This is a genomic window from Bifidobacterium sp. JNUCC 75, assembly GCF_054819865.1.
In genome coordinates, this window is the sequence record NZ_JBTHIF010000001.1 from 632,851 (window position 1) to 748,193 (window position 115,343).

Consider the following 115,343-nt stretch of genomic DNA (forward strand, 5'->3'; position numbering starts at 1 on the left):
GGGGCAGAATGCGGATGTAATTCTTGCGCATCTTGCCGGAAATGGTGGCCAGCACCAGGTGCTTGTTCTCGAGCTCGACGCGGAACATCGCATTCGGGAGGGCCTCGACCACACGCCCTTCCACCTCGATCACACCATCTTTTGCCATAAGCCTTCTATCCGATCCTCGGCCGGTTACACGGCGCGCCGAAAGACACGCCAAATGGTAAGTATAGCATTGATGGACCCAAAATTGGGCAATAGCGTGTTGACACGACAAAAGGGCCGTCCGAACGGCTGTCGCTCAATCAGTATAGCAGTCGTTCAGACGGTCCGATAAGGACCCGAATCCCTCAGTCCTCAATGGCGATGTTCTGCGTGTTGTCAGCCGGCTCGATGCTGGTCTTGGGCAGGGTCACCTCGAGGGTGCCATTGGCGTAGTGAGCATGGATGTCCTCCTGGCGTACCTTGTCGCCCACATAGAAGCTGCGGGAGCAGGACCCTGTGTAACGCTCGCGCCGAATCCAACGGCCCTGATCGTCCTTGTCGCCCTGGTCGCTGTTCTTCTGCGCGGATACAATCAGGTAGCCGTCCTCAAGACGCAGGCCGATGTCCTTCTTGTCAAAGCCAGGCATGTCGATGGAGAGCTGGTACTGCCCGTCTTTCTCACGCACATCCGTGTTCATCAAGGGGCTGTTCAGCGCGTTCTTGGCGCTCTGACCCTGCCGACGCCCGTCACGCCAGTTGTTGAAGAAGGGATCATCGAAGAAGTCGCCGAAGATCGAATTGTTCATCAATGCGGGAAACATAGCCATAATCGCATCTCCTGATTCTCTAAGTCATCGTTTCTGCGGACCGGAACCCCAGACGGACATCCTGTCCTGTCCTCCCGGGCTCCCTGCCCTTCACTTTGTCCAAACCACGGGCCCCGGGTTCCATGCCCGATGTTCACCCAAGGAATAAAAGTTGAGTCGCGGAGACTCAACTTTTGCTAGCGGACTTGATTACTCTTCTTTGTTCTCTCATTCTTCGGGCCTTGAATGACCACATGTTAGACATTACGGGCCACAATTCTTGTGACGTAACTTTGGGGCATTTACCATAGGATAAGATTCCGCCAGCCCCCGTAGGCTCTTGAGGGCGGACCCAATCGTATGTGGACCGGACGGACCGGCCATTCCTAGTCAAAGGAGCTCAGATGCTCACCAACGAATACATCAAGCGCGTATACCAGCAGGTTGAGAAGCGCGACGGCGACCAGCCGGAATTCCTGCAGGCTGTGCGTGAAGTCTTCTCCAGCCTGGAGCCCGTGGTGGAGCGGCATCCCGAGTATGAGGCCAACGGCGTGCTGGAGCGCCTGGTCGAGCCTGAGCGTGCAGTCAAGTTCCGTGTGGCCTGGACCGACGATCAGGGCCATGTTCAGGTCAACCGCGGTTACCGGATCCAATTCAATTCAGCAATCGGTCCCTACAAGGGCGGCCTACGCTTCCACCCGACCGTGACCGAGTCGGTCATCAAGTTCCTGGGCTTCGAGCAGATCCTGAAGAATTCGCTGACCGGACTGCCCATGGGCGGTGCCAAGGGCGGATCCGACTTCGACCCCAAGGGCCGCTCGGATGCCGAGGTCATGCGCTTCTGCCAGGCCTTCATGACTGAGTTGCAGCGCCACATCGGGCAGTTCACCGACGTGCCCGCCGGCGACATCAACGTGGGATCCCGCGAGATCGGCTACCTGTTCGGTCAGTACAAGAGAATGCGCGACGAGTACTCGGGCGTGCTGACCGGCAAGGACCTGACCTTCGGCGGCTCCCTGGCCAGGACCGAGGCCACAGGCTATGGCCTGTGCTACTACACCCAGGAGGCCCTGCAGACGCTGCGCAAGGATTCCTTCCAGGGTAAGACCGTCGTCATCTCCGGCTCGGGCAATGTGGCCATCTTCGCCATCGAAAAAGCCCAACAACTGGGCGCCAAGGTGGTGACGGCATCCGACTCCAACGGATACGTCTACGATCCCAACGGAATTGACCTCGACGTCGTCAAGGACATCAAGCTGGGTCACCGCGGCCGAATTCGCGAGTATGCAGACCGCGTAAACTCCGCTCAGTACCACGAGGGCTGCAAGGGTGTTTGGACCGTGCCCTGCGACATCGCCCTGCCCAGCGCAACACAGAACGAAATCGACGAGGAATCCGCAAAGACCCTAGTCGCCAACGGATGCACCGTAGTCTGCGAGGGCTCCAACATGCCATCCACCCCCGAAGCCATCCAGGTCTATCAGGACAACAAGGTGCTCTACGGACCTGCCAAGGCCGCCAATGCCGGCGGCGTCGCAGTCTCCGGTCTGGAGATGAGCCAGAACTCGCTGCGCCTGCAGTGGACCTTCGACGAGGTGGACCAGCGGCTCAAGGACATCATGACTGGAATCTTCCAAAAGTCCTACCAGGCCTCCAAGGAATACGGGCATGAGGGCGACCTGATGCTGGGCGCCAATGTGGCCGGCTTCACCAAGGTGGCCGATGCCATGGTGGCCCAAGGCATCCTCTGAGAATAGGACTTAGACCATTTGAACATAAGGGGTCCGACCCGCTGAAATTGCAGGTCGGACCCCTAACTTAGGCGACCAGCTGGTCGATGACCTCGGGATCAATACTCTGACGCGGGTTGAAGTCCTTGGAGCCCAGATACCGATAGATGCTGGTCTGAAGGGCCTGAGCCTCCGGATACTCGGTCAGATTCTGCAGGCCCATGGAGGAGAGCAGAAGCCGGCCCTTACCGCAACGGCATTCCAGCAGCTGTGTCATGGGCCGCAGGTAGGCGTAGCTGTCCATCTCAGTGATGATGGATCGGTAGCGCTCAGGCAGGATGATGGCCCGCTGGGTGGCCATGGGCCACCACTGCCAGTCAGTATGCGAGTCGGTCGGGAAATCGACAAAAATAGGGTGGTCGGCTTGAATGAATTGCCCCATGGTGCCGCTCTGGTCCTTGAATGTCCCCACTGACCAGAAGTCCGTGGAGAAATGGGCCTGCACGGATCTGGGTAGGGACTGGGCCGTGGAGTCAGGACTCAGATAGACTGTGCCTCCCTGGTCCAGGATCCGACGCGCCTGTTGGTCAAACCTCCTGGCCTCGTACAGACCGCCTGGCCGTTCAGGCTTGCTGTCCCGGTAGACCCAGACCGGATAGACATTGGTCACGCCGTCGATCTCCAAACTCAGACGGCAGCGTTGGTTGCCTTCAACGCCATCCAGAGGCAGTTCGAAGGCTCCAAGATCGGTCAGCTTGCCCACCGGACAGGTAATCTGAGGGAAGACACGCTCCAGATCAACCCCCTGGCCTTGCAACTGCAGCCGAAGATCACCCTGCAGCGTGCGTCGGCCGTAGTTGGCCACTTTGACCGTCCCTGAGAGCTTCTCCCGGCTGGTATAGGCATAGCGATCCATGACTGCCAGCGGCAACTGGTCGGTGAAGAAGGACCGGAAGCGTTCAGGACGGGCGAAGGGAAATCGCTTGGGGTGCAGATGGGCATCCATCATGCCCACCAGAGCCGTGCCCTGTCCGGGAAAGTCCTGCAGACCCAGCAGCGAAAGTCCCGACATGGAAGGGGTTCGCAGGACGGACTCCACCTCCTCCCGGTAGCAGATCTGCGACAGTTCGCCTGTAGCGGCCACCCATTCCAGCCAGGTGCGCTGGTCCAGGCCAGATTCACGGACCCTGTCACGGATCATTGCGTAATTGTCAGGACGGGTGACTCCGGTGAACTCCTCAATCTCTCGGAAGTCTGGCAGCACTTCATACTGGCCGACCTCGAATCCATAGACCGGCACCTTGCACTCTTTGCGGACTGCCTGCATGGAGTCCTGGAAATTGTGTACAGTTCCCGGATGGGCAGCGTTGGTGGATCCGCGCATATTGGCGAAGCAGCAGCGCAGGTCGTGGCCCTTGTAGGACTCGGAGGTATAGACCTCGTTGCAGTCGTCACTGCCCAGCTGGCCATAGTGCGGATTGGAGGAATTGGCATAGAGCCGGGTGTCGTCAATGCCTCGTGCATCCTCAATCAGCTGAGCCATGCGCTGGTGGCCGGTCGCATCCGCAGACAGCTCGTTGCCCAGGGTGAGCATGACAAAGGAGGGATGGTTGGCCAGGAAGAGCAGCGTCTGCTCCAGTTCGGTGCGATAGTAGCGGTAACTCACATCCTCCTGGAAGGCATGATGGTAGTCCCAGTGGGAGAGCTCGGGCTGCATCATCATCCCCATCCGGTCCGCGGCGATGAAGGCTGCCTCGGGCGGGCAGTGCGAGTGGAAACGGACTACATTCACTCCGTATGACCGGTAGGCCTCCAGAATACGAATCCAGGAGCCCACGTCCATGGGCGGGAAGCCGGTCTGCGGAAACTCAGCGCAATTGGCCTCGCCTCGCAGGAAGAAGGCCCTGCCGTTCAGAGCCAGTCTCCCCTGCTCATCGGCTGCGAAGTCACGGATGCCGAAGTCCGTACTTACCCGCGAGAGCACCCTGGATCCGTCTGGCGGCAGGAGCTCGATTGCCATGCCATGCAGACAGCCCTGGTATTCGTCCCAGCGATCCGCATGGGCATCAAGCGGAAGATCGGGCCAGGTCAGTGTTCGCCGCCCAGGTTCCAGGTCTGCAGCGACCTCCAGCGGCTGGGCCAGTGCATCGGAAGAGAGTCTCAAACGACCATGGAATCCTTGGCGCGAATCCACATCAGCCTCTACGGTCAGCGCATCGCCATGGGGGTAGGCACGAATGCTATCTACAAAAGTGTCCTCCTCCACACGCAGACCAATGTTTCCCAGAAGCCCGTTCCAGTTGGTCTGGGTGTGGTCAGTGGCGGTCGAGGAATCCACAATGGCGTCGTGAGGCATGCCCTGGTAGGCGTTGTCGGAATCCACCTGCAGCAGGTCATTGCCCGTCAGCAGTCCGGTCAGCTCGAAGACATGCGGCGTATTCAAGGTCTGAGGACGATAGGGCTCGACCAGGCGTTCTCCCACCCTGACCTCCAGGCGGCGAGCGCGCTCCACCTCGAAGAAGACCCTTCGGCCCGGCTGTGGAGACCATCTGATTTGTCGGGACAGCCTGACCGTCCCCTCAAAGGTGTGCCGCCTGGTCAGCCGAGAGCCGATAGGGCCGGGCTTGCCGCTGCCATAGTCATCAGACAGCTCCTGATCATCGTGTCCGAGTCCGTTGGTGTCCAGCGTACCCGGCAACAGGACGGTTCCCTGCAGCTCAGATGGGGACTGAACCCGCCAGGCTCCAGTCAATGCAACCCTGGTCATGCTTTCCTCCCGGTAAGAATTGCCCTGTGGTCCAATTCATCAGTGAACAACCCGGCCTGAATATGGCCGGCATCCAGTTCCAGCACCCGCTTCAGGCACTCCCGAGCCTGGTCGATCTGCCCCATGCCGATGCGTGCCAGTGCCATCAGGTAGAGGCAATGAACCCGGTTCATACGGGTATAGTCCGCATCAAAGGTCAGGAAGTCGGGAAGGGAGACTGCGAAGTAGTCCTTCTCCACATGATCGTCCAAATGCTGCTCGCCAAAGTCCAGCAGCCGGTAGTAGCAGGCGTTGGCCGGACCCTGCTCGCCAAGAGCCTGGTGGGCCAGCCCCTGGAAAAGGACCATCTCAGCAGGCTGGTCGTTGTAGTAGAGCGACTCCCCCACCTGCCCGGAGCCCAGGCAGGCCAGACGGAACTCCTGATCCGCAGCATCCTTGTCTCCTGCTGCTCGTCTGGCCAGCCCCAGATAGTAGTGAAGATCGTTGTCCTTCTGACCTTCCAGTTTGCCTTCGCCCAGGTTCTCCGGATAGGTCATGGCTCGTTCCAGCAGGTCCGCAGCACGGTCCCAGTCCTGGGCCGCCATGGCATCCTTGGCCATTAGCTTCAGCGAGATTCGGTATTGGGCGGTGATTTTGCCCTCACCGCCCTCCCAGGGATGGAAGCGCCGGCTGCTCATGAGCTGATAGGCCCGTTCGTAGCCGCCAGTCTGGTTGAGCAGGCTCAGGTATTCAATATAGAGATCGTCCCTGCGGGCCACAACCTCCGGATGCTTTGCAAATTCCGTCAGCCGACGGGCAAAGCTCCAGCCCATCAGCCTATGCAGCTGATCCCGCTCCAGAAAGACCCGGGCATCTTCGGGATCCAACCGGCAGGCGGTCTCGATTTCCCGGTCGGCGGCCTGCCAATCGTGTCGCTTGTTGCCATAGGCGATGGCCAGGTTGCGGTGGACCGTGGCGAAGTCGGGATCCAGTTGCCGCGAATGCTCCCAAAGCTCGATGGCCCGGTCCGTCAGAGACTTGTCGTAGTAGAGACAGCCCAGATAATAGGCTGCCTTGGGACCATCGACCGTGTCCATGGCCATCCGCAAGGGAGCTATATCATCCAGGGAATTGGGGAAGCAGTAGTCCGAAGGCGCGGCCTCGGCGGCTTGGAAGGCTTCAAGAGCCTGATCCTTCCTCCCAAGCAGGTGCAGATACCAGCCTTGATAGTACCGGACCATGGGCTGATGCTGATCGGCCTGGCCCAGCAGCTGCAGCGCCTCCTCATAGGCGCCGAATGCCGCGTAGCCACGGGCCGCTCGCAGGAGGTTGAGGTAATCCCCGCGCATCAGTTTGAACAGCTCGTCCGGATCACCGCCTACCAAGACCCGCTCGTATCCGGATACGAAGTCGAACCGATCCAGGGCCAGGTTCTCGCGCACCACTTGGTCCGCCTGATCCTGCCTGCCCAGCCGACGCAGCAGATAGGCCTTGAGCCCACGAGCCCTGATGTTGTCGGTATTGCGGGTCAAAGAGCGCTGGACGAAGTCCAATGCCTGCTCCAACTGGCCGCGACATGCAGCGATGCAGGACAGGCAGAAGAAGGCCCCTTCCTTTTGGGCATCGTCCCAGGTGGCCTTGTAGAAGGCATCATAGGCCTCATCCGTTCGTCCTTGATAGCTCAAGGCGAGACCCAGATTGTAGTGGGCCTCGGAGTCGTAAGGCTGACTGTTGCGCCAGGTCAACCGCTTGATGGCTGTGCGGAAGTGCTGCTCGGCTCCGGCGAAGTCGCCGCGTCGAAGCAGAAGTCGACCGTAGGCGTTGTTGATGCGTGCATCACCGGGGTCACGCTTGAGCCCCTCCAGGTAGTAAGGATCAGGCCTGTAGGTGGCATGGCGGTACTGTTCCAGGTGCAGTCCGGTCAGCAGCAGCTCCTCGTTGGTGGCGATACGTTCCGGCTGATCGGCGGCCTGCGCCGGCTCGGGAATCTTGCCTCCGGCGTGTGGCTGCGGACGATAGCTGACCAGGAGCCGTCCTTGAGCGTCCTCCACTCGAGCCGTCAATGAAGTAGCCGGACGATTGCCTGTCTCGAATTCGGCCCTGACTTGATTGTCGGGTCCAAGGGTGCCCTGCCACCGGTAAAGGATGGATCCGTCATCGGCAGCAACCTGGACGCATGCATCCTTTTGAACCCGTGTGGCGTAGACGGCGACTCGCCCTTGCCCGGCCTTCAGCCCCTGGGCCTCGATACCCTCATGCTCGCCGGCAGCTCCGAAGGTCTGCTCGGGGCCGACTTCCAGGTTCAGGGCCGCATCCACGCTGGCGTTCTTGACCAGCCCAACCTGTTTGTAGGGCATGAAGTACTGGGTGAAGGTCTTGCCCTCGTATGGCTTGAGCCAGGTGAAGTCAGGCTGGTTGTCGGTGAAGACCCCAGTCATCAGCTCCACGTAGGGGCCATCGGCGTCGGTCAGATTGCGATCCCAGGCGTGGCCGAAGTCCCCGCAGCCCCAGGTCCACTGCTTTTTGCCTGGCGAGATGTGATGGTCAGCCACATGCAGAATGCCCGCCTGCCGGGAGAAATCGTAGCCTCCAACGAAGTCATAGTCAGAATGCGCCGCCATATATGAGGTCGGTACCGGCACATTCTTGTAACGGCTGATGTCCACTCCTTGGGAGTAGTCGTGCTTGTAGTAGGTTCCCGTGGCGATCGGATAGCGGGAGACGTCGCGTTTGCCATGGTCCATGACTGCAGTGACATCGGGTGGCATGACGGTCCTGGTGTGCTCGTTGACCGCCACGGCAGGGTTGGCCCACCAGAGGAAGGATTGGGGCAGGGGCGTGCCGTTGTAGAGCCGGGCCGAGATTTCAATGACGCTAACCCCGGGATGCAGGGCGATGGTGGTGGTGACCTGGGTGCCGTAGATGCGGTCGGTATCGTGGCAGACCACCGCCTTGCCCCCGTCCGGCAGATCCTTCAGCGTACAGTCCACCGGAAGGAAGGTACTGGGCCGGTGGTGCTGCGGCCAGTTGAACTCGATGCCCCCGGAAATCCAAGGGCCGGTCAGGCCTACCAGAGCAGGTTTGATGACCCGGTTGCGGTAGACGAAGTCATAGTCGTTGGTCTTGTCCCGAGCATACTGAATGCGTCCGCCCAGCTCAGGCAGGACGGTCACCTCCAGGTATTCATTCTCCAGGATGACCGCCTTGTAGTCCTGATCCTTGCATTCATCCGAGATGGTCTCGATGACCGGGTAAGGATAGACCCGTCCCGAAGAGCCCTGATAGACTCGATTTTCGATAAATTGCGGATTCTTGTCCGGTTTTCCGATCCCGTAGGTGGGAATTGTAAGCTTTTCGACCTTTACTGTGACGCCCATGGTCATCAGCCCCTTGTCTGCTCAGCAAAACTGTATATATTTGCTCTCAGTCTATAGTCGGAATTGGCCCTCGGAACTGTATAAATTGTTTAAAAATATTAAAAAATTGCTACTAGGCCAGCACTTGTCGAACTCGGGACGACTGCAGAAAATGGTCGAATGCATATACAGGAAAGGGGTCGGCCCATCGCGGACCTACCCCCTACACTAGGGTCGCTTAATGCTGGATCATGCCTTTGGCAATCCTGGAGAGCCCTACTCCAGTTCCAAGGATCCGGTGTAGAGCTGGTAGTACTCGCCATGCTTGGCTATCAGCTCATTGTGATTGCCACGCTCGATGATTCGCCCATGGTCCAGGACCATGATCACATCAGAGTTGCGAACCGTGGAGAGCCTATGGGCAATGACGAAGACCGTCCTGCCGCGCATCAGCGCGTCCATGCCCTGCTGGACCACCTCCTCGGTCCTGGTGTCGATTGAGGAAGTGGCTTCGTCCAGGATCATGGCCGGAGGATCGGCCACAGCCGCCCTGGCAATGGAGATCAGCTGACGCTGACCTTGTGACAATCCGCTTCCATCCCCCTCGAGAACGGTCTGGTAGCCCTGGGGAAGCATGCGGATAAAGCTGTCAGCGTTGGTCATTTTGGCGGCTTCGATGCACTCCTGGTCAGTGGCATCCAAACGTCCGTAGCGGATGTTGTCCAGGACTGTGCCGGTGAAGAGGTTGACGTCCTGAAGGACGATGCCCAGGGAACGGCGGAGGTCAGGCTTGCGGATGTTCCTCACATCGATCCCGTCATAGAGGATCTGCCCCTGTTGGATGTCGTAGAAGCGGTTGATCAGGTTGGTGATCGTGGTCTTGCCAGCACCAGTGGCCCCGACCAGAGCAACCTTCTGTCCAGGCTTGGCGAACCAGGTGATGTCGTGCAGGACAGGCTTGCTCGGGTCATACCCGAAGCTGACGTCCGTGAATCGCACATCCCCTTGCAAGAGGGTGTATCGCCCATCAGGAGAGGTGATTGCCTGATCCTTGGCCTTCAGGGCCACATCTCGGGCATCGCCGGGAAGCTTCATGGCGGCCTCCAGCGAGCGCCTGCCATCGTCGTCGGCCTCGCGCTTCCAGGCCCAGTGCCCTGTTTCGTGGTCGACTGGGGTCATGGTCCGGCCGTCCGAGGCCAGTTCGACGCTGACCAATCTGACCGTACCTTGGTCTGATTCAACAGGCTGGTCCATCAGGTCGAAGATACGCGAGGCGCCGGCCAGGGCCATCATGACCATGTTGAACTGCATGGAGACCTGGCCGATGGGGTTGATGAAGGAGCGGGATAGAGTCAGAAGGGAGACGATGGTTCCCAGGGTCAGCGGCCCTGCCCCGGTCAGTCCTACGTTGCCCATGCCCGCGATGCCGGCCAGCCCGCCCACGATGGCCAGGATGACATAGAGCAGGTAGCCCATGTTGCCCACGACCGGCATGGTGACGTTGCCATAGGTATTGGCCTGGGCCGAGGCCTGGAAGAGCTCCTCATTCCGAGCCTCGAAGACCTTGGCGGTGGCATTCTCGTGGTTGAAGACCTTGATGACCTTCTGCCCGTTGACGGCCTCTTCAACGAAGGCGTTCACCTGGCCCAGATAGCGCTGCTGGTGAACGAAGTATCGGCCGCTTCGGGTGACCAGAACCCGGACCACCACAATCAGGACCGCCGCGAAGACCAGGGTCAGGACGGTGAAGGGAATGGAGAGCCAGAGCATGGAGATCAGGGCTGCCAGGGCGGACAGCACCGAAGAGACCATCTGCGGGAAGGACTGGGAGATGGCCTGGCGGAGGGTATCCGTGTCGTTGGTGTAGCGGCTCATGGTGTCGCCGTGCTCATGGGTGTCGAAGAAGCCGATGGGCAGCTCCTGCTGGTGGGCGAACATCTGGTCGCGGATGGTCTTCAGGGTGCCCTGCTCCACCTTGACAATCAGCCAGTTCCAGAACCAGGAGCAGAAGGTCCCCACTGCATAGAGGCAGCCCATCAGGATCAGGGTCCTCATCAGCGGTCCCCAGTCAGGGTTGGCGGCCCCGACCAGCGGCAGGATGTAATGGTCGATTAGCGGCTGGAGGAAGAAGGCCGATGCCGCCTGGGCTCCGGCGCTGATGATGATGCAGACCACGATCACCACCAGCTGCCAGCGGTAGGCCAATAAGTAGCTCAGGATACGACGTGTCGTTCCTGGCGCGGCCTTGTCCAGGCGGGGCTTGCGGTCCTTGAATGATGCGTCACTCATGGTCCTTGTCCTCCTCGCTCTGGTTCCTGGTCTGTGATTCGTAGATGGATCGGTACTCCTGACATGTTCGCAGGAGCTCCTGGTGGGTGCCCTTGTCGAGGATTTTGCCCTCCTCCAGGACCACGATCATGTCGGCGTCCTCCACAGAGGCCAGGCGTTGGGAGATGATGATCTTGGTGGTGTCGGGGATCTCCTGGCTGAAGGCCCGGCGGATCAGCTGGTCGGTCTTGGTGTCCACGGCGCTGGTTGAGTCATCCAGAATCAGGATGTCAGGCTTCTTCAGAAGGGCCCGTGCTATGCACAGACGCTGTCGCTGGCCGCCGGAGAGGTTGGTGCCGCCCTCGTCCAGGTAGGTCTGATACCCATCGGGAAACTCCCGCACAAAACCGTCAGCCTGGGCCAAAGTGCAGGCGCGCACCAGCTCTTCGTCCGAAGCATCAGGATTGCCCCAGCGCAGGTTCTCGGCGATGGTCCCGGTGAAGAGGACATTCTTCTGAAGCACCATGGCCACCTGGTCGCGCAGGACGGTCAGGTCGTACTGGCGCACATCCACCCCGCCCACCTGGAGGGACCCTTCGGTCACGTCGTAGAGACGGGGTATGAGCTGGACCAGGCTGGATTTGGAGGAGCCGGTCCCGCCCACGATGCCCAGGGTCGATCCCGAGGGAACGTCCAGATTGATATGGCTCAGAACGGGACGTTCAGACCGATCCGAGTAGCGGAAGGTCACATTCTGGAAGCTGATGGAGCCGTCGGCCACCTTCATAACCGGCTTGGCGGGATCATGCACGGTGCTGACCTCGTCCAACACCTGGCAAATGCGCTCCGCCGAGGCCTGGGAGATGACGACCATGACCACGATCATGGAGACCATGTTCATGGCCATCATGATCTGGATGGCATAGGTGACCAAGGCAGTCAGATCGCCCGTGGTCAGCCCCAGGGCCGCATTGTTCCCGGATGCCACGATCTGGGAGGCGCCCATCCAGGATATGACCAGCAGAGAGGCGTAGATGCAGAAGTTCAACAGCGCCGGGTTCAGGCTCATAATCCTCTCGGCCTTGCAGAAGGCCCGGTAGATGGCCAAGGAAATACCGTTGAATTTGCGCTCCTCGTAGTCCTCCCGGTTGTAGGACTTGACCACTCTGATGCCCTGAAGATTCTCGTCCACCACATTGTTGAGGTGGTCGTAGGTGTGGAAGACCCGCTCGAAGATGGGGTGCACCAGCAGGGACAGACCGATCAGCCCGAAGCCCAGGATGGGGATGGCGATCAGGAAGACCAGGGATATGGGCCTGGAGATCTTATAAGAAAAGAGCCAGGCGACGATGACCATGATCGGCGCCCTGACCCCGACCCTGATGACCATCTGATAGGCGTTCTGCAGATTGGTCACATCGGTGGTCAATCTGGTGATGATGGAACCGGTAGAGAAGCGGTCGATGTTGGTGAAGCTGAAGGACTGCACCTTGGCGAAGAGGTCGCTGCGGACATTCTTGGCCAGGCCGGAAGAGGCGATGGCCGCATACCGCCCGGACATGAACCCGGAGAACAGGGAGACGGCCGAGCAGGCCAGCAATATCAACCCGAATTTGAAGATGGCCGGCATTGACCTCCCCGAGACTCCTTGGTCGATCAGGGAGGCCATGATGGTCGGAATCACAATTTCAAGGACGCTCTCCAGAAAGACAAAGGCTGGAGCTAGAAAACTGGCCTTTCGGTATTCGCGCAGTGAGCGCAGAATGGTTCGGATGGTGTGCTTCGGACGCGCTGGTTCCTGTTTATCCAATCTGACCACGGATGCCGTAGACCCCTTCAAGTGGACCTCTTCTGTTTCTATTGATTTCTCTATCTTTTACGGCCAATCACCGACATGCAATACCCCCCGGAAGAGGGTCTGAATGCACCTAGGCTATCATCCTCTCCGCCAGAGTTGGGCGGACGCGCGGGGATTTCCGCCCTCCACAAAAAGAAGCTGTCAAGCCCCCTGGGGTCATGCAGCTTCTATGCTTGGGTTAGTCTTAGCAGCGAGCTGTGCCAGTATGTTCTGAACAAGGCCTTCTTACGGTTGATTCAGCTGGCGACAACCCTTTCGCCTGACAGGCTTTGAATTAGCGCTTGTCCAGCTGCGCGATAATCTCCCTGGATATCTGCTCGACCGCTCCCTGACCGTCCACTGCGACCAGAAGGCCACGGGACTTATAAGTGTTCAGCAAGGGTGCAGTCTCCCTGGCATAGATGTCCAGACGCTTGGCGATGGCCTCGGGGGTATCGTCTGCACGTCCCTCTTCCTTGGCCCTCTTGGCGATGCGCTGCATGAGCACGTCATGGTCGGCATCCAAGGCCACCACAGCCGTCAGCGGGGTGTCAAGCTCTTTGAGCATCTTGTCCAGCGCCTCGACCTGGGAAGCCGAACGTGGGTAGCCGTCCAGAATCCAGCCCTGGGCGGCATCGTCCATGCCAAGACGGTCCTTGACGATTGTGTTGGTCAGCTCGTCTGGAACCAGCTCACCCTTGTCGGTATAGGCCTTGGCCTGCTTGCCCAGCTCGGTTCCGTTCTTCAGGTTGTAGCGGAAAATGTCGCCGGTGGAGATGGCCGGAATCCCGTAATGCTTGCTGAGCAAAGCCGCTTGCGTGCCCTTGCCAACACCTTGAGGTCCCATGATCAACAGTCGCTGTGCCATTCCCGATCCTTCGCTCGATGCTCGATTTCTATGTTCTTGGCTCTCCGGTCCAAGACGGTTCTAGCTGTCTTAGCCCCGGAGAACCCACATTTATGTATGCTAGCGGCTACCTGACCCAACACAGGTTCGACTCACTGAACCCATGCAAATGCCCTTCCCGATATAGCAGGGTCCGGCCCTATGCCACCAAGGGCCAAGGTCGGACCTTCATTTGCTTGAGTCTGACACCACCTGCTGGTGTTTGGTTAGGGTCAGCCTTCCTTGTGTTCGCCCTCCAGCAGGAAGCCGGTGTACTGGAACTGCTCGGTCTGAGCCCTGGCCTGACGCAGGGTGTCCAGGCCGACGCCGGCGATAATCAGGATGGTGGTGCCTCCGAAGGGCAACTTGGAGTTGATCTTCAGCAACATGATCAGCACCGTGGGTATCAGCGCCACGAAAAGCAGATAGATGGCGCCAACCGTGTTCAGCCGATTCATCACGTATGACAGGTACCGGCTGGTGGCCCGTCCGGCCCTGATGCCGGGAATGAAACCGCCGTACTCCTTCATGTTGTCGGCCGTCTCATCAGGGTTGAAGGTGATGGAAGTGTAGAAGAAGCAGAAGAAGACGATCATGACCGAGTAGAGCACGATGTACCACACCGAGGTGGTGTTGGCCATATTGGCATCGATCCACTTGACCCAGCTCTGTTCGGGCTTGCCAAACTGGGCGATGAGGGTGGGAATAGCCAGAATGGATGAGGCGAAGATGGGAGGAATCACTCCTGACATATTGATCTTGAGCGGCAAATAAGTCGAGGATCCGCCATACATCTTACGGCCGATCATCCGGCGGGTGTACTGGACGGGTATGCGGCGCTGAGCCAGCTCAACATAGTCCACCAGTATCAGAATGACCACCAAGACAGTCACAACGATGCCGAACTTGACCCAGTCACCGTTCTTGCCGTTGGTGCCCCAGCCGATGTTCCAGAGCTGAGGCAGGAAGCCAGAGCAGATGGAGATGAAGATCAGGACGGACATACCGTTGCCAATGCCCTTGTCAGTAATCAGCTCGGCCATCCACATGATCAGGCCTGTGCCGCCGGTCATGATCAGGACCATGACTACCAGGTTCCAGACCGAACTGTCAGGGATAACCTGCTGCTGGCATGCCCCGTTGAAGAGCGCGCCGTTGCGGGCAGTGACCAGAATAGTCGTGGACTGCAGCACCGCCAGGCCGATGGTCAGGTACCTGGTGTACTCAGTCAGCTTGGCCTCGCCGGACTGACCTTCCTTGTGCAGAGCTTCAAAGCGTGGAATGACCACACGCAGCAGCTGCACCACGATGGATGCGGTGATGTAGGGCATGATGCCTAGTGCGAAGATGGACAGCTGTAACAGAGCCCCGCCCGAGAACAGGTTGACCAGGCCGATGAAGTCCTCATTGCCGGCTGTGGTGATGCACTTCTGCACGGCAGGATAATCCACACCTGGGGTAGGTATGAACGACCCGATGCGATAGATGATGATGATGCCAAGAACAAAGAGGATTTTCTTCCTCAACTCCTTGGTCTTGAAGGCCTGGATTAACGTCCTCACCTAAGTTCCCTCCCTACGCGCCCACGCGTTGGTCCCGGTGCATCGCACCTTATTGCTCCGACCAGCTTAACCGATGGCTCCGTCAAATCCCGACGGCAACCTGGCCGGAAACGAATTCCGGCCCTCGCCCGCTTGGAGCGGGGAGGGCCGGAATCATCTGCCTTGCGGTCTGTCCCCTATGAGTGTCAGTCCTCAGAGACGGACCCGCCTGCGGCTTCTATCTTGCTTTTGGCCGAGGTCGAGGCCTTTACACCCTTGAGGGTGAAAGCAGCCTTGACATCGCCATCACCCAAGACCTTGACGGGGTGGCCCTTGCGGACCGCTCCCTTGTTGACTAGATCCTCGACAGTGACCTCGCCGCCATTGGGGAAGAGCCCTTCCAGAGCACCCAGGTTGATCACCTGGTACTCCTTCTTGAAGGGGCTCCTGAACCCACGCAGCTTGGGCAACCGCATGTACAGGGGCAGCTGGCCGCCTTCAAAGCCCGGACGGACCTGGTAGCGTGCCTTGGTGCCCTTGGTGCCACGACCGGAGGTCTTGCCCTTGGACCCCTCGCCACGACCCACACGGATGCGGTCGCGCTTGGCACCCGGAGCAGGACGCAGGTCATGCATCTGCAGGATGGTGGGCTCTTGCTTCTCGCTGGCCATAATCAGTCTGCCTCCTCTACGTTCACCAGGTGGCGGACCTTGTCGGCCATTCCCCGGTAGACGGGGGTGTCCTCACGCAGGACTGTCTGGCCGATCTTGTGAAGGCCCAGAGACCTGACGTTCTCCTTCTGGCGGTCGGTGGCATGAGCCACGCCCTTGACCAGGGTGATCTTGATCTGCTTGGTCATCACTCACCTGCCTTCGACTGCTCGTCAGCCTTGGCCTTGGCCTCTTCGCGCTCCTTGCGCTCGTCGGCGATGCCGGCGGCACGTGCGCGCAGGAGGGAGTCAGGGGCGACCTCCTCCAGGGGCAGACCACGGCGTGCCGCGATCTCCTCAGGCTCCTCCAGCTGCTTCAGGGCAGCTACAGTGGCCCGCACCATGTTGACGGCCGTGGCCGAGCCCATGGACTTGCTCAGAATGTCGGTGATGCCTGCGCACTCCAGAACGGCGCGGACCGGACCACCGGCGATGACGCCGGTTCCTGGGGCTGCAGGCCGCAGGAGAACGGTTCCGGCTGCATCGTGGCCAATCACCGGATGGGTTACAGTGCCGCGGATGCGGGGAACGGTGAACATGTGCTTCTTGGCGTCCAGCTGACCCTTGGAGATAGCTGCGGGGACCTCACGGGACTTGCCGTAGCCAACACCCACAGTGCCCTTGCCGTCGCCCACGACCACCAGAGCCGCGAAGCTGAAGGTTCGGCCGCCCTTGTGGACCTTGGAGACACGGTTGATGGTCACGACCCTGTCGAGCATGTCGTCACGCTCGTCGCGGTCGCGGCGGCCACGACGGCCATCCCTACGGCCGTCACGGGAGCCGCCCCGACGACCGCCGCGGCGATCATCGTTCCGGTCGTTCCGGTCCCTTCTGCCACCCTGGCTGGACTGAGTGTTTGTGGAATCTTCAGTCACCTGGGTTGTTTCCTTTGTCGTTTCGTTGTCGCTCACAGTGCCAAACCTCCCTCACGGGCGCCTTCCGCAACCGCTGCGACCCTTCCGTGGTACTTGTTGCCACCACGGTCGAAGACCACGGTGGTGATGCCAGCCTTCTTGGCCTTGGCCGCGATCTGCTCGCCTACCTTGCGGGCGGCCTCGGTCTTGGTGCCCTTGAAGGAGCCGTAGTCCGAAGCCATGGTCGACTCGCTGACCAGGGTGATGCCCCTGGTGTCGTCGACGATCTGGGCGATCATGTTGCGGTTGGTCCGTGTGACCACCAGACGGGGACGCTCTGCCGTGCCGGATACATGCTTGCGCAGACGGGCATGGCGGCGCAGACGGGCGATCTTCTTGCCTTTGCCTAGTATCGAGACCGTCATATCACTTACCAGCCTTTCCAGCCTTGCGCAGGATGTGCTCGTCGGCGTACTTGATGCCCTTGCCCTTGTAAGGCTCGGGAGCACGCAGGGCGCGGATGTTGGCCGCAGCCTGGCCGACAGCCTGCTTATCGATGCCGGAGACGACCACTTCGTTGGCGTTCGGTGTCTCGAAGGTGATGCCCTCCGGGGGGTCGACAGTGATGGTATGGGAGTAGCCCAGCGAGAACTCCAGGGACTTGCCCTTGGCAACCACGCGGTAGCCTGTGCCGACGATCTGCAGGTGCTTGCTGTAGCCCTTGGAGACGCCCTCGACCATGGATGCCACAATGGAGCGGCTCAGGCCATGCTTGGCCTTGGTGGTGCGGTCCTCGTCGGCGGGGGTCATGATGATCTCATTGCCCTCGACTTTGCCGGTGATGCCCTCGGGCAACGTGCACCCGTCGGAGCCCTTGGGACCCTTCGCGGTGAATTCCTGGCCCTTGAAGGCCACCTCCACACCTGCCGGAACGGCGATGGGGAGCTTACCAATATGCGATGCCATGTTCAGCTCTCCTTTCTCACCATACGTAGGCGACGATTTCGCCGCCGATGCCCCTGTCGAGGCATTCCTTCTGGGTCATCAGTCCCGAGCTGGTCGAGATGATGGCGATTCCCAGCCCGCCCAGCGGCATGGGCAGGGAATCCGATTTGGCATAACGGCGCAGACCGGGCTTGGAGACACGCTTGATTCCCTGAATGGACTGACGTCCATCGGGACCGTACTTGAGCGTGATCTCCAGATCCTGCCCGACGCGCGCCTCCTTGGCGCGGTAATCGGCGATAAAGCCTTCGCGCTTGAGAATCTGCGCGATGTTCGCCTTGAACTTGGAGTACGGCATGTCGACTGTTTCATGCTTGGCCGCACTCGCATTACGCAGACGTGTCAGCATGTCTGCGATGGGATCTGTCATTGTCATGTGGGCTTATGCCCTTCCTCGCCGTGGTTTCCGCCGCCGGGCAGCAATCTGCCTCGACCGCGGACCTTCAGCGTCGATCTTTACCAACTGGACTTCGTCACACCCGGCAGCTCGCCGCGATGAGCCTTCTCACGAAGGCAGATGCGGCACAGGCCGAACTTGCGATAGACGGAATGAGGACGACCGCAGACCTGGCAGCGCGTGTAGCCACGCACCTTGAACTTCGGCTTGCGTGCCGCCTTGTTTCTCAGAGCGGTTTTTGCCATATCAGTTCTCCTTGAAGGGGAAGCCCAGCTGCTTGAGCAGCGCCCGGGCCTCCTGATCGTTCTTGGTGGAGGTCACCACTGTGATATCCATACCACGCTGGTGATCGATCTGATCAGGATCGATCTCGTGGAACATGGACTGCTCCGTGAGACCGAAGTTGTAGTTGCCCTGGCCGTCAAACTGACGGTCGCTGATGCCGCGGAAATCGCGGATGCGAGGCAGAGCCAGGGTCAGCAGTCGATCCAGGAACTCCCACATGCGCACGCCACGCAGGGTGGCGAAAGCGCCGATGGCCTGTCCCTCACGCAGGTGGAACTGCGCCACGGACTTCTTGGCCTTGGTGATCTTGGGCTTCTGGCCGGTGATGGCCGTCAGGTCCTTCACCGCACCCTCGATCAGTTTGGAGTCGCGTGCCGCGGCACCCACGCCCATGGAGACCACGACCTTCTCGATCCTGGGCACCTGCATGGGGTTGGAGAACTTGAACTCCTTCTCCATCTCGGGCACGATGTTCTCGCGGTACTGCTGCAGCAAACGAGGGACTGCCGGTGCTTCAACGGTGGTATCGCTCATGACAGCTCCTTGCCTGACTTCTTGGCGAAGCGGGTGCGCACGACCTTGACCTTGCCGTCACGCGCCTCCTCCTTGATGTTCACGCCGATGCGAGTCGGCTTCTTGGTCTCCGGGTCGATGACCATCACGTTGGAGCGATGGATGGGCGCCTCGGTCGGGACAATGCCCGACTCCTGACCCTGCTGGGTGGCCCGCACATGCTTCTTGACGATCTGAATACCCTCGACGATCAGGCGGTCATTGGGCAGAATCCGCAGAACTTTGCCCTCCTTGCCGCGATCCTTGCCGCGGATGACCTTGACCTGGTCGCCTGTCTTGATTTTGGCTACCACTTCAGATCACCTCCGGTGCCAGGGACACGATCTTCATGAAGCGCTTGTCGCGCAGCTCACGGCCGACCGGTCCGAAAATACGAGTGCCGCGGGGCTCACGACCGGTGCCGAGGATGACCGCCGCGTTCTCGTCGAACTTGATGTAAGAGCCGTCATGGCGACGGTGCTCCTTTACTGTACGGACGACAACCGCCTTGACGACCTCGCCCTTCTTGACCGACCCGCCGGGAATGGCATCCTTGACGGTGGCGACGATCACATCGCCAATGCCGGCATAGCGTCGCTTCGACCCGCCGAGCACGCGGATGGCCAGGATCTCCTTGGCACCCGTGTTGTCGGCGACCTGAAGCCGCGATTCCTGCTGAATCATTGATTCTCCTTAGCCGCGCTGGTTCTCCGCAGACACCCCGCGCCAGGGCGGGATGAAATGCGGAGCCTGGCCGAACTTGTTACTTGGCGCGCTCGACGATGGAGTCGAGACGCCAGCGCTTGGTCTTGCTCAGAGGACGGGTCTCCATGATACTCACGAAGTCGCCCACATGGGCCTCGTTCTTCTCATCATGGGCCTTGACCTTGCGGTTGCTGCGGACGACCTTGCCGTACAGGGGGTGGGTCGAACGCTGCTCCAGCTCTACGGTGATGGTCTTGTCCATCTTGTCGGACACGACGTAGCCGCTGCGAACCTTGCGGAAGTTGCGCTCCTGCTTGTCAGCCATGCTTACTTCTCCTCAGCTTTGCTCTCGGCCTTTGCTTCGGCGGGCTCCTGGCTGATGCCCAGCTCGCGCTCACGCAGGACGGTGTACATCCTGGCGATGTCGTGCTTGACGGCCTTGAGGCGGGAGGTGTTCTCCAGCTGACCGGTGGCCGACTGGAAGCGCAGGTTGAACAGCTCTTCCTTGGACTTCTTCAGGAAATCCTCGATCTCCGCATTGGTCTTTTCATTCAGATTCTTGATGGAATACTCGGCTGTTCCGACTGACATCAGATGTCACCGCCTTCACGTGCAATAATCCGGCACTTCATGGGAAGCTTGTCAGTAGCGCGGCGAAGGGCCTCGCGGGCCACATCCTCGCTCACGCCGCCGATCTCGAAGAGCACCCGGCCGGGACGGACGTTGGCCACCCAGAACTCGGGCGCACCCTTGCCGGAACCCATTCGGGATCCCAGGGCGTGCTTGGTCAGGGGGCGATCAGGGAAGACCGTGATCCATACGCGGCCGCCACGCTTGATGTACCGGGTCATGGCGATACGGGCCGCTTCGATCTGCCGGTTGGTCAGGTAGGCCGGAGCCAGGGCCTGGATGCCGTAATCGCCGAAAGCGATCTCGTTGCCGCCCTTGGACATGCCCGAACGACCCGGACGATGCTGCTTGCGGTATTTAGTCCTCTTTGGGATAAGCACGGCTCACTCCTTTGCTTCGGTTGCGACGGGGGCCGAGGCGGTCTGTTCCTGAGCCGCCGCCGGCGGCGCGGCCACACCGCTGTTCTGCTTGGCTGCATCCTGCTCGCGGCGAGTCCGTCCCTCGGAGGGACGGACGCCACGGCGAGGACGACGATCCCCGCGCCGACCGGGGCGGTTGTTCTGCTGAGCCTGCTGCTCCTCGAACTGACGCTCAGTCATGTCGCCCTTGTAGATCCAGACCTTGACGCCGATACGGCCGTAGGTGGTCCTGGCCTCGAAGAAGCCGTAGTCGATCAGGGCGCGCAGAGTCTGCAGGGGCACACGGCCCTCACGGTAGAACTCCGAACGGCTCATCTCGGCTCCGCCCAGGCGGCCGGAAAGCTTGATCCTGATACCCTTGGCGCCGGCCCGCATGGCATCCTGCTGAGCCTTTCGCATGGCCCGGCGGAAGGTGACGCGGTTGGTCAGCTGCTCGGCGATGCCCTGAGCCACCAGCTGGGCATCAATGGAGGCATTCTTGACCTCGAAAATGTTCAGCTGGACCTGCTTGCCGGTGATCTTCTCCAGCTTGGCACGCACGCGCTCGGCCTCGGCTCCGCGACGACCGATGACGATGCCTGGCCTGGCGGTGTGGATGTCGACGCGCACACGGTCCCGGGTCCGCTCGATGACGATCTTGGAGACGCCTGCGCGCTCCAGGTCCTTGTTCATCTCCTTGCGGATCTTGTCGTCCTCAAGGACGAAGTCGCTGTAACGCTCCCCCGCCTTGTTGGAGTCGGAGTACCACTTGCTGCGGTGCTCCTCGGTGATGCCGAGTCGGTACCCAAACGGGTTGATCTTCTGCCCCATTATCGGGCTCCTTCCTTGTCGGCCACCACGACGGTGATGTGGCTGGTCCGCTTGTTGATGCGGGCCGCACGACCCTGGGCTCGGGCGCGGAACCGCTTCAAGGTGGTGCCCTCGTCCACGTAGGTCTCCCGAACCACCAGCTCGTTCTCGCGGAAGGGCTGGTTGGCCTTGTCAGCCTTGACACGCGCGTTGGCGATGGCGCTCTCCAGGCACTTGCGGACCGGAACGGCCGCGTCCTGTGGGGCGAACTTCAGAATGGTCACGGCCTCGGTCGCCTGCTTGCCTCGGATGAGGTCGACGACGCGGCGAGCCTTGCGAGGCGTCACGCGAACGTGACGTGCAATTGCCTTAGCTTCCATGTGTCTCTACTCTCCCTCGCCTCAGCGGCGTGCTTTCTTGTCGTCCTTCACGTGACCCCTGAAGGTCCGGGTGGGGGCGAACTCGCCGAGCTTATGGCCGACCATGGCCTCGGTGACGAAGACCGGGACATGCTTGCGGCCATCGTGCACAGCGAAAGTGTGCCCGATGAAGTCCGGGGTGATCATCGAACGACGGGACCAGGTCTTGATGACGTTCTTGGTGCCCTTCTCGTTCTGCTCGTCGACTTTCTTCTGCAAGTGGGCGTCGACGAATGGGCCCTTCTTGATGCTACGAGTCATCTTTCCGACACTCCCTTACTTGCGGTTCTTACCATTTGGACGACGACGCACGATCATCTTGTTGGAGGCCTTCTTAGGCCTGCGGGTGCGAACCTCGCCCTTGCCCCAGGGAGACACTGGCGGCTTGCCGCCACGAGTGCGTCCGCCATGCGGGTGGTCGACCGGGTTCATGGATTCACCACGGGTGATGGGTCTGCGGCCCATCCAGCGGGCACGCCCAGCCTTGCCGAGCTGGACATTGGCGTGGTCGTTGTTGCCGACCTCGCCCACTGTTGCACGGCAACGGGAGTCGACGTTGCGAATCTCGCCGGAGGGCATACGCAGCTGGGCGTAAGCCCCGTCCTTGGCCACCAGCTGGACGGCAGCACCGGCCGAACGGGCGATCTTGGCGCCGCCCAGAGGCCGCAGCTCGATGGCGTGGACGATGGTGCCGGTGGGGATGTTGCGCAGAGGCAGGTTGTTGCCGGGCTTGATGTCGGCCTGGGGACCGGTCTCGATGACGTCACCCTGCTTGATGCCCTGCGGGGCGATGATGTAGCGCTTCTCGCCGTCTGCGAAGTGCAGAAGAGCGATGCGGGCCGAGCGGTTGGGATCGTACTCGATCTCAGCAACCTTGGCGGGCACGCCATCCTTGTCCCAACGACGGAAGTCTATGAGGCGGTACTGGCGCTTGTGTCCACCGCCGCGGTGACGACTGGTGACGCGGCCGTAGGAGTTGCGTCCGCCGGTCTTGCTCAGCTTGCGGACCAGCGACTTCTCGGGCTTGGAGCGCGTGATTTCGGCGAAGTCCGAAACCGAGGCGTTGCGACGGCCCGCAGTCGTCGGCTTGTATGTACGGATAGCCATAATCTAGTTCTTCCTTAACTTTTCTCGGCTAGCCTTCAGTTGTTGGTACCGAAGACATCGATCGACTGGCCCTCGGCCACCTTGACGATGGCACGCTTCTCGGCGGCGCGACGACCCCAGCCCGTACGGGTCCGGGTCCGCTTGCCCTGCCGATTGAGGGTGTTGACCGATGTGACCTTCACGTTGAAGATCTGCTCGATGGCCTGCTTGATGGCGACCTTGTTGGCATCAGGGTCCACCACGAATGTGTACTGGCCGCGGTCCGAGTTGGCATAGCTCTTCTCGGAGACGACCGGGCGCAGAATGATGTCGTGCGCTGGCTTGTGAATAGCTGCCATGAAAATCAGGCCTCCTTGACGGTCTCGGACTTGGCGCCGCCCTTGACGGCCAGGAAGGCGTCGAAGCCATCCTTGCTGAAGACGACATCCTCGGCCGTGACCACATCGTAGGTGTTGAGCTGATCGGCGAAGAGAACGTGGACGGTGGGCAGGTTCCTCACGGAGAGCCACTCGTTGATGTTCTCGCGGGACAGCACGACAGTGGTGAATCTGTTGTCGACCAGGGGCAGCAGGGCTGCCTTGGCGGCCTTGGTGGACGGGGTCTCGCCGATGCCGAAGTCGACCACGTGCACGCGTCCGGCGTTGACCCTGTCGGACAGGACGTAGCGCAGGGCTGCGGCCTTCATCTTCTTGGGGGTGCGCTGGGAATAGTCGCGCGGCTGCGGGCCGTGGACAATGGCACCACCGGTCCACTGGGGAGCGCGGATGGAGCCCTGACGAGCACGACCGGTGCCCTTCTGCTTCCAAGGCTTGCGGCCGCCGCCGGAGACGGTGGACCGGGTCTTGACTGAATGCGTGCCCTGGCGGGCTGCAGCCAGCTGGGCGACGACCACCTGGTGGATCAGCGGCACGTGTGAGCGGACATCCTCCTCGGCAATGCCGAAGATCTGCTCGGGTGCATCCACGGTCCCTGTGTTCTTACCCTGGGCGTCGGTGATGTTCAGAGTCAACTTAGCCATGGTTTCAGGCTCCCTTCACTGCCGAACGAACCAGGACGATGGCGCCGCGGGGCCCGGGCAGGGCACCCTTGATGGCGATGACGCCCTTCTCGGCATCTGCGGAGACGATGGTCAGATTCTGGACGGTCGAGGTGTCGTGACCCATGCGGCCGGCCATCCGCTTGCCCTTGAGGATGCGGCTGGGCGTGGCGCAGGCTCCCACTGAACCGGGACGGCGCTCGTTCTTGTGCGAGCCGTGGGTGCGGCGGTAGGACTTGAAGCCCCAGCGCTTGATGGTGCCGGCGAAGCCCTTGCCCTTGGTGGTGCCGGTCACGTCGACCTCACTGCCCTCGGGCAGCAGGTCCAGGCCCAACTCCTGGCCGGGCTGATAGCTGTCAGCATCGGCGGTGCGAACCTCGACCAGATGACGACGCGGGGTCACTCCAGCCTTGGCGAAGTGGCCTGCCAGCGGCTTGGTCACCTTGGTGGGGTCAATCTGCCCGTAGCCGATCTGGATGGCCTGGTAGCCGTCCTTCTCCTGATTCTTGACCGCGGTCACCACGTTGGTGGACACGTCCACCAGGGTCACCGGGACGAAGAAGCCGTTCTCATCCCAGACCTGGGACATGCCCAGCTTGCGGCCCAGGAGAGCCTTGCGGTTCCTCTGCTCTTCAGCCATGCGGTTTCCTCCTCCCCTACAGCTTGATCTCGATGTTGACGTCCGCCGGCAGATCGATGTGCATCAGCGAATCCACTGCCTTGGGCGTGGGATCCACGATGTCGATCAGGCGCTTATGGGTGCGCATCTCGAAGTGCTCGCGGGAGTCCTTGTACTTATGAGGAGAACGGATGACGACATACACGTTCTTCTCAGTCGGCAGCGGAACGGGGCCAACCACAGTTGCGCCCGCGTTCGTCACCGTCTCGACGATTTTCTTCGCCGATTGGTCGATGACCTCATGGTCATAGGACTTTAGCCTGATGCGGATTTTCTGTCCCGCCATTGCCGTCCGCCCTTTCTAGCGATCTATGAACTGATTACCCAGTCTGTTTCGAGGGCACGGAACGACGGCCACAAGGAGACATTCCTCCCGACAGGCCTCAGCCGGATCCATGCGCAGCCATGGAGAATCCCGTGGGGATGGGACTCCTCGCTGCACCCGCTATTGTGATTGACAAAATGCGAGCCCAAAACAGGCAACTTTCTTATTAAAGCACGAGGGTTCCCCTAGAAGAATCCGGGCGTGTCGCGCTTCTTCCAGGGGAACCCACGGCTCAATTACGACCCTGTCAGACCCGCTGGGAAGCCTCCTGAGCCGCTCCATCACCTTGACGGGCGACCCTCATCCGGTGGCCCTCCTCCTGACTGACCCCATAGTATGCGGCCACGGCGATGTCCTTCATGTCCTCAATCAACGGAATGCGGGGGTTGGCGGGCGTGCACTGGTCCTCATAGGCGCGCATGCCAATCTGATCCAGGGACTGCCAGTAGAGATCCTCGTCCACTCCGGCTGCCTGGAAGGAGGCATCCATGCCCAAGCGCTCGTCCCTGTAGGATTCAACGGCACAGGCCAAGAGCTCCACACCCTCCTCGGGGGTAGATGATTCGATGCCTAGCACATGGGCCATCTGCCTGTAGCGCTCCGGGGCCACATACTCGCTGTATTTGGGCCAGCTGGTGGGCTCGTCCGGGACCCGTCCGTTGTAGCGGATCACATAGGGCAGAAGGATGGAGTTGGCGCGCCCATGGGCCACATGGCAGAGGGCTCCGATGGTATGCGCCATGCCGTGGCACATGCCCAGGAAGGCCGAACCGAAGGCCATGCCTGCCATGGTCGCCGCATTGTGCATCTTCTCCTGGGCGCGCATCTTGGCCTCACCGCCGGCAGTGCCCACGGCAGGCTCCAGGTTGTCCCAGATCAGCTTGGCGGCATGCAGGGCCATGGCGTCGGTGTAGTCATTGGCATAGACCGAGACGAAAGCCTCCATGCAGTGGGTCAGAGCATCGAAGCCCGAGTCACAGGCCAACCTCTTGGGCTGGGTACGGGCCAGAACCGGATCCACGATGGCCACGCTGGGAGTCAGGGCATAGTCGGTGATGGGGTACTTATAGCCGGTCTTATGGTCGGTGATGACTGCGAATGGGGTGACCTCCGAACCCGTCCCCGAAGAGGTGGGGATACAGACCAGCCTGGCCTTGGTGCCCAAGGGCGGAATCTTGAAGGCCCGTTTGCGGATGTCGAAGAACTTCTCCCGAACATCGGCAAAGGAGATCTCCGGGTGCTCATAGAGCAGCCACATGATCTTGGCTGCGTCCATGGGGCTGCCGCCGCCCACGGCGATGATGGTGTCGGGGCCGAACTCGTCACGCATCATGGTTGCGCCGCGCTCCACCGTCTCTACGCTGGGCTCCGGCTCTACGTAGTCAATGATGCGGAAGGTGACCGGCTCGGACCGGGCGCGCAGCTGATCGATGATCTTGTCGACGATCCCCAGCTGCTCCATAACCTTGTCGCATACGATGACGGCCCGGCGGATGCCGAACATGTCGCGCAGGTAGCGGACTGAGTTGGGCTCGAAGTAGGTCTTGGCCGGCACCTTGAACCACTGCATGTTGTTGTTCCTCCGCGCGATCCGCTTGACGTTGATCAGATTGACCGCCTGAACGTTGCCCGACACCGAGTTGCCGCCGTAGGAGCCGCAGCCCAGTGTCAGGGAGGGGGCGATGGCATTGTAAATGTCGCCGATGCCGCCAAGGGAACTGGGCTGGTTCCAGACGATCCGGCAGGCGTGCATGCGCTGGCCATACTCGCGCACCAGCCTCTCATCGTCAGTGTGGATGGCTGCCGTGTGCCCGGCACCGTAACGCAGCATCTGCTCGCAGAGGGTGAAACCCTCTTCCTTGTTGCTCGCCTTTAGCACGGCCTGAACCGGAGCCAGCTTCTCCAGGGTCAGAGGTTCCATGGGCCCTACCTGGTCGCATTGGGCAGCCAGGATGGTCGCATCCTCGGGTATTTCGAAGCCGGCCTGATGGGCGATGAACTGAGGAGACTTGCCCGGAACCTCGGAGTTGAGCCTGGGAGCAGGGGCATCGGCACCGGCATGAGCCCGCACACCGAACATGTATTCCTCCAGCTTGGCCTTCTGCTCAGGATTGACGAAGTAAGCCTTGCGCCGCTTCATTTCCTCGATCACACGGTCATGCACATCCTGATGGGCGATGATGGCCTGCTCTGTGGCGCAGATCATGCCGTAGTCGAAATGCTTGGACAGGATAAGGTCGTTGACGGCCCTGGGGACGTTGACCCTGCGGTCCACATAGGCCGGGGCATTGCCGGCTCCTACACCCAATGCTGGCTTGCCCGAGGAGTAGGCGGCCTTGACCATGCCAGTGCCGCCGGTGGCCAGAATGGTAGCCACACCGGGGTGCTGCATCAAGGCGCCGGTGGCCTCGACTGAGGGATGATCGATCCACTGGATGCAATCCTGCGGAGCGCCTGCCTCGATGGCGGCATCTCGAACGATCCGGGCCGCCTCCACCGAGCAGCGCTGGGCGTAGGGGTGGAAACCGAAAACGATGGGACAACGTGTCTTCAAGGCCAGCAGCGACTTGAAGATGGCAGTCGAGGTGGGGTTGGTCACCGGAGTCACCCCGGCCACGACTCCCACCGGCTCGGCCACCTCGATGATGCCGTCCACGTCGTCTTCGCTGATGATACCCACGGTGCGCTGTCTGGCCAGGTAGTTGGTCACATGCTCGCAGGCGAAGATGTTCTTGGTGGCCTTGTCCTCCACCAGGCCGCGTCCGGTCTCGTCCACGGCCATCTGCGCCAAATGCAGGTGCTTGTTCAGGGCCGCAATGGATGCCTTGGCCACGATCCGATCCACCTGTTCCTGGTCGAGCTTCTCAAATGCGCGTAGAGCCGCCTGTGCGCGGACAACTAACGCATCCACCTCCAAGCGGGCCAGCTCACTGCTGTCGGCCGGGCTGCCTTCCCTGCCGACTGGCGGCTCCTTCACTTGATGCTCATGCTTCTGCTTCTGCGTTTCAGCCAAGATATTGGCCCTCCTCATGTTCCACGGATTCCGATCAGGACCAGCAGACAGTCTCCAGACCGTGTAGATCCATAAAAGGCTTCCGTCATAACGTGACGAAAGTCACAATATAGACCCGAGGGGGCACCATTGAGCCCCAGGATGAGCGAACGTTCGCTTGAAGCGTGTCGTGTGGGAATTCGTGGTTTTTCTGGTCATTTTCCGCACCCGAACGTGCGCTTTGCCGTTCGCTTCAGACTGGACCTGCCAGGCATGAATCCAGGCATGAAAAAATCCCCAAGGTCCATGAGAACCTCGGGGATAAAAGAAACTGCGAACGTCAGCGCTTGGAGAACTGCGGGGCGCGACGGGCCTTGTGCAGACCAGCCTTCTTGCGCTCCACCACGCGGGCGTCACGGGTCAGGAACCCGGCCTTCTTCAAAGCAGGACGGTTGGCGTCCCTATCGATGGCGTTCAAGGCGCGTGCAACGCCCAGCCGGACTGCGCCGGCCTGGCCGGTCACGCCGCCGCCATCGACGCGAACAACCACGTCGAACTTGTTCTCGAGCTTGAGCAGCACGATAGGCGAGTTGACCTCGCGCTGGTGCAGCTTGCTGGGGAAGTACTCCTCCAGGGTGTGCCCGTTGATGCTCCACTTGCCGGAGCCCGGGATCAGACGAACGCGGGCGACTGCCTCCTTGCGACGGCCAGTGCCGTAGCCCGGCTCGATGGCGGAGGTGCCGGTGCCTGCACCGGCGTTGGTCTCGGAAGTGTAGGAAGCACTGGTCTCCTCGGCCTCAAGAACCGCGGAGCTGTTGTTGTTTTCAGCCATGGTGATTATCTCCTCTGGTCCTACTTGGCCTGCTGGGCAACCTGATGGATCTTGTACTCAATGGGCTGCTGTGAAGTGTGAGGATGCTCCTCGCCTGCGAAGACCCGCAGCCTGGTCAGCTGGACCTTGGCCAGCTTATTCTTGGGCAGCATGCCTTTGACCGCCGTCATGATGATGCGCTCGGGGTTGTGCTCCATCAGCTGCCCGTAAGAGTCGCGACGCAGGCCGCCGGGACGACCGGAGTGGGTATAGAGCACCTTGTCGTTCTTGTTGCCCGTCAGCACCATCTTGGATGCGTTGATGACGATGACGTTGTTGCCGGAGTCGGCGTAGGGCGCATAGGTGGGCTTGTTCTTGCCGCGCAGCAGATCTGCCACCTGAGCTGCCAGACGCCCCAGCACCACACCGGAGGCGTCGACGATATACCAGTCATGTGTCAGATCGGCTGGTTTCGGGGTGAAAGTCTTCACGATTCAACCTTTTCCTTGCATTGTGTTTCAGGCTCTCCGCGCCGCATGCTGCCATGCCGGCCGAAAGCCATGTATTCCGTGGGCTCCCTTAAAGTCCTAGACGGCGAGTGGGAAAAGCGCTTTGAGGACCCCTTAGGGAAACACAACAATCCATTATTGTAACGCCTGTATGCCGTTCGTCAAAATTCGCGTCCGCTCCTGTTTCAACGGGAGGCAGCCGCCCGTGCCACCTGACCGTCCGGGTCCTTGCTCAGGACCTCAAGGGTCGCCTGTCCCGTGTTGGGATTCAGGGCCACGGCCCGGCGCACCATGGCGGCCAGCACATGGGGGGCATCCTGCTCCACGCGGGTGCCCAAAGCTCCCAGGAAGTCTAGTGTCTCGGCATCGGTTCGTTCATCCTGGGCGCCTTCCAGACGCATCTTCCAAGAGGTCATAGGGTTGGTCAGCGCGGCAGCCCTGACTCCGGCGTCGTCATCCTTGGTGAGCAGACCTGCCAGCCAGTTCTTGTCGTCCTTGTTGGCGGCCACCGCCCGGCGGACCTCAGAGCTGGAATCCTGGGAGAGCTTGACCAGAATGTTGGGAAAGGGCATGGTCTGCGCCAGGTAGACCCTGTCCTCCACCGGCGTGTGTTCATTGCCAGCCACCGCCTCCAGCAATGCCGTGAAGCGGGAGAAAGCAGCCTGATCTGACCTGTCGGGCAGTGGGCTGCGGGCGAATTCGTGCAGCTCAGCCGTATCCGTGGAGTGCCTGAGCCTTTCATAGAAGACCGTCAGGGCCTCGTGGGGCTTGCCGGCTGATGGAGGTTCGGTTTCCGGTTGGTCCTGAGGATTGGTCATGCGGCCAGCTTAGGTCGCCTCCTTGATATCAGACTCGGCCCGGAATCCCCTCTAACATGGAGATAGGGCAGGAACCGAGGAGACGGTAGGCATAGGAGGCAAGCCGATTTGCTCACCATATTGGATACGCCGCAGAAACCGGCCACAGGCTCTCTGACCGAGCGGAAGTCCGAGTTCATCGGCCAGGCCTGCCATGTAGAGGACCAAGATGCGGCCATGGCCTTCGTCCAAGAGGTCCGCTTACAGCACCCCAAAGCCCGGCACGTCTGCCACTGCGCGATCTGGGGACCCGAGGGCCGCACCAGCGAGCGCATGAGCGATGACGGAGAACCCTCAGGAACGGCCGGCAAGCCCATACTTGAGGTCATGCGTCGACAGGGACTGACCGATTGCGTCCTGACCGTGACCCGATACTTCGGGGGGATCCTTTTGGGATCAGGGGGGTTGATCCGAGCCTATTCCTCAGCAGCCTCCCTGGCACTCAAGGCAGCAAGATCGGCACGCGTGCTCCCGACGGAGCGCTTCACGATCACCGTGGACTACCCGGAGTATGACTCCCTTCGCCGTCTGATCCACACCTTTGGTGGACACATGGAAAGCGAGGACTTCACTGACCGGGTGCGACTGACCTACGACCTGGAGCCCGCGGCAGTGCCAGCCTTCAATGGTCGGCTGGACGACCTTCTGCAGGGCCGTGTCCAGCCCACTGCACTGGGCGAAGGCCACATGCTGATTCCCCTGTCTGGAAGCCAAGCTCCATCCACCACATGATCGGAGGGAGGTGGCATGCGGCCATTGCCCAGCGGTGATCTGCACTGCCAGACAGACTTATGCCATGCACCATCGGTCCGCCACCTCACAGACTTGAATCCTCCCAGACTGCAGCCCTGCAAGAGACAGGGAAACAGATACCAATGGCAATAAATAAGACCGGTGATCGTGCAAAATCAACAATCACCGGCCATCAGGCGGAGACGAGGAGATTCGAACTCCTGGACCGCTTGCGCAGTCAACACCTTAGCAGGGTGCCCCTTTCGGCCACTCAGGCACGTCTCCATGCTGGCTCCCGATCCGGGACCTTAGTCCCTCAATTTTCGAGAACAAAACAATAGAATACCATGATTGACTGACCTGACTCGCCGGAGCAGCAGAATCGGATGAGGCAGGTACATGTCCATCCATTTTTCATGGATAAAAACCAGAATATTGAATCTTTTCTAAGAATTTACATTCGAGAATAATTTATCGCATGTTCCTCTGGGGGCCCCTTATATCATGGAGTCATGAGTACCGCACCAAGGCTTGCAGCCGCCAAGAAGGACTGGGGACATGACGAAACCGGCTGCACGGTGCTGCACATTGACATGGATGCTTTCTACGCCTCTTGTGAGGTTGCGCGACACCCGCAATTGCAGGGAAGGCCGGTCATTATCGGCACCGGGCAGCGTTCGGTGGTGTCGGCGGCCAGCTATGAGGCCAGAGCCTTTGGCATCAACTCGGCCATGCCCCTGGCACGCGCCAAGCGACTGTGTCCTCAAGGGGTCTTCCTCCCGGTCGACATGACCTATTACCGGGGCATTTCACGACGGATATTTGATACGATTTTCTCACAAATCACCGATCAGATCGAGCAGGTCTCCGTAGACGAATGCTACATGGACGTGTCCGGGGCGCTCATGCGCTGGGGCATGCCCACAGCCATAGCCCGGTGGATTCGAGCCAGCGTGGCCCGCCAATTCCACGTGACCTGCTCGGTGGGCATCGCCACCAACAAGCTGGTAGCCAAGATGGCCTCCACCAATGCCAAGCCTGACGGCATGCTGCTGATCCCCAAGGCCCGGCAGGCCGAGTTCGTCCAGCTGATGCCCCTGCGCGGCATCCCCGGCATCGGACCGGCCCTGGAAAAGCGGCTCAACGCCTGGGCCATCAAGGATGTAGCCGACTTGGCCACCATGAGTGAGCGGGATCTGGCTCGGGCCACAGGTTCGACCGTCACAGCACGGATGCTGGCACAGGCCTCCCACGGCCTGGACGACAATCCGGTCAAGCCACGAGCACCTGAGAAATCCCTGGGCGCGGAACGCACCTTCCTGCACGACACCACCAGCATGAAGCAGGTCTGCGACCTCCTGCGCGCCTGCAGCGACGAGGTGGCCACCGGACTGCGAGCGCATGACCTGATCGCCCGGACCATCACCGTCAAACTGCGCTTTGATGACCTGCGTTATATGACCAAGGCCCATACCTTGGAGACACCGGTCAACTCAGCCAATCGCATCTATCCGCAGGCGGTCGGACTGCTTAAGGCCATGCTGGGGCTGCCTGAGGGTGTTCCCATGGACACCTCCCTGCCTAGGCTGATTCGCCTAGCCGGTGTCAGCGCATCCGGTCTGAGCCGGGTGGAAGATACCCCCATCCAGCCATCCTTGGACGACATCATACGCGAGAGCAAACGTCACACCGGCAGCGAGTCCCAGCGCCTGGATCAGGCAGAGGCCACCATGGACTCCATCAGGAACCGCTACGGCAAGGGTTCAGTCAGCATGGGTCTCTAAGCGCCTGTATGCAAACGATCCAGGGCCAGCTCCAACTGGTCGTCGGATATGGTGGACGAGAATCGCAAACGGTGACTATCCCCGTAGAACTCCCCAGGACTGGCCAGAATCCCCATACGGGCCAGGTCGGCCATATCGGCCCAGCAATCGCCCGAACGGGCTTGCGCCCAGATATAAAGTCCACCCTGTGGCATGACGGCATCGTATCCGTAAGATGTCAGAGCTTGAGCCAAGGCCCGAAGACGACGGGCGTAGATCTCGCGCTGGGCCATAACAGCCTCTCCGTCCTCCAAAGCGGCTCGCATGGCCCGCTGTACCGGACCTGGCACAATCAGTCCCACCTGCTTGCGATAGGCGGTCATGACCTTCACCAGATGAGCATCGCCGGCCACGAGGGCCGCCCTGTACCCGGCCATGTTGGACTGCTTGCTCATCGAATACAGACAGAGTATGCCGCTGGCATCGCCGCCACAGACTTCAGGTTCCAGGATGCAGGGTGAGGCCGGGATCGGCGCATTCTGCCCGACTTGGGTATGTTCTGACCAATCCAGCATGGCATAGCACTCGTCACTCAAGACCGTGGCCCCTATAGAACGAGCCGCCCGTACGATCTTAGCCAACCCGGCTCGGTCAATGACCTGCCCACTGGGGTTGCCTGGCGAATTGATCCATACTGCTCGCACGCCAGGCAGATCCACCCATGAATCCGTATCAACAGGATCATCCACGGTCGTCACCTGGGCTCCAGCCAGCTGGGTTCCGATGGCATAAGTGGGATAGGATACCTTCGGCTGCACCACCCGGTCCCCCGGTCCCAGATGCAGGAGGGAGGCCATGAGTGCCACCGCTTCCTTGGACCCGACCGTAGGCACCAGATCCGCGCCCACGGCATCAAGATCGACCCCACGGCGATGACGGAACCAGTCGGTCGCAGCCTGCCTCAGGAGACCATCACCGGCAGTTTTTGGATAGCCTCGCGCCTGGCCATCATCCGCAGCCGCCGCCAAGGCCTCCTTGACCGACCTGGGCACAGGATCCACCGGTGAACCCACCGAGAGGTCGACCAGACCGCCGGGGCACTGCTCAGCACGCCGCCGGTAAGATTCAATCCTTGACCAATCATAGGGGGATTCGAACGAGTGAAAACCCATGGCCCGCCTTTCTCTTATAAATAAGCCGCGGTGGGATGGCTCCCTTCCGCGGCTCGTCAGCCTTAATCGACTACTTGTTGGGTGGCAGGGCTGCAACACCCTCCGGATCGTGATCATAGGGGCCGACCGCGGCAGCACCGCCGGCATCCCCCACCTGGGCGAAGAAATCAGTCGCTGCGTCCTTATACCAAGTCCACTCCTCGGGCAGATCGTCCTCGTAGAAGATGGCCTCCACCGGGCAGACAGGCTCGCAGGCGCCGCAGTCCACGCACTCGTTGGGGTTGATGTAGAGCGAACGGACGCCCTCGTAGATGCAGTCCACCGGGCATTCGTCCACGCAGGCCTTGTCCTTGACGTCCACGCAGGGCTGAGCGATGACGTAGGTCATGGGTTACCTCCTGAGTATGCGAGTACTCACTTTACACTCCAGCGCCGACGCTCCAGGTCAGTCCAGACCGGCCTGGGTGGCCTCGGATATCTTCCCGCTGAGCTGATGGCGACCGAGCAGGGAGTGCCGGTAGGAATAGCCGAAGTAGATGGCCAGACCCGCAGCTAACCAGACCACGAATCGGATCCAGGTCAGTACGGTCAGGTTGAGCATGAGCCAGAGGCAGGCCAGAGCAATCAGAATGGGGACCCAGGGGTTGCCGGGCATCTTGAAGGATCGGGGCAGATCCGGCCGACGCTTGCGCATGATGGGCAGGGAAATGGCCACAAGCAGGAATGCCGAAAGCGTGCCGATATTGACCATGTCGGACAAGACGTCTATAGGGAAACAGGAGGCCACCACGGCCACCACGATGCCACCCAGGATCTGGATGCGGGCAGGCGTGCCATGACGGCCGGTTCGGGACAGGGCACGGGGAAGAAGCCCGTCGCGACTCATGGCGAAGACGATGCGGGTCAGCCCTAGCAGGAGCACCATAACCACAGTGGTCAGACCCACCACGATGCCGAAGGAGATGATCTTGGCGGCCCAAGGAGCCCCTACCATCTCAAAACCGGTTGCCAGGGATGGGTTCTTGGCCTTGGCCAGATCCTTGTAGGAGACCATGCCGGTGGTGACGATGGCGACCAGGATGTACAGGGTGATGACAATCAGCATGCCCAGACCGATTCCGCGGGGAATGGTCTTGTGGGGCTCCTTGGCCTCCTCGGATGTTGTGGCGACGATATCGAAGCCTACGAAGGCGAAGAAGACCAGGGCGGCGCCTGAGAGGATGCCTGGGACACCGTAGATGGTGGGCTGCATGCCGGAAACCCACTGCCAGAGCGGCTGGCCCATGATCCCGGGCACGCTGGCCCCCGGCACGGCCGAAGCGGGCTCGGAAGGCGGGATGAAGGGCCGGTAGTTGTCCAACTTGACGTAGAAGAAGCCCACCACAATGACGAAGACCACGATACCGATCTTGAGGACGGTCAAGGCGCCGTCGAACCGGGCCGAGAGCTTGGTACCCAGAACCAGAAGAACCGTGAAGAGGGTGACGACCGCCAGCGGGGCCAGGTCCACATCCAGGCCGCCCAGATGGAAGCTGGAGCTGAATGAGGTGCCGCCCATCAGATGGATGAAGTCATTCAGGTAGACGCCCCAGTACTTGGAGATGACCGAGGCGGCCATGAGCATCTCCAGGATCAGGTCCCAGCCGATGATCCAAGCCACCAGTTCGCCTATGGTGTTGTAGGTGAAGGTGTAGGCCGAGCCTGAAACCGGGATCATGGAGGCGAACTCCGCGTAGCACATGACGGCCGCTGCGCAGACAATGCCTGCGATGACGAAGGAGATGATGACGGCCGGCCCCGCATGGAAGGCCGCCGCCTGGGCCCCCACCGAGAAGATGCCAGCGCCCACGGCCACTGCGACGGCCATAATGGCCAGGTCCCAGGTGGTCAGCGTCCGCTTAAGCGACCTACCCTCCTCCCCGGTCTCCGCCAGGGTCTGTTCAACGGATTTCTTTCTGAATAATTCCATCCTGCTCCCAATCGTGACTTATTGTGCCGCAAACTCCTCCGGCCCATCACTATAGGAGATAGGGGCACACAACTCCGGACTTTGCTCATTTCGGGATATTACCTTCGGGATATTACCCGCTGGCAAGTCTTTCGGAATCGGCAACTTGATCAAGGCACAGTAATCCGCCAATAGGCAACAAGGCACCCCAGCCGTTTCGACCAGGGTGCCCATTGGGTGCAACCCGCACTCTATTCAGTCGGGCCATCCTTGAATATGGCAATGTCCTGCATGCCGTTACGCTCATTGCAGGTCTGCTCACCGTTGACCACTGCAAGGACTTTCTTACGAAAATCGTTGAAAACCTGATCCCCGGGCTCATCCAAAAGACGGCCGGCGTCGAAGTCAATCCAACGATGCTTCTTGGTGGCCAGAGGCGTGTTGGTAGCTACTTTCACAGTAGGCACGAAAGTTCCGAAGGGAGTGCCCCGGCCAGTAGTGAAGAGGACCACTTGCGCTCCGGCCGCAGCCATTCCCGTACTGGAGACAAGATCGTTGCCTGGCGTCTGCAGCAGGGAGAGCCCAGGTCTGGAGATATGGTCGCCATAGTTGAGCACATCCTCGACCTCGCAACGACCGCCTTTGCGGATGCAACCCAAGGATTTATCCTCCAGAGTGGTGATTCCGCCTTTCTTGTTGCCAGGAGAGGGATTGTCGGATATGACTTCGCCGTATTTGCGGAAGAACCCCTTGAAATTGTTGATAAGGTCGACGATATCATGGAAGACCTGCTCGTCGTGTGCCTGGCTCATCAGGACCTGCTCGGCCCCGAACATTTCAGGGACCTCGGCCAGAACCACGGAACCGCCCTGAGTAACCACCCATTCAGCGAACCGACCGACCAGCGGGTTGGCCGTGATGCCTGACATTCCATCGGACCCGCCGCACTTGACGCTGACCTTGAGTTCGGACAGGGGCACATCTTCACGGTGATCGCCTTTGGCGGCCTCGTTAATCTGGTCCAGGAGGGCATCGGCCTCATCCAGTTCGTCCTCCACTTCCTGGCATATGATCCAACGAACCCGGTTCGTGTCATACTCGCCCAAGGTGCTCAGCATGTCCTCCATCTGATTGTTTTCACACCCCAGACCGACGAGGAGCACACCCCCAGCGTTGGGATGGGTGGCGATGTCCTGAAGACAACGCCTGGTGTAGACCAGATCGCCTCCGAGTTGGGAGCATCCATAAGGATGACGCGCCACGATCACCGAGTCAAAAGATCCGTTGCCGGGATGGCGGGCTGAGAAAGACCGTGCCATGGCGTTGCACAGACTATTGATGCAGCCTACGGTTGGGACGATATAGAGGTCGTTGCGGATGCCTACCTTGCCTGTCGCGCGCCTATATCCATGGAAAGTCCCGGTCGGACTGCCCGGCTTGACCGTGTCGGTAACCGGCTGATAACGGTAAGTCAGGTCGGCGCCCAGGTTGGTGGCCAGATTGTGCGTATGGACCCATTGTCCTGTAGTGATAGCCTCCTTGGCATGGCCGATGGCATAGCCATACTTGATGACGTCCTCACCCTTGGAAATGTCCTGAAGCGCAAGTTTGTGTCCACGGGGAATTTGGTCAAGCACCGTCACCTCGCCATGCCCCTCGACCAGGACCCTTTCGCCGGGCTCCAGATTCCTGGCAGCGACAGCCACCATATCTGTAGGATTAAGCAGAATCGTATCCTGGCCGGTCCGCGCCGGTATGTCCTTGACATAGTCATGCTTCAGGCCGGTGGCATCTCCCGTATCACAGGTGGGAACGAATCCCGTGGAACCACCCTCTGGAATCATGCACTGCTGCTTTGCCTCACTCATGCTGTTATGCTATGTAGCCCACGAGGAGCGGTTCCTTTTTGTTGCCAGTCTTTGCTTGTTCTTCGAACCATTGCAAGCGCACATCATCAATCGGCATGCACTTCCTCATAGTCGAAATAGGCAAAGTCCGCGAAGGAACAATGAGCATCCATGTCCTGGGCGCAAATCCCCACCATGGCTCCGGAGAAGACCGTTTTGCCCCTGAGCTTACCGACATGTTCGTCACTGAGATGCCAGGCCGGCAGCCAATCACCCATCGGCTTCGGATCGTCATCCCCCGAACCCAGCAAGAACCTCGCCTTGTCATGTCGCACCTGAACCCGGATCGTATAGGTGTTTGAACCACTTACGTCAATGAGCGGAGACGCAAATGAGAATGCATCACCCTCATTGACAAGTACCCTAGCTGTCGGATGCCCAGCATCCCCCTCGCCTCCTATATATGCATACATCCAGTTGCTGGTGTCGTAAAACAGAATCAGGCCTGCGGTCTGTTGGAAATTCTCAGGATGAAACTCCATCTGTGTTACTGCGTCAAAGCTGAAGGACTGCCAACGACGAGCGAAAAGCGTCTGCTCGTGCAGGCTGGATGGACTCTGTCCTCCATGAAGGCGGAGCCAACCCGGTCTCTCGGTCAAGGAATAGTCCCGCTCCGCTTTCAGCGGTGCCCGAAGGGTTTTGAAAGATGGAGGTAATCCACTTTCAGGGGAAAAATGAACCGACTCCGAGTAGTCAGTGCACTGACTGGCATCCGTACCCTCCACCTGGATTGTCCGCTGTGGATTATGACCTCCTCCAACCAGACGTGGCCAGCCATCCGAATCCCATTCGATGGGTTGAAGAGCGGTTTCCCTGCCAAGCACACACTCGCCACGTCTCCTTAGTGGACGGGCACACAGGTAGGTGATGTACCACTGTCCGTCCTTTTCCAGAAGACTGCAATGCCCTGCCTTCTGCAAGTAGCCGTCAGGATCATCCTCCGCAGTAATCAGGGGGTTGTAGGGGGACTCCTGCCAAGGACCTTGCAGCGAGTTCGAACGGACAACCGTGGCGGCATGGTTCCATTCGGTCCCACCCGCCGCACAGACCAGATAGTAATATTCTCCGCGTCGATATATCTGAGGCCCCTCACAGACACCCAGACTGGTCCCCTTGAAGATGCGCCGTCGCTCCCCCACCAGACACATCTTCTCCGTGTCAAATTCCTGGAGGACCACTCCAGCGAAGCGCTTATGTCCCATGCGCCAGTCATAGAGCATGTTCATAAACCATGAGCGCCCATCCTCATCATGGAAAAGCGACGGGTCAAAACCCGAAGCAGTGACAAAAACGGGATCCGACCAGGGGCCATTTATGGATGGTGCGGTGATGACATAATTAAGCGTGTCTTTATAGATGGTCGCGCTTTTCACATCCGTGTATACAAGCCAGTACAACCCCTTGGCATAGGAGAGATGGGGGGCCCAGATGCAACAAGCGTTCGGATCGCCCCGTAAATTCACCTGGCTGGTTCTGGTCAGCGGAGCACAGACCCATTCCCAATTGACCAGATCCCTGGAATGGTAGATGTCCACCCCCGGCCACCATTCAAAGGTGGAATTGGCTATATAGTAATCATCGCCAACCCTCAAAGCCGATGGATCGGGATGAAAGCCTGGAATAACTGGATTCTTAACGAGCGACATAGCCTCACCTTACTGCTTGACCGCACCTGCGGACAGACCGGACTGCCAGTACTTCTGAAGGAAAAGAAATGCGATAATCAGTGGAATCACAGCCAGCAGGGACCCTGTCAGGATCATATTGTTGGGCACCACATGATAGGTGGCGTCACCCCCCATCTTCATCCAGACGTTGAGTCCGACCGTCAAAGGATAGTCACGTACATCGGAAAGCATGATAAGCGGCAGGAAGTAATTGTTCCAGACACCTACCAAGGCGAATAGGAGGGTGGTTACGAAACCCGGCGCCAGAAGAGGCAGGGCGATCTTCCAAAAGATAGTCCATGTATTGGCCCCGTCTATGCGAGCCGCCTCCACCATCGAAATGGGGATGGATGTCTGCGCATAGATGATCATCAGGTAAAGCCCAAAGGGATTCGATAGCTGTGGGATGATAACTGCCAGAGGGGTATTGGTCATACCCATCTTGGAATACAGAAGGAAGAGGGGAACGGTGATGACCGTCGACGGAATGGACATGAAGATGAGCGTGACCCAAAGCAGGGCATTCCTCCCGTGGAATTTCATCGTGGCGATTGCATAGCCTGCAAACGTTGCGAAGAGAGTGGATCCCACACCAGCTATAACCGCGTAGACAAGCGTGTTGACCAGCCAACGCCCATACACTCCGTTTTCAAAGGTGAAAGCCTCGATGACATTCTCGAAGAAAACATTGGAGTCAGCAAACCAAAGACCTGGTGATGAATACAGTCCCTCATTGGTCTTGGTAGAGGAAAAAGCGAGCCAGATAAGAGGAACCAGGCAATAGATCACCATAAGCAGCATAATCAGGTGAAGAAGGACATCGAGAATCTTCTGAGTGGAGGTCAAACGTACCGGCAGGCCATTACCTCCGGCTTTCTTCAAACGAATGGCCCTGTCCTTTCGAGCCAGTCTGTCGTCGCGACGACGCTGCGAGGAGGAACGGGAAGCCTTGTTATTGATGAGACTGGTTGATGACATTTTACTTCTCCTCCCAACGATTACCCAGCATCTTGACGACGCTGATGATGATCATGGTGAACAGACCCACCACCAGGGATACGGCGGCCGCATAATTGAGATCATTGCCACTAAAAGCAAGGGAGTAGGTGTACAGGTTTGGTGTGTAATAACTGGTAACCACTTCGGGGGCTATGGTCTGCATCATGCTGGGCGTATTGAACAGCTGGAGCGAATAGATTATGTTGAAAAGGATGGTCATGACGACAGAACTGCGAATCTGCGGTATTTTAATTGACCAGGCAATCCTGAATTCGCTGGCGCCATCCACTCGAGCCGACTCATAGAGTTCCTCAGGCAAGGCTTTGAGCGACGAGTAATAAATCAGTGTGTTGTACCCCATTGAGACCCAGATGCTGATATTAATCATGGCCCAGAGCATGAGCTCCTTTGAAATCATATTGGGGGCCTGGGCATGGAAGAGAGCAAAGACCTGTCCGAAGAGTCCATAATCCCTCCCATAGATATAACTCCACATCAAGGCAGCAATGACATTGGGAACGGCATAGGGCAGGAACAGCAGTATCCGGGGAATGGCCACATGCCGGATACGCTGAGAATCAAGCATCAAGGCGGCAAGCAGGGAGAGGAAGGTCATCAGGGGGACCTCAATGATCGCATAGATCGCCACCCGGTTGAAGCCATTCCACAACAGAGGATCCTTGATCGCCCGGATGAAGTTGGTCATACCGGCAAATCGCTCCCCACCAATCATCTGTTCCTTGAACAGCCCAAGGTAAAACGCATAAATCATCGGAATTATGGTTCCACCCAAGAAGACAATTACATAGGGCAAGCACCAGATCATGCCTATATGCTGAAGTCTCTCCTTGCGTGGACTCGCCTCACTGGGGGCTTGAGGAGACACGACCCCGTCCGAGGCCACTACGGCTGTGCTCATCACTGACTCCTTTTCCTTTGTGGATTCACTTGCCCAGATACCATCGGTCCGGATCCGGAGAGAAGAGGAGGCAGAAGACCCTTCCTCCCCCTGCGATTACCGAGCTGGTTTCCTTTCTGAGCGGTCCGCCGCACCTTACTTCTTGTCAGTAATCTTGAACCCCTGTCCTTCGGCATAGGTCTTCAACGATTCTTGCCACTTCGGGAAGACGGAAGCCAACTTCCCAACTTTCTTCATCTCCGGCACCACAATGTCCTTGAAGGAGGTGGCATACTGGGTATTGAAGGGAAGTATGGACCAATCGGTGTTGATCTTCTTGGAAGACTCCATGTATATGGCATTCACGTTCTGGTTGAAGTAGTCATTGTGCTGATTCTGGTAGGTCGCATCATCCAGATAGGCTTTGGTGGGCGAGAAGCGTATCCCGCCCTCGCTGTTTCCGGCCTTGATTGCAGCGGGATCGGAACAGATCCAGTTCAGGAAGGCCACGGCAGCCGCCCTCTTGTCCTTAGGGCAGGATGTTGTCACGGCAAAGAGTGAACCACCAATCGTGGCGGATTTGAAGTCGGCGGCTGAGGAACCCCAAGCAGGAGGCAGGGTGATTTCCACTTTCCCCTTCATGGACTGCTGTTGCTTCTCATAGGTGGAGCTGCGCCAGGCCCCATCGATCTTGGTGACCCACCGGCCCTCTGCGAACCCCCTGTTGTACTCATCGGTCTTGGATGCAACGGGCTCAAGAACGTCCTCGTCGATCAGCCTTTGAATAAAGTCGACCACCTCTTTGACCTTCTTGTTGGTCATATCCAGGGTCACGTTCTCCAGACCTTTGACTTGCCACATGGGAGCTTTGGCCTGCCGCATAATGGCGGCCATATAACGGACATCAGCCGTATCTATATAGCCCATGTATCTAGTGGGGTCGGCCTTGTGCAGTGCGATACCGGCTTGTTCGAACTCGTCCCAGGTTTTGGGAATGGCGATTCCATGCTGGTCGAGCAGATCGCGACGGGAGTACATGACAATCGGCCCCTGATCCATAGGGAATCCGTAGAGTCCTCCCGCCACGTGAACATCAGCCCAGGCAGCCTTGGTATAACGGCTTCCCATCTGCTGTTCAATCGACTTGTCATTGATATTGAGCAGGGCCTTGGTTGTGGCGTACTGCGGCAGATAGTCATACTCCAGCATGGTCATATCGGGAATGTCCTTGTTCGCCTTGATGACATTGGAGAACTTCGTGTAATGATCCGCAGCGGCACCTGTAGCCGTCACCTTGACCTTGATATGTGGATACCTGCTCTGGAAAGCGTCAATGGTGCTTTTGAGGCTGTCAGCCTGCCAGGTCCACAGCGTCAGCTCGACGTCCTTATCCGATTTCAATGCTGCATCCCCCTGCGACGCGGTGACGCCACCCTCAGCGCCGGCAGACCGGTTCCCGCCATTATTCGAACCGGACCCGCAAGCACCCAATCCTGCAATCATGAAGAAACCGACGCACGCGCACACCACCTTGTGTCCTTTGGAATTCCAACTCATAATCTGCCTTTCGATAATCATCCTTGATTATGCGATTATTCATATCGCAATTTTCGATAATAGCGTCATCTGTGATATAGGTCAAATCGTCTAATTATTAACTATTGCGCATCGATACAACCACGAAACGGCCTTTATCCTATTAGTAAATACCTTCAATTGCTCCGCGTTTATCTTCTTTGGAGCAACCACTTGAGGAGTCGAAATATTTCGATATACTTATCGAGCCAGTTATTATATGAAAAGGGGGGACTATGCTTAAATCTAAACCATCGGCAAAGGTGAAATACCCAAAGCTGACCGACGTCTCCAAGGAGGCCGGGGTCTCCGCCGCAACCGTCTCCAAGGTGATCAACGGTAAAAGCGATGTGGCGGAAGAAACCCGCGAACGAGTCGAAAAGGCCATAGAGAAACTTGGCTACTCCAGATCAGGAAAGACGGGAACCTCTTCCAACCTAATTGAGATGGCTTTGCAACATCTGGATAATCCATGGACGCTCAACCTACTTGACGGAGCAGCAAAAGTGGCTTCTGAGAGGGGGATCAGACTGGTCTTAAGCGAAATCGACGATCCCGGTTTACTATCAACCACTTGGTTGGACGAGGTACTGGCCCGTCGGCCCCTAGGAGCCATACTCATCTTCTCGAACCCATCTTTGAGCCTGGCAAGAAGATTCGCATCCAGACGCATCCCTGCAGTCTTCGTCGATCCCTGGGGAAATCCCGTACTGGATACCATGTCCGTCCAGTCCGACAACTGGTCGGGCGGCCTGTTCGCTACCCGACATCTGATAGACCTTGGGCACCGGCACATCGCGACCATCACCGGTCCCGACAGCGTTATGTGCTCCATCGCCCGTTTCGACGGATACCGAAATGCCATGTCCGAAGCAGGATCGGCTGTCGACCCCAGTTTGATTCGCCACGGACAATTCAGCGTCGAGGATGGGGAACGGTTTGGAATGGAGCTGTTGAGTTCACACAACCCTCCCTCGGCCATCTTTGCCCAGAGCGACTTCCTGGCAATGGGCGTATACAAGGCAGCAAAACGACTGGGAATCAGAATTCCCGAAGACCTATCAGTCGTCGGATTTGATGATATCCAGACGGCGGCATTCATGGGACCCGCTTTGACGACCGTACACCAGCCGCTCGTGGAGATGGCGGCCCGTGCCGCACACATGATTCTTGATGTGAGGGCACAAAAGACAATCGACCATCGGGTAATCCTACCCAACTCGCTCGTTATAAGGGAATCCACCTGCCCACCGACGACGCTGAGAAGTTAGCAAACAGCACATGCTTGACAGCCGGCCTGGAATGACTCAAGGCATGGTCCAGGCCGATGATGCCTTCCGGAAGTCAGTCCTCAAAAAGGGCCAGGGCGTTCTCGTAGGAGACCGCACGGACCAGAGGAGCCAGATACTCCTTGTCATCAGGTATGACGCCCTGGGCGGCCCAGTCGCCCAAGAGCCCGCAAAGCACCCTACGGAAGAGTTCATGCCTGGGGAAGGACAGGAAGCTTCGGGAGTCCGTGGTCATCCCTACCGCATTGCCCAGGAGCGAGGTTTCAGCCAGAACTTCGAGCTGCCGACGCATCCCGGTGACGGTGTCGTTGAACCACCAGGCATTGCCCAACTGAAGCTGGCCCCTGTCATCGCCTCCGAAGCAGCCCAAATCAGTGGCTATGGCCATATAGTCGTTGGGATTGAGGGAATAGACGATGGTTCTGGGCAAAATGTTCGAACTCTGCGCCTGGTCAAGCAGGGCGGCAAGGGGGGCGGCAACCGAATTGTCAGCCATCGAATCGTAACCCGTGTCGGCTCCAAGCTTTCGGAAAGCCGTCGAGTTGTTGTTGCGGCTGGCCTGAAGGTGCAGCTGCATGGTCCAGCCCTTGTCCTTGTAGATTCGCATCAGCTCAAGAAGGAGGGCCGCGCGATATTGGGCCTGTTCATGCCTGTCCAGGTCTAGCCCGGCCCTGGCCTTGCTGAAAATGGCATCCAGATTCTCAGCAGTCGCCGGAGCGAATTCCACCACATCGACAGCATGGTCGGAGAGTCTGGAACCATGCTGGTGGAAGTACTCCACCCGATCACGCAGAGCGTCGACCAGTCCGCTGAAGTCATTGATCGGCTTGCCACAGACCGACTCCATTGTGCCGATCCAATCGCCATACCCTTCGGCGTTCGGATTCAGGGCCGCATCCGGACGGAAGGCGGGAACCATCCTAAAGGACTCCCCCTCCTTGGCGAATTGATCGTGATACTCCAGATTGTCCTCAGGGGAATCCGTGGTGCAGACGATCTTGACGTTCATGCGACGCAGAAGTGCTCTTCGCGAGAAGTCCGGGGTGGCCAGCTGTTCATTCGTCTGATCAAAGATGGACTTGGCGGTCTTGGTGGTCAGGGGTTCGCGGATGCCGAAGTACCTCTGCAGCTCCATGTGCGTCCACAGATAGACTGGGCTACCCACAGCCTGTTCCATGGTCTGGGCATAAGCCATAAATTTGTCCCAGGGGTCCCCGTCTCCGGTGATCAGCCGTTCCGGAATGCCATTGGCCCTCTCCAGCCGCCACTTATAATGGTCTCCATAATTGTGACCATCTGTCAGCCAAGCATCGACAATATTATCGAAGTTGGGATCCTCATAGATCTCCTTGGCGTGCAAATGGCAATGATAATCCACCAGAGGAAGATTCTCAGCCACCTCATGGAACAACTCCCGAGACAATTGCGTCCCGAGAAGAAAATCGTCATCCAGGAAAGCCACTACAAACTCCTTAGTCGAAAACGGCAAGTCCGGCATCCGAATTTCCGTCATGCCCAAAATTCTCCTGTACAGACCAACGGACAGGCGAAACAGTCACACGATCGGAACTCACATATACCATGAGTCAGCCTATGCGCGCTTGAAAAGAGACGGTCTCGATGTTGCCATGATTTGTCGAAACCTTCCCTGATCAGGAACCTGACGTAGCCTTACCCGTGCTTTCCCGGACGATCAGGCGAGAGGGAATCATGATGCTCTGCGCCAGATTGGTTCGGCCATTCAGCCGATCCAGAAGAATGCCGGCTGCTGTCTTACCCAGTTTGGGCGGGGTGTTACCCACGCTGGACAATGGCGGATCGCTGACCTGCGCCATAGTGTCATTGTCGAATCCGATGATCACATAGTCGTCCGGGCAGCGAATACCCTGACGACGCATGGCAGCCATGAAACCCAAGGCCATCAGATCATTGTGGGCAATGACGGCGCCTGTAGGATCATTCAGGTACTGCTTGGCCAGGGCATACCCTCCGACGAAGGTGGGAAGACCCGGCCAAATTCGTCGAACAGTCACCCCACGCTTGCGAAACTCTTCGCAGGTGTGATTCCACCTGACTCCCACCGACCATGACGAAGAGGGCCCATCCAGATAGGTCACTCGAGAAAACCCCATGGAAACCAGTAGCTCTGCGGCCTGACGGATACCAGTACCAATATCGATGGCCACACTGGGCACCCCACGCACGGTCCGGTTAACCACGACGATGGGCCTGGTCTGGGCGCACTTGCGGATCATGGCATCAGGCATTCTCGAGGAGGTCAGAATTACCCCGTCCACATAAGCGGCGATCTTGTTGAAAGCCGCCCGCTCTCTGCTGGCACTTTCCTCGGATTCAGCGACGATAAGGGCAAATCCAGCCAGGTTGAACTCGTGCTGTACAGAACGGATGATGTCAGAGAAGAACTGGTTGGCGATGTCCGGAACGATGATGGCAATCATGCCCCGCAACGTCCTGGACGGAACCGTATCGACCGGCTCCGTATAGTACCCCAGTGCGTCGGCTGCAGCGAATATCCGCTTGGTTGTGGCCGCACTGACCCTATCAGGCCGAGCGAATGCCCTCGATACCGTGGAGGGCGAGACGCCGGCCTTGTCAGCCACCTCTCTGATTGTCACGCGCCCGGAACGGTTATGACCGCTCATGACCGAGATTCCTTCGCTGCCCTGTTTCGATCCACAGGTTTGATCGACCTGGCACCCGTGCTCTGCCTGATGACCAGACGGGCCGGAACCGTCGGGGCTACGGACAGGTTGGCTCCGGAAAGACGCTGCATAAGAAGGTCGGCAGCCCCCCGCCCGAGGACTGAAAGGGACATATGAATGGTGGTCAGAGGCGGACTGCTCACCATGGACATGGTGTCGTTGTCGAACCCGATGACAGAGATATCACGAGGGCACTCGCAACCAAGCCGTCTGAGGGCCGCAATCAGGCCGATTGCCATCAGATCATTATGAGCGATGACCGCTCCTGTAGGGTCGTCCATATACTTCTCTGCGAAGGAATAGCCTCCGTAAAAGGTAGGAGCGCAAGGCAGCGAACGTTTGACGCTCATCCCCTTGGCGTCGCATTCATTGAAGATATGCCGCCACCGGATGCCTCCCGACCATGAGGCCGCCGGACCATCCAAATAGGTGAGACTCCGATAACCCAATGAGTACAGGTAGTCGACCGCTTGACAGGCCCCCTTGGCCACGTCGATGCTGATGCTGGATACGCCACGAACGTCACGGTTGACGCTGACCAAAGGACGCAGCTGGGCGCACTTGCGAATCATGGCATCGGGCATCCTCGGGGAGACCAGGATGATTCCCGAGACCACAGGAGCGACCGTATCGACGATCCTGCGCTCCCGGGTGATGGACTCCCGGGTATCAAGAATCAGGGTTTCAAAGCGCAATCGTTCGCACTCGTCCTGGATGTTGCGAATAACACCGGTGAAAAACTGATTGCCCAGGTCGGGCACAATGACCGCAACCAGCCCCCGGCCCTGCGAGCCTGACCGGCTGTCGACGATATCGCTGTGATAGCCCAGTTCATCAGCGACCTTCTGAACCATTCGAGCCGTAGAAATACTGACCCGATCCGGGCGCGAGAAGGTACGCGAGACCGTTGAGGGGGACACCCCGGCCTGACGAGCCACATCATATATGGTGATATGGCGGTTGTCCGTGGAGGCATCGCCACCCGAATCTGCTCCGGTCTTCATCTATTCGTATCAGCCTTCCTTGGTCTGCCCCATATCGCATGAAATACACGCCAACGGTGCCGAGCACTTCCAGCTTCCAAGTATAAGTGACTTCCCAGTCCTGTAGCAGCCGACAGCAGTCTGATGAGAAACAAACTGCAACTACGAAAGCAGACAGGCACCAACTTGATAGGTTCGGAAGCAGGATGGACAAGCGTTTACGCCTGGTCTCCGAGATATGTTTCTTTTGATAAAGGAAGGCACCGATGCTTCACCTTAGTGACGATATACATAATGAGTCTGCAGCCTGGCAGAAGGCCGGCGTGACCCTGCCAACCTACGACATCGAAGCCATGCGCCAGGCCACCAAGCGCTCGCCTGCCTGGGTCCACTTTGGGGCCGGCAATCTCTTCAGGGCAGTCCACGCCCCCATTGCCCAACAACTTCTGGAGTCAGGCGCCACCGACCGAGGCATATTGGTGGCCGAATCCTTCGACCCTGCCATCGTAGACCAGGCCTACACCCCCTTCGACGACCGCTATCTTCAGGTCATCCTGAGGGCGGACGGATCCATGAAAACATCCTTGGTCGCCTCCGTTGCAGGCGCCTACCCGCTGGGCGAGGATCCGAAGCCCTTGCATGATCTGAGGCTGGTCTTCCGCAATCCCAGCCTGCAGATGGTCACCACGACCATCACCGAGAAAGGCTATGCCCTGGTCGATTCCCAGGGCCAGCCGCTACCATGGATCGCTCCGGAATTCGAGGGCGGACCCGATAAAGCCAAGAGCGCCATCGCAGTCATCACGGCCCTCCTGCTGGAGCGCTTCCAAGCCGGTGCACTTCCCCTGGCCCTGGTCAGCACCGACAACTTCTCACGAAACGGGGAGCGGTTCGGCCAAGCCGTCAGGCAGATGGCTGACGAGTGGATAGGGAGGGGTCTGGCCGAAAAAGGCTTCGGCGACTACCTCAGAGACAAGAACAAGATCACCTTCCCGCTGACCATGATCGACAGAATCACTCCCAACCCTGACAAGGAGGTGGGTCGCCGCCTCAAGGCTCTGGGCGTCGCCGACGCGGAACCTTTCCGGACCAGGGGCGGAACCGCTTTGGCCCCATATGCCAACACTGAGGAAACCTGGTATTGGGTGGTTGAGGACGACTTCCCTGCAGGCCGCCCGTCTCTGGAGAAAGCAGGGGTTTACATGGCCGACAAGGACACGGTCAACGCCGCCGACCAGATGAAGGTCACCACCTGCCTGAACCCCCTGCACACGGCCCTGGCCGTCTTCGGGACGCTCCTGGGGTATCCGACCATGTCAAAGACCATCGCCGACCCGGACCTCAAGGCCTTGGTCACCCGTCTGGGGTATGTGGAAGGACTGCCTGTGGTCGAGGACCCGGGCATCTTCTCCCCCAAGGAGTTCCTCCGCCAAGTCATTGAGGTCAGAGTTCCCAATCCTGGTCTGCCCGATACGCCGGCGCGCATCTGCGCCGACACCTCCCAGAAGATTCCGGTCAGATACGGAATCACCATCAGCAAGTACATCCGAGCCAAGGACCTTGACACAGCCGATCTGGAGGCCATCCCGCTGATCATCGCCGCCTGGCTGCGGCTGCTGATCGGTTCGGATGGCAATGGAACCGACGATGCCGGACGGCCGGTCAAGCTGAGCCCAGACCCGCGCCTGGAGGAGCTTCAGAGGACTCTGGTCGACATCCCACTCAACGGGTCAGCCAAGAAGGAGACTCTGGCGACCACGGTCAAGTCCATCCTGGCCGACACATCCATCTTCGGAACCGATCTGAACACCACCCCGCTGGCCGACACAATCGAGACCTTCCTGACCGCCATGTGCCGGGGCAATGGCGCAGTAGCGAGCACCCTTCATAAGGCTGCAAGCGCCTGGTGACATCGGCAGCCTACTGACAGAACAAGGCACACAATGACCGGGTCCGTCCGATCCGAATGTAAGGAGAGAGCATCATGCACATGGGATTCCGCTGGTATGGCCAGGGCAACGACACCATCAGCCTGGACGATATTCGTCAGATTCCGGGGGTGGAGACCATTGTCTGGTCCCTGCACCATAAACAGGCCGGCGAGGTCTGGCAGCCGGACGAAATCGAAGAGGCCATGGCCACAATCACTGGGCTGTCCGCCAGGGATCGAGCGGCAGGCATAACCAAGACCTTCAATGCTGACGTAGTTGAGTCCGTCAACGTTCACGAGTCCATCAAGACCGGTTCGACGGTCCTCGGAATCAGCCGGGACCAGGCCATTGACGCCTATATCGAGACTGTAGCCAACCTGGGCAAGGCCGGGGTCAAAGTCGTCACGTACAACTTCATGCCGGTCTTCGACTGGCTGCGCACGGAGATGTTCCACCCTTGCCCAGACGGGTCCACCGCCCTCTACTACAACCAGCACCAGGTGGACCAGCTCAGCCCACAGGGCATCATCGACGAAACCCTGAAGGGGGCCGGATCCCTGACTGTGCCCGGCTGGGAACCTGAACGGCTTGCCCATCTGCCTGAACTGATGGAGGCCTATCAGGGAATGGGCCACGAGCAGATGTACGCCAACTACAAGTACTTCCTGGATGCCGTGATCCCCACCTGCGAGCGCTACGGGGTCAAGCTGGCCGTCCACCCCGACGACCCTGCCTTCGACCTGTTCGGCTGGCCGCGCGTGGTCTCCAGCAAAGAGGGGATCCAACGAGTGCTGGACCTGAACCCCAGCCCCAGCAATGGACTGTGCCTGTGTCTGGGATCCTTCTCATCCAGAAGAGGCAACGATGCCGTGGACGCAGTCAAGACCTTCATGGACAGGATCTACTTCAGCCACGTGCGCAACATCCGGTTCACCGACGAGCAGGGCTCTTTCTACGAGGTGGGTCACCGCGCCAGCGAGGGGAACGTGGACACCGTCGGCATCATGAAGGCCTACGCCGAGGCCGATTACCAGGGCTACATCCGCCCCGACCACGGACGGCATCTATGGAGCGAGAACACGGAAGCCGGCAGACCGCGGCCAGGCTACGGCCTTTACGACCGCGCCATGGGCATCCAGTATCTGCTTGGAGTCTGGGACGCTTACCGCTACAACCGTTGATAAAGCAAAAGAAATCCTGAACAATCAGAAGGAAGCGTCTGATGCCAGTCCGGGTCAATCGCAAACCCGACCTGGCATCAGACGCTTATTCAATGTTCCCGTCAAGGCCGCGCCCTGTGGGAAGTTTTTTCAACTTGGGAAAGCCAACATACTTGCAAATGCGAGAATCAAATTGCTTCGAAACAGCTGACCCCTCGTTTGCACTGTTGGCTCACGCCAATCGGTCAATCAGGGGCTGGACACCCTGGTCGGCCAAATCGTCCAGGTTCTTCTGGACAGCCTCCGCCAGCCCTGCGATCCTGGTCAGGTCATGGCCCCAAATTGAAGCATCAGCAAGAATCCGATTGATAAAATCCTCCTGACCGGCAGCCTCGTGGAAGGCATCGATGACCTTTTGATCATCCTGAATCTTCACAGCATCACCGGCCTTGCCGCAATAAGTCCACAAGAGGCAGGACAGCGCCAGGATGATGCGTTCCGGAAGCCCGCGTCCCTGCTCTACGTTTGCCGTGACCAGCGGGAGAAGACGGGAGACGAATTTGGAGACCGAGTTCAACCCTATGGAATCCAAAGAATGCTGGACAAAGGGGTTGTCGAACCGCTCGCGAACAGCAGCAGCGAAGTTCTCCAGCTCCTCCTTGGGCAGGGTCTGGACGGGGATGATCTCCTCCTCCATCTCGCGGGTGATGAAAGAGCGCATGGTCTTATCGCCCATGACCTGTCCTACAGTCTTGAATCCGGCCAGCCGAGCCACCTGGGCCATGGTGGTATGGGGACCGTTGAGCAGATAAACCTTGCGCTCACGGTAGGGCTGTACAGCATCGCAGGTCACCAGGTCGATTCCGGCCTTCCGCGCGGGAAGCAGCTCATCAACCCTGCGCTGGGCGGTCTGGTCACCGGCTACGACCCAGAGCAGGAAGGGCTCGGCCTTGACCATATTCTGATCCTCGTATCCCAGCATCTCCCAAAGCTCCCGGGCATCTTCGCGCGGGTAGCCAGGAACTATCCGATCCACGAGAGTGGATACGAAAGTGTTCTCTTGATCAAGCCAGTCGATGAAATCCTTGCCCCATCCGAACCGTTCGGCGACATTTATCAGAGCACGATGCAGAGCCGAACCGTTGTCGGCGATAAGCTCGCAGGGCATAATCAGGTAGCCCGGCAGAGACCTGTCGAACCTACGCTTGAGCAGATGAGCCAACTTTGCCGGATATCCTGCCGGCGGCTGGTCTGTGACCTTATCCCCATCGTTGACGGCAATGCCTGCCTCAGTGGTATTGGAGATGATGATCTGCGTATCAGGATCATCGGCCAGAGCCAGAAAACCATCCCAATCCTTGTAGGGGTCGACTGTCTTGCCGATAGAGTCAATCAGCTCATGGCTACGGACGGGCTTTCCATCCTTGAGGCCTTCCAGAATGACTGTATAGAGCCGCTCCTGGTCCTCCAAGACATGGACTCTGCCGTTTTCAAGGGGCTGGACAACTGCAACGTTCCCCCCGAACAAGCCCTTGTTGTTGAGCTGCTGGACTATCCAATCAACGAATGCTCTAAGGAAATTTCCCTCACCGAACTGGATGATCCTGATGGGTCGTTGAGCTGCCTGTGCACTGGTCAGCCCCAGATGCACGGCCACTGCTTCCTGTAGTCTTTCCACAATGCTTCCTTTCCGTCCGCTTGCGTCATCCCGCCCATACGGGAGATCCGGCCAGATCATCGAACTTGGCGACCGATGACCAGCCCGGGACTCAGACACTCAGCCTTGCACCACCTGCCTGGCCTGCGCACAGGCATCGGCAACGGCCTTCCAATCGCCTTGGCGCTGGGCCTTGGACGGTACAGGGAAACTCCCGCCCACAGCAAAGACGTTGGGTAGGTCGATGTATTCACGGGCGTTCCCGAACCCGACTCCGCCGGTGGGCAGGAAGCTCATCTCGGCAAAGGGGCCGGAGAGTGCCTTCAAGGTCTTGACGCCACCGTAAGCCTCGGCTGGGAAGAACTTAGTAAAACGCAGACCAAGATCATAGGCTTTCTCGATGTCGCTGGGAGTCGCCGTTCCAGGCAAGACCGGTATCCGGGAGCCCATGCACCAGTCGACCACAGCATCGCTGAATGCCGGGGAGACGACACCCTTGCAACCTGCCTCCACTGCCTGGCGTGCCTGGTCGACCGTGTGCACAGTTCCTGCCACCAGGGTCACCTCAGGCACCTGATCGTGAATAGCCCGCATCCCATCCAGGGCGGCAGCCGATCGGAAGGTGACCTCTGCGATGGGTACTCCACCGGAAGCCAGGGCCCTGGCCAGAGGAACCGCTTCCTCGGGCGAATGCAGGGTCACCAGGGGGACCACTTTGATTGTTCTGATCAAATCAATCAATCCGATCCGCTCCTCCGGTACATCCGTCTTGTCAAACTCACTCATGCCTGCTTCCTTCTCTTGTGGAATTGAACTTGTTGAATCGAAGCCATCGCCTGTCCATGGAGGGCTCCTGATCGTCGCCCAGATAAACCGGCTCAGCCAACCTGTCTGACCACCGCCCGCTGGCGTCCGGCAATAAAGTCATTCAACCGGGACTTGTCGGGCAAGCCTTCGTTGTCGGATACCACCTGGGTCTGCATGGCGCCAACGGCACACCCGCGCTCCAAGGCTTCGGACATGCGTTGGCCTTCAAGCAGGGCCGACAAGACACCGGCTGCGAAACCGTCGCCGGCACCGACTGTGTCCACCACCGCATCAACCTTGAAGCCCGGAACGTAGACACCATCGTGACCGTCCGTCGCGTAGGCTCCATCAGGCCCGTCCTTGACCACCGCATAACGGGCGCCATTGTCAATGAAGGCCTGACCGATATCGCGGACATTGTCTAGCCCGAACAGATGCCTGCCCTCGGAAATGCCTGGAAGGACCAGATCAGCCTTGGCGCTTAAGGACAGGAGCGTCTGCTTCATTTGCCTGTCGCTCTTCCAGAGAGCCGGACGTTCGTTGGGATCAAAGGAAACGAAGATATGATTGGTCCGTGACAGATCAACCAGCGCTTTGCTGGCTTCCAGGGCGCTTTCCGAAAGAGCTGGGAGGATTCCGGTCATATGCATCAGCGAGATCCCGCTGCAGTCGATGGCCTTGACATCGGCCGGGCCCAAGGCCGAAGCCGCCGATCCCTTGCGAAAGTAGTAAGTCTTGGGGTCTCCCTGCTCTACCTTGGACTTCATCATAAAGCCAGTGGAACGAGTGGCATCCTTGCCTACCAAGGAGGTGTCCAGGTTGTTCTGCCGCATGAAATACAGGATCCGTTCGCCTATTGGATCCTGGCCTATGCGAGTCATATAGACCGGATGCTGACCCAACCGCTCCAGACCGATTGCCACGTTGAGCTCCGCCCCGGCCACCGAGGCGCTGAAAGATCCGACCTCGCTGCAGGGCCCCTCCTCGCCAGCCGCGAAGAGCCCCATACTCTCGCCGACCAGGAGGACCTTGCCGGGACGGACGCCGCTGACCGCTATGTCGTGGGAAACCGCCATACCATTCCTTCCATGACCTGGACAGATGAACCCGACGGGCTTGTCTCAACCCGCATCAACGCGGGTGACTGTCCGATTCGTCCATTGCTGTTTTCAAGCTATGTGATAGAGGGATGGCGGAGGAATATGTTGCCAGCTGTTGCTTGTCCCGGCATTATTAAAAAACGGACCCTCAGATCTTTGCATTGATCTGAGGGTCCGAAGAAACGAAGCTTGGAGCAGGGGCTACCAGGCCAAATCAATACCAAGGGTGACAGGTTCGGGAATCAGTCGGATGCCGAAGGTGGAATCCACGCCTTTCTGGATGGCACGGGCCAGGGCCACCATGTCGTCTGATCCGGCACCTCCCCGGTTGGTCAAGGCCAGCGTATGCACGTCAGACAGAGCGGCAGCCGACCCCTGCTCCAAAGCGAATCCCTTATGGAAACCTGAATGATCGATCAGCCAGGCTGCTGAGGTCTTGACCAATGTCGAGCCCTCGACAGGATAGCGAGGGGCATCCGCCGGCAGGGCATCCGCGGCCTCACGACTGATGATCGGATTGGTGAAGAAACTCCCGCAGCTATGACGGTCAAGCAGCACCCGCTCGCCCCTAGGGCCGTGAAGGTCATCCTGGACTGCCTCCAGAGCCTCTTCCAGGTCGGAGGTTCGGCGGCAGGACCCCATCCAATCAGTCAGGTACCGGTAGGGATCCTCCAGCATCCCCTTGCCTGCTCTGACGGTCAGGACCGCCTGTCGAATCCGCTCTAGAGGCAGGGTTGCCCCAACTTCCACACCTAGAGCCTTGGCAAGCTGGACGGAATCCACCTGAGCGGCAGACCCGTGCCGCAAAACCAGTGTGACAGAAAGCACCACGTACCGGGGAGTGGGGAAGAACCGCGTATCTGGCACGGCAGGCGCCTGGTACATGGTCTGCTTGAGCAGGGAGGTCCTGTATCCGAAATCGAGATCAGAGGCACGTAGATAGGCAGTGACCTTGTCCTGGCGGTCCCAGACCTCGACCGAGTCGACAAGACGCCCGACCTCCTGGCCGTAGGCGCCAATGTTCTGGACAACCGAGGCCCCGACAGTCCCGGGGATGCCTGATAGACCCTCTACTCCAACCAGATGCATGCGCACGCAGTAGGAGACCAAGTCATCCCAATTGGTTCCAGCTGTGGCATTGATATGAACGACAGGAACGCCGCCCTCAGGCGGAGCCACCTCGTCAGGAACGCTGATGTCCTGGCGGGTGTCACGCACAACCACGCCGGGAAAGTCCTGGTCAGAGGCCAGCAGATTGGATCCTCCGCCGATCAGGCAGAGGGGCAGCCCCTTGGAATCCGCGCCCTCCACAGCCTCGATCAAGCCCACACGGCTTCGGGGCTGAACAAAGGCGGCCATGCTCCCGCCTATGCCCACAGTGGTGATATCAGCAAAGGTCGGAATGGTGTCTCTGGAGGATACGTCAGACATGCAATTCACTGTATCATCGTCCCCTTATGAGGGCTTCTCCCGGGCAGACGCAATGCCGGGACTGCCTACCGCCCTTGGCAACAACCAATCAGCCATGATCAGAGTGAAGCAAGACCGCATCCAGACGGCTGCAAAGTCCGGTCTGACCCACCCCTATCAGGTTTTCCTATAGCTTTCGCAAGACCCGCGCAGGGCCAAGGGACGATTAGCGGCGATAGATATTACCTATATGCCGGGTCGTTGACCGGCCTGCTACCTGGGGGTTTTATGTGACAAGAGCTTTGGAAAGGGGAATCTCCAAAGCCCGGTTTCCGGACGAGGAGCACCGGGAATCCGTGGGCGCCTGATCGGGCGTCCACAGGACACGCACCAGGAAATGAGAATGCAATGACAGAAGACAGACGAACCCAGTTCCACCAGATAGCCCATGGCCAGGGGAACCAAGCCTGGCTGACCTCGGCCTGGCAGCACCACATCGGACACGAATACGGTGCCGAGAATTTTGCCGCAGCCACCTTGGACTTCGTCCGCAAGTGGGATTGGGACTGGGTCAAGATCAATCCGAGGGCCATATATTATGCCGAGGTCTGGGACGCAGTCTACGACAAGGACCACTATGATTGGCTGGTCCCGCACACCGTCCGTGCAGCCATCCAGGATGCAGGGGACATCGCCCGCATCGACTACCGCGACCCCGAAACCAACAGGGTCCTCCAAGAGCAGATCCAGGCCGCCAGGACCATCCGAGACGGCCTGGAGGACCGAGCAGTTATCGACACTGTCTTCTCCCCGCTCTCGGTCCTCCTTCTGCTGGCTGATCTTCCCCTCTATCCCGATGAGCAGGGCTCTGTGCAAGAGGGCGACAGGGATCTGAACAGACAGACGCTGATCTTCGATCAGCCCGAGGCGGCCAAGTCAGCGCTGGACAACATCGCCCGGACCCTTGCCGACTACGCAACCCTGCTGGTCAGCCCCAAGGAGCAAGGCGGGGCAGGCCTGGACGGCATCTTCTTCGCCGAAACGGGCCTGGCCAGCCATGGCTACTTCAACCAGCCGCAACTGGAGGAATGGGCCAAGCCCTACGATCGGATCGTGATCCAGGCGGTCAGACAAGCCAATCCGGATGCCCTGGTCCTGGTGCATACCTGCCGGGAGGATGCACACCCTGAAGAATTCACCGACCTGAATCCTGATTTTCTCCACTGGGATCAGTTCCGCCCTGGCAATCCTGAAATCAGCACCGACTTTCCTGCCGTACCCGTAGGCGGAGCCGACTTCGAACTCTTCAACCCAGGCGGCGACGTGAACCAGATCCGCGAGGAACTGGACCAGACCATCCAGGCCCGCCAAGGCCGTCCCTTCCTCCTGGCACCTTCATGCACCATCCCGACGCCTGCCGACGAGGAGGCCCTGCGCGTTCTGAGCGGAACCCGGGCCTCCAAGGAACTCTGAAACCACAAACAATCCCACCGACATCCACCGCCAAACCCCAAGGGAGACATCATGGCCATCACCTCAAAGCAGCACCATCAGCATCACGGCACCATCAGGGCAATGGTTGCCCTCATGATCTCCATGGCCATGGCCGGGGCGCTGTCGGCCTGCGGATTGGGGGGCGACAAGGGCTCCTCCGCAGGATCGTCGGACCATGTGACCATCGCTGCCATTTACCCTAAGACCTGTCTCTACGCCGAGTACGGAAAGATGTTCCAGCAGGGCTTCGACCTGGCCAAGGACCAGATCAACAAGAAGGGCGGAATACAGGGCAAACGCCTGGACATCGATTACTACGACACTCAATCAGATGCCAAGCAGGATGCCGCTGTCGCCCCCAAGATCGCTGCTGACAAGTCGGTCATCGCCGTTGTGGGCGACTACTCTTCGCCAGCATCATCGGCTGCATCGCCCATCTTCCAGCAGGCCGGACTGGTCCATTACGGCTTCAATAACTCCTCCCCGGTATTCACCAAATCCGGCGATCATGTCTGGACGCCCCAGATATCAGATAAGACCTACCAGGAAGTCAACGCCGAGGCGATATCCAAACGTGCGAAGAAGGTCTCCGTCGTCTATCTGGAAAACGACTGGGGGAAGGAATCATTCCAACACTTCAAAGACGCCGCTGACAAACAAGGGGTGCAGATCATTTACCAGTCCTCCTACCTGCCTGATTCCACTGATCTGACGCCAATACTGATTCCGGCCAAGAACGCTGGCCCTGATGCTGTGGTGGACATCGGCTACGGACCAGACGGGGCATTGGTTCTCAATACCCTCCGCGACAAGCTGGACTACAAGGGACCCTTCTTCGGAGGCCAGGAAACCAAGGAGTTCCTCTCCTTGACGGGGGCAAACTCCCAAGGAACCATCATCACCGGGACTTTCTCGGCAACCGGCACCAAGGATCCCAAGGCCAAGGCCTTCGTCAAGAGCTTCGAGGACCGGTACCACATCGTCCCCGGCAACTTCGAAGTCACGGCCTACCAGGCCATCATGGACCTGGCCCACGCGGGTGAAAAGACCAGCCCCACCAGGCAGGGCATTCAGGAGGCCCTGACAAAAGTCAAGGACTTCCCGCTCTATCAAGGCCAGGGCGGCACCTTCAAGTTCAATGCCAAAACCAGACGGGCAGATGTGATCCAACCCATCCTCCTTCAGGTGGATCAGGGCAAATTCAAACAGATCGAGGAGTAAGCAGCGATCATGGTCGAGACGCTCTTTTCCGGACTCATCCACGGCGGCGTATATGCTCTGGCCGCCGTGGGGATGTCCCTGGTCTTCGGAGTGACCAATGTGGCCAACTTCGCACAAGGGTCACTGGTGGCGGTTGGCATGATGACGGCCTGGTGGGTGGGCTCCTCCCTGGGTTGGGGACTCATCCCCACCATTCTGGCCGTCGTTCTGGTCACAGGCCTTGTCGGCCTGGTCACCAACCTCCTGGTCATCACTCCGCTGGAAGGTCGGCAACCGATTGCCGCGCTCTTGGGAACTGTGGGCGTAGGGCAGGTGCTGGACAACGGGATGCAGCTGATCTTCGGCTCCCAGACCAGGCCCTTTCCCCAGCTGCTGCCTACCCACAACCTGCATGCGCTGGGCATCAGCTTCGGCACCTCCGACTTGGTCATGGGTCTTATCGCCCTGGCCAGCATGGTTGCGCTCTGGGCCTTCTTGACCTACGGCAAGACCGGCCAGGCCATCAGGGCCACCTCCCAGGATTCCCAGGCTGCATTGCAAATGGGAGTGCCTGTCACCTCCATTCGCACCATAGCTTTCGTCATCGGGTCGATTCTGGCGGGCATCGCAGGAATTTTCATCGGCCTGTTCAAGACGAACATCAACCCAATGGACGGCAGCGCCATCGGCATGACGGCCTTCGTGGCCGCCGCCATCGGCGGACTGGGATCCATTCCCGGAGCCATCATCGGTGGCCTGGTGCTGGGTTTGGCTGAAGCCGTCGGCGTAGGGCTCTTCGGCGATGGCGTGCACGACCTGATCACCTTCGGCACCCTTCTTCTGGTTCTGATCCTCAAGCCCTCAGGATTTCTGGGCCGCAAGGCAGACATGGGCAAGGAGCCCATGACCGGAACCCTCCCGGAAGCCGCCAGACCCATCAGACTGCCGCTTTGGGCCAACCTCGGCCTTGCAGCAGCCGCTCTGGCCACTCCCTTCATTTTCTCTGACCACCTGGCCGGCATCGGGACCCAGGTGACCATTTATGCCATTGCTGCAGTGGGTCTAACACTGATCTCGGGCTCGGCCGGTCAGACCATCCTAGGACTGGCAGGACCTGTGGCCGTGGGAGCTTATGCCTCGGCCCTGCTGACCATGCGCATACACTGGCCCTTCACCCTTTCCCTGCTGGGAGCTGCCATCATTGCCGCCCTGGCTGCATCCCTGCTGACATTCCCAGTATGGAAGCTCAGTGGCCACTATGTGGCTATCGCCACCATAGGAGTGGGAGCAGTCATGGTCGCCATCATCCGCATCTGGGAGCCTCTGACAAGAGGTTCCCTGGGTCTGCAGGGCATTCCTTTGCCGACCTTCCTGGGCAAGCCGCTCTATACCCAGCAGATGCAGTATTTGCTGGATCTGGTCATCCTTCTTCTGGTTCTTGCAGTGACCTCCCGGATCAGGTCCTCACATCTGGGCCACGTCTTCGAAGCCATCGGCGAGGACGGACAAGCGGCCTGGTCCCTGGGGATCAGGACAGGGGCCTACAAGGCACTGGCCTACGCCCTGGCATGCGGTTCAGCCGGTATCGCAGGCGCCCTGCTGGCCCACCAGTACACCTACATCGATCCAACCCTCTTCAACCCGACCATGTCGACCCTGATTCTGACCATCATCGTCCTGGGCGGAATGAAGTCCCCGACCGGAGCCGTGATCGGCTCCCTGATCCTGGTAGGAGCCCCTGAGCTGCTGCGCATCCTGCCCGAGGTGAGAATCATGGCCTACGGACTTGTTCTGATCGTCTTCATCATCTGCAGACCGCAGGGCCTGTTCTCAACCAAAAGGAGGGCATGATGGCGGACAACCGGCGCATTCGCGAACCTGTACGCGACAATCCTGATCAGCCCCTGCTCAGCGTGCGGAATCTAGGCAAGAGCTTCAAGGGGCTGCAGGCAGTGGCCGATGTGAACATGGATCTGGCATCCGGCCAGGTGATAGGCATTATCGGCCCCAACGGATCAGGAAAGTCCACCACCATCAACCTGATCTGCGGCTTTCTCAAGCCCGACTCGGGCCAGATCAGTCTGAGGGGACGCACCGTGACCGGCCTGCCCGCCACGGACATGGCCGAGCAGGGGGTGTCCCGCACCTTCCAGAACGGCAGGGTCTTCCCGACCATGAGCGTTGAAGAAAACGTGGCCGTAGGATTCCATAGGCGCCTGGAAGCCCGCAGGCCCTTTCGCCGTCTGGAAAAGTGGCCCATCCTGCGATGGATCCCCCTGCTGACGCAGACCTGGCTGACGCTGGTGCCCGGTCCCGCCTGCCGCAGGGAGGCGGTCACCGAGCGCAAGGCCGTCCAGTCTGAGATCGACAGATTCAGCGAGCGCCTTGAGGAGCACCGGGCCCAGGCCGCCTACACGCTCTCCTACGCCAACCGGCGACGTACCGAGATAGCCAGAGCACACGTCAGCTCCCCAGACATCCTGGTTTTGGACGAACCCACGGCAGGAATGAACCAGTCGGAGACAGCCGAGGTGCTGCAACAGCTCCTGGAGCTCAAGGCCCAGGGTCAGACCATGCTTCTGGTCGAGCACAAGATCGATCTGATCGAAGCGCTTTGCGACCAGGTCATCGCCATGGACGGCGGCCGGATCATCGCCTCCGGACTTCCCAGGCAGGTCAGTGCAGACCCCCGCGTCATCACCGCATACCTGGGCGACCGCAGACCCCGCAACGATGCCCCCATGAGTGGACAAGCGAATGTCCTGGCTCGGCAGAACGCCCTGGCTCCGGCCACCGTTGCAGAACAGATCAATAGCCAGGATCACGGCGGCGCAGAAACCGGCCTGAGAGCCAAAGCTGAGGCGCACGATGATATCGAGGGGAAGCCAGCCGTCGAAGGGGACCGAACCCTGCTCTCTCTGGATACCATCGATGTGAGCTATGGCCCGGTCAAGGCCTTGGACCATGTCAGTCTTCGCATTCCTCAAGGCGGCATCGTCTCCCTCCTGGGCGGGAATGCTTCGGGCAAGTCCACAACCATGAAGACCATTCTGGGCCTGCTCGCTCCAAAGGAGGGGACCATCCATTTGGATGGACGGGAAATCACCCACACCCCCACCAAGGATCGGGTCCGTTCCGGAATCGCCTCAGTTCCGGAGGCAAGAAGGGTCTTTGCGGCCATGAGCGTGGAGGAGAACCTGCGCATGGGCGCCTACACTCAAGGGAAACGCAATCAGATCGAGCAGGATCTGGATGCTATATATGAACGGTTCCCGCGCCTGGCCGAACGCCGTGGGCAACAGGCCGGCACCCTTTCAGGAGGCGAGCAGCAGATGCTGGCCTTCGGCAGGGCGCTGATGAGCCATCCTCGGCTGATATGCATGGACGAACCGACTATGGGCCTCTCACCAAAGCTGGTTGATCAAGTACTGGAGCAGATTGCCTCTCTTCGGGACCAACTAGGCATCTCCATCCTTTTGGTCGAACAGCAGGCCGAGCTGGCCCTGTCCATAGCCGACTATGGATATGTGCTGCAGAACGGCCTGATCCGACTGGAGGGACCAGCTCAGCAGCTCTTGACTGACGAACGTGTCCGCCAGGCATACCTAGGCAAGGCAACCTCACGATAGCGGGCAATAAGGAACACCTATGGGCGGAGCCTTGCCCGAGACCCTAAAAGACGATTCGATGGTGGGTCAGGGAAGGATTTCCAACCGGATACAAGCAGAGGAACACACCCGCATGAGCAAAGGATTCGCGACAAAAGCCGTCCATGACGGCTATGACTGTCAAAGCCAAGGCGGAGGCGCGGCCAGCGTCCCCATCTACCAGTCGGCCGCTTTTGACATGGTCACCGCCGACCGGGGAGATGCCCTGGCCGCCGGTGAAATTCAAGGGTTCTCTTACTCACGCCTGGCCAATCCTACGGTCAAGGTCCTGGAGGACCGCCTGGCCAGCCTGGAGGGGGGCAAGGGGGCTGTGGCCATGGCCTCAGGGATGGCCGCCGTGTCGTCAGCCCTCATGTGCGCAGCCGAAGGCGGCGGGAGACTAATTTCCCCGGTCGATCTTTATGGAACCTCGGTGGATGCCATGAAGACCTTCTTTCCCAACTTCGGCATTGAAACGGATTTTGTGGATGACATCAACGACCTTGACACAGTGGAATCCCTGATCCAAGACAACACCAGGGCCATCTTCGCCGAGTCCGTGGCCAATCCGTCCACAGCCATAGCCGACATCCCCGGCCTGGCCGACCTGGCCCATCGGCATGGGCTGGCCCTGATCATCGACAATACGGTGCCCACCCCCTACCTGCTCAACCCAATCGACTTCGGCGCCGACATCGTCGTCCACTCGACCACCAAGGGGATCAGCGGCCACGGCAACGCACTGGGCGGGGTCATCGTGGATGCGGGACGGTTCGACTGGGGCAATGGCCGCTTCCCGCAAATGAGCCAGCCCGAACTGATCATCAGCGATGAGCGGCACGGGTCCATGGTCAGCTTTCTGGATGCCTTCGGCAAGATGGCCTTCCTCCACAGGGTCCATACCAAATACCTGCACACCTTCGGGGCCGTCATGAGCCCTTTCACCGCCTACCTGCAACTGACCGGCCTTGAGACCCTGGCCCAGCGGGTCGCCGCCGAGGTAAAGACGGCAGCGATCCTGGCCCGCCACCTGCTGACCATTCCCCAGGTGGAACAGGTCAACTACTCAGGCATTCCGGAGGGTCGGTACCAGGGCGATGCGGACCAACAGGACCGCCTGGCATCAACCCTGCTGCCCAAGGGCGTCGGCACGATTCTCTCCTTCAAGGTCCAGGGAGGCTACGGGCAGGTCAAGCGCATCGTGGACTCGGTGCGTCTCATGAGCTACATGCCCAACATCGGCGACTGTCGCACCCTGATTGTGGACCCGGCCAGGATCACCCACAGGGAGGTTCCGGGCCCCTACCGTCTCAGTGCTGGTGTGGGCGACGACCTGATTCGAATCTCCGTAGGTCTGGAGAACCCGGATGACCTGATCGCCGACCTGGATCAGGCCTTTGCAGCCGCCTACCCGAACACGCTCTAAAAGCTGCGTCCTCTACATCACAAAACCCATTCTGCTCCCAACACATCCCGGATAATACGGAGCAGACATATATGCAGAGTTGCATAAAGAAGAGCCTCTTGTATAAAAAAAGGACCCGACCAGGTGGTCGGGTCCTTATGAAGCCAAACGATAGGAAGAACTCAGCGAGTCTCCCGGTGCAGGGTATGCTTGCCGCAACGGGGGCAGAACTTCTTGAGCTCCAGACGGTCAGGAGTGTTACGACGGTTCTTGGTCGTAATGTAATTACGCTCCTTGCACACGGTGCACGCCAGCGTAATGCCAGGACGGATATCTGCGGCTTTTGCCATGGTTCACCTCTATAGTCGTTGCACGACCGACGTATGTCGGCCACAGTAGCGAGGAAGAGACTCGAACTCTTGACCTTACGATTATGAGTCGTACGCTCTAGCCAGCTGAGCTACCCCGCCAGAGAGCCTCGGGTGAGAATCGGACTCACGACCTCTTCCTTACCAAGGAAGTGCTCTGCCACTGAGCTACCGAGGCGTGGCGGATAGAGGATTCGAACCTCTGAAGCATTACGCGGCTGATTTACAGTCAGCTCCCTTTGACCGCTTGGGAAATCCGCCATGTCGCACTAGAACCGGAGCTCCGTACGGCAACTTGCCTATAATGACATGTTTTTCCATTTTCCGCAAGTCCCGCTCCGACGCCGTGTCTTCCGCGTCGGAGCGGGACAGACTGGTCAGAAATCCCAGTCGTCGTCGTCTGTCTCCACAGCCTTGCCCATGACATAGGAGGAGCCCGAGCCGGAGAAGAAGTCGTGGTTCTCGTCGGCGTTGGGACTCAGCGAGGCGATGATGGCCGGATTCACGTCGGTGCTGTCCGAGGGGAAGAGTGCCGGATAGCCCAGGTTCATCAGCGCCTTGTTGCCGTTGTAGCGCAGGAACTTGGTGACGTCCTCCACCAGACCCACTCCGGAATACAGGCTCTCGGTGTATTCCACCTCGTTGTCGTACAGGTCGCCCAGGAGCTCGTAGGTGTAGTCGCTCATGGCCTGACGCTCAGAGTCGGAGACCTTGGCCAGCCCCTTCTGGTACTTGTAGCCGATGTAATAGCCGTGCACGGCCTCATCACGGATGATCAGGCGAATCAGATCAGCCGTGTTGGTCAGCTTGGCATGGCTGGAGAAGTACATGGGCAGGTAGAAGCCCGAGTAGAAGAGGAAGGACTCCAGCAGGGTGGAGGCCACCTTGCGTTTCAGGGGATTGTCGCCCTCGTAGTAGTCCAGGACGATCTGGGCCTTGCGCTGGAGGAACTCGTTGTGCTCGCTCCACTCGAAGGCGGCGTCAATCTGTGGCGTGGAGGCCAAGGTGGAGAAGATGGAGGAGTAGGACTTGGCATGGACCGACTCCATGAAGGCGATGTTGGTGTAGACCGCCTCCTCATGGGGAGTCAAGGCATCCGGGATCAGGCTGACGGCGCCCACGGTCCCCTGGATGGTGTCCAGAAGGGTTAGACCGGTGAAGACCCGCATGGTCAGGGTGTGCTCCTCCTCGCTCATGGCCTGCCAGGAGGGCAGATCATTGCTGACGGGAACCTTCTCGGGCAGCCAGAAGTTGCCGGTCAGACGGTCCCAGACCTCCAGGTCCTTCTCGTCCTCCAGACGGTTCCAGTTGATGGCGGAGACCCGGTCGATCAGCTTCAGCGGCTGCCGGGGAATGGAAATGGGTGGGACCATGGTTGATTGCTCCTTGTTGGATAGGTGTTCGACAGTGCAAAGCGGATCATGACAGGACCGTCAGTCTACCGCATGGACGGACCCGACCTGTGGACGTGGATGCCAAAGGGTCGGCGCCGCCCTCACAGACGGCACCGACCTTGGATTGCATATGCCTTAGGACACGTGCCTTAAAGCATGCAGCTGACGCAGCCTTCGACCTCGGTGCCTTCCAGCGCCTGCTGGCGGATCCTGATGTAGTAGAGGGTCTTGATCCCCTTGCGCCAGGCGTAGATCTGAGCCTTGTTCAGATCGCGGGTGGTGGCTGTGTCGGGGAAGAAGAGGGTCAGCGAGAGTCCCTGGTCCACATGCTGAGTAGCCTCGGCATAGGTGTCCACGATCTTCTTCCAGCCGATCTCGTAGGCGTCCTCGAAGTAGTCCAGGTTCTCGTTGGTCATGTAGGGAGCCGGGTAGTAGACGCGTCCGATCTTGCCCTCCTTGCGGATCTCGATCTTGGAGGCGATCGGGTGGATGGAGCTGGTGGAGTGGTTGATGTAGGAGATGGATCCGGTCGGGGGGACAGCCTGGAGGTTCTGGTTGTAGATGCCGTCCTTGAGGATGGCCGCCTGGAGTTCCTTCCAGTCCTCAACCGTGGGAATGTGGACCTTGTACTGGTCGAAGAGGTCCTTGATCCGCTGGGTCCTGGGCTCCAGGGAACGGCTGCCCTCAGTGTACTTGTCGAAGTAGTTCCCCTGGCCGGCAGGCTTGGCATAGTCGGACTTGGCGAAGGAGGCGAAGGCCTTCCCCCGCTCCACGGCCAAGGCATGGGAGGCTCTGTAGGCATGGTAGGCCACGGTCATGAAGTACATGTCGGTGAAGTCCAGCCCCTCCTCGGACCCGTAGTGGATGCCCTCACGGGCCAGGAAGCCATGGAGGTTCATCTGACCCAGACCGATGGCATGACCCTCGTCGTTGCCCCGCTTGATGGAGGGAACAGCCTCGATGTTGGTGTGGTCAGAGACGGATGTCAGGGCCCGCACCGAGGTTTCGACCGTGTCGGCCAGACCGCCGTCCATGGCCTTGGCGATGTTGAGGGATCCCAGGTTGCATGAGATGTCGCGGCCGATATGCTCATAGTTCAGATTCTCGGAGTAGGTGCTGGGCTCCTGGACCTGCAGGATCTCCGAGCAGAGGTTGGACATGGTGATCCGGCCGTCGATGGGGTTGGCCTTGTTGACCGTGTCCTCGAAGAGGATGTAGGGGTAGCCGGACTCGAACTGGATCTCGGCCAGGGTCATGAAGAAGTCACGGGCATCGATGTACTTCTTGTGGATCCGCTTGTCCTTGACCATCTCCTCGTAGTGCTCGGTGATGGGGATGTCAGCGAAGGGCTTGCCGTAGACCCGCTCCACGTCGTACGGCGAGAAGAGAGCCATGGGCTCCTTGCGCTTGGCCAGCTCGAAGGTGATGTCGGGAATGACCACGCCCAGGGCCAGGGATTTGATGCGGATCTTCTCGTCCGCGTTCTCCCGCTTGGTGTCCAGGAAACGCATGATGTCAGGATGGTGGGCCGACAGGTAGACGGCGCCGGCTCCCTGACGGGCACCCAGCTGATTGGCATAGGAGAAGGAGTCCTCCAGAAGCTTCATGACCGGGACCACGCCGCTGGACTGGTTCTCGATGTGCTTGATGGGCGCGCCCATCTCGCGCAGGTTGCTGAGCAGCAGGGCCACGCCACCGCCCCTCTTGGACAGCTGCAAGGCAGCGTTGACGCCGCGGGAGATGGACTCCATGTTGTCCTCGATGCGCACCAGGAAGCAGGAGACCGGCTCGCCGCGCTGGGCCTTGCCCAGGTTCAGGAAGGTTGGGGTGGCGGGCTGGAAGCGTCCGGAGATGATCTCATCCGTGTACTTCATGGCGGCCTGCTCATCCCCGTCGGCCAGCTCCAGGGCCACGGCCACACAGCGCTGGGGGAAGTCCTCCAGGTAGCGCTTGCCATCGAAGGTCTTCAGCGCATAGGAGGTATAGAACTTGAAGGCACCCAGGAAGGTCTCGAACTCAAAGCCGCTCTCGGCCGCATGCTTGTAGATCCTGTCCAGGAACTCAGGAGTGTAGCTCTCGAAGACCTTCCGATCGTAGTACTCGTGATCCAGGAGGTAGGCAATCCTCTCGGCCGTGGAGGGGAAAGTCATGGTGTTGGGCCGTACGTGCCGGTCCATGTACTGGCGTTCGGCCTCGCGGTCCTTGTCGAACTGAATCCTGCCGTCCTTGTCGTACAGGTTCAGCATGGCGTTCAGGGCATGGTAGTCGTGAGCCGGATCGAAGGTCTCCTCATCCTCGGATGCGGTCCTATCCAGGGCCAGGGACGTGTCCTCGTTTGCTCCCATCGGGTGTCCTTTCATGAGTATTGCAGTGATAGTGCGTGTAATGAAATAGGCTCAGGACTCGGGGTGGTTGCGGAAGAAATCCACAACCCCGCGGCGGACCTTCTCCTGGTCCTCCTTGGTGCCCATGAGCTCGAAATAATAGAGGAAAGGCACATTGCACTTGCGGGAGATGATGTCCCCCGCCATGCAGAAGGCCTCCCCGAAGTTGGTGTTGCCCGAGGCGATGACCCCGCGGATGCCGGCCCGGTTGGCCGGGTCGTTCAGGAAGCGCTTGATCTGCGGCATGACCGCCTTCTTGGCTGATCCGCCCCCATAGGTGGGGACAATCAGGATGTAGGGCTGCCGAATGTTGAGCGGTGGATCCTTGGGCCTCAGAGGGATGCGGAAGACGTCAATCCCCTCGTCATCCAAATGGCAGTTGGCGATGAACCGGGCGGTGTTGCGCGAGGCCGACGAGAAGTAGACCACGGCCCCCAGGCGCTGACCCTGGGCGGCGAACTCGGGAGCACTGAGCTCCGAATCAGTTCCGGCGGTCTGCTGTTGCTCCATGCTTCCTCCTGATCAGGCCATCCAGAGCCTGTCTTGACGGTGATGCCCGCCCTGAAGACGGACCGATCAGAACCCGCCCAGCGCGAGCCTGAACTACTATATGTGCTATTGGTCTTGAAAACGGTGAGCATATATAGGGTTTTCTGTGCCCAATATCACAGCGGATCCAACTCGCCTAGAAGTCCCAGTCGTCGTCGTCCGTGGACTCGGAGTGCCCCATGACGTAGGAAGAGCCCGAACCCGAGAAGAAATCATGGTTCTCGTTGGCCGAGGGCGACAGAGCCGCCAGGATCTCCGAACTGACATCGGTCTGGTCGGCCGCGAACCGGGCCGGGTAGCCCAGGTTCATCAGCGCCTTGTTGGCATTGTAGCGAACGAAGGCGAAGACATCCTCGACGAAGGGGAAGCCCTCATAAATCTGCCCGGAGTAGACCATCTCCAGGTCGTAGAGCTTGTCCAGCAAATCGTTGGTGAACTTCTCCAGCATGGCCTGGTCGGCCTGGGTCCTCTCCTCCAGACCCCGCTGATACTTGTAGCCCGAGTAATAGCCATGGATGGCCTTGTCACGCAGGATCAGACGGATCATGTCGGCCGTATTCATCAGCTTGGCATGGCTGGAGAAGTAAAGGGGCAGATAGAAGCCCGCATAGAGCATGAGCGAGGAGAGCATGGTGGAGGCCACCTTGCGCTTCAGGGGATCCTCGCTGACATACTCGTGCAGGACCGTGTGGACGCGCTCCTGGAGGACGTCGTTGGCCACAGCCCAGCGGTAGGCCTTGTCGATCTCCTCGCTGGAGCAGAGCGTGGAGAAGACCGAGGAGTAGGAGCGGGCATGGACCGACTGCATGAAGGCGATGTTGGTATAGATGGCCTGCTCCTGCTCGGTGCGGGCGTGATCGATCTGCACCAGCTCACCGATGGTGGCCTGCGTGGTGTCCAGCATGGTCAGTCCGGTGAAGACGCGGACCGTGGTCTGACGCTCATGATCGGTCAGGGTGTTCCAGGATGGGATGTCGTTGGACAGGGGCACCTTCTCGGGCAGCCAGAAGTTGGAGACCAGTCGGTTCCAGACCTCCAGATCCTTCTCGTCGGTGATGTTGTTCCAGTTGACCGGGCGAATCCTGGCCTCAGGGGTGACACGGTACTGGGGCGGGGTGATGGATTGGCGCATCATCTCGTCGTCGGCATAGACGCCGGCCTCTGACTTTGCGCTCTCTTTGGTGCTTTCCTGCTGGCTCATGACAAAACCGCCTTTCGTGAAACAGTCGACTGCTGCTGGAGCTGCACTCCCATTCCGACCAGAATGGCCCTGACCGCCTGTACATCCTCCGCGGTGCCCAGCAGCTCGAATCGATAGAGCTCAGGGACGCCGCACCGACGGGCTATCAGCGGGCCGGCCGCGCAATAGGCGCTGCCGAAGTTCCGATTGCCTGAGGTGACGACCCCGCGGATCAATCCGCGGTTGACCGGATTGTTCAGGAAGTGGATCACCTGCTTGGGCACGGCTCCCTTGGCTGACCCGCCGCCATAGGTGGGCACCAGCAAAAGGTAAGGCGCATCCATAATGGGCATGGGCTGGCGCCGCTCGTACAGGGGGATGCGGATGGCCCCCTCCACGCCCAGCCGCTGCACAAAGCGGTGGGTGTTGTTGGAGACGCTGGAGAAGTACACCAGCTTGGAGGCACCATCGGGAGGATCGTGCCGATCCACATCTGCTGAGGACATAGTGACTGTTGCTCCTTGGTAAACACTATATATTGGATAGGCTTGGCCAGCCAACCACAATATATAGGTTTATCCAAGACGACACAAGCTCACAGGAGCAAAACAGCCTTTGCTGTGACATTCCAGACAAGGACGGAGACGGCAATTATTTGCATTTACGCTCGCGGCAGTATGCGGCCTTCAGTCAGCAATCGGATCCTGCGGTAAACCCTGCCGACGCAGATCAGCGCAAACTTCCAGGACCCGGTCGTTGGCTTCCCGCTCCCCCACAGTGATGCGGATGCCCTCGCCGGGGAAGGTCCTGACCGACAAGCCTGCGTCGCGGAAGAGCTGATCAGCCTGTGCGGCGGCCTGGCCCAGAGGCAGCCAGTAGTAGTTGGCCCGAGGCTCAGGAATCTTCCACCCCTGCTCCTGCAAACCAGCCAGGATCCTGGCCCGTTCCTGCTTGAGTGCCTGGACCCGTTCGGCCAGGCGATCCTGTGCGTCCAGGCTGGCCATTGCCGCCGTCTGGGCCACATCGGTGACGCCAAAGGGCAGGGCCACCTTGTTCATGCCGGCAATGATCGGCTCGGCTGCCACAGCGTATCCGATCCGCAGACCAGCCAATCCATAGGCCTTGGAGAAGGTCCGGGCCACTATCACATTGGGATGCTCGCGCATAAGCGTCAATCCGTCGGCTCGATCAGGGTCGTCGTTGAACTGTATATACGCCTCATCAAAGAGCACCGGCAGGTCTGCGGGCAGGGCTTGCAAGAGCCGTTCGGCCTGATCGCGATCGACGTTGGTCGCAGTCGGATTGTTGGGATTGTTGACAATGACCAGTCTGGTGTGGTCATTGACCGCGGCGATCATGGCCTCGATGTCATGACGCCCCTGCTTATCCAGGGGCACAGGCACCCCGGTAGCGCCGGCCATGGTGATGATGATGGGATAGGCCTCGAAGCTGCGCCAGGGATAGACCACCTGATCGCCGTGACCGGCCACCAGGTCAACCAGCTGGGTGATGACCTCGGTGGATCCGCATCCCAGCTGAATGCATGCTGGATCGACCCCGTGCAGCTTGGCCAGCCGCTCTACCAGACGGGTGCCGTGCATGTCCGGATAGCGGTTCAAATGGCCCAGGGCTTGCTCGGAGACGGTCTGAAGCACGCCGGGCAGGGGCGGATAGGGGTTCTCATTACTGGAGATCTTGTAACTGGTCAACCCGGGAACGGCTGGTGCCGGACTGCCCTGCCGGTATCCGGGAAGGGAATCAATGCTGGCGCGATGACGATAGTACATGGGCACCATGCTAGCTGCCACCACATGTCCCTGCGGCATCTGGTCCGCTGCACGGTCCTGACGAGACGCAAATGGCCCCCGGTCCTTCCGCAGGACCAGGGGCCACTAATCACCGCCTCTTTACTTGAGGATGGCCAGAACGTCGCGCGCGGACACGATCAGGTAGTCCTCGCCGCCGTAGTTGACCTCGGTGCCGCCGTACTTGGAGTACAGAACCTTGTCGCCAACCTTGACATCCATGGGGATGCGCTCGCCCTTGTCGTCACGACGGCCGGGGCCTGCCGCCAGCACCTCGCCCTGCTGGGGCTTCTCCTTGGCGGTATCAGGAATGACCAGCCCGGAAGCGGTCTTGGTCTCCGCCTCAGCCTGCTTGATGACGATCTTGTCTTCCAACGGTGTGAGTGAAATCGACACTGTGGACCTCCTACATCTTGTGAGAACAGCCAATGAACCCACGCCGGAACGTCGATGAGAGGCTGACGAACACTCACCACGCATTCCTTTGCGCTACAAGTCATAGTAGCGCGAAATTAGCACTCTGCCAACTTGAGTGCTAACGCTGGTGGTGAAAGATGGATTGTCGATCGGCCCCTCAGGACTTGGCTGACGGACGACGCCGGGCCAATATGGCCTCCACGCCAATGGATAGGGAGTTCTCGCTACGGTCAGGCGCTTCGACCTGGGCCTGCATCTCCCTCTCATGGAAGTCGTCGGGCCGCCCATCGGCCTTCTTCTTTTCGGGGGGGCGGGCCACGGAGACCTGTCGGGTTGACTTGATCTCCAGGCTGTGGGGACCCTCATCTTCGTTGTTCTTGCCGTCCTTGTCCGCTTCCTCGCCGCGGGCCGATCCCAGTGAGAAGGAAATCAGATCTTGGCCTGCCGCCATGTCGAAAGCATCCAAGGCCGGAGAGGGATTGATGCGTTCGAGTTCGTTGGTGGCATCCTCCTGGGCCTTTGCCGAGGACGACGATGCCGCGGATTTGGAAGCCTGATCCGACGAGGCCTGGTGCTCTTTGCCGATAGACGCAGAAACCGATCCGGACTTGCCTGAATGGGCAGCGGCGGATTGGGCAGGCATCGAGTGTGAAGAAATCGGCCGGACTGCAGACTTCGAGGCAGGGGACTTGTCCATTGGCGACTTGGGCGTAGCAGATTTGGAGGCAGCCTTTTGGGCCTTTGAAGATTTGGCAGCTGCTGGTTTGGAAGCCGCCGGTTGAGAAGCCGCTTGTTTGGCTGGGGTCTGTTCAGAGGTCTTCTTGGTGACGGGCTGCCTGTTCGAGGTATGTCCGGTCTGAGCAGCAGTCTTCTCGTTCGGCTTTACGGACCCGGCCGAACCCTTAGCCTTGCTGGTGCCGGCTGACGGCTTTGCTGGCTTGGTGGAATTGTGCTGCCTGGCCTTGAGTGCTGCCTGCTGATCAGCCTTGGCCTGAGCCAGCGTTTGACGAATCTCACCCTGGTCAAGCACATCCGTGGCAGTTTCCGTGCGGCCCTCATTCTTGGCCTGCACAGGCCTGCCGGAGGTCTTGCTCTTAGTCAGACTGGCCGCCTGCTGACGACGCTGCCTAGCACGCCGCTGGGCCAAATTGCGCTCCCAAGTCCTAGCCTGGGCCGAAGCATGTGCGCCGGCGGCCAACACCACTATCACCAAGGCCAGAGGAATCAAAGTGAACCATGGGCTGTAGTCTATAAGGAAAGAGAGCCCAGCCACCAGCAGAGTGATGACCAACAGGGTAAGGACCAAGATGCGACGACGGCGTATGGCCGCGCGGCGCAACTGTCTGATCTGCTTGATGCGCTGGGCCTGACTCAGCCGGTTGCCATCCTGCTGCCCTTGCTGCATGACCAACCCTTTCACCGTCCTCGACTGCCTGTCGCAGAACCTCATACCGTCTTCCCGACCCACCATGTGCAGGGAGGTGGAAAGCCTGTCCTGGCGATGCTCCGAGGCCCGCTTCATGCCCTTGACGGTGCGAAACGGCAGCCAACCCAGCACCAGAATCACTGCAATCACCAAAACCATGATGCTGCTGAGTGATTCATAAACCATAGGTACTACGTTAGTTGACGGTATGCCCCAAGCGGCAAGTCAAACCCAGCGTGTCGACCATGTCTGCCCCGGGGATTCATAAACGGGCCAGCAGATCTGGATCGAATTGGTCGCTGATCCAGGCAAAGGTCAGGTGGTCCCGCCACTGTCCGTTTACATACATGTAGCTGCGACGCAGCCCCTCCGGCTCCATGCCCAGCTTTTGTACCACACGCAGGGACCGCTGGTTTTCAGGCAGAATCGCCACCTCCAGACGGTGCAGATGAGGCCCGCTCCTATCCTTGAAGACCCAATTCGCCACCATGGCCAAGGCCAGGGGCGCGAATCCGTGACCAATCCAATCCTGGTCAACCCAGTAGCCCGCTACCGCCGTGCACATGGACCCATAGCGGATGGCGCCTAGGGAAATCTGCCCTACGATGCTCTGATGAAACTCCATCAGGAAGACCGCCGAAGTACCCTCCTGCCGGGCACGCTCCAGCTCCTGCATCCACTGGGCATAGGTCATGCCAGGTCCGTGGCGGGGATCCCCAGATTCCCATGGAGCCAGCCAATCACGATTCCTCCATCGAACCGCATTCCATGCTGATTGATCACCCTCGCAGATGGGTCTCAGCAGGAAGTCCCCATGGCCCGGAGGCGGGGTCAGACGTTCGGGCAGATTCAGGGCATGGTCCGAGCGGGCCCGGGAACCCTGCCAGACCTGACGGAAGGTATGCAGAACCGACATGATTCCATGTTCTCACCGAACGGCAGCTGAGGCAGACAGGCGTCCATCCGAGAGAGCCCCTACTGGTAGAACTGAGGACATGAACGAGCAGGAACGCATCGATATGGGCAAGCAAGATCGGCGTGGCCGGCTGCTTGAAGACCGAAGGCACATCGATCAAGCCCAATGCCTGGATGCGGGCCGCAAGCTGGCCTATCTGCTGGCCGACCATGTGCTCCCCAGAGTCGAACGCTCCCGAAGCGACCAGAGCCTGACCGTGGCCGCCTTTGCCTCCATTCGGGGGGAGATAGCCATGGACCCCAGTCTTGACCTTCTGCTGGGCCGGGGATACCAGGTGCTCATTCCCATGCTGGGCACGGGCACCCAAGTAGGCTGGGGATGCCTGCAATCAGAGCATGATCTGGATGGCATGAAGCGGATTCCCGGCTGGCGGCCGGACGAACCCGATATGCCGGCACTGCCAGCTCAGGCTTTGAATCAGGCTGATCTGATCCTGGTGCCGGCACTGGCCATCGACCATACCGGCATTCGTCTGGGTCGGGGCGGCGGCTGGTATGACCGGGCTTTGGCCTTGTGCACTGAACAGACCCCAGTGGTGGGCATCTGCTGGCCCGGCGAATTCGTCGAAGCTCCTCTGCCCCATCTGGACCATGATCTTCCTGTGGATGCCGTCCTGACGCCCGAAGGTTTCACGCCCACAGCCGCAGGTCTGTCACGGAGGCCCGGAGCGGACCATAATGGTGATGAACAAGACTGACGAGAGGCCAGGTGCCGATTCTTCTGGTCGAAGCCACCACTAGGATATTGGGTGTTGAACCAATCGTCGCGCGAACCGACCATCAGCGGAGGGAAAGAACGGTGCCCACCTATCATTATCGTTGCAAGAACTGCGGATACGACTTTACCAAGGAGCAGTCTTTCAACGACGAACCCATCACCATCTGCCCCAAGTGCGGGCAGCAGCAGGTCCGCAAGGTCTTCTCCGCAGTGCCTATCGAGTTCAAGGGCCATGGCTTCTACCGGACCGACGGAGCCTCATCTTCCTCCTCTTCGAGCTCCACAAGCAGCAAGTAGACCAAGAGGCACATTCGACCACATCGACCATGCGGACCCATACGCCGGACAACATTCTGGCAGGCTGGGGGCATGGTCGATTTTCCCATCTTCACCAAGAAGAACAAGCCTTCAACGGTCACCAGCACCCTGACTCGCCGACGGCGGCTTTTTCGGCTACGGCGCGTAGGGGCCGCCCTGGCATTGGGGCTGGCAGTCTTCTGTGCCCTGCAGATCCTGGTCCAGGCGCAGGGCCGCCTATCTGTATTGGTCGCCGCTCGGCCTATTGCACGCGGCTCAGCCATCGAGCCTGCCATGGTTCGGACGCGGATCCTGCATGGCAGGGAACAGCTGCCCGGCCTGATCGCTTCATTTGGGCAAGTACGCGGACGGAGGCTGATGGTCAGCGTCCGCACAGGGCAACCGCTGACCACGGCCATGATCAGCAACAGACCGGCACAGCCGGCCGGGACCACCGCAGTGACCGTCCACCTGGCCGACGATCCGGGAGACCTGCAGGCCGGCGATCAGGTGAGTTTGCTAGCCGCGGGGAACTGCCCGGCCGACAACATTCCGCATCCCACCCAATCCAGTTCCCTGCCGCCATCCTCCAAGCGAGACCAACCCGGTTCTGATAGGGTGCCGGGGCTTGCCCACAGTCGACAAGTCAACGACGTACAGACGCCTGCTCCCAGGCAGGCCTCGGGTGGCGGACGCTGCATGATAGCCGAGCAGGCACTGGTTTTACAACCAGCACAGACCGTTCCCAGGAATCAATCCAATCCAGACGGGCGAGAAGGCGGCCAAGTCCGGCAAGGATCCCGGTCCGTCTTCGCTCTGGATGCCAATCAGGCCCTGCTCTTGTTGTCACTGGATCCATCCACCCCTGTCATTGCCATCCGCCCCGAAAGAACCTCTGCACCGACACCCTCCAATCATGTCGGAAAACCGAAACCATCCTGCGCCCGCGATAATGGAGGAAGAAGGAGGCATGGGCGCTCCATGCCTTACATCAGCTACGGAAGGATGCAGGATGGCCTCGATCAATCAGGTGGCGGCCAAGGATACCGCCGAAGCAGTGCACAAGATCTCGCAGATCAGCAACAAGGGTGTGCTGGGCGAATTCAAGCAGTTCATCTCGCGCGGATCCATGGTGGATATGGCCGTGGGCGTAGTCATGGGTTCAGCGGTGACCAGCGTGGTAAACGCCATCGTCAACAATCTGATCAGCCCCCTGATCGCCATGATCTTCGGCAAACCGGACCTGTCGGGGCTCCTTACCATCAGCTACCGGAACGCCACCATCTCTTTCGGTGCCATTCTGACCGCCCTACTCAACTTCCTCTTGATCGCCATCGCTGTTTACTTCTGCATCATTATGCCCATCAACAAGCTGCGGCAACTGAGCAGGGCCGCCTCGGGCATCAAGGACCAGCCCAACGCACCCAGCCCCCAGGACCAGAGCCTGCAGCTGTTGCGCCAGATCGCCGCCGACATCCACCAGTCAACAGGTGCAGACAGTCAAGATGCCGGAACCGGTCTGCCGACGGGACAGAATTAGAACCAGCAGTCAGTCGCCACGCTCATTGGGGAAGAGTCCCCAATGTGGCGGCAGCTCACCCAGGATCCGTCGGTCATCCCCGTCAAGACGATCCTGGGTACAGACCTGGTCCTGAGGATCCTCCTCGATGCCGTCAACGTCGAACCGTTCCGTGCCTGGGCGAACCACCCGGCGATGCCGACGTCGGCGTGAAGCTGCAGGATTACCGGGCTGATTTCCCCGGTCTAGCTGATCATCCGCCATCAACGCGCCTGATGGTAGATATCGGCAAGGCGAGCGACGATCCTATCGGCTTCCTTGTCAGGGTTGACAAAGGCCGAAACGCTCCAGACCGTCATGACCGACCAGCCAAGATATTGCAGGTCCTCGGTGGTGAACCGGTGACGCTCCCTGGTGGACTGGGTGTGCATGAACTCGGCATCGTCGGTCAGCACGGCCAAGGCATAGGGCTTGTTCTTGAGCCCCACCACCAATGGAATTCGAGGTGCCTGGTCATAACCGTAATCCAGGGCAACATCCAACCCTCGGGTCCGCAGCCGCTGGGCCAAATCCCGGAAGAGCACATTGGTGGACTGCTCGGCCTGCTCGGGCCGGACCGGCTCCGCGTCAGGATGCTCAGCCCAGGTCAACAGATCCTTGAGCAGACGCGGCCCAGGCTGGTGAAGACGGTCATCCTCCAGATCCTCAGCAGAGAAAGCTGCGACAATGTCCAGATTCCGATCAGGCAAGACCAGAGCATCCAGCAGCATGCCCTTGCCCCTTTCGCCTTCCAGATCGCCAAACTGCTGCAGGAGACGGCCATGGGTGGTCTTGGCAAAACCCAGAGTGAGGATCACGTCCGTAGCCCGGGCACCGCAGACCTCGTCAATGCCGACAATGCGTACGTGCCTCAGGAACTTGGCGAAAACCCTGTCCTTGGCGGCTGCCGACTTGAGTTCAGCGCCCAGCCGGGAGCGATGGGTAGCTGACAGGGTGACCACAGTCAGCAGGTAACTGTTCGGTACCAGGGAAAAAGATCCGGCCTTGCGCTTGAGCATGTCGACGACAGCAGCGACCTCCTGCTGGCTGGACTCGACCAGACCGGTGGCCATGACCGGGACGCCAACACCCTCCACCCTGGTCAGGGTCACCCTGCCAGGCTCCCGGCAATCGGGCACAGGCGCCGACAAATCCCCATAACCGTGATCCTTCAGGAAGGCGTCCAGACGAATCGAGCGGCGCGAGGGCCGGGCTTTGACAGTGACCGGAACCAGATGGTCGATCAGCTGCAAGAGGCCATCCGAGGTTACGGTCGGCCGGTGGGCGATGACTGCCACCTGCCGGGCCCGAGCCAGCACAGTCAGGACCTGAATGGAAGGCATATGGGCCCCGGCGTCGATGATGACCGTATCGGCCAGCTGTGTCGGATTGGTTCTGGTCGCCAGCGTAGCAGGAGTCGCGATGATGATGGGCTTGGCCGCCGACAGTATGCTGGGATGGGCCTGTTGGAAGACCGGAAGGGAGGCACCAGGGTTGCCTGCCAGCATGGTGTGCAGCTGATTGGCCTCCTGTGTGCGCGAGAAGAGCAGCTCGGACAGACGCTTTTCGCTCTCCTGGGCAACCATGGGCCCTATGCTGGCCACGTGCTGTGCATCCACCTGGCTAAAGCGGTCGGCTGCGTTGGATAAGGCGGAACCGTCCTGGTTGGAGATGATCTGCGAGGAACGCATGATGTCGTCAAAGACCGTGGTCCACCACGCCAGCTGCAGTTCGGCCCGTACCGCCTTACCTTCAACCTGTCGGTTGCGCAGATCCTGGACCAGGCCATCCAGACCCGCCTTGTTGAATTCACCCTCCAAAGCGCAGCGTTCAGGCAAAGTATCCAGGGCTGTATGGTCGTCAAAGAGGGCCTTGAGCCGCTCCTCCACCTTGTTGAAGTCCATGGTCTCCAGATCACCGCCAGCCGGAGTTGAGTCCAGGACGGTGTCCAGAGCCGTCATGTCACGAATCAGAGATTCCTGAGTGTCGATGATGACGTCCAGCTTGGGCGGCAGGACCGGCCAGCCGCCGTGGGGGACGAAGGTCCGCCACTGCTCGGCCTGCTTGGAGACCACCACCAGTGACTCGTGCAGATCCTCGACCTGCGCACCAGGCCTGAGCAGGCTCTTAGCCTCCTTGACAAGACGTCGACGCTCCCAGAACCCCAGATTGGTGCCATCAGCCTTGCGATCGGCCTTGGACTTGGTGGCCTCGATCATGGCGGGAATGTCGCGCTCGAAGATGGAGGGCTGGAAGACATCCAGAACACGGCGCAGGTTCTTGAGGACCACCACCTGCCGTCCCCAATCCTTGACGGTGGCCGGCACGGGGAATCCACAGGTCTCTACCGTAGATTTGACCTGCTCACGGGTGTCCGGCAGAAGCCGCTGCAGAAGACGAACCACACGGGAGTAAGCATCCACGGCCTCGTTATCGTTGATCAATGTGGCACCGAACCAGGGAGTGTCTTGGGGGCCGATGACGAATTCGCCCAGCTCGGCAGCCCTCTCCAGCTTGTCCGCCCAGGCATCCAACTCGGGCTGCAGGTTGTGGGCCGTGGCCGCACCCAAACGGACACGGGTGGCAGGATGCGTAGGCATGTTGGCAATGTTGGCCAGATTCTGAATCGTCTGGTAGGCCGAAACTCCCCAGCCCGAATCCACTCCATGAAGATCGCCCAGGTAACGGGTCAGCCGGGAACGGACACCTACAAGCTCGTCAGCCACCTGATCAAAATGCTCGCTGGCCTTGCCGGGTTTGAAGCCTACCGCATCGATCAAACGCTGATCCAGGACCCGACCCAGTTGGTCGTCGGTCAGGTCAAGGGCCATGCCAGCCATCCCGGCAGCTTCCAGACGGTGTTGGAAGCGCCGCTTCTCCTCCACCACACAGGGCACATAGAGCACTGTCCTGCCTGCGGTGACGCAACGCGAGGCAATGGCCAAAGCATCGTCAGCGCTGTGGCGGCCGGTCTGTTCATCCACAAGCACGCTATGTCCGGTCGCCACCAGCTGGGCTGCATAACGGACCCGGTTGGCCACATCTCCGGACTCGAATTCGCTGTGAGGATCCGCATCGAAGGGACTGTAGTCGGGCACGGATCCGCCCTTGAGCCGCTCGGAGGCCGCCTGGTCGCCTGCCAAAGCATCCAGCAGATCGTTACCGGTGGACCCGACAGTCATCCGGTCCAGAATCCGGAGGCTTTCACCAAGCAGCTGGGCCGATGGCTCGATGAAACACCCCAGGACAATTTTCCGTTCGATGGTGAAGTCGCTGATATGCGGCGTGATCAGGGCCGTCATGTCCTTGAACAGCGATGAAGTTTCCGGCGTGCCGCCCTGATAATGGGAGGCGGAAAACAGGCGGTCGGGATCCAGGGTGATGCCTCGCTCGCGCATGGCTGAGATCAAGGCAGGATTAAGATCCACCTTGCCTGTGAATCTGATGGAGGCTCTGGAGGTTCCCTGTGTGCTCTCATCAATACGCACAGGGTAGAGCAGAACAGGCATGTCGCGCCCCTGCCAGGCAGCCACTCCTACCACCATGGAGAGCTGGGCAAAGCCGCTGGCACGCTCCTTGGCGGCCTGATCGTCCAGAACACGCTCCATGCGCCGGTGGGCCGCGCGCAGCATGCCCCGGTCTCGGAAGAGCGCATCCAGATGGACCTGGCCGCTGGCGAAAAGCTGTGCAATGCCTGAAGGATGCGCATGTGACAGGTCCATCTGCGCGGCCAGCTGCGATACACTCTCCAGAGGAGTCAATCCCACCTGGTTCTGGTATTCCTGGCGCCATCCTCGAATTCGATCCAGAGGAGTCAGCGGAGCTTTGACCTCTTCCGCCGCACGGTCAGGGGAGGATTCGGCCGCTGATGCCTGTGCATCCTCGGTACGTTTGCCCTGTTCTGATCCCCCGGTGCTCATTACCATCTCGCTCATCCGTCTACTCACTTCCGCACGGCGTTCAGATATTCGTGATACCCCTCATTGTTTTGCAGGGCCGCATCGATGTCCCGGTCGCCCTGGGCCTCCAACCAGGCGTAAAGATCATCGTAAAGGGCCGGGTTCATGGCCAGGAAAGGCAGCAGCTGCCGATGCTTGGCCATGGCGAACTGCAGGGCGAAGTCCCCGGTTCGCTTGGCATCATCAGAACTCATCCCGTCCACCTCTATGGCTTCCTGGCCACGGTCATAGTCGCCCTTGGAAACCCGTTCGAAGACGGATCCGGGCTCAAAGGCCGGCTGGTATTGATGGTCATCATCCGGCTTTTCCGCTGGATCAGGAAGCCGGGACTGATCCGGTTCCTCCTTGGACAGGCGGGCCAGCTCCACAGCTCCCAGCGGGGTGAACCCCTGGGCTGAGCCTGATTCGCCCCCCCGGCCTTGTCTGGACTGGCCGTCTGCATGGCCTTTGTAGTCGGAAGAGACGCTTTCATCTTGTTGACCACGATCATCACTAGCATTCTGGTCATAGCGTTCCTGGTCATGAGCGGATTCAGCGGAACGCGAGCGACGAGCATCAGCGAAAAGGTCACGGTCGACCGGCTGCCTGTCCTCCTCCTGGGTGCCGACCAGCGGCAGACCCTGCTCGGATTCGTCCTCCTGCCACGGCAGGGGTCGGCGGTCTTCGTCACGAGAGTCCTGAGCCTGGAAGTCCCCTTCACGCCGGCCACCCTCGCGGCCTTCGAATTCTTTGTCATCCGGCTGGTCAGCATAGGCTCTGCGAGGGTCAGCTACCTGACCATCTGCCGAGCCAGTACCTGCCGATCCCTTGTCAGTCTGGCCACGCTCTGCTGAATCAGGATCGTCATAATACCGCGCTTGCGAGTCACGCGTATTCGCAGACGCTGATCTTCCGGAGAAAGGCGGCGACGCGCTATCCTCCGAGTCGCGAGCAACTGAGGCAGACCTGGGACGATCTTGTGAAATTCCGTCCGCCTCTTGGGAAGAATCGGCTGTCCTGGCGGCACCCAGGGCCATATCATGAAGGGCGGTGACCCGGTTGCGGACCCCGTCGGCCTTGAAGATGCCGGTGGGCTCGCCGGCGCGCATGTCCAGAATGTCGTCAACGGACATGTCAGCTGCATCAGGCTCCACCGTGCCGCGGGGCTGTGTGGAGTATGAGAAGAGGTCAGGTACCCGGAGCGAAGGATCGGTCTGGTCTTCTTCGGGATTGCTGATGCGCACGAAATCGACAGGAACATCACCGAACTGGAAACGAGCCGAGGTGCTGGACAGGGGGTAAGCGGCATCCACAGGCAGCCTGACCAGTGATCCGTCAGACTGGATCAGATAGGACCCGTTGGTGGAACCCATGTCGCGCAGGGTGGCCAAACCGTCCTGATCGACGGTGAAAATGGCATGTCGTTTTGACATGGATTTAGTCTGATCGGTCACCTCCAGACGACGCCGGCCGTCATCGGGCAGCGGACGCAGAGGCTTGCGGCCGATCTCGACGGTCTCGCCAGGCTTGAGCCGGGTCTCTTCCGTCCCATTGAACTTGATTATCCACACCTGCCCCGGTCGCCGATCGTCACTCACGTTTTCGACCTCCCAAATCTGCAGCCGCCTTCACTCGGTACTATCGCCTATTCTGTCATGAAACCCAGAGATAGGATTGATTGCGTGCCGAATTAACTGATAAAGGACACATGAAGGACTGGCAGACATGCCGGAGCAGTGAGCCTTCCCTGCAGGCAAGGCTTGGGCATCGAAGTGAACCACATAAAATGGCGGCCGCCCTGGCTCCGGATAAAACCATCAGAGTCAATCAGCGGCCGCCATCATCGAATCAGTCCTGGTCGTCCTCTCCCTCATCGTGGTCATCAGCTGGGTGCGGAGTCATATGGACAACGAATTGGTCATCCTCCGGCACCCTACTGCGGTTTACGTGGTCGGAGTCTGACACATGACAGGAGACCGTCCCGAAAGCCGGTACACTCACCGGTCGCCAGCTGGCGCCCCAGCCATTGACGGTCAGGGCTGCCCGGATAGGCTCTCCGGTCGGGTTGTAGAGGATTACGCTGAGCTCGCCGTCGTCGCGAACGAAGGCGACCGAGCCCAGACCGCCTGTCCTGCCGTCGCGGGTATAGCTGGTGGAGGCCACCCTGCGAGCGCCGACCGGCACATCCTGCCCGAAATTACGGAGCATGAAGTATTCCAGATTGCGCTTGACACCGCCAGTTTGGGAATCGATGGTGATGACCCCGCGCCGGCCCATAGTCCGCGCCCAACTGGGCAGACCCTGCTCATCCAGAGCCAGATTCCACAGGTCAATCATGCCCACGCCCTGGCGGACCAGTCCGATGCCGATCTCTCCGAACATGACATGGCTGGCCTCGTCCACATGCTCGTCCAGCATGCAGCGCCGCTCACTCATGACCGAGCGCCATCCGGGGAACTGCCTGGTGGCATTCACGACCCACTTGGGCAGGCCGGAATATGTATGCATAGCCGTACCGGCAAAGCTCTGGGCTTCGACAGGGGTCATATAGTCGCTGACCGGACGGCTGAAGAACCTCAGGCCGTCATCACCGAAGAAGATCTCCACCTCAGGGAAGCTGCGATCCAGTGCCGGACGCAGGTAGTCCACACCCCAGCGCACCAGCTCCTCAGGGGTCCAAATCGTCATAGGCCAGGGTGGATTGTTTGAGGGCTCGTTCTGCATGGTCACTGCTGCAATGGGAATCCCGAGCTTCTGGTAAGCCTCGATAAAGCGGACAAAATAGCGGGCATAGGCCGCATCGACCGTGTCCTGTCGACGATAGCCGTTGCCGCAGTATTGCCCCAGCCGCAGACGACCAGCCCCGTCCAGCCGACCGCTGTCCTTCATCCAGGCGGGTGCGCTCCAGGGAGAGGCCAGAATCCGCACGCCCGGGTTGATGGCCATGATCTCCTGAAGGACGGGGACCACGTACTTCATGTCCCTGGTGGCTTCGGGCGAGCCCGGCTTCCCCTGCCCAATGGAGAAGTAGGACATACCCGCATCCGACAGTACTCCCTCGGGCAGGTCATCATAGGAGTAGTAGCGCTGGCTGGAGAAGTCGCAGGACCCCATGGAGATCCTCAAGGTGGACAGGCCCGCCTGAGCCGGATCAAAAAGCTCAGTCAGAATCCGATGCCGTTGGTCGGCATCCATGGCCGTCATGAATAGGTAGGCGCTGGAATCCGTCAGAGCAGCGCCAGCCCCCTCCCAGTACTGATAGCGTCTGGTTGGATCAATGACTATGGGGACGGCTGCACCGGGCCCATTCGTCGTCTCCGGGGTCGCTATGGGTTCTCGCCGCTGGGACAGATCCCCTGCCGTCGCGGTCCAGATCTCCTTCATAATCGCATTTCTCCTTCCGCCGGGCTCTTTCCCGGTTTGCAGATCCGAGCCTCAGTCCTGTCCTGGAGCCTTGTCGTCCACAGTATGCGCAGGCAGCTGTAGAGCGAAGTCCTCATCCTCGGGCACGGCCGAATCATTGATTCGCTCACTCGTCGTCGCATGCATGGTCACGGTCCCCCAGGCGGGCACGGTCACGCTCTGCCAGCGGTCCCCCCAGCCGTTGACGGTGACTGCCGCCTTGATAGGCTTGCCTGTGGGGTTGTAGATGTGGGCGGCGATGGATCCGTCCGGTGCCAGGAAGGCCACGGAGCCCAACGAACCACTCCAGCCGTCCGGGGTGTAGTTGCTGGAGTCGATCACCACTGAGCCCGGCTCCACGTCCTGGCCGAAGCTGCGGAGCATGAAATACTCCAGGTTCCTGCGAACCTTGCCGCTGCCATGGTCGATGGTGACCACCCCGCGTCTGCCGTCGGCACCGATCTGATTGGGCAGCCCACGCTCGTCCAGGGCCATGTTCCACAAGGTGATGAAGGAGGAACCATGCCGAACCAGCCAGTTGCCGATAACGCCAGACATGATGTGTGCGGCATCCTCCGGGGTCTGGTTCAGCATGCAGCGACGCTCGGTCATGCCATAGAGCCACTGCGGATAGACCCGGTTGGCATAATCCAGATGCGGGTAGTCGTTGTCATAGGTATGCAAGGTAAGACCGTCGATGGACCGGGCCTGTTCTGCGGTGACATCCTTGTCGACCGGTCTGGTCAGGCAGTGTCCCGAGTCATCGTTGATGAAAATGCGCACCTGGGTGTGCCGACGATCCAACGCAGGCCTCAAGAAGCGGTGGGCAAAGTCGGCCTGCTGGGCCAGCGTCCAGAGCATGGCCGGCCATGGAGCTGCATTGGAGGGCTCGTTCTGTACAGTGACCGCCCAGATGGGGATGCCTATGGCCTCCATCTCGTCGATGTAGCGGGCGAAGTAACGAGCATAGGCCCCTTCGACAGAGTCCTCCAGCGGATCATAGCCGTTGCCTGTCCACTCATTGAAACGAAGATGGCCACCCATGCACAGGTGGCCGGTATTCTTCATCCAGGCTGGTGCAGTCCAAGGGGATGCGATGATCTTCACGGCAGGATTGATGGACAGTATCTCTTGCACGACGGGGATGATGTACTTGTAGTCCTTGGTGGCGTCCGGGGCACCGGGCTCACCCTCACCCAGAGAGAACCTGACCAGATCCCTGTCCTGCTCGCCGAAGGGGATGTCGTCATAGGTGTAGTAGGGCTGGGAGGACGGCTCGCAGGAGCCCAGCGGAATGCGGATGACCGAAAAACCGCCCTTGTCAGGGTTGAACATGTCGTCCAGAAGGGCATGTCTTTGCAGCGCGGATTGGCTGCCCCAGATCAGCGATGCAGCGGCATCAGTGATGGCGGCTCCGGCCCCGATCCAGGGCTGATGGCGCTGGCAGGGATCGATGACGATGGGCTTGGCATCCTTGGGCTTCTCCCCCATTGGAGGGGCTTGCAGAGGCCGGCGGCGATCGGTCAGGTCACCAGAGGTCACGGTCCAGAACTGGTTGGTGAAGGTGATAGTCATGATTGCTCTCTCGTTGTCATATCTGGGCATCGGCGTCGTGGTCGATAGGACAGGGCTCAGCTTAGCAGCGAATCCAATCATGAACAAACTGTTTCGATCAACTTCGATCATTGCGATCCAGGGTCATAGCTATGCTCCTGATCAGCTAAAACTGCGCTTCGACTGCAAAGCGCAGTGCCCATACTTGCCGGGTGCAGGTTGGCTCAGAGCAGCGCATCCACCCCGGGCGCACGGCCGACAGGATGTATAAGAAAAAGCCCCGCATCGTCATTGACGGTTTGGGGCTTTTCAAGATACAAGAGCTCAGAAGAGCCGATGACTACTTGAGCTCGACGGTTGCGCCGGCCTCTTCCAGCTGGGCCTTGGCCTTGTCGGCGTCTTCCTTCTTGGCGCCTTCCAGGACAGCCTTGGGGGCACCGTCAACCAGAGCCTTGGCGTCGGCCAGGCCCAGGTTGGTGATGGCCTTGACAGCCTTGATGACCTGGATCTTCTTGTCGCCGATGGCGGAGAGGACGACGTCGAACTCGGTCTTCTCCTCCTCAGCAGGAGCAGCGGCACCGGGGGCGGCAGCGGCCACGGCCACAGGGGCAGAGGCCTCGACGTCGAACTCGTCCTCGAACTTCTTGACGAAGTCGGACAGCTCGACCAGAGTCATTTCCTTGAACGCGTCGATGAGCTCGTCAGCGGAGAGCTTGGCCATAATGGCTTCCTTTCATTTGTGGCGACCGGCATTGACTGGTAGGCCGATCACCGAACATCTTTTTTTGCGTTTACCGTATGAATCCGGGCCAATGGCCGTGAACTCAGGCGGCCTTTTCCTGCTTCTCGCGCAGGGCGTCGAACGTGCGCACGGCCTTGGTAGGCACAGCGACGAACAGGTTGGCGGCCTTGGACATGGTGCCCTTGAGCGCGCCGGCCATCCGGGAGAGCAGAACATCGCGGGATTCCAGATCCGCGATTTTCTCCATGGCATCCGCGTCAGCAACAGCTCCATCAATGAAGCCGCCCTTGACGATCAGTGCCGGGTTGTCCTTGGCGAAATCACGCAGCGTCTTGGCGGCATTGACGTAATCACCCTTGACGAAGGTGATGGCGCAGGGGCCGGCAAGCATCTCATCGAGACCCTCGATTCCAGCCTCTTTGGCCGCAATCCGGGCTAGCGTGTTCTTCGCCACGTTGTAGGAAGTATCGCGGCCTAGCTTGTTTCGCAGATCGGCGACCTGCGGAACACTGAGCCCGCGGTACTCGGTGAGGATGATGGCATCGGCGTCACGGAACTTGTCCGTCAGCCTGGCGACAGCCTCTTCCTTTTCGGGCCTTTTCATGGCGTTCCTTCCTAGACAGACCTCTGGAGGGAGCCGGACGACTGAGCATGGCGGGCAAAAAGAAAGCCCTGCCGACAGGCAGAGCGGAAAACAGGTCGCAAGGACCGATTTGAAACTCAACCTGTGCTGGCTCGATCAACCGAACTTAGGAGACCCAAGGGTCCCGACCAACGGTCTTTGGTATGCAACGGCTAACAATACACAGATCAGAAAAGACTGTCAAGCCTGCGCGTGCGGCAGCACCAGATGGTGATGGCCGCAGGGCAGCGCATCCGCAAGCAACGATCCCGCTCTGCAACGAATGCCGGCCACCCGATTGTCGGCATCCAAGGCCTTCAGCATGATTGGCGACCCGTCCAGCAAGGCCTCGACCTGACCCCCTGGCCTGACACCACATATAGGCGGGAGGATCAAATGACCCCGACAGCCCTGCGGCACCACCAGGTCCAGATCGATATCCGGCAGGAGGACAAACCCTGGCCTGCTATCCACTTTTCCTGTAATCCTATAGGAGATATGGATGTCCCCAGTGGGCACGGGCATGGTCAGCTCGGCCCTGCCCAGACCTCCAGGTTGGAGCGCGGCAACGAATTCTCGGTACCCGGGTTTCAAAGGCCGCAGCCCCATCAGCCCGCTGGAAATCAGCCAGACAGGCGAGGCCCCCCAGGGGTGCGAATAGGTGGTGTTGGATTTGATCGATGGGTCCCAAGCCTCCATGGTGCCTCCAGCACCCTGGTCCAGCATATGCTTCCAGGTGCGGATACCGTCACCTGCCGAAAGCAGAGCCAAGGCATCAGCCCCTAGACCCGATCGATAAAGTCCATCCAAAAGCACGGCGGCCACATAGGCGCTGCAGGCCATCCCTCTACGACGCAGATAGGCACCGACCGCCTCCAGACGAGCGGGATCAGAGGGAGGCGCAAAAGCCAGAACAAAGGCCGAAGCATGCATTGCGCAGTGATCGATGGCCGGGCCCTCGGGACCGTCTAGCAGACCATCTCGGTAGGCGCCGACCGCTGGATCGTAGAGCCGCTCATCCAGGGCCTCCTGCATTTTTCGGGACACCTCTGCCAGACGGGCAGCTCTGCTGCGACGGCCCAAGGCCCGTGACAGACGAGCCATGGCTTGATAGGCGGCACTGGCCAGTGCGTTGATGACCGTGTTGACACGACCGAAGACATATCCATCGCGTTCAACGGGCGGCCAGTCGACCAGGTCGCCATCCATCTGGCTAGAAGTGCCGGGGTCCTTGACGATCAATCCGCTGTCTTGGTCCAGATATTTGTCTGGCAGCAGTCCCATCAGCCGTTCGTACTGGGCTGCCGCCTGGGTCAGATCTCCGGTGTGCATCCAGGTATCGTGCACAGCCAAAATGCTGTAGAGGGGCCACTCGGTGGGCCAGGTTCTGTTGGCGATCAGATAGTCCACACTGTAACGGCCCAGGGCGGGCGCATCATCCAGCACCATATGAGCCCGCTGCTGGATCCAGGCATCAGCCTCATAGGGAGCCCGCTCCCTGGTCCAGGAATCGACGTAGATGTCAGCGTTGAGTCCCCTGATGGTGTTCCGCCCCAGCTGCCAGACCTCATCCAACAGAGGCCTGTCGCAATGAAAACTGGCGTGGTCGTCATATACGGGAGCCTCAAGGCACTCTGCCCACAGGCCCCCGTCAGACAGGCTCGCCAGCAACCCTTCAGGGTCAGATTCCGCAGGCCAGATTAGCTCCAGATATCGAAAGACCCGGATCCCCCAAGTCTGTGCCCGGTTGCTGCCAGGTTGCAGCCGCCAGCGATCCTGATAGACGTTGGAGGTGGCCAGACGGTAACGAACGCCTCCCTGGCCGTCCAAAACCTCCCCGTAGCGGACGGTCAGATCCAAATGTTGCGACAGATCCACCCGAAGCCCGATGCCGCCCAACCGCACGGAGCCGAAGTCCAGCAGAAGATGGCCAGGAGCAGCCGCCAAAACCCTATGAGCTTTCACCCGAGTCAGTCTGGTGCCATCTGCAGGAGCGGCAAGGCACTTGGAGAATGAGGGCCGAATCCGAACCTTCCGCCAGGCAGAGTCGTCAAAGCCCGGCCGAGAAAAACCCCAAGGATATCGGGACAGGTCGATGTCCTCAGCCGGAGCCTGATAGTAGGTTGTGCCGATGGACGCGCTGTCAGGAAAGGCCTTGGCACCGCTAATAGCCTTCCATTCGGCGTCCGTGCCGTAGTGCTCCACACTGCCGTCAGGCCGGCCCACATCCAACTGGGCCTGAAAGCGTCGGCCTTCCATGGCATAGGCCACAACGCCCAGAACATTCTCCTCTCCCGGACGCAAGAGGCCGGTGACATCGTAGCCCCTGTAACGATCCTCTCCATCCAAGGGAAATACCGGTCCACAACCCAGAAAACGCCCGTTGAGCCATAGTCGGTGGACAAACTGACGCGCAGGTACGGTGCTGTCAGCGGTCGCGTACAGACTAGCCCAGAGAATCGGCCCCGGGGGCAGCCGGACCACGCCACGCATCAGGGCCCAACCTTTGGCATTGCCCTGAGGACCTGAGGAGTTCTTTTCGTCCTCTTCGGACCAAATGGCTCGAGCGTGCCAGACCAGGCCAGGCCCTGTGCCAAAGGTGATGGGTTCAGATCCCATCAGCCGACGGCCCTGTGCATCCAGCAGAAGAACGGTCAGCCAATACCGTCGCGAAGGATCCATATCAGGTCCAGGCAGACGGCTTCCATTAAGCTCGTCCGCAGGTTGGATGCCAGTGTCTGCAAGTACCCGCCCCTTAGGCTGTTCAAAGACTCGCACCCTGGCCAAACGGACCCTATCCGCCCAGGACGGCAAAGGATCCAGCCTCCACCTGACCGTGGGCCTGGTCCCCGGCTCGATATCCACAGGACGGTCCCGGTCCTCGATCAGCACCTGCAAAGGCTCACAGCCCATTCCAGCGAATCCTCCTTGAGCCTGCTCTTAAATACAACTGTTCTCCATGAACCGCTATTGCCGGTAGTCCTGCAGCGCAGTGAAGGAGGAGCCCTTGGCTCCAGCGTCAGGCAGTCCATACATGGCCTGGACACCCGGGTCCCCGCTCTCACGGGCCATCTGTTGGAAGAAGGGGTCGGCCTGCCACCGAACAGCCGCCCAGACCAGATACCAGATTAGACCTGTGGCCAGAAGAGCCACCAGGATGGGCGAGCGCATCAGCCCCCAGGCATACCCAGCCAGGACGGCCAGCGATAGAACCAGCATGTACCAGCGACGCACCGACAGGAGGATGCCGTTGATCAACACCTTGCGGATGCGCGCCCGGGGATATTCCACCAGTAGCACCAGAGAGACCAAGGCGGTCTGAACCAGGAGCAGCAGGCATACCAGGATGGGGAGGAACAGAATCTGGCCCCATGAGAGCTGCGATGCAATCTGCAGATCATAGATCAGCGCGAAGGCGATGAGCCCCAGAGGCAGCCAAATCGCCCATGACCTCAGGGCCAGAACCTTGTAGGCCCGCCAGTATGCACGGAAGAATCCATAGACCGTACCCGAATCCACATAGGGTTTCGCTATCCAATCCGGCAGAGACTGCCCATGCTCTGTCATGGAATCCACGGCCTGCCGCCTGGCCCGGGCAGAGGCCGATGACAGGCCTGGATGATCGCGATAGATGGCAAAGAGGGCAGCCAGACCAGGCGCGGACAGTACGACTGACAGCAGATAAGTCGGGAAGTACTGCAGATCTCTCAGAAAGATCAGTACAGCAGCCATAGGCAGCATCCCCAGCAGAGAGCAGCATCCAGCACCCAGCACCACCGCAATGGAGTTGGTGATCCCCAAGAGGGCCCGCATGGCGTAGCCCTTTGCAGGACGCCCCTGGTCGCCATCGCTTCCAGCCAAGGCTCAACCTTTCATGCCGGATGTCGCAATGCCGGCGATGAACTGCTTCTGACCGATGAGGAAGACGATCAGAATGGGCAGGACCGAAAGAACTGAGCCGGTCATGATCATGGCATAGTCGGCATTGTATTGAGAGATGAATAGCTTGAGGCCCAGCTGGATGGTGTATAGCTTCTGCGAACGCAGGTAGATTAACGGCCCCATGTAGTCATTCCAAGTATTTGTGAAGGTGATAATGGCCAAGGCCGCCAAAGATGGCCCAGACAGAGGCAGTATGATGCGCCAGTAGATGCCGAACTCGCTCAAACCGTCCAGCCTGGCTGCCTCGGACAGATCCTCGGGAATGGTGTCGTAGAACTGCTTCATCATAAAAACGCCAAAGGCGCCAAAAGCCTGCAGAAGGATGATGGACCAACGCGTGTCAGACAGCCCCACTGCAGAAATCATCTTGAACTGGGGAATCATATAAGCCTGCCATGGCACGGCCATAGTAGCGATATAAATCAAGAAGAGGGTAGTTCTTCCTCGAAAAGGAATTTTAGAGAAGCCATAAGCAGCGAAAGAACCGGTGAAAACCTGAAGAAAAGTCACCACGATAGCGAAGAAAACGGTGTTGACCAGCCAGGTCATCATGTCGGACTTGGTCCAGATGTCCAGGTAATTGCCCCACTGCCAGACAGAGGGGAACCACTTGATGGGGATGGCGTAGACCTCGTTGTTCGGCTTGAGCGAGGAAAGGACCATCCAGACGAAGGGCAGCAGCACGAAAGCGCTGACCGCCAGCATTGCGGCGTATCCGATAACGGAGCCGATCACTTTTGTCGGAGAAGCCTTGTGGACGTTCCAGGGTATGTCCTCTCCGGAATTGCGCTGGTCAATAGTAGTTGAGATGGGACTTGTCATGCGTCAGTCCTCCTTGGAGTTGTTGTACCAGAACTGTGCCAGGGTGACCACCATGCAGATGGCCAGGAGAACCAGGGACACAGTTGATGCATACCCGAAGTCTCCGCGTTCGAAGGCCACCCGGTAAATGTACTGGGCCAGGACCAGGGTGCTCGTGCCAGGCCCACCGTTGGTCATGACCAGGGTCAGATCCAGGATCTTGAAAGAACCAATGGTTAGGGTGACCATCACGAAGAAGAGGGTGGGGCGCATCATTGGCACGGTCACATGCCAGAACCTTTGCCAGCCGTTGGCTCCATCCAGTTCCGCCGCCTCGAACATCTCCGAGGGGATGGTCTGCAGGCCGGCCAGAAGCAGGATCATGTAATAGCCGACCTCTCTCCAGGTGCCGACGATGATGACCGCTGGCATGGCCCAGGCCGTGGAGCCCAGCCACCCCGGAGGATTGGAGACAAACAGTTTGAGCAACATGTTGATGGGTCCGGATTTGGGGTCGAAAAGCATGCCCCAGACTTGAGCGGCAGCAACTATGGAAGTTATATAAGGGAAGAAAGCCACTGTGCGGAAGAAGGCTCGACCGCGCAGTTTGGAATTGAGCAGCACAGCCAGCCCGAAGGCCAGGATCAACGTCAGCGGAATGTGCACCAGGGAGTAGTAGATGGTGTTCCAGACCGATTGCATGAAAATCCGGTCACGGGTCAGCCGCGACCAGTTCTTCAATCCGTTGAAAATAGGGCTACCAAAGGCCGACCAGCGGGTGAAGGCTATGTAGAAGAGGGTTAGCGTCGGGAACAGGGTCAGCGCTATGAACCCGATAAAATTGGGCGAGACGAAAAGCAAGCCATTGCGCAAATTCCGATGGGAGATGGCTTTAGCGTCGACACTGTTGCGTCCGCCGGATCTCTTGTTTCGCCCACCGCCAGAACCCCCTATTGTCGGTGGGAGGGTTGCCTCCGCTGTGCCATTCACAATCGGTTCCTGTATTTCTGACATACTCATCTCCTTCACACCCGTGCCTTACGGTCCCCCTGGAAATCAGGCACGGTGCAGGGGATCCGAATCAAAATCCGATACTGGGATTGACTCGGATCCCCAAAATTAATGCCTACTCGTCCAGAACGCCTTGATCCTGAACGTTTTGCGTTGTCTCCTTGAGAGCGGCATCGACCGACTTGGTCTCGGTCATAATGGCTGAATGGGTGTCGGACAGAATGGAGTTAATGGTGTCTGTTGCCTGGTCGACTGGGGCCTCAAGCTTCATATCGTGAGTGCTCCAGGCCTTCCTTGAAGCCTCGTCATTGGCCATCCCTTCCGGGGAAAAGAAGGTCTGAGTGATTTTGTCGTTGATGTATGCAGGGGTGGTGGAGAGCTTGGCCAATTCGTTGGCCCCTCCCTCGCCAACGGCCCACTTGACGAACTCCTTGGCGGCCGCAAGCTTCTGACCGCTGGTCTTGGAGGAGATGGCCAGGCTGGTCGGACTGCCAAAAGTGATGGGAGTCTTAGGCACTTTGCGATCAGGGTTCTGTGGCACTGGCGCCATACCCCAACTGAACTTCTGGGCTTCCCCGGAATTCTGCTGAGTAAGCAGGGTGGCGGCGTACCACGTTCCCATGGGCATCATCGCTGCTTTCTGCGTGCCGAACTGCGGCTGGTACTGAACCTTGTTGGTAAACGCAGTGTTCCAATCGATGGTCAGCTTGTCATCCTGCCATGCCAAGGCTCGCTTGTAATAGGGCTTCATGTAGGAGAAATCAGCCTTGAGGAAGGTTTGGCTCGCAGGTTTGCCACTCTGGGCTATGGCGAAGGACTGAACCACGGCCTGCCAACTGTGCATGTACATGGGGTAGACGCTGTTGGCGTCATAGCCGGCCTCGGGCAGCTTCTGTTTGAGCTGTTTGGCCGCCTTGGTGTAGTCATTCCAAGTCCACTTGGCATTGGGCTCCTCCAGGCCAGTCTTCTTGAACATGTCCTTGTTGTAAAAAAGCACCCAGGTGTCTGTACGATAGGGCAAGGCATAGTACTTGCCATCACGTTCATAGCCGCTGAGACTGATGTGCTTGTCACCCTTGAAGTTGGATGCAATATCAGAAATATCAGCCAATCCTTGCGACTCTGAATAGGTCACATACTTGATCAGGTTCTTCAGCGGGAAAACATCAGGCTGGGCACCAGAAGAGATATCCGCCGTCAGCTGCTTATCGTAATCGTCGGCCGAGTACTGCTTGATGTTGACCGTCACATTGGGGTGGGCCTTATGGAAACCATCGGCCAGAGCCTTGAACTCAGGAGTCATGTCCAAAGACCATCCCGCAAAGGTGATTGTCGTTTGGGCCTTGCTGTCGAATCCATCCCCACCTGCCGAGGCCTGTTTACTGCTTGCTCCTCCACTACTTCCGCAGCCAGACAGCAGCATGATAGCCGCGGAAGCCACTGCTAAAGTCTTGGTTACAGTTTTCACGTTCATGGTCATCCCTTTCCTTCGGCGACAATGCCGCGGAACAGGCCGGGTTAGCCGACCCTTATCTCGCCTCTGATGAATCACAGTCATCAGAAAAGCCGTTGCTGGCTTACCTGCCACGTGAATGTTCTCGGGCGATCACAACTACACTAAGTGGTAAGAAAATGACTTCAAGAGTTTGTTGCAGTCTGTTTCCATCCGGTTTAGCCCCAAGCAGTAGGTATACACTGATAAGGCAGGCTGGGGGCATCGGCCGTCATTACTGCTTTCATCATCGATAAGGCAAAGCATCGAGGCCAAACATGAATCAGGCGGAATCAGCGACTGAGAACGGCGGGCAGGACCAGGCAGGAGGGTTCCCCGAACCGCCGGTTTCAGGATGGCTGCCTGCACAGCGACGAGAGCTGATTCTGAACATGCTGCTCAGAGAAAATGTGGTCAGGGTATCCGACCTGGCTCGAATGATGAGGACAACCGATATTACTATCCGAAGGGACTTGAACATACTGTCCAAAGCCGGTCTGGTCAGAAGGGTGCGGGGTGGCGCTCTGGCCGTCAAATCGCTGGATTCCCAGGACCAATCTGCCGGCTCTTTCGCAACATCTTCTTACAACGCTGATGTAGCCTTAACCGGATTATCCAGCTCCTCGAATAAAGCCGAAGCAGCCTCGACCAACGTGGTCACCGGAAGAGTCGCTTCGAGTCGAACTGGCCGACGTAACGGTGATGGAAGATTGAGCCGCAAGAAAATCAGCAAAGCCGAAGCCAGCGGCAGCACATCGAACCCCACTATGGGCGAGGCTGCAGGTCAGGATAGAGCAGCTGTCATTCAAACAGGCCGAATCGGAGTGGCTCTGCCCGAGCCCAGCTTCATTTGGCCCTCGGTTACGGAAACCATCAGGCGCATGGCGGCGGAACATTATGGATTGCAAGTCATATCCGGGGAAACTTCCTATGAGACCTACCCAGAAGTAGACATCCTGGATGATCTGGCCGCCGATCCGCAGATACGTGGAATGATCGTGGCTCCTAGCGTCGATCCGGCCATCGGACCGACAACCTGGCAATGGCTGACCAAATGTCGACTGCCTGTCACTCTTCTGGAGCGGCACCCCCCACGGTGGTTGCCCGTTTTCTTTGACTCCGTCCATACTGACCATCCAGCCGGAGTCCGCCGAGGACTGCAGCACTTCCGTCAGCACGGCCATCATCGGGTGGGGTTAGCCCTGGGCCACACCCCGACTGCAGCCGATATCGAGCTAGGCTGGCGGCTGATGATGGAAGAGGGGGACGGCCTGGAACAGACCTTCCTCCTGAAAGACAAGCAGCCATATGTGGCCGAGGATGTGGAGCAAATCGTCACGACCATTCTGGAAACGCACACCACAGCCGTCCTGGTCCATCCCGACTACCTTTCTATCGCCCTGGTACAAGCCTTGGAACGGCGGGGCCTTCGCATTCCCCGCGACCTGTCCATGATCACCATTGACGGCTACACCAAGCGCCTAACGGTTCTGCGATCCTCGGCCCAGGACCTAGCAGCCGCTGCACTGCGTTTGCAGGTACGACGGATGCGCAACCCGGACCAGCGCATCGAGCACGTCCGCATAGAACCGACGCTCATCGACCGAGGATCAGTGGCTGATATAGACGAAGAACATGGAAGGCCCTATTAAGAACTGCGCAAAGCCGTTCATCCTACTTGCTTCATATGATTGGCTTCAGCACAGCGGTCAGCACTCAGAGCTCGCGCACGATGCCCAGCACCAGCCTGGCGGCCGTGTCTGCATATTCGGAGATGTCGAACTCCCGGAAAACCTCGTAGTCGGTGTCGGCGTTGTCGCTCAGAGCGCGGATGACCAGTGCCGGCACCTTGTTACGGGCCGCCACATGGCAGACGGCCGCACCCTCCATCTCGACCGCATCGGCCCCGGTCTGCTCCTTGACTTGGGCGATCTTCTCCGGGCTGTCCACAAAGTAGTTGCCGGTCGCAATGGTGCCGACGATATGCTTGATCCCCATGGCATCCAAGGTCCGATCAGCCAGATCCAGCAGGTGAGGGTCTGAGTGGAACTCCTCCGTGCCGGGGGCTGACTGGGCCACCAATCGCATGTCGGTATCCAGGTAGCGCAGGGTGCCTCCAAGAACCACGTCATTGATGTGCAGGTCCTTGTTCAGGTTGCCGGCGATGCCGGAGAAGATAACAGCCCTGGGATGGAAGGCATCGATCAGATACTGTGTGGTGGCGGCAATGTTGACGGTGCCCATGCCGCCCACGGTGGCAGCCAGCCGAACCAGGCCGTGTGATCCATCAAGGGTGCCGCTTATGACCTTTAATCCGGCATCGCCGGCACGGGAATCCTGATCCGCCTGTTTCAGGCCTTGGCCGATCAGAGCCACCTCCTCATCCATGGCTCCTATGATGGCAACCGGCCGCTGATCTTCGCCCTCCATGGAATCGCCTGCTTCACTCATATCTGACTCCTTACCCATGATTTCACCCGCAACTGCGGCCCGACCAGCCTACTGCAGACCGCAAGTCAACGAGCCGTGCCGCGACGACGATCCACTGCCTCCGCCAGCTCCTCAAGCAGATCCTGAGTATCAGGCCAAGAGATACAGCGGTCGGTGATCGAACACCCGTAAACCAGTTGGTCCAGCGGAGCCGGCTTCTGATTGCCACCACGTATGAAACTCTCCATCATCAGCCCGGTAAAGCCCTCCTCGCCATCGCCTATTCGCTGGGCCAACTCATGGACAACCTGGATCTGGCGCCGCTCATCCTTGCCGGAATTGCCGTGGGAGGCATCGATGAGCAGTCCGTGGGCAGCCGCGCTGTCCTTGGGCATGCGCTGGCGCAGCACGGCAAGGGCCGCCCGCACCGAGTCCTGATCGTAGTTGGGGCCGGACTTGGAGCCGCGAAGTACCAGATGGCAGTCGGGGTTGCCCATGGTCGCTACGGCTGCGGCCTGACCCTCGTGGTCTATCCCAAAGAAGGTGTGACGCTGAGAGGCCGCATAGCAGGAATCAATAGCCACATCCACGCTGCCGTCCGTGGCGTTCTTGAAGCCGATGGGCATGGACATGCCGCTGGCCAGCTGCCGATGAACCTGGCTCTCCGTATTCCGAGCACCGATGGCCCCCCAGCTGACCGCATCAGAAATATACTGGGGCGATGTAGGTTCCAGAAATTCCGTGGCCGCTGGGAGCCCGGTCTCCAGCACACCCAGCAGGATGCGCCGTGCCAGGACTAGCCCCTTTTGAATGTTGTGACTGCCATCCAGATCGGGGTCGTTGATCAGGCCCTTCCAGCCGACCGTGGTCCGAGGCTTCTCGAAGTAAACCCGCATGACAATCAGCAGCCGATCCTTCAACCGCGCATTGACGGCCGACAGACGGCGAGCGTAGTCCAGCGCGGCATCGGGGTCGTGGATGGAGCAGGGGCCCACAATGACCAGCAGCCGATCGTCGCGCCCATGCAGACAGTCCACTATTTCCTGCCGGGAGCGGATGACCAGATCCTTGGCCGGCCCATCCAAGGGGTATCGGGTCAGCATCTGCGCGGGTGAAGGCAGGCGGTCAAGCTCAAAGACCCGCCTGTTGACGATCCGCCCTATGCCTACCTCGTCCTCCCACCTGGGCACGTTCCCGGTCTGCAGGGGGTTGACGCCCGCCGCCAGCGCCTTGTGCACCAGTTCGACCTCGTAGGCCTTGCTGGGTCGGGGTAGGGGCTCCTGTGGCTCATCCTTCATCCGACTCATGCTTTCTTCCTTTCCCGACGGGCTTGCACGGCATCGGCCAGGATCTGCAACAGTTGTTCAGTCCTGTCCCAGGAAATGCAAGCATCGGTGACGGACCTGCCGAAGACCAACTGATCCAGTGGGGCCGGTTTCTGGTGACCGCCCTCAAGGAAACTCTCCATCATGATGCCCGACAGGCCTTGCTCGCCCTTGGCGAGACGGTCTGCCAGCTCCTCGACCACCTGGGCCTCACGTACGGGGTCCTTGCCGCAGTTACCGTGGGCTGCATCCACGATCAGACCTCGGCAGGCGCCGGGGCCCAACGGCGCCTGATGTATGGCCTCCAGGGCGGACCGGACGGATTCCGCATCGTAATTGGGACCATGACTGGAACCGCGCAGAATGATGTGGCAGTCAGGGTTGCCCCTGGTCTCGGCAGCGATGACATGGCCGTCCAGGTTGATGGACAGGAAGTGATGTTCGGATGCCGCAGCCAGGCAGGAATCGACCGCAGCCTCTATGCTGCCATCGGTCGAGTTCTTGAAGCCCATGGGCATGGACATGCCGCTGGCCAACTCCCTGTGAACCTGGCTCTCCGTGTTCCGAGCCCCGATGGCCCCCCAACTGACCGCGTCGGAAAGATACTGTGGGGTGATGGGGTCCAGCCATTCCGTGGCCGCCGGAATCCCCTGGCCCAGGACCTGCCAGAGCACCTGGCGGGCCAGGCGAATCCCCTTGCGGATGTTGAATGTTCCATCCAGGTCGGGGTCATTGATCAGCCCCTTCCAGCCGACCGTGGTCCGGGGCTTCTCGAAGTAGACCCTCATGACGATCAGCAGCCGATCCTTCAACCGCTCATTGACGGCCGACAGACGACGTGCGTACTCCAGAGCAGCCTCCGGGTCGTGGATGGAACAGGGGCCGGTGATGACCAGCAGCCTGTCATCCTGTCCATGCAGAACTTCGCGAATGGCCTGGCGGGAGTCTCTTACCAGACTCATCCGCTCCGTGTCCAAGGGTCGCGAGCGCAGAAAAACCCTAGGGGCCGGGATTGGGTCCAGCTGACGAATGTTGACATCCACTGTTTCGGGAAAGACGGCCGTATCGGCAAAATACTGCCGCTCCTCTTCCGGGATGATATCCGGTTCCTTGACGAATGCCACGGTCGCTCTCCTCTCTGTCGTACTGCGACGATTACGCCCGAATTCCTTATGACCGCCCACATCCGGGCCAATGTGGACAGTCCGTTCCCGCGATCCTTATAGACCACGGGGACGAACAGTTTGATGGATAAAAGTGGATGAATTAGTGCAGCAGCTCAGGCCAAGGCACCCATGGGGTCCCAGGCGGGCAGCATGATGGCATCCTGGTCGAAGGCCTGGCGATACTCCTCGGACAGCATGGACTTGGGTACGGCCACCTCGTAGACATACTGGCTGAACCAGTCGTCGCTCATGGTGAAGTAGCCCTTGTTGGCGATCTCTTCGCCCCAGGAGTTCTCCACCCGCCAGCGGTTGGTGGTCCGGCCGTCATCGGCCACGTCCACGCCCACGAATGCCATGGCGTGGTTCTGGGCCGAGTCGCCGAAGCGCACCCGCTGCTCCTTGTCCATGTCGAAGTCCACACCGTAGACCCGGCCATACTCGAACAAGTCGGTGGCCCACTGGCCGGCCTTGCGGTCCATCATGGGATGGCAGTCGGCGCCGAACCAGACCGGCAGACCCTGCTCACTCATCAGACGACGGGCGCAGTCCTTCATGACCTCCACCGGAACGTTCAGATACTCGGTGGGATCGCCGCCAGCCACGTTGCCCAGGTGCTCGATGCCGATCTTGCGGCCCTTGGGGTGCTCGGGGCGCGGATCGTCGACCAGGCAGACATAGTCCTCAAGTCCGGCATTCACGTAGCGCTTCCAGAACTCCTGCGGGGTAATCCGCCCATCCCGGTGGAAGACGCCGTCCTTGTCGGTCCACTCCCAGTCGAAGCTGGTGGGCGGAGTGCCCAGATGAATGGTCAGCATACGATGACCGGCCTCCAGGGTCCTATCGATGATCTCGTCGATGCCGTCTGGGTTGGCCACCATGTGAGCCGTGGCTTGGTGGAGCAGACGACGCAGCTGATCGTTCATCTGGCCGGTGTCCTGGGAGGAGGCAGTCTCGGGGTAGAACTGCTTGGGTACTGCGCCGTACTTCTTATAGATGTTCATGGCCATGATCCACTGGCCGCCATCGCCCATGACATCGCCCATCAGGAAGCGCATGAGCTGGGAGTCGACGGGCTCGCCTGCACGCACCAGAGCCGCTACGTCGCGCAGGAAGTAGTTGACGCGCTCGAGCTTGTCGTAGTACATGGCGTAGTTCTGGGACAGCTCGAAGTCGCCCATGGGGTTGGCAGTGCTTTCGTCATCAATGTTCAGAGCCTTGCGGGCCACGAATCGGGCCACGTTCAAGGAGCTGAAGAGCCAGCAGCGGCCGGAATGCGCCTGCGAGGTGACCGTACCATTGTCGATGCTAACCGAAAATCGGTGCTGCAGCAGGCGGGAGCGATTATAGTTGTGGGCTACTTCGTCGATGCCTACCTGGGTGACGGCGTTCATGGCGACGTGGTTGGCCTCACGCTCGTCGAAGGCGGTGCGCAGGCCCTCCAAACGGGTCTGATCCAGTGGTGTCAGTGCTGATGTCATACGGTCTGTCCTTGTTTCCTTTCATGCGGATGTATCTGCATCCCTGCATCCAGCATAGCGGGAATCGGTCATCGTGGGTTCGTCTGGAGGAGGATGTGGACAGCTGCACCTATCAAGCCAGGGAGAAGCGCTGAGCCGCATTGACCACGGCCAGGACCACCAGGACAGCCAGCCCAAGGGAGATCCAGCCCTTATAGGTGCCAGGGCGTGAGCGATTGGCGTGCAAACGGTCTGCCAGCTGTCCCCAAATCAGCCAGAGGACGACCAGTCCCCCAACCAGGCCCAGAAGGGTCATTCCCTGGTTGATCAGCGTGCCGGTGCGGGCCGGCACCGTCTGGGTCAGCCACATCATGGCGTCGGCCAGGACCAGGTTGTTGAAGATATGCAAAGCCATGGACCAGAGGATGGAGTATTCCATGGCGATGAAACCCAGAACCAGGCCCAACAGGAAGGTGAACAGACTCTGAGTGATGTCCCCGTGCAGGCAGGCGAAGATAAAGGAGGAGGTGACGATGGCGAAGGTTCGCCCGTAGGGCCTGAGCCTGCCCATGACCACGCCGCGCAGCAGGAACTCCTCGACGACGGGGACCAGGATAGCCGTGTCCAGTGGCGACAGGAACCCATGCTGACCCGCAGCGATCTGCGAAGTGGTGGAATGGTAAACCAGCCCCAGTGCCTGGGAGCCCTGGTTGACCACCCATGTGAAGCCGGTTTCGATGCTGCTGGCCAGCATGATCAGCAGGATGGCCCCGACCAGTACGGCCGGACCAGGGTTGGCTTGAGCCTTGTACCGCACCGGGTTGGAGCCGCGGCCGAGCAGGTCCTGGCCGCGGGTGCCGAAGAGGAAGACCAGCATGACCAGATCGCCCAGCAGATCACCTAGCCCCGGCTGGCGGGCAATGCCCAGGGCCGCAGCCACCGAGGGCAGATTCAGAACCCCTGCGATCAGATTGGCCACCACCAGATACACCAGGGCGTAGAGGGATTGCAGGTCCACCCCCCGACGCACCTGGGCGCTCCACGAGCGTGAGGGCCCTGGAGATGCGCTCGATCCGCCCTGTTTGCCCACATCCGCATCGGTCGAATCTGTGGCGGGTGACTCTGATAATGAGTGATTTGGTTGCTGCATGATGCTCTCCCAACCCTGTGGACCCCATGGCCTGCGCCCTTCACCACTGACTCTAGGCCAGAGCAAGGGTTCGGATCGAGATTGACGCCCATGCCGGTTTCGGCATAAGATCGGGCAACTTCAAGGCAAGAAAAAAGCCGGGTTGCAGATCATGCCTGCAATCCGGCCCTTACGAACAGTGAAGTTCGTTGATCAGTCCCGATCGGTCGAGGTCACGCCATCATTGACCGGCGGAATGACCGTGGTCTCCTGGTCAGTGACCGCCTTCTCCACCTGTACACCCTTGGCCTGGGCCGGCGCATCACCGGTCTGGTCGGATGCATCGGGCAGGACGCTCGGTGCCGGGGAGGGCAGGACCTGAGTCGGCATATTGGCCGAGGATCGGACAGTCACAGCCGCGCTGGTCTCATCTTCGGAATTGCCGGCTGAATCAGCTGCCACGTCATCAGTTGCCAGGTCATCGGCTGGCTGACTCGCTGCGACCGGATCGTCCAATGCCTGAGGGGTTTCTTCCTGGGTGTCGGCAAGGGGCTGGCCTACACCACCATCCTCGCTTTCAGCCTTCGTCGCTGGGGCCGGCAATGGATCAGCGGCAGGCACCGCGTTGACCACGGGCACGCTTGGCGCCTGCCCCTCGTCCTGGTCATTGACCACAGTCTCATCATGGAAGCCGTCGAAGTTGCCGAAGGACTTGGAGAAGATGTTCCGCAACTCATCGACCCGAGAGGTAATGGTGGCTTCCCGGTGCTGCAGCTTGGTGATGTGGTCCTTGAGCCCGTCCAGCTCAGCCTGTGCGGCCTTGCGTTGAGCCTCGACCTCGGCCTGGGCGCGCTGCTTGGCCTCCTCCAGCAGCTGGCTGGCCTTGCGCTCGGATTCCTCGCGCTTGAAGGAGGCGAATGAATCGGCATCCTTGCGGGTGGCCTTGGCCTGCTCAATCAGCTCCTGGGTCTCCTTCTCGGTCTTGACCCGCCGCTCCTCCAGGCTCTTGAGCAGCTCGCCCACCTTCTTGGTGGCATCCTCCTGCTGGGCGGCGATGTCGGAGCGCACCTGCTCGGCCTCGGCGTTGACCTTGGCCATGGTCTCGGCGCTGGTGACCTTGGAATCGTCCACAATCTGCTGGGCTTCCGACTTGGCCTTGTCAGTGATCTCAGAAGCCTGCCTGCGGGCGTCATTCAGGCTCTTGGAGACCTGCTCGCGCACGTCGGCCAGCTTCTTGTTGGCATCGGCCAGGGCCTTCTGAATCTGATCGTTGGCATCCTTCTTGAGCTTGGCGATCTCCTCGTCGCTCTTGCGTCGCTTGTCGGCGATCTCCTTGGCGGCCTTGGCCTTCTGCTCGGACAGCTCCTTGTCCTGGGTGGCCTTGTTGGTGGCCAGCCGCTTCTCATGCTCTTCGCGGGAGTTCTGCAGCTCCAGATCCAGGGCCTGGCGACGTTCGGCCACCACCTTGTCAGCCGCGGACTTGCTCTGTTCGCTCTGCTGCTTGGCGGTGGTGGTGACGGTCCTGGCTTCGTCGTTGGCGGCCTCGACGATGGACTTGGCCTTGGCGTTGGCCTCGTCCACGATGTGCTTGGCTTCAAGCTGGGCCTCGTTGACCAGGGTCGTCGCCTTCTCCTGGGCGGAGGTCTTAGTGGATGCCGCATCCTGCTTGGCGCGGTTGAGCAGCTCGGTGCTGGTCTGCTCGGCCGAAGCCAGCAGCTGCTGGGCGTTGGCTCCAAGGGAGGCGAAGGAGTTGCGAGGCTGCTCGACCTTGCGGGACTTGGCCTCCTGGAGTTCCGCCTCCAGCTTCAGAATGCGATCGTCATCGGCCTTGATCTGCTGACGCAGCCGGGCAAGATTGCTCCGCGAGGCCGCCAGGGCCTGGTCGACCCGCTCCTTGTCATAGCCTCGCAGGACAACGGGAAACTGATCTTCGGCCATGGAAACACTCCTCTTCGCCACCAAGACATGCCGGCCCGTGACAAAAATGTCTTCGGTCCGGTGGATTTACCTCGACTCTACCCCATGCCAGGCCGAAATTTGCTGTCTGACAAGCTGCCGACACACTGACCTTACATACGGGGCTCAGGCAATCAGAATAGGGCTGGAGGAGGGCCTCCGGTAATAGCGAATGGTTTCATTGACCACCTCGCGCACAGCCTGTATCTGCTGATCCAGGGGCAGACCGCGCTCCTGTCCGCCGCTTTCGTTGACCAGGGGAAGGCTGACGAACCCGGCCAGGACATCCTTGTGCCCTGCAGCCCATGCCAGCAGGTTGTAGAAAAGCGCGTTGCAGACATAGGTGCCCGCGTCCGAGCTGAGTGTGGCCGGGATGCCGCAGGTGCCAAAGTCGTGCAGGATGGCCCTCAGCGGCAAACGGGTCCAGTAAGCGGCAGGACCCTTGGGATCGATGGGCAGACGGCTGGTCCGACGGACGGCATCCTGGGACTCCTTCTCACCTAGGTTGTCACGGTCGCTCGCGTCGTCCTCCTTAAGATTGACAGCGCAACGCTCCATGGCGATGCCACGAGCCCGACGCTTGAGCCCTGTGGCGATGATGATATCGGGGTGCACCCGCTCTATGGCCTCATGCAGTATGGGCCAGGCCTTGGCGAAGCTGACGGGCATGATGACGGAGGAAATAGTCAAGTCCACGCCCTCCAGAGGATTTTCCTCGGTTGGACCGACCTTTCGCATGCCCTCCATTCCATGCTCGGCCAGTGCCTGTGAGACCTGGCTGGAGGGGTTGACGTCAACACCCTCGTAATGGTCGTATCCGGCGACGATGACCTTGATCTGCTCCATGTGCCCCATGGTACACAGGGCTTCACCCGGCCAGGGAGCCCGCTATCCATTCAGCCATGGGCACGTCCGAGGGTAGGGTGATCTTCATGTTGGTCACGCTGCCGGCCACGATGGCCACCGGCTCCTCAGGCAAGTGGTCCACCACAACCCTGGTGTCATCAGTGGGATGGAAGTCGGGGTCCGCAGCGGCCAGGTCGTAGGCCTTGCGGAGGGTGCCGAAGCGGAAGGCCTGCGGGGTCTGAGCCCGGAACATGTTGTCGCGGTCGGGCACCTGACGCACCACCTTGCGCTCACCCAGGTCGCCGGCCATCAGCATGGTGTCACTCGAGGCCACGGCCACGGTTGCGGCGTTGAATGTATCCAAGGCATCGATGCAACCATTGATGGACTCCTGGCTGACGAAGGGGCGTACCGCATCGTGGATGAGCAGCTTGGCATCCTGGGGAATCTCCGCATCAGCCAGGGTCTGCAGGGCCGCCTCGGTGCTGTCCATGCGCTCGACGCCGCCCTGGATGACCATGCGGACCTTGTCGTAGGTGTCAGCGCCCACGATGGCCTCGACAGACTCCCGAACCCGATCGTTGACCACGACCAGAATGTCGGTGACGCGGGCATTGGACTGGAAGGCGTCAATTGACCAGGTGATGATGGGTTTGCCGCCCACCTGCACCAGCTGCTTGGGGTTGCTCTCGTCAAACCGAACGCCCAGCCCAGCCGCAAGAATCACCGCTACAACTGGCTGAATCTGCTCCTCCGGCTCTGCGTTATCCTGACTGGCCTCGGACGGGGCTGCTGATGCTCTGCTCTCACTCATACACTCAACGGTACTCACGCGGGGACAAGGAAGGGCGCAGACCCGGCGCTATCTGCACCGAACATCTGCACCCGAGGCCTGCTCCGGCCGCCAGAAACCGGATCGATCAATCTCACGGCTTCAGTCATCGGCCAGAATAAGGGCCAGCATGCGCCCCTCCCCAGCCTTGTTGGCCAGCGAGGCCCGGCGGTGGGAATACCAGAGTGGGTTCTCCAGGGTGCACAGCGGTCGGTGCAGATCCTCAAGACGCTTCGATAGGGAGGGACCCTCACTGTCCTGGCTGCACAGCTCTTCCAGGTCCGGGTCCTGACGCAGATAGCTGGTCGCAGCGCCAATCCGGGGGGCGGAGTCTACGATATTGGTCACTCCTGCCGCCTTCAGTTCCATGATGGCAGCAGTGGCGATGTCGATGGCGATTCCGCCGAACCTGCATGGTCCAGATGCGCCAGGGAAACGCTTCTCGAAGTCATCGGCCAGGTCCGAACCCACCTGATAGCAGTCCGCGCAGATGCGAGGCCCAAGGGTTGCCACGATCCTGGACGGGTCAGCACCCTTGTCGGCCATGGCCTGGACTGTTGACGGAATGACTCCAGCCACCAGACCCCGACGGCCGCAGTGGGCCGCCCCCATCACTCCGGCCTGAGGGTCGGCCAGCAGCACGGGAAGACAATCAGCGGCAAAGATGCCCAAGGTCAAGTCGCGACGGGTGGTCACCTGAGCATCGGCCTCGCAACGCCCCTGGGGCTGACCTTGGTCGGCATCCCAGACCTGGGCTGAGTGAACCTGATCCACCAGGACCATGGGGCGGTTCAGCTGGCGACCCAGAGCCTGACGGTTGGCGGCAACCGCCTGCGGGTCATCGCCTCCCTTGCCGCCCAGATTCAGCTGGGCATAATCGCCCGAGGAAACCCCGCCCAATCTGGTGGTGTAGACCACCTTGATCCCTGACGCCAGGGCGATGGGAATGGTGACCGGGATTGGCCGACCCTGATCGTCCAGCGACGACAGGGGGCTGCTGTCCAGCAGGGTCCGTTCCCGATCCCAGGCTTCTCCCTGAACGCTCTGGGAGTTCTGCTCGTTTGGTTTGGGCTTGAGGCTCATGCAGTCGCCGCCTGATTCAGGCGGTCCATCTCCTCTTCGCTCAGCTCCATGTCAGCTGCCTGCAGGGAGTCCAGAATGGTGGCCACCCTGTGGGCCCCGGGAACCACGAAGACGTTGCGGTTCTGGGACAGCTCCCAGGCCAGGACCACACGCTGGTGGGAGACACCGCGCTCCTGGGCCACCTGACGGAAGGTGTCATAACGGGTTTCGTCCTTGGGCGCTCGGAAGCCTCCCAAGGGGCTCCAGCAGACGAAGGCCAGACCCAGCTCGGCCGCATGGTCCAACTCCTGGCGGGAGCTGGTGAAGGTGGGCGAGAACTGGTTCTGCACGGCCACGAGGTCATCGCCCAGAATCTGACGAGCCAGGTCCATCCGCTCAATGTCTACGTTGGAGACGCCTAGGGTCCGGGCCACGCCCTGTTTGACCAACTCGGCCATGGCCTCCAAGGACTCCTGGTAGGGCACCTGCGGATCAGGCCGGTGCATGTAGAGCAAATCGATGGTGTCCACGCCCAGGGCCTGAGCGGACTCCTTGGCATGCCGAATCAGGCTCTCCGGTCGACCGTCCACAGCCCAGGTCGGCCGACCATCAGTGAAGTTGCGGTAGTGCCCAACCTTGGTGGCCACCAGCACATCCTGACGAGGCCCCTTCCAGGAGTCCAAAGCCTGGCGAACCAGTCGTTCATTGGTCTGCTCAGGACCACCTGACTCGTAGTAGGACCAGGCAGTATCCAGATGTCGGCAACCGGCATCCAAAGCCTGATGGATAACGTCGATGGCCGTTGCCTGGTCCGGCTTGCCCTCGATGGACAATCCCATGCAACCCAGTCCGACCGCTGTCGTAGTAAAGGGCCCCAAGGCCCGCATCGACGATGTCATACATGTACTCCCGTCTTGTAGATTGATGCCAGCTTCAATGCCGCCGGCTTCCTATCGAGCTTAGCTTGTGGCCCAGTATCAACGACCGCCGAAGGAACCACCACCGGAGCCACCACCGGAGCCACCGAAGGAACCACCACCGGAGCCAAACCCACCAATACCACTGCCGGAACTGTTGCCGCTGGCCTGGCCGATCAGGCCGCCGATCTGTTCGAGTCCCTGGGTCAACTGAGTACCCAGATCAACCACCCCGCCTTGGCCAAGCATTGAATTTGCAGCCAATGCTTCAGGGCCACTCACGGAGGAAGCCACTGGAGCATTCTGGCTGTAAGGCAGGAAGGTGCAGTAGAGCAGGCTCCCGCGCGCGTTATTATTCAGCCAGTCGAAGTCGGTCAGTTCAGGGCTGGCCTGTGCCAGCTGAGCGACAACCCGGTCACTTATACCAAAGGCCGCAGCGTAAACCAGGTAGCGGTCCCAGAGCACCAGATCCTCCACGCCCCGGTGGCTAAAATCGCTGAAGTCCAGCAGATAGCGCCGAAGCCCTGACACCTGACCAGCCATGAGCTGTCCATTCCTGCTGAGCACTTGCCAACTACCATAACGAATGGAGAATGCTGCAACAGCCACCAGAAACACGGCCAATGGCGCACGTACCAGCACGGTGCCCGGCAGGAATCCAGCCAGCAGGATGAAAGCGGCCAAGAGCACGGCCAGGAAGGGCAAGATCTGTATACCATGACGATAGGCACGCAGGTCAGCATTGTTGGTCTCATACTTGACGGCCTTGTCGAAAGCCTCCAGAGAGACCTTGCCATGATTAGCTTCGGTGCTGGAGAAGAGAGCAATCATCTCGTACAGGTCGAAACGTTCATCCTTGGAGCCCATCAGAGCGGAAGCACCTTCCAGCATGGTCAGGCAGGCTTCCTCGCTTAAGGACAGGGCCAGGGAGGCTCGATCCTGACTGCAGACCGGATTAATGACCACCTCCATGGACTGCCGTTTGCCTTTATGGAGCAGCGAGCGCATCACCTTAGTCAGGGAACCTCCGCCGGAATTCGCCCGGTCCTCATACTTGACCGGAATCAGAGCGATGGCCCGCTTGGAGGCCAGGGAGAGAATGGTGGCTGACAATTGCCTGCCAATAGGGGATTCTCGGGTCAGCATCAAATCGTTGATAACAGCGGCCACGGCCGGTGACAGATCAGGAGGCTGACGGTAGTAGATAATATCGCCTCGGTACTGGGAGTCTCCATAGGTGCGGAAGGCCTGCCAGAGCATCACTACAATCAGCGCGATAGCAGCTAAGACGGTCAGTACACCAGCCAAAAGTCCGATCCGCGCCCGTCTGGTCTGCTCGGCGTGCCAGTGCTCATACTGCTGGCGCTCCTGCTTGATGATGCGATCACGCGCCGGTTGAGAGTCGGTCCTGACCACCGAGGAAACCCTCTTCGCATCGAAGAGAGCCACCAAATCCAGATGCTGACCTGGCCCGATCCGGTCAGCTGAAAAGTGGATACTGCTGTCATCGCCCACCTGGTAGGAACCCTTGCCAGCGAAATGGAGCCAGGCCTTGGCATCCTTGTCCTTCTCTGTTCCTATAAGCTTGGGAAGCCTGACATCAGCGCTCATATGCTCGACGGAAATCTGGTTGGTGTCGCCCACGGGCTCCCATTGGAATTCAGCCACATCGGGATGGGCAGTAGTGACACCGTGGAAGGTCATGTCGATGCGGAAGCGCCGACCCGAATCCTCGGCAATCTGCGGAATGTTCCAACCCAGCTCCACCTGACACCGGTTCCCCTGGGCGCCGCAGGCAGATCCTTGGTCCGAGTCGCCCGGCTTGTAGGATTCCAATCCTGAGTCCGAGACTGTGCCCATATACCAGGTGCCAGCCATGGTCTTATCCCAGTCGGGAACCTGATCGAGGTTATCAGGATCCGTCGGCGGATCGGCTTGCCTATATGTAGAGCCATTGGTCAGGTCGCGCACGCTTATGTCACTGATGCCCGTCAGCCGGTCAGGCTTGATCTGATAACGCTGGTAGAGCTCCCTCCAGGGACGTTTGTCGCCGTTGTCGTCCTCACGGGAGTTCATGGTTACGGTCAGGTCCTGACTGATGCGCAAATCGCCGTTATCCAGGACCTGGACATCATAGTCCACTGAATCGTATACCAGGTCCGGCCAATTCTTGTTGAAGATAAGCAGAGCAGCGACTATGCACGTCACCAAGGCTGCCACCAAAGCCAGTGCCAAGGCTCGGAAAAAGCGGGAAGTGCTCCAGGAGGGATGGCCTGAGACCGGTTTCCCAGAGGAGGCCACTGGGGCGTTCACTGTCCGAAGTCCACTACGGGCGCCTGGCGGCTACCCTCGTCAGCCTGGAAATACTGGGCCTGACGGAAGTGGAAAAGGGATGCGATGATGTTTGAGGGGACCGTCTCGATGCGGGTGTTGAACTTCTGAACCACATCATTGTAGAACTGCCTGGCGTAGGCGATCTTGTCCTCCAGGTCCTTGAGCTGACGCTGCAAGTCCAGGAAGTTCTGGTTGGCCTTGAGCTCAGGGTAGGCCTCCGCCCGAGCCATCAGAGTGACCAGGGATTGGCCCAGTCTCTGTTCGGCATCGGCACGGGCCTGCATCTGGTCTCCGCCAGCCGTCTGGGCCTGAGCCACGTCGGCGCGGGCTTTGGTCACCTCCTCCAGGACGGTGGACTCGTGTGAGGCGTAGCCCTTGACCGTCTGGACCAGATTGGGCACCAGGTCGGCACGCTGCTTGAGCTGGACGTCAATCTGGGCCCAGCCATTGGCCACCCGGTTGCGCAGATTGACCAAACCGTTGTAAGCCCCGATGCCCCAGATAACCAGCAACACGACCAGCAGGACAATGACGATAAGCACGATCAGTGATACAGACATGTTCCAATTCTCTCACGGAAGGGTCTGCAGACAAAACGGGACCCCGCCCATTAGAACGGGGTCCTGTCGGAAGACACCGAATCAATCAACATCCGGCATCAGTAGGAATCAGTCCTCACTGTCGAAGGGATCGAAGTCCCTGCGCACGCGACGACGGGGACGCTCGGAGCGCTCCTCCCGATCGGCCCGGTACTCGTCGTAGTGCTCGTCGGCCGCATAGCGCGGGTTCTCCCTGCGACCACGATAGCCGCCACGTCCGGAAGAACGACGCTCATGACGGCCGCCACGATCACCGCGGTCATCACGCTCGGCACGGCTGCCACGGCCGCGACGCTCGCCACGGCCTCGGCTGCCACGATCCTCCTCATCGTCGCGGGAGACCCGACGACGATCGCGACGGGAGCCACGGTCCTCGTCCTCGAACCAGTCTCCGCCATCCTCATAATCACGGTCGCGGCTCTGACGACGGTGCCGGGGACGATCCTCCTGGTCCTCGTCGTCGTAGTAGCGATCATCATGCTCTGAACGAGAGCGGCGCGGTGCCTCATACCGATCCTCGCGCTCGGAGGAACGGCTGCGGCGATCACGACGATCACGGTCACCACGACCACTACGCTCACGACGATCACCGCCACGGTCACGACGGTCTGTGCGGCCTCCGCGATCACGGCCTCCTGTGGACTCCTGGTCCTCGAAGCCGGGGATGGCCAGGGAGATCTTGCCACGGTCATCCACACCCTGGACGATGACCTCGACGGTGTCACCTTCCTTGAGGACGTCCTCCACGGAGTCGATGCGTTCGCCGTTGGCCAGGTTGCGGATCTGCGAGATGTGCAGAAGTCCGTCGGTGCCCGGTGTCAGGTTGACGAAAGCGCCGAAGCTGGTGATCTTGACCACCTTGCCGTTGAAGGTCTCCCCCGCCTCAGGCACGTGTGGATTGGCGATCTGGTCGATGACTTCCTTGGCCTTGGCTGCAGCCTCGCCGCCTTCGGAGGCGATGTAGACCGTGCCGTCGTCCTCGATGGAGACGTCGGCGCCGGTGTCCTCCTGGATCTGGTTGATCATCTTGCCCTTGGGGCCGATGACCTCACCGATCTTGTCGACCGGAACCTGAGTGGTGATGATGCGCGGCGCATAGGGGCTCATCTCGGCGGGTCCGTCGATGCACTCGTTGATGACCTCCAGGATGGTGGCCCGGGCTTCCTTGGCCTGCTGCAGGGCGGCGGCCAGGATGTCGGCGGGGATGCCGTCCAGCTTGGTGTCCAGCTGTAGGGAGGTGATGAACTCGGAGGTGCCGGCCACCTTGAAGTCCATATCGCCGAAGGCATCCTCAGCACCTAGAATGTCAGTCAGGGTCTTGTAGGTGGGCCGACCGTCGACCTCGCCCGTGACCAGACCCATGGCGATGCCCGCCACAGGGGCCTTCAGGGGCACGCCGGCAGCCAGCAGGGACAGGGTGGAGGCGCAGACGGAGCCCATGGAGGTGGACCCGTTGGAGCCGATGGCCTCGGAGACCTGACGGATGGCGTAGGGGAACTCCTCGCGGCTGGGCAGAACCGGAATCAGAGCGCGCTCGGCCAGGTTGCCATGGCCCACCTCGCGGCGCTTGGGCGAACCCACGCGGCCAGTCTCGCCGGTCGAATAGGGCGGCATCTCGTAGTTGTGCATGTAACGCTTGGTGGTGGGGCCGGACAGGGCGTCGATGGTCTGCTCCATCTTCAGCATGTTCAGGGTCGTAACGCCCAGCACCTGGGTCTCGCCACGCTGGAAGAGGGCGGAACCGTGCACGCGGGGCACCACGTCCACCTCGGCAGACAGGGTGCGGATGTCGCGTAGGCCACGGCCATCGATGCGGTAGTCCTGGGTCAGGATGCGACGGCGGACAATCTGGCGCTGAAGCTCCTTGAAGGCGTTGCCCAGCTCCTTGTCCTTCTCGGCCTCGTCCATGTCGGTGAACTCGTCGGCCAGAGCCTCGCGGACCTTCTCCTTGATCTCGTGGATTCGATCCTGGCGGGGCAGCTTCTCTGCGATGGACAGGGCCTGGTCCAGGTCGGCATGAGCCACCTGGTCGATGCGAGCATAAAGCTCGTCAGTGTACTCGGGGAAGAGCTGGAAGTCCTTGGTGGGCTTGGCGGCCTTGGCCTTGAGCTCACTCTGGGCCTCGCACAGAACCTTGATGAAGGGCTTGGCAGCCTCAAGACCCTGGGCGACAACCTCTTCGTCTGGCTTGATCTGGCCCTCGTCATAAATCAGGCTCCAGGCGTTCTTGCCGGCACCGGCCTCGATCATGGCAATGGCGACGTCCCCGCCCTCGACCACACGACCGGCCACGACCAGCTCGAAGACGGCACGCTCGCGCTCGCTCCAGCGCGGGAAGGCCACCCACTGGCCATCGATCAGAGCCAGACGCAGACCCGAGACCGGACCCTCGAAGGGCAGACCCGAGATCAGGGTGGATGCGGAGGCCGCGTTCAGGGCCAGCACATCGTAGGCATCCTCGGGGTTGACGGCCAGGATGGTCTCCACGACCTGGACCTCGTTGCGCAGGGTGTGCGGGAAGAGAGGGCGCAGGGGGCGATCAATCAGCCGGCAGGCCAGGATGGCCTCGTTTGAGGGCCGACCCTCGCGACGGAAGAAGGAGCCGGGAATCTTGCCCGCGGCATACATCTTCTCTTCCACATCGACGGTCAGCGGGAAGAAGTCGTAGTTCTCCTTGGGGCTGGACCCGGCGGTGGTGGTGGACAGCACCATGGAATCGTCATCAAGATAGGCGGCTACTGCCCCATCCGCCTGCTGGGCGAGACGACCCGTCTCGAAGCGCAACGTGCGCTTGCCATATGATCCGTTATCGATCGTGGCTTCTACAGCCGTGATTTCGGGACCCTCCATAGGGTTCCTCCTTTTGTTTACTGCTTGTTTACTACCTGATGTCAGGATGCTCGGCGTCGCTTAACTGCCGGAGATCCTTGTACTTCGGTCTGGTCCTGCCGAACCCCATGTCCGGCTATCTTCATTCCTTGCGGACCAGCCTTGCATTTCAATTCGGCACCATCTTCTGCAACCCCATCCCGGGATCGACGGTACCTGGTTCAGTCATGCAAAAGCGCCCGAGCGCTAGGCCCGGGCGAAAGCATGCATATCAGTGGCGCAGTCCAAGACGCTCCACCAGGGAACGGTAGCGGTTGATATCCACCTTCTTGAGGTAATCCAGCAACCGACGACGATGACCGACCATGAGCAGCAGACCACGACGTGAATGATGATCGTGCTGATGCTGCTTGAGGTGCTCTGTCAGGTCGGAGATTCGCTTGCTCAGCAGAGCCACCTGGACCTCGGGGGAACCGGTATCGCCCTCGTGGGTCGCGTATTCCTTGACGATTGCCTGCTTCTGCTCACTCGTAAGAGCCACGGCTCCTCCTCTTGCATTCTTCCGTTACGCGGTGCACCAGCCCTATGCTGAAGCGCTCTCGATCCGCGGGCGAAACACGCCAAAAATCCATTATACACAGCGATGGGACCGGAGGCGGGAATGGTAGGAGGAACGGATTCATCCCCGACGGACTCGGTGATGAGGTCAGGCCGCGGTGATCAAGCCTCCGAAGAGGACGATGGCGATGGCCGCCAGCTCGATGATGAAGAATAAGGAGAGAGCGGACCAGCTGTGGGTCAACGTGTTCCAGGGGGAATCCTTGCGCACACAGACCAGGATGGCCACGAAGACGACCGCAAAGACCGCCACGCCCAGGCCAGCGGCGATGATGCCCAGATTGGCCGCGTTGGCCAGGATGGCCTGATGCTGGTAGACCACGAAGGTGCTGTACCAGAAGTTCATCTTGAGCAGGCAGAGGCCGGCGATCAGCTGCTCGGCGGCCAGGCCCAGCACGAAGACCACCCGCCAGAACCAGGAGGACGACTCGATGATGGACATGCCGATCCCCATAAAGGTCAGCACGGTCACCGTCCAGGCAATCAGGGCTATGCCGCGCGGGTCCAGGACCGAGGCATAGTTGAGCACGCCCTGGGTGTGGTTGATGGCCAGCGAGCGCCCGTATCCATATGGAATGACGATGGCCAAGAGGACCGCCAGCGCGAAGACCACCCAACGGACCGGGCGGGCACGGCGCTGCTCGATCTCAGCCAGAGAATATTCCGAATCCGGAATAGTCGCTTCAGGGTGGGCCGAAACCTTGTTCACAGCAGTCGCGTCATCCAGGTGCGATGTCACAGATGCAGAACCGGCTGCATCACTTCTGCCGGATTCCGCGCCACCTGCATCGTCGAATTGCTCCATCGGCGACCACACCTCCAAGTCCGCTACTCGTGGACACACCGCATACAAGCTTATACCGGGCGGCACACCCGCGCCTAGGAATGCAAAAGCCATAGTGTAGGCCTGATGCAGTGGCAATTCGCGTCAGTTGTCACATTCCTCTGCCGCTCATTTTTTTATCGCTGCATAACTAAGATATACACATTCACACGCAGCATAAAGTAAGACCCTATGCAAAAATCCTCCAAGCATCAAGAGCAGGGCAACCATCGATCAATGAGGTTTGGAAGCGGATCCACGAATGATCAATTTGCCATGGATGTCCATCCTCATATCTTCGTTATTCTCATCTGTGGCCATTTCATCTTCTTCTTGTTCCCTGCTGTTGATCTGCCGGAGCAACAAGTCGACACTGGATCTGCCTGCCTCCGCAAAATTTTGCCTTAGCGTAGTCAGCGGCGGATCCCAGTAGCCGGAAAGAGGATGCCCATCGAAACCCACCACGCTGACGTCTTCAGGCACCCGCTTACCCATATCGCGCAGACCACTGATCACACCTATGGCAAGTTCATCATTGCCAGCAAACACAGCAGTCACATCTTCTTTCAACGCGAGTGCTCTGCCTATATCCCGCGCTTCACCTGGATCCCAGGTTGAATAGATCGGTTCAGGGACCCTGGCTCCCATGTCGCGCAGGGCTTTCGCCCAACCCTGCATACGTCTGTTGGTTTTCGACTTGACAGGAACCGCTACATGATACACAGTCTCATGTCCTAGTGAAAGCAGATACCTGGTAATGA

At 59.8% G+C, this 115,343-nt stretch carries 101 protein-coding genes, 4 tRNA genes and 1 pseudogene (2 of these 106 only partly in view); 16 read left to right on the plus strand and 90 right to left on the minus strand.

Annotated elements, in window-relative coordinates:
- Together infA and ACVWNW_RS02725 are read right to left on the minus strand one after the other, a co-directional pair.
- Positions 1–148, minus strand: partial view of a translation initiation factor IF-1 gene (infA, locus tag ACVWNW_RS02720; RefSeq protein WP_015022331.1) — the 5' portion only. 71 nt of this gene lie to the left of the window's left edge; 148 of the gene's 219 nt are visible here — the first part of the coding sequence; the start codon lies at positions 146–148; its stop codon lies off the left edge, out of view.
- 184 nt (positions 149–332) lie between these two features.
- Positions 333–794, minus strand: a complete 462-nt coding sequence (locus tag ACVWNW_RS02725; RefSeq protein WP_046323294.1) for an Hsp20/alpha crystallin family protein — start codon at positions 792–794, stop codon at positions 333–335.
- A gap of 383 nt (positions 795–1,177) precedes the next feature.
- Between ACVWNW_RS02725 and gdhA the strand changes: the two genes are divergently transcribed.
- Positions 1,178–2,524 carry an NADP-specific glutamate dehydrogenase gene (gene gdhA, locus ACVWNW_RS02730; RefSeq protein WP_454482894.1) on the plus strand — a complete coding sequence of 449 codons (1,347 nt, stop codon included), beginning with the start codon at positions 1,178–1,180 and terminating at the stop codon, positions 2,522–2,524.
- Between the two features lie 67 nt (positions 2,525–2,591).
- Here the strand turns inward: gdhA and ACVWNW_RS02735 are convergent, their stop codons facing one another.
- The 31 genes from ACVWNW_RS02735 to ACVWNW_RS02885 all read right to left on the minus strand — a co-directional run bounded on the left by ACVWNW_RS02735 (position 2,592) and on the right by ACVWNW_RS02885 (position 30,178).
- A complete protein-coding gene (locus tag ACVWNW_RS02735; protein ID WP_454482896.1) occupies positions 2,592–5,270 on the minus strand; it encodes a glycoside hydrolase family 2 protein in 2,679 nt (892 codons plus the stop codon).
- Entirely contained in the window at positions 5,267–8,626 is a 3,360-nt protein-coding gene (locus ACVWNW_RS02740) for a tetratricopeptide repeat protein (RefSeq protein ID WP_454482898.1), read from the minus strand. Before ACVWNW_RS02740 ends, ACVWNW_RS02735 begins: the two co-directional genes overlap by 4 nt.
- A gap of 255 nt (positions 8,627–8,881) precedes the next feature.
- Positions 8,882–10,894: an ABC transporter ATP-binding protein gene (locus ACVWNW_RS02745; protein ID WP_454482900.1), complete on the minus strand. Its 2,013-nt coding sequence runs from the start codon at positions 10,892–10,894 to the stop codon at positions 8,882–8,884.
- On the minus strand, positions 10,887–12,713 hold the full coding sequence (locus ACVWNW_RS02750) for an ABC transporter ATP-binding protein (protein ID WP_461196312.1): 1,827 nt from the start codon (positions 12,711–12,713) through the stop codon (positions 10,887–10,889). The genes ACVWNW_RS02745 and ACVWNW_RS02750 overlap by 8 nt, the downstream gene beginning before the upstream one ends.
- 292 nt (positions 12,714–13,005) lie before the next feature.
- A complete protein-coding gene (locus ACVWNW_RS02755) occupies positions 13,006–13,578 on the minus strand; it encodes an adenylate kinase (protein ID WP_454482904.1) in 573 nt (190 codons plus the stop codon).
- Between the two features lie 251 nt (positions 13,579–13,829).
- Positions 13,830–15,158: a preprotein translocase subunit SecY gene (gene secY, locus ACVWNW_RS02760; RefSeq protein WP_046323301.1), complete on the minus strand. Its 1,329-nt coding sequence runs from the start codon at positions 15,156–15,158 to the stop codon at positions 13,830–13,832.
- Positions 15,159–15,343: 185 nt separating this feature from the next.
- The gene (rplO, locus tag ACVWNW_RS02765; protein ID WP_454482907.1) at positions 15,344–15,808 is read right to left on the minus strand and encodes a 50S ribosomal protein L15; all 465 of its coding nucleotides are present in this window, start codon (positions 15,806–15,808) and stop codon (positions 15,344–15,346) included.
- A 2-nt stretch (positions 15,809–15,810) separates the two neighbouring features.
- Positions 15,811–15,996, minus strand: coding sequence for a 50S ribosomal protein L30 (rpmD, locus tag ACVWNW_RS02770; protein ID WP_045924814.1), 186 nt, complete (start codon positions 15,994–15,996; stop codon positions 15,811–15,813).
- The gene (gene rpsE, locus ACVWNW_RS02775) at positions 15,996–16,757 is read right to left on the minus strand and encodes a 30S ribosomal protein S5 (protein WP_029678063.1); all 762 of its coding nucleotides are present in this window, start codon (positions 16,755–16,757) and stop codon (positions 15,996–15,998) included. Before rpsE ends, rpmD begins: the two co-directional genes overlap by 1 nt.
- Complete coding sequence (rplR, locus tag ACVWNW_RS02780) at positions 16,754–17,125, minus strand: 50S ribosomal protein L18 (protein WP_313840738.1); 372 nt, start codon at positions 17,123–17,125, stop codon at positions 16,754–16,756. The genes rpsE and rplR overlap by 4 nt, the downstream gene beginning before the upstream one ends.
- A 1-nt stretch (position 17,126) precedes the next feature.
- Positions 17,127–17,666: a 50S ribosomal protein L6 gene (gene rplF, locus ACVWNW_RS02785; RefSeq protein WP_046323303.1), complete on the minus strand. Its 540-nt coding sequence runs from the start codon at positions 17,664–17,666 to the stop codon at positions 17,127–17,129.
- Positions 17,667–17,682: 16 nt separating this feature from the next.
- Positions 17,683–18,081, minus strand: coding sequence for a 30S ribosomal protein S8 (rpsH, locus tag ACVWNW_RS02790; protein ID WP_024626787.1), 399 nt, complete (start codon positions 18,079–18,081; stop codon positions 17,683–17,685).
- Positions 18,082–18,161: 80 nt separating this feature from the next.
- Positions 18,162–18,347: a type Z 30S ribosomal protein S14 gene (locus ACVWNW_RS02795; protein ID WP_015022346.1), complete on the minus strand. Its 186-nt coding sequence runs from the start codon at positions 18,345–18,347 to the stop codon at positions 18,162–18,164.
- Position 18,348: 1 nt separating this feature from the next.
- Complete coding sequence (gene rplE / locus ACVWNW_RS02800; RefSeq protein WP_046323304.1) at positions 18,349–18,921, minus strand: 50S ribosomal protein L5; 573 nt, start codon at positions 18,919–18,921, stop codon at positions 18,349–18,351.
- Entirely contained in the window at positions 18,918–19,253 is a 336-nt protein-coding gene (gene rplX / locus ACVWNW_RS02805) for a 50S ribosomal protein L24 (RefSeq protein ID WP_015022348.1), read from the minus strand. The genes rplE and rplX overlap by 4 nt, the downstream gene beginning before the upstream one ends.
- 1 nt (position 19,254) lies before the next feature.
- Positions 19,255–19,623 (minus strand): 50S ribosomal protein L14, encoded by a 369-nt coding sequence (rplN, locus tag ACVWNW_RS02810; protein ID WP_015022349.1) that lies wholly within the window; start codon positions 19,621–19,623, stop codon positions 19,255–19,257.
- Positions 19,624–19,702: 79 nt separating this feature from the next.
- Positions 19,703–19,969 carry a 30S ribosomal protein S17 gene (gene rpsQ / locus ACVWNW_RS02815; protein WP_015022350.1) on the minus strand — a complete coding sequence of 89 codons (267 nt, stop codon included), beginning with the start codon at positions 19,967–19,969 and terminating at the stop codon, positions 19,703–19,705.
- A gap of 2 nt (positions 19,970–19,971) precedes the next feature.
- Positions 19,972–20,235, minus strand: coding sequence for a 50S ribosomal protein L29 (rpmC, locus tag ACVWNW_RS02820; protein ID WP_015022351.1), 264 nt, complete (start codon positions 20,233–20,235; stop codon positions 19,972–19,974).
- Positions 20,235–20,654: a 50S ribosomal protein L16 gene (rplP, locus tag ACVWNW_RS02825; RefSeq protein ID WP_015022352.1), complete on the minus strand. Its 420-nt coding sequence runs from the start codon at positions 20,652–20,654 to the stop codon at positions 20,235–20,237. Before rplP ends, rpmC begins: the two co-directional genes overlap by 1 nt.
- A 3-nt stretch (positions 20,655–20,657) precedes the next feature.
- Positions 20,658–21,503 (minus strand): 30S ribosomal protein S3, encoded by an 846-nt coding sequence (rpsC, locus tag ACVWNW_RS02830; RefSeq protein WP_029678066.1) that lies wholly within the window; start codon positions 21,501–21,503, stop codon positions 20,658–20,660.
- Positions 21,503–21,862: a 50S ribosomal protein L22 gene (gene rplV / locus ACVWNW_RS02835; RefSeq protein WP_015022354.1), complete on the minus strand. Its 360-nt coding sequence runs from the start codon at positions 21,860–21,862 to the stop codon at positions 21,503–21,505. Before rplV ends, rpsC begins: the two co-directional genes overlap by 1 nt.
- A 21-nt stretch (positions 21,863–21,883) precedes the next feature.
- Entirely contained in the window at positions 21,884–22,162 is a 279-nt protein-coding gene (rpsS, locus tag ACVWNW_RS02840; protein WP_015022355.1) for a 30S ribosomal protein S19, read from the minus strand.
- Positions 22,163–22,177: 15 nt separating this feature from the next.
- Positions 22,178–23,008, minus strand: coding sequence for a 50S ribosomal protein L2 (gene rplB, locus ACVWNW_RS02845; protein WP_015022356.1), 831 nt, complete (start codon positions 23,006–23,008; stop codon positions 22,178–22,180).
- Between the two features lie 35 nt (positions 23,009–23,043).
- Positions 23,044–23,346: a 50S ribosomal protein L23 gene (gene rplW, locus ACVWNW_RS02850; RefSeq protein WP_015022357.1), complete on the minus strand. Its 303-nt coding sequence runs from the start codon at positions 23,344–23,346 to the stop codon at positions 23,044–23,046.
- A 5-nt stretch (positions 23,347–23,351) separates the two neighbouring features.
- Positions 23,352–24,026, minus strand: a complete 675-nt coding sequence (gene rplD / locus ACVWNW_RS02855; RefSeq protein WP_015022358.1) for a 50S ribosomal protein L4 — start codon at positions 24,024–24,026, stop codon at positions 23,352–23,354.
- 4 nt (positions 24,027–24,030) lie between these two features.
- Complete coding sequence (rplC, locus tag ACVWNW_RS02860) at positions 24,031–24,684, minus strand: 50S ribosomal protein L3 (protein ID WP_015022359.1); 654 nt, start codon at positions 24,682–24,684, stop codon at positions 24,031–24,033.
- A 16-nt stretch (positions 24,685–24,700) separates the two neighbouring features.
- Positions 24,701–25,009 carry a 30S ribosomal protein S10 gene (rpsJ, locus tag ACVWNW_RS02865; protein ID WP_006295278.1) on the minus strand — a complete coding sequence of 103 codons (309 nt, stop codon included), beginning with the start codon at positions 25,007–25,009 and terminating at the stop codon, positions 24,701–24,703.
- Between the two features lie 286 nt (positions 25,010–25,295).
- A complete protein-coding gene (gene adhE, locus ACVWNW_RS02870) occupies positions 25,296–28,025 on the minus strand; it encodes a bifunctional acetaldehyde-CoA/alcohol dehydrogenase (RefSeq protein ID WP_454483352.1) in 2,730 nt (909 codons plus the stop codon).
- Positions 28,026–28,380: 355 nt separating this feature from the next.
- Positions 28,381–28,872, minus strand: a complete 492-nt coding sequence (gene rpsI, locus ACVWNW_RS02875; protein ID WP_046323306.1) for a 30S ribosomal protein S9 — start codon at positions 28,870–28,872, stop codon at positions 28,381–28,383.
- 20 nt (positions 28,873–28,892) lie between these two features.
- Entirely contained in the window at positions 28,893–29,342 is a 450-nt protein-coding gene (gene rplM / locus ACVWNW_RS02880) for a 50S ribosomal protein L13 (RefSeq protein ID WP_046323307.1), read from the minus strand.
- 203 nt (positions 29,343–29,545) lie between these two features.
- The gene (locus ACVWNW_RS02885; protein ID WP_454482917.1) at positions 29,546–30,178 is read right to left on the minus strand and encodes an AbrB family transcriptional regulator; all 633 of its coding nucleotides are present in this window, start codon (positions 30,176–30,178) and stop codon (positions 29,546–29,548) included.
- 108 nt (positions 30,179–30,286) lie between these two features.
- On the opposite strand from ACVWNW_RS02885, the gene ACVWNW_RS02890 reads away from it, so the two are divergent.
- Complete coding sequence (locus ACVWNW_RS02890) at positions 30,287–30,949, plus strand: IMPACT family protein (RefSeq protein WP_454482919.1); 663 nt, start codon at positions 30,287–30,289, stop codon at positions 30,947–30,949.
- A 198-nt stretch (positions 30,950–31,147) separates the two neighbouring features.
- On the opposite strand, the gene ACVWNW_RS02895 is transcribed toward ACVWNW_RS02890, so the two are convergent.
- A tRNA-Ser gene (locus tag ACVWNW_RS02895) sits at positions 31,148–31,234 on the minus strand.
- Positions 31,235–31,461: 227 nt separating this feature from the next.
- Between ACVWNW_RS02895 and dinB the strand changes: the two genes are divergently transcribed.
- A complete protein-coding gene (gene dinB / locus ACVWNW_RS02900; protein WP_454482921.1) occupies positions 31,462–32,733 on the plus strand; it encodes a DNA polymerase IV in 1,272 nt (423 codons plus the stop codon).
- Here dinB and dapC read toward each other — a convergent pair.
- From dapC to ACVWNW_RS02940, 8 genes are all read right to left on the minus strand, one after another.
- Entirely contained in the window at positions 32,730–33,884 is a 1,155-nt protein-coding gene (dapC, locus tag ACVWNW_RS02905) for a succinyldiaminopimelate transaminase (RefSeq protein WP_454482923.1), read from the minus strand. The two genes, dinB and dapC, sit on opposite strands and share 4 nt — an antisense overlap.
- A 70-nt stretch (positions 33,885–33,954) precedes the next feature.
- Positions 33,955–34,272, minus strand: a complete 318-nt coding sequence (gene fdxA / locus ACVWNW_RS02910) for a ferredoxin (RefSeq protein WP_015022367.1) — start codon at positions 34,270–34,272, stop codon at positions 33,955–33,957.
- 57 nt (positions 34,273–34,329) lie between these two features.
- Positions 34,330–35,853: an amino acid permease gene (locus tag ACVWNW_RS02915; RefSeq protein WP_046323312.1), complete on the minus strand. Its 1,524-nt coding sequence runs from the start codon at positions 35,851–35,853 to the stop codon at positions 34,330–34,332.
- A 230-nt stretch (positions 35,854–36,083) separates the two neighbouring features.
- Complete coding sequence (locus ACVWNW_RS02920; RefSeq protein ID WP_454482926.1) at positions 36,084–37,700, minus strand: UxaA family hydrolase; 1,617 nt, start codon at positions 37,698–37,700, stop codon at positions 36,084–36,086.
- Between the two features lie 86 nt (positions 37,701–37,786).
- Positions 37,787–39,385 (minus strand): glycoside hydrolase family 43 protein, encoded by a 1,599-nt coding sequence (locus tag ACVWNW_RS02925; RefSeq protein WP_198229636.1) that lies wholly within the window; start codon positions 39,383–39,385, stop codon positions 37,787–37,789.
- A 9-nt stretch (positions 39,386–39,394) separates the two neighbouring features.
- Positions 39,395–40,384 carry a carbohydrate ABC transporter permease gene (locus ACVWNW_RS02930; RefSeq protein WP_198229637.1) on the minus strand — a complete coding sequence of 330 codons (990 nt, stop codon included), beginning with the start codon at positions 40,382–40,384 and terminating at the stop codon, positions 39,395–39,397.
- A gap of 1 nt (position 40,385) precedes the next feature.
- Positions 40,386–41,231 (minus strand): carbohydrate ABC transporter permease, encoded by an 846-nt coding sequence (locus tag ACVWNW_RS02935; RefSeq protein WP_232350574.1) that lies wholly within the window; start codon positions 41,229–41,231, stop codon positions 40,386–40,388.
- 228 nt (positions 41,232–41,459) lie between these two features.
- Positions 41,460–42,860, minus strand: coding sequence for an ABC transporter substrate-binding protein (locus ACVWNW_RS02940; protein WP_454482929.1), 1,401 nt, complete (start codon positions 42,858–42,860; stop codon positions 41,460–41,462).
- 254 nt (positions 42,861–43,114) lie between these two features.
- On the opposite strand from ACVWNW_RS02940, the gene ACVWNW_RS02945 reads away from it, so the two are divergent.
- Positions 43,115–44,149 (plus strand): LacI family DNA-binding transcriptional regulator, encoded by a 1,035-nt coding sequence (locus tag ACVWNW_RS02945; protein WP_454482931.1) that lies wholly within the window; start codon positions 43,115–43,117, stop codon positions 44,147–44,149.
- A 73-nt stretch (positions 44,150–44,222) separates the two neighbouring features.
- On the opposite strand, the gene uxaC is transcribed toward ACVWNW_RS02945, so the two are convergent.
- The 3 genes from uxaC to ACVWNW_RS02960 all read right to left on the minus strand — a co-directional run bounded on the left by uxaC (position 44,223) and on the right by ACVWNW_RS02960 (position 47,894).
- A complete protein-coding gene (gene uxaC / locus ACVWNW_RS02950) occupies positions 44,223–45,680 on the minus strand; it encodes a glucuronate isomerase (protein WP_454482933.1) in 1,458 nt (485 codons plus the stop codon).
- A gap of 139 nt (positions 45,681–45,819) precedes the next feature.
- Positions 45,820–46,830: a LacI family DNA-binding transcriptional regulator gene (locus ACVWNW_RS02955; protein ID WP_121913609.1), complete on the minus strand. Its 1,011-nt coding sequence runs from the start codon at positions 46,828–46,830 to the stop codon at positions 45,820–45,822.
- Complete coding sequence (locus ACVWNW_RS02960) at positions 46,827–47,894, minus strand: LacI family DNA-binding transcriptional regulator (protein ID WP_121913610.1); 1,068 nt, start codon at positions 47,892–47,894, stop codon at positions 46,827–46,829. The genes ACVWNW_RS02955 and ACVWNW_RS02960 overlap by 4 nt, the downstream gene beginning before the upstream one ends.
- A gap of 245 nt (positions 47,895–48,139) precedes the next feature.
- Here ACVWNW_RS02960 and ACVWNW_RS02965 point away from each other — a divergent pair, with 245 nt between their 5' ends.
- Positions 48,140–49,783, plus strand: a complete 1,644-nt coding sequence (locus tag ACVWNW_RS02965; protein WP_454482936.1) for a mannitol dehydrogenase family protein — start codon at positions 48,140–48,142, stop codon at positions 49,781–49,783.
- A gap of 74 nt (positions 49,784–49,857) precedes the next feature.
- Positions 49,858–50,985: a mannonate dehydratase gene (locus tag ACVWNW_RS02970; protein ID WP_454482938.1), complete on the plus strand. Its 1,128-nt coding sequence runs from the start codon at positions 49,858–49,860 to the stop codon at positions 50,983–50,985.
- 211 nt (positions 50,986–51,196) lie between these two features.
- On the opposite strand, the gene ACVWNW_RS02975 is transcribed toward ACVWNW_RS02970, so the two are convergent.
- From ACVWNW_RS02975 to ACVWNW_RS02990, 4 genes are all read right to left on the minus strand, one after another.
- Positions 51,197–52,642, minus strand: coding sequence for a tagaturonate reductase (locus ACVWNW_RS02975; protein ID WP_454482940.1), 1,446 nt, complete (start codon positions 52,640–52,642; stop codon positions 51,197–51,199).
- 99 nt (positions 52,643–52,741) lie between these two features.
- On the minus strand, positions 52,742–53,407 hold the full coding sequence (gene eda / locus ACVWNW_RS02980) for a bifunctional 4-hydroxy-2-oxoglutarate aldolase/2-dehydro-3-deoxy-phosphogluconate aldolase (protein ID WP_052733372.1): 666 nt from the start codon (positions 53,405–53,407) through the stop codon (positions 52,742–52,744).
- A 92-nt stretch (positions 53,408–53,499) separates the two neighbouring features.
- Positions 53,500–54,504: a sugar kinase gene (locus ACVWNW_RS02985; protein ID WP_454482942.1), complete on the minus strand. Its 1,005-nt coding sequence runs from the start codon at positions 54,502–54,504 to the stop codon at positions 53,500–53,502.
- A 225-nt stretch (positions 54,505–54,729) separates the two neighbouring features.
- Entirely contained in the window at positions 54,730–55,959 is a 1,230-nt protein-coding gene (locus ACVWNW_RS02990; protein WP_454482944.1) for an FAD-binding protein, read from the minus strand.
- Positions 55,960–56,346: 387 nt separating this feature from the next.
- Between ACVWNW_RS02990 and ACVWNW_RS02995 the strand changes: the two genes are divergently transcribed.
- The 5 genes from ACVWNW_RS02995 (at position 56,347) to ACVWNW_RS03015 (ending at position 63,705) form a co-directional block, all read left to right on the plus strand.
- Positions 56,347–57,411, plus strand: a complete 1,065-nt coding sequence (locus tag ACVWNW_RS02995) for a uroporphyrinogen decarboxylase family protein (protein ID WP_454482946.1) — start codon at positions 56,347–56,349, stop codon at positions 57,409–57,411.
- Positions 57,412–57,462: 51 nt separating this feature from the next.
- Positions 57,463–58,653 (plus strand): ABC transporter substrate-binding protein, encoded by a 1,191-nt coding sequence (locus ACVWNW_RS03000; RefSeq protein ID WP_454482948.1) that lies wholly within the window; start codon positions 57,463–57,465, stop codon positions 58,651–58,653.
- Between the two features lie 9 nt (positions 58,654–58,662).
- Positions 58,663–60,483 carry an ABC transporter permease gene (locus tag ACVWNW_RS03005; protein ID WP_454482950.1) on the plus strand — a complete coding sequence of 607 codons (1,821 nt, stop codon included), beginning with the start codon at positions 58,663–58,665 and terminating at the stop codon, positions 60,481–60,483.
- Positions 60,480–62,261, plus strand: a complete 1,782-nt coding sequence (locus ACVWNW_RS03010) for an ATP-binding cassette domain-containing protein (RefSeq protein ID WP_454482953.1) — start codon at positions 60,480–60,482, stop codon at positions 62,259–62,261. The genes ACVWNW_RS03005 and ACVWNW_RS03010 overlap by 4 nt, the downstream gene beginning before the upstream one ends.
- Positions 62,262–62,373: 112 nt before the next feature.
- Positions 62,374–63,705, plus strand: coding sequence for an O-acetylhomoserine aminocarboxypropyltransferase/cysteine synthase family protein (locus tag ACVWNW_RS03015; protein ID WP_454483354.1), 1,332 nt, complete (start codon positions 62,374–62,376; stop codon positions 63,703–63,705).
- Positions 63,706–63,866: 161 nt separating this feature from the next.
- On the opposite strand, the gene rpmG is transcribed toward ACVWNW_RS03015, so the two are convergent.
- The 13 genes from rpmG to ACVWNW_RS03080 all read right to left on the minus strand — a co-directional run bounded on the left by rpmG (position 63,867) and on the right by ACVWNW_RS03080 (position 74,123).
- Positions 63,867–64,034 (minus strand): 50S ribosomal protein L33, encoded by a 168-nt coding sequence (rpmG, locus tag ACVWNW_RS03020; RefSeq protein ID WP_015022386.1) that lies wholly within the window; start codon positions 64,032–64,034, stop codon positions 63,867–63,869.
- A gap of 46 nt (positions 64,035–64,080) precedes the next feature.
- A tRNA-Met gene (locus tag ACVWNW_RS03025) sits at positions 64,081–64,154 on the minus strand.
- 4 nt (positions 64,155–64,158) lie between these two features.
- A tRNA-Thr gene (locus ACVWNW_RS03030) sits at positions 64,159–64,230 on the minus strand.
- 1 nt (position 64,231) lies between these two features.
- Positions 64,232–64,313, minus strand: a tRNA-Tyr gene (locus ACVWNW_RS03035).
- A gap of 116 nt (positions 64,314–64,429) precedes the next feature.
- The gene (gene nrdF, locus ACVWNW_RS03040) at positions 64,430–65,425 is read right to left on the minus strand and encodes a class 1b ribonucleoside-diphosphate reductase subunit beta (RefSeq protein WP_015022387.1); all 996 of its coding nucleotides are present in this window, start codon (positions 65,423–65,425) and stop codon (positions 64,430–64,432) included.
- 170 nt (positions 65,426–65,595) lie between these two features.
- Positions 65,596–67,791 carry a class 1b ribonucleoside-diphosphate reductase subunit alpha gene (gene nrdE, locus ACVWNW_RS03045; protein WP_110425749.1) on the minus strand — a complete coding sequence of 732 codons (2,196 nt, stop codon included), beginning with the start codon at positions 67,789–67,791 and terminating at the stop codon, positions 65,596–65,598.
- Positions 67,792–67,842: 51 nt separating this feature from the next.
- A complete protein-coding gene (gene nrdI / locus ACVWNW_RS03050) occupies positions 67,843–68,340 on the minus strand; it encodes a class Ib ribonucleoside-diphosphate reductase assembly flavoprotein NrdI (protein ID WP_015022389.1) in 498 nt (165 codons plus the stop codon).
- 175 nt (positions 68,341–68,515) lie between these two features.
- Positions 68,516–69,511 carry a class 1b ribonucleoside-diphosphate reductase subunit beta gene (nrdF, locus tag ACVWNW_RS03055; protein WP_046323878.1) on the minus strand — a complete coding sequence of 332 codons (996 nt, stop codon included), beginning with the start codon at positions 69,509–69,511 and terminating at the stop codon, positions 68,516–68,518.
- A gap of 65 nt (positions 69,512–69,576) precedes the next feature.
- Entirely contained in the window at positions 69,577–70,065 is a 489-nt protein-coding gene (gene nrdI / locus ACVWNW_RS03060; protein WP_454482956.1) for a class Ib ribonucleoside-diphosphate reductase assembly flavoprotein NrdI, read from the minus strand.
- 180 nt (positions 70,066–70,245) lie between these two features.
- Positions 70,246–71,346: a histidinol-phosphate transaminase gene (locus ACVWNW_RS03065; protein ID WP_198208164.1), complete on the minus strand. Its 1,101-nt coding sequence runs from the start codon at positions 71,344–71,346 to the stop codon at positions 70,246–70,248.
- A gap of 120 nt (positions 71,347–71,466) precedes the next feature.
- Positions 71,467–71,760 carry a co-chaperone GroES gene (gene groES, locus ACVWNW_RS03070; protein WP_015022393.1) on the minus strand — a complete coding sequence of 98 codons (294 nt, stop codon included), beginning with the start codon at positions 71,758–71,760 and terminating at the stop codon, positions 71,467–71,469.
- A gap of 178 nt (positions 71,761–71,938) precedes the next feature.
- Complete coding sequence (locus ACVWNW_RS03075; RefSeq protein WP_454482958.1) at positions 71,939–73,366, minus strand: hypothetical protein; 1,428 nt, start codon at positions 73,364–73,366, stop codon at positions 71,939–71,941.
- Positions 73,367–73,469: 103 nt separating this feature from the next.
- The gene (locus ACVWNW_RS03080) at positions 73,470–74,123 is read right to left on the minus strand and encodes a GNAT family N-acetyltransferase (RefSeq protein WP_454482960.1); all 654 of its coding nucleotides are present in this window, start codon (positions 74,121–74,123) and stop codon (positions 73,470–73,472) included.
- Between the two features lie 79 nt (positions 74,124–74,202).
- On the opposite strand from ACVWNW_RS03080, the gene ACVWNW_RS03085 reads away from it, so the two are divergent.
- From ACVWNW_RS03085 to ACVWNW_RS03100, 4 genes and pseudogenes are all read left to right on the plus strand, one after another.
- Positions 74,203–74,880, plus strand: coding sequence for a 5-formyltetrahydrofolate cyclo-ligase (locus tag ACVWNW_RS03085; RefSeq protein WP_454482962.1), 678 nt, complete (start codon positions 74,203–74,205; stop codon positions 74,878–74,880).
- Between the two features lie 101 nt (positions 74,881–74,981).
- Positions 74,982–75,197, plus strand: coding sequence for an FmdB family zinc ribbon protein (locus tag ACVWNW_RS03090; RefSeq protein ID WP_044097723.1), 216 nt, complete (start codon positions 74,982–74,984; stop codon positions 75,195–75,197).
- 72 nt (positions 75,198–75,269) lie between these two features.
- Positions 75,270–75,608 (plus strand): annotated as a pseudogene (locus ACVWNW_RS03095) (SAF domain-containing protein); the annotation flags it as partial.
- Positions 75,609–76,326: 718 nt separating this feature from the next.
- Complete coding sequence (locus tag ACVWNW_RS03100) at positions 76,327–76,737, plus strand: MscL family protein (protein WP_390895337.1); 411 nt, start codon at positions 76,327–76,329, stop codon at positions 76,735–76,737.
- Positions 76,738–76,746: 9 nt separating this feature from the next.
- Here ACVWNW_RS03100 and ACVWNW_RS03105 read toward each other — a convergent pair whose 3' ends face one another.
- The 12 genes from ACVWNW_RS03105 to ACVWNW_RS03160 form a co-directional block, all read right to left on the minus strand.
- On the minus strand, positions 76,747–76,980 hold the full coding sequence (locus ACVWNW_RS03105; RefSeq protein WP_454482964.1) for a hypothetical protein: 234 nt from the start codon (positions 76,978–76,980) through the stop codon (positions 76,747–76,749).
- Entirely contained in the window at positions 76,980–80,690 is a 3,711-nt protein-coding gene (locus tag ACVWNW_RS03110) for a helicase (protein WP_454482966.1), read from the minus strand. Before ACVWNW_RS03110 ends, ACVWNW_RS03105 begins: the two co-directional genes overlap by 1 nt.
- Positions 80,691–80,698: 8 nt before the next feature.
- Positions 80,699–82,291: a variant leucine-rich repeat-containing protein gene (locus ACVWNW_RS03115; RefSeq protein WP_454482968.1), complete on the minus strand. Its 1,593-nt coding sequence runs from the start codon at positions 82,289–82,291 to the stop codon at positions 80,699–80,701.
- A 250-nt stretch (positions 82,292–82,541) separates the two neighbouring features.
- Positions 82,542–84,077, minus strand: coding sequence for a glycoside hydrolase family 30 protein (locus tag ACVWNW_RS03120; protein ID WP_454482970.1), 1,536 nt, complete (start codon positions 84,075–84,077; stop codon positions 82,542–82,544).
- 51 nt (positions 84,078–84,128) lie between these two features.
- On the minus strand, positions 84,129–85,670 hold the full coding sequence (locus ACVWNW_RS03125; RefSeq protein ID WP_454482972.1) for a glycoside hydrolase family 30 protein: 1,542 nt from the start codon (positions 85,668–85,670) through the stop codon (positions 84,129–84,131).
- Positions 85,671–85,989: 319 nt separating this feature from the next.
- Positions 85,990–86,370: a 50S ribosomal protein L7/L12 gene (gene rplL / locus ACVWNW_RS03130; protein ID WP_045924837.1), complete on the minus strand. Its 381-nt coding sequence runs from the start codon at positions 86,368–86,370 to the stop codon at positions 85,990–85,992.
- Positions 86,371–86,473: 103 nt separating this feature from the next.
- Positions 86,474–86,995, minus strand: a complete 522-nt coding sequence (rplJ, locus tag ACVWNW_RS03135; RefSeq protein ID WP_015022404.1) for a 50S ribosomal protein L10 — start codon at positions 86,993–86,995, stop codon at positions 86,474–86,476.
- A gap of 219 nt (positions 86,996–87,214) precedes the next feature.
- A complete protein-coding gene (locus tag ACVWNW_RS03140; protein WP_454482975.1) occupies positions 87,215–89,926 on the minus strand; it encodes an alpha-L-rhamnosidase-related protein in 2,712 nt (903 codons plus the stop codon).
- Positions 89,927–89,980: 54 nt separating this feature from the next.
- Entirely contained in the window at positions 89,981–90,874 is an 894-nt protein-coding gene (locus ACVWNW_RS03145) for a YesL family protein (RefSeq protein WP_454482977.1), read from the minus strand.
- Between the two features lie 3 nt (positions 90,875–90,877).
- Complete coding sequence (locus ACVWNW_RS03150) at positions 90,878–91,777, minus strand: carbohydrate ABC transporter permease (protein ID WP_454482979.1); 900 nt, start codon at positions 91,775–91,777, stop codon at positions 90,878–90,880.
- A gap of 3 nt (positions 91,778–91,780) precedes the next feature.
- Complete coding sequence (locus ACVWNW_RS03155) at positions 91,781–92,770, minus strand: carbohydrate ABC transporter permease (protein WP_454482981.1); 990 nt, start codon at positions 92,768–92,770, stop codon at positions 91,781–91,783.
- 112 nt (positions 92,771–92,882) lie between these two features.
- Positions 92,883–94,241: an ABC transporter substrate-binding protein gene (locus ACVWNW_RS03160; RefSeq protein WP_454482983.1), complete on the minus strand. Its 1,359-nt coding sequence runs from the start codon at positions 94,239–94,241 to the stop codon at positions 92,883–92,885.
- A gap of 296 nt (positions 94,242–94,537) precedes the next feature.
- Here ACVWNW_RS03160 and ACVWNW_RS03165 point away from each other — a divergent pair, with 296 nt between their 5' ends.
- Positions 94,538–95,911 carry a substrate-binding domain-containing protein gene (locus ACVWNW_RS03165; protein WP_454482985.1) on the plus strand — a complete coding sequence of 458 codons (1,374 nt, stop codon included), beginning with the start codon at positions 94,538–94,540 and terminating at the stop codon, positions 95,909–95,911.
- A gap of 64 nt (positions 95,912–95,975) precedes the next feature.
- On the opposite strand, the gene mtnN is transcribed toward ACVWNW_RS03165, so the two are convergent.
- From mtnN to ACVWNW_RS03245, 16 genes are all read right to left on the minus strand, one after another.
- Complete coding sequence (mtnN, locus tag ACVWNW_RS03170) at positions 95,976–96,710, minus strand: 5'-methylthioadenosine/S-adenosylhomocysteine nucleosidase (protein ID WP_454482987.1); 735 nt, start codon at positions 96,708–96,710, stop codon at positions 95,976–95,978.
- Positions 96,711–96,775: 65 nt separating this feature from the next.
- Positions 96,776–97,996, minus strand: a complete 1,221-nt coding sequence (locus ACVWNW_RS03175; protein ID WP_454482989.1) for a 3-deoxy-7-phosphoheptulonate synthase — start codon at positions 97,994–97,996, stop codon at positions 96,776–96,778.
- The gene (locus ACVWNW_RS03180) at positions 97,993–99,138 is read right to left on the minus strand and encodes a 3-deoxy-7-phosphoheptulonate synthase (protein WP_454482991.1); all 1,146 of its coding nucleotides are present in this window, start codon (positions 99,136–99,138) and stop codon (positions 97,993–97,995) included. Before ACVWNW_RS03180 ends, ACVWNW_RS03175 begins: the two co-directional genes overlap by 4 nt.
- Positions 99,139–99,293: 155 nt before the next feature.
- Entirely contained in the window at positions 99,294–100,658 is a 1,365-nt protein-coding gene (locus ACVWNW_RS03185) for a C1 family peptidase (RefSeq protein WP_046323340.1), read from the minus strand.
- Positions 100,659–100,770: 112 nt separating this feature from the next.
- Positions 100,771–101,787: a CPBP family intramembrane glutamic endopeptidase gene (locus tag ACVWNW_RS03190; protein WP_454482993.1), complete on the minus strand. Its 1,017-nt coding sequence runs from the start codon at positions 101,785–101,787 to the stop codon at positions 100,771–100,773.
- Between the two features lie 192 nt (positions 101,788–101,979).
- Complete coding sequence (locus ACVWNW_RS03195; RefSeq protein WP_454482995.1) at positions 101,980–103,704, minus strand: cell division protein; 1,725 nt, start codon at positions 103,702–103,704, stop codon at positions 101,980–101,982.
- Between the two features lie 144 nt (positions 103,705–103,848).
- Positions 103,849–104,568 carry a pyroglutamyl-peptidase I gene (locus ACVWNW_RS03200; RefSeq protein WP_454482997.1) on the minus strand — a complete coding sequence of 240 codons (720 nt, stop codon included), beginning with the start codon at positions 104,566–104,568 and terminating at the stop codon, positions 103,849–103,851.
- Between the two features lie 22 nt (positions 104,569–104,590).
- Positions 104,591–105,382, minus strand: coding sequence for an IspD/TarI family cytidylyltransferase (locus tag ACVWNW_RS03205; RefSeq protein WP_046323343.1), 792 nt, complete (start codon positions 105,380–105,382; stop codon positions 104,591–104,593).
- A 120-nt stretch (positions 105,383–105,502) separates the two neighbouring features.
- Positions 105,503–106,483 (minus strand): purine nucleoside phosphorylase YfiH/LACC1 family protein, encoded by a 981-nt coding sequence (locus tag ACVWNW_RS03210; protein WP_454482999.1) that lies wholly within the window; start codon positions 106,481–106,483, stop codon positions 105,503–105,505.
- The gene (locus ACVWNW_RS03215) at positions 106,480–107,361 is read right to left on the minus strand and encodes an aldo/keto reductase (protein ID WP_454483001.1); all 882 of its coding nucleotides are present in this window, start codon (positions 107,359–107,361) and stop codon (positions 106,480–106,482) included. The genes ACVWNW_RS03210 and ACVWNW_RS03215 overlap by 4 nt, the downstream gene beginning before the upstream one ends.
- Before the next feature lie 78 nt (positions 107,362–107,439).
- Positions 107,440–109,587, minus strand: coding sequence for a DUF2207 family protein (locus ACVWNW_RS03220; protein ID WP_461196313.1), 2,148 nt, complete (start codon positions 109,585–109,587; stop codon positions 107,440–107,442).
- Between the two features lie 101 nt (positions 109,588–109,688).
- Positions 109,689–110,273, minus strand: coding sequence for a LemA family protein (locus ACVWNW_RS03225; RefSeq protein ID WP_015022422.1), 585 nt, complete (start codon positions 110,271–110,273; stop codon positions 109,689–109,691).
- 108 nt (positions 110,274–110,381) lie between these two features.
- The gene (locus ACVWNW_RS03230) at positions 110,382–113,162 is read right to left on the minus strand and encodes a polyribonucleotide nucleotidyltransferase (RefSeq protein ID WP_454483006.1); all 2,781 of its coding nucleotides are present in this window, start codon (positions 113,160–113,162) and stop codon (positions 110,382–110,384) included.
- Positions 113,163–113,412: 250 nt separating this feature from the next.
- Positions 113,413–113,682, minus strand: a complete 270-nt coding sequence (rpsO, locus tag ACVWNW_RS03235) for a 30S ribosomal protein S15 (RefSeq protein WP_024626835.1) — start codon at positions 113,680–113,682, stop codon at positions 113,413–113,415.
- Positions 113,683–113,847: 165 nt separating this feature from the next.
- The gene (locus tag ACVWNW_RS03240; protein ID WP_454483008.1) at positions 113,848–114,564 is read right to left on the minus strand and encodes a hypothetical protein; all 717 of its coding nucleotides are present in this window, start codon (positions 114,562–114,564) and stop codon (positions 113,848–113,850) included.
- A gap of 252 nt (positions 114,565–114,816) precedes the next feature.
- On the minus strand, positions 114,817–115,343 hold the 3' portion of the coding sequence (locus tag ACVWNW_RS03245) for a LacI family DNA-binding transcriptional regulator (protein WP_461196314.1). It continues 514 nt past the right edge of the window; 527 of the gene's 1,041 nt are visible here — the last part of the coding sequence; its start codon lies beyond the right edge, outside the window; it ends in the stop codon at positions 114,817–114,819.

Coding starts and splice junctions, on each gene's coding strand:
- ACVWNW_RS02725 (WP_046323294.1), bottom strand. CDS start 794: ATGGCTATGTTTCCCGCATTGATGAACAATTCGATCTTCGGCGACTTC.
- gdhA (WP_454482894.1), top strand. CDS start 1,178: ATGCTCACCAACGAATACATCAAGCGCGTATACCAGCAGGTTGAGAAG.
- ACVWNW_RS02735 (WP_454482896.1), bottom strand. CDS start 5,270: ATGACCAGGGTTGCATTGACTGGAGCCTGGCGGGTTCAGTCCCCATCT.
- ACVWNW_RS02740 (WP_454482898.1), bottom strand. CDS start 8,626: ATGGGCGTCACAGTAAAGGTCGAAAAGCTTACAATTCCCACCTACGGG.
- ACVWNW_RS02745 (WP_454482900.1), bottom strand. CDS start 10,894: ATGAGTGACGCATCATTCAAGGACCGCAAGCCCCGCCTGGACAAGGCC.
- ACVWNW_RS02755 (WP_454482904.1), bottom strand. CDS start 13,578: ATGGCACAGCGACTGTTGATCATGGGACCTCAAGGTGTTGGCAAGGGC.
- rplO (WP_454482907.1), bottom strand. CDS start 15,808: ATGGCCAGCGAGAAGCAAGAGCCCACCATCCTGCAGATGCATGACCTG.
- rpmD (WP_045924814.1), bottom strand. CDS start 15,996: ATGACCAAGCAGATCAAGATCACCCTGGTCAAGGGCGTGGCTCATGCC.
- rplR (WP_313840738.1), bottom strand. CDS start 17,125: ATGACGGTCTCGATACTAGGCAAAGGCAAGAAGATCGCCCGTCTGCGC.
- rplF (WP_046323303.1), bottom strand. CDS start 17,666: ATGGCATCGCATATTGGTAAGCTCCCCATCGCCGTTCCGGCAGGTGTG.
- rpsH (WP_024626787.1), bottom strand. CDS start 18,081: ATGACAATGACAGATCCCATCGCAGACATGCTGACACGTCTGCGTAAT.
- ACVWNW_RS02795 (WP_015022346.1), bottom strand. CDS start 18,347: ATGGCAAAAACCGCTCTGAGAAACAAGGCGGCACGCAAGCCGAAGTTC.
- rplE (WP_046323304.1), bottom strand. CDS start 18,921: ATGAGCGATACCACCGTTGAAGCACCGGCAGTCCCTCGTTTGCTGCAG.
- rplN (WP_015022349.1), bottom strand. CDS start 19,623: ATGATTCAGCAGGAATCGCGGCTTCAGGTCGCCGACAACACGGGTGCC.
- rpsQ (WP_015022350.1), bottom strand. CDS start 19,969: ATGGCTGACAAGCAGGAGCGCAACTTCCGCAAGGTTCGCAGCGGCTAC.
- rpmC (WP_015022351.1), bottom strand. CDS start 20,235: ATGTCAGTCGGAACAGCCGAGTATTCCATCAAGAATCTGAATGAAAAG.
- rpsC (WP_029678066.1), bottom strand. CDS start 21,503: ATGGGGCAGAAGATCAACCCGTTTGGGTACCGACTCGGCATCACCGAG.
- rplV (WP_015022354.1), bottom strand. CDS start 21,862: ATGGAAGCTAAGGCAATTGCACGTCACGTTCGCGTGACGCCTCGCAAG.
- rpsS (WP_015022355.1), bottom strand. CDS start 22,162: ATGACTCGTAGCATCAAGAAGGGCCCATTCGTCGACGCCCACTTGCAG.
- rplB (WP_015022356.1), bottom strand. CDS start 23,008: ATGGCTATCCGTACATACAAGCCGACGACTGCGGGCCGTCGCAACGCC.
- rplW (WP_015022357.1), bottom strand. CDS start 23,346: ATGGCAGCTATTCACAAGCCAGCGCACGACATCATTCTGCGCCCGGTC.
- rplD (WP_015022358.1), bottom strand. CDS start 24,026: ATGGCTAAGTTGACTCTGAACATCACCGACGCCCAGGGTAAGAACACA.
- rplC (WP_015022359.1), bottom strand. CDS start 24,684: ATGGCTGAAGAGCAGAGGAACCGCAAGGCTCTCCTGGGCCGCAAGCTG.
- rpsJ (WP_006295278.1), bottom strand. CDS start 25,009: ATGGCGGGACAGAAAATCCGCATCAGGCTAAAGTCCTATGACCATGAG.
- rpsI (WP_046323306.1), bottom strand. CDS start 28,872: ATGGCTGAAAACAACAACAGCTCCGCGGTTCTTGAGGCCGAGGAGACC.
- ACVWNW_RS02885 (WP_454482917.1), bottom strand. CDS start 30,178: ATGACCAATCCTCAGGACCAACCGGAAACCGAACCTCCATCAGCCGGC.
- dinB (WP_454482921.1), top strand. CDS start 31,462: ATGAGTACCGCACCAAGGCTTGCAGCCGCCAAGAAGGACTGGGGACAT.
- dapC (WP_454482923.1), bottom strand. CDS start 33,884: ATGGGTTTTCACTCGTTCGAATCCCCCTATGATTGGTCAAGGATTGAA.
- fdxA (WP_015022367.1), bottom strand. CDS start 34,272: ATGACCTACGTCATCGCTCAGCCCTGCGTGGACGTCAAGGACAAGGCC.
- ACVWNW_RS02915 (WP_046323312.1), bottom strand. CDS start 35,853: ATGGAATTATTCAGAAAGAAATCCGTTGAACAGACCCTGGCGGAGACC.
- ACVWNW_RS02920 (WP_454482926.1), bottom strand. CDS start 37,700: ATGAGTGAGGCAAAGCAGCAGTGCATGATTCCAGAGGGTGGTTCCACG.
- ACVWNW_RS02925 (WP_198229636.1), bottom strand. CDS start 39,385: ATGTCGCTCGTTAAGAATCCAGTTATTCCAGGCTTTCATCCCGATCCA.
- ACVWNW_RS02930 (WP_198229637.1), bottom strand. CDS start 40,384: ATGTCATCAACCAGTCTCATCAATAACAAGGCTTCCCGTTCCTCCTCG.
- ACVWNW_RS02935 (WP_232350574.1), bottom strand. CDS start 41,231: ATGATCTGGTGCTTGCCCTATGTAATTGTCTTCTTGGGTGGAACCATA.
- ACVWNW_RS02940 (WP_454482929.1), bottom strand. CDS start 42,860: ATGAGTTGGAATTCCAAAGGACACAAGGTGGTGTGCGCGTGCGTCGGT.
- ACVWNW_RS02945 (WP_454482931.1), top strand. CDS start 43,115: ATGCTTAAATCTAAACCATCGGCAAAGGTGAAATACCCAAAGCTGACC.
- uxaC (WP_454482933.1), bottom strand. CDS start 45,680: ATGACGGAAATTCGGATGCCGGACTTGCCGTTTTCGACTAAGGAGTTT.
- ACVWNW_RS02955 (WP_121913609.1), bottom strand. CDS start 46,830: ATGAGCGGTCATAACCGTTCCGGGCGCGTGACAATCAGAGAGGTGGCT.
- ACVWNW_RS02960 (WP_121913610.1), bottom strand. CDS start 47,894: ATGAAGACCGGAGCAGATTCGGGTGGCGATGCCTCCACGGACAACCGC.
- ACVWNW_RS02965 (WP_454482936.1), top strand. CDS start 48,140: ATGCTTCACCTTAGTGACGATATACATAATGAGTCTGCAGCCTGGCAG.
- ACVWNW_RS02970 (WP_454482938.1), top strand. CDS start 49,858: ATGCACATGGGATTCCGCTGGTATGGCCAGGGCAACGACACCATCAGC.
- eda (WP_052733372.1), bottom strand. CDS start 53,407: ATGAGTGAGTTTGACAAGACGGATGTACCGGAGGAGCGGATCGGATTG.
- ACVWNW_RS02985 (WP_454482942.1), bottom strand. CDS start 54,504: ATGGCGGTTTCCCACGACATAGCGGTCAGCGGCGTCCGTCCCGGCAAG.
- ACVWNW_RS02990 (WP_454482944.1), bottom strand. CDS start 55,959: ATGTCTGACGTATCCTCCAGAGACACCATTCCGACCTTTGCTGATATC.
- ACVWNW_RS02995 (WP_454482946.1), top strand. CDS start 56,347: ATGACAGAAGACAGACGAACCCAGTTCCACCAGATAGCCCATGGCCAG.
- ACVWNW_RS03000 (WP_454482948.1), top strand. CDS start 57,463: ATGGCCATCACCTCAAAGCAGCACCATCAGCATCACGGCACCATCAGG.
- ACVWNW_RS03005 (WP_454482950.1), top strand. CDS start 58,663: ATGGTCGAGACGCTCTTTTCCGGACTCATCCACGGCGGCGTATATGCT.
- ACVWNW_RS03010 (WP_454482953.1), top strand. CDS start 60,480: ATGATGGCGGACAACCGGCGCATTCGCGAACCTGTACGCGACAATCCT.
- ACVWNW_RS03015 (WP_454483354.1), top strand. CDS start 62,374: ATGAGCAAAGGATTCGCGACAAAAGCCGTCCATGACGGCTATGACTGT.
- rpmG (WP_015022386.1), bottom strand. CDS start 64,034: ATGGCAAAAGCCGCAGATATCCGTCCTGGCATTACGCTGGCGTGCACC.
- nrdF (WP_015022387.1), bottom strand. CDS start 65,425: ATGGTCCCACCCATTTCCATTCCCCGGCAGCCGCTGAAGCTGATCGAC.
- nrdE (WP_110425749.1), bottom strand. CDS start 67,791: ATGGGAGCAAACGAGGACACGTCCCTGGCCCTGGATAGGACCGCATCC.
- nrdI (WP_015022389.1), bottom strand. CDS start 68,340: ATGGAGCAACAGCAGACCGCCGGAACTGATTCGGAGCTCAGTGCTCCC.
- nrdF (WP_046323878.1), bottom strand. CDS start 69,511: ATGCGCCAATCCATCACCCCGCCCCAGTACCGTGTCACCCCTGAGGCC.
- nrdI (WP_454482956.1), bottom strand. CDS start 70,065: ATGTCCTCAGCAGATGTGGATCGGCACGATCCTCCCGATGGTGCCTCC.
- ACVWNW_RS03065 (WP_198208164.1), bottom strand. CDS start 71,346: ATGTACTATCGTCATCGCGCCAGCATTGATTCCCTTCCCGGATACCGG.
- ACVWNW_RS03075 (WP_454482958.1), bottom strand. CDS start 73,366: ATGGTTTTGGTGATTGCAGTGATTCTGGTGCTGGGTTGGCTGCCGTTT.
- ACVWNW_RS03080 (WP_454482960.1), bottom strand. CDS start 74,123: ATGTCGGTTCTGCATACCTTCCGTCAGGTCTGGCAGGGTTCCCGGGCC.
- ACVWNW_RS03085 (WP_454482962.1), top strand. CDS start 74,203: ATGAACGAGCAGGAACGCATCGATATGGGCAAGCAAGATCGGCGTGGC.
- ACVWNW_RS03100 (WP_390895337.1), top strand. CDS start 76,327: ATGGTGGATATGGCCGTGGGCGTAGTCATGGGTTCAGCGGTGACCAGC.
- ACVWNW_RS03105 (WP_454482964.1), bottom strand. CDS start 76,980: ATGGCGGATGATCAGCTAGACCGGGGAAATCAGCCCGGTAATCCTGCA.
- ACVWNW_RS03110 (WP_454482966.1), bottom strand. CDS start 80,690: ATGAGCGAGATGGTAATGAGCACCGGGGGATCAGAACAGGGCAAACGT.
- ACVWNW_RS03120 (WP_454482970.1), bottom strand. CDS start 84,077: ATGAAGGAGATCTGGACCGCGACGGCAGGGGATCTGTCCCAGCGGCGA.
- ACVWNW_RS03125 (WP_454482972.1), bottom strand. CDS start 85,670: ATGACTATCACCTTCACCAACCAGTTCTGGACCGTGACCTCTGGTGAC.
- rplL (WP_045924837.1), bottom strand. CDS start 86,370: ATGGCCAAGCTCTCCGCTGACGAGCTCATCGACGCGTTCAAGGAAATG.
- rplJ (WP_015022404.1), bottom strand. CDS start 86,995: ATGAAAAGGCCCGAAAAGGAAGAGGCTGTCGCCAGGCTGACGGACAAG.
- ACVWNW_RS03140 (WP_454482975.1), bottom strand. CDS start 89,926: ATGGGCTGTGAGCCTTTGCAGGTGCTGATCGAGGACCGGGACCGTCCT.
- ACVWNW_RS03150 (WP_454482979.1), bottom strand. CDS start 91,777: ATGACAAGTCCCATCTCAACTACTATTGACCAGCGCAATTCCGGAGAG.
- ACVWNW_RS03155 (WP_454482981.1), bottom strand. CDS start 92,770: ATGTCAGAAATACAGGAACCGATTGTGAATGGCACAGCGGAGGCAACC.
- ACVWNW_RS03160 (WP_454482983.1), bottom strand. CDS start 94,241: ATGAACGTGAAAACTGTAACCAAGACTTTAGCAGTGGCTTCCGCGGCT.
- ACVWNW_RS03165 (WP_454482985.1), top strand. CDS start 94,538: ATGAATCAGGCGGAATCAGCGACTGAGAACGGCGGGCAGGACCAGGCA.
- mtnN (WP_454482987.1), bottom strand. CDS start 96,710: ATGAGTGAAGCAGGCGATTCCATGGAGGGCGAAGATCAGCGGCCGGTT.
- ACVWNW_RS03175 (WP_454482989.1), bottom strand. CDS start 97,996: ATGAGTCGGATGAAGGATGAGCCACAGGAGCCCCTACCCCGACCCAGC.
- ACVWNW_RS03185 (WP_046323340.1), bottom strand. CDS start 100,658: ATGACATCAGCACTGACACCACTGGATCAGACCCGTTTGGAGGGCCTG.
- ACVWNW_RS03190 (WP_454482993.1), bottom strand. CDS start 101,787: ATGCAGCAACCAAATCACTCATTATCAGAGTCACCCGCCACAGATTCG.
- ACVWNW_RS03195 (WP_454482995.1), bottom strand. CDS start 103,704: ATGGCCGAAGATCAGTTTCCCGTTGTCCTGCGAGGCTATGACAAGGAG.
- ACVWNW_RS03200 (WP_454482997.1), bottom strand. CDS start 104,568: ATGGAGCAGATCAAGGTCATCGTCGCCGGATACGACCATTACGAGGGT.
- ACVWNW_RS03205 (WP_046323343.1), bottom strand. CDS start 105,382: ATGAGTGAGAGCAGAGCATCAGCAGCCCCGTCCGAGGCCAGTCAGGAT.
- ACVWNW_RS03210 (WP_454482999.1), bottom strand. CDS start 106,483: ATGAGCCTCAAGCCCAAACCAAACGAGCAGAACTCCCAGAGCGTTCAG.
- ACVWNW_RS03215 (WP_454483001.1), bottom strand. CDS start 107,361: ATGACATCGTCGATGCGGGCCTTGGGGCCCTTTACTACGACAGCGGTC.
- ACVWNW_RS03225 (WP_015022422.1), bottom strand. CDS start 110,273: ATGTCTGTATCACTGATCGTGCTTATCGTCATTGTCCTGCTGGTCGTG.
- ACVWNW_RS03230 (WP_454483006.1), bottom strand. CDS start 113,162: ATGGAGGGTCCCGAAATCACGGCTGTAGAAGCCACGATCGATAACGGA.
- ACVWNW_RS03240 (WP_454483008.1), bottom strand. CDS start 114,564: ATGGAGCAATTCGACGATGCAGGTGGCGCGGAATCCGGCAGAAGTGAT.